At 48.5% G+C, this 109302-nt stretch carries 97 protein-coding genes and 10 pseudogenes; 44 read left to right on the forward strand and 63 right to left on the reverse strand.

Going from position 1 to position 109302, the window contains the following annotated elements:
• Both ACQE3Z_RS18995 and ACQE3Z_RS19000 read left to right on the forward strand, forming a co-directional pair.
• A pseudogene (locus ACQE3Z_RS18995) lies at nt 1-358 on the forward strand (IS3 family transposase); the annotation flags it as partial.
• Between the two features lie 234 nt (nt 359-592).
• Nucleotides 593-871 (forward strand): annotated as a pseudogene (locus ACQE3Z_RS19000) (DDE-type integrase/transposase/recombinase); the annotation flags it as partial.
• Nucleotides 872-1003: 132 nt separating this feature from the next.
• Here the strand turns inward: ACQE3Z_RS19000 and ACQE3Z_RS19005 are convergent.
• The 9 genes and pseudogenes from ACQE3Z_RS19005 to ACQE3Z_RS19045 all read right to left on the reverse strand — a co-directional run.
• Nucleotides 1004-2266 (reverse strand): ATP-grasp domain-containing protein, encoded by a 1263-nt coding sequence (locus ACQE3Z_RS19005; RefSeq protein ID WP_426974971.1) that lies wholly within the window; start codon nt 2264-2266, stop codon nt 1004-1006.
• 15 nt (nt 2267-2281) lie between these two features.
• Nucleotides 2282-3496, reverse strand: a complete 1215-nt coding sequence (locus ACQE3Z_RS19010; RefSeq protein WP_426974972.1) for an MFS transporter — start codon at nt 3494-3496, stop codon at nt 2282-2284.
• A 12-nt stretch (nt 3497-3508) separates the two neighbouring features.
• Nucleotides 3509-4792, reverse strand: coding sequence for an ATP phosphoribosyltransferase regulatory subunit (locus ACQE3Z_RS19015; RefSeq protein ID WP_426974973.1), 1284 nt, complete (start codon nt 4790-4792; stop codon nt 3509-3511).
• Entirely contained in the window at nt 4789-6096 is a 1308-nt protein-coding gene (locus ACQE3Z_RS19020; protein ID WP_426974974.1) for an ATP-grasp domain-containing protein, read from the reverse strand. Before ACQE3Z_RS19020 ends, ACQE3Z_RS19015 begins: the two co-directional genes overlap by 4 nt.
• The gene (locus ACQE3Z_RS19025) at nt 6083-11278 is read right to left on the reverse strand and encodes an amino acid adenylation domain-containing protein (protein WP_426974975.1); all 5196 of its coding nucleotides are present in this window, start codon (nt 11276-11278) and stop codon (nt 6083-6085) included. Before ACQE3Z_RS19025 ends, ACQE3Z_RS19020 begins: the two co-directional genes overlap by 14 nt.
• Nucleotides 11263-13407, reverse strand: a complete 2145-nt coding sequence (locus ACQE3Z_RS19030) for an AMP-binding protein (protein WP_426974976.1) — start codon at nt 13405-13407, stop codon at nt 11263-11265. The genes ACQE3Z_RS19025 and ACQE3Z_RS19030 overlap by 16 nt, the downstream gene beginning before the upstream one ends.
• 21 nt (nt 13408-13428) lie before the next feature.
• Nucleotides 13429-14112, reverse strand: a complete 684-nt coding sequence (locus ACQE3Z_RS19035; protein WP_426974977.1) for a cupin domain-containing protein — start codon at nt 14110-14112, stop codon at nt 13429-13431.
• 498 nt (nt 14113-14610) lie between these two features.
• Nucleotides 14611-14856: a DUF2543 family protein gene (locus tag ACQE3Z_RS19040; RefSeq protein ID WP_426975065.1), complete on the reverse strand. Its 246-nt coding sequence runs from the start codon at nt 14854-14856 to the stop codon at nt 14611-14613.
• A 108-nt stretch (nt 14857-14964) separates the two neighbouring features.
• Nucleotides 14965-15105, reverse strand: a pseudogene (locus ACQE3Z_RS19045) (IS6 family transposase); the annotation flags it as partial.
• Between the two features lie 469 nt (nt 15106-15574).
• Between ACQE3Z_RS19045 and ACQE3Z_RS19050 the strand changes: the two are divergent.
• A complete protein-coding gene (locus tag ACQE3Z_RS19050) occupies nt 15575-15949 on the forward strand; it encodes a hypothetical protein (protein ID WP_333897750.1) in 375 nt (124 codons plus the stop codon).
• Between the two features lie 845 nt (nt 15950-16794).
• Here ACQE3Z_RS19050 and repA read toward each other — a convergent pair.
• The 3 genes and pseudogenes from repA to ACQE3Z_RS19065 all read right to left on the reverse strand — a co-directional run.
• Nucleotides 16795-17727, reverse strand: coding sequence for a plasmid replication initiator RepA (gene repA / locus ACQE3Z_RS19055; protein WP_426974978.1), 933 nt, complete (start codon nt 17725-17727; stop codon nt 16795-16797).
• A gap of 284 nt (nt 17728-18011) precedes the next feature.
• Entirely contained in the window at nt 18012-18266 is a 255-nt protein-coding gene (locus ACQE3Z_RS19060; RefSeq protein WP_426974979.1) for a RepB family protein, read from the reverse strand.
• A gap of 136 nt (nt 18267-18402) precedes the next feature.
• A pseudogene (locus tag ACQE3Z_RS19065) lies at nt 18403-18582 on the reverse strand (hypothetical protein); the annotation flags it as partial.
• Between the two features lie 71 nt (nt 18583-18653).
• Between ACQE3Z_RS19065 and ACQE3Z_RS19070 the strand changes: the two are divergent.
• The gene (locus tag ACQE3Z_RS19070; RefSeq protein WP_426974980.1) at nt 18654-19472 is read left to right on the forward strand and encodes a DUF4225 domain-containing protein; all 819 of its coding nucleotides are present in this window, start codon (nt 18654-18656) and stop codon (nt 19470-19472) included.
• On the opposite strand, the gene ACQE3Z_RS19075 is transcribed toward ACQE3Z_RS19070, so the two are convergent.
• The 3 genes from ACQE3Z_RS19075 to ACQE3Z_RS19085 form a co-directional block, all read right to left on the reverse strand.
• The gene (locus ACQE3Z_RS19075; protein ID WP_426974981.1) at nt 19450-19779 is read right to left on the reverse strand and encodes a hypothetical protein; all 330 of its coding nucleotides are present in this window, start codon (nt 19777-19779) and stop codon (nt 19450-19452) included. The genes ACQE3Z_RS19070 and ACQE3Z_RS19075 overlap by 23 nt on opposite strands.
• A 1077-nt stretch (nt 19780-20856) precedes the next feature.
• Nucleotides 20857-22173, reverse strand: a complete 1317-nt coding sequence (locus ACQE3Z_RS19080; protein WP_426974982.1) for a conjugal transfer protein TraG N-terminal domain-containing protein — start codon at nt 22171-22173, stop codon at nt 20857-20859.
• Entirely contained in the window at nt 22173-22901 is a 729-nt protein-coding gene (locus ACQE3Z_RS19085) for a conjugal transfer protein TraH (RefSeq protein WP_426975066.1), read from the reverse strand. The genes ACQE3Z_RS19080 and ACQE3Z_RS19085 overlap by 1 nt, the downstream gene beginning before the upstream one ends.
• Between ACQE3Z_RS19085 and ACQE3Z_RS19090 the strand changes: the two genes are divergently transcribed.
• On the forward strand, nt 22798-23535 hold the full coding sequence (locus tag ACQE3Z_RS19090) for a hypothetical protein (RefSeq protein ID WP_426975067.1): 738 nt from the start codon (nt 22798-22800) through the stop codon (nt 23533-23535). The genes ACQE3Z_RS19085 and ACQE3Z_RS19090 overlap by 104 nt on opposite strands.
• A 52-nt stretch (nt 23536-23587) precedes the next feature.
• Nucleotides 23588-24070, forward strand: a complete 483-nt coding sequence (locus tag ACQE3Z_RS19095; protein ID WP_426974983.1) for a hypothetical protein — start codon at nt 23588-23590, stop codon at nt 24068-24070.
• 45 nt (nt 24071-24115) lie between these two features.
• Here the strand turns inward: ACQE3Z_RS19095 and ACQE3Z_RS19100 are convergent, their stop codons facing one another.
• Nucleotides 24116-24427 (reverse strand): hypothetical protein, encoded by a 312-nt coding sequence (locus tag ACQE3Z_RS19100; protein WP_426974984.1) that lies wholly within the window; start codon nt 24425-24427, stop codon nt 24116-24118.
• Nucleotides 24428-24932: 505 nt separating this feature from the next.
• On the opposite strand from ACQE3Z_RS19100, the gene ACQE3Z_RS19105 reads away from it, so the two are divergent.
• Nucleotides 24933-25433: a lytic transglycosylase domain-containing protein gene (locus ACQE3Z_RS19105; protein ID WP_426974985.1), complete on the forward strand. Its 501-nt coding sequence runs from the start codon at nt 24933-24935 to the stop codon at nt 25431-25433.
• Between the two features lie 260 nt (nt 25434-25693).
• Here the strand turns inward: ACQE3Z_RS19105 and ACQE3Z_RS19110 are convergent, their stop codons facing one another.
• From ACQE3Z_RS19110 to ACQE3Z_RS19130, 5 genes are all read right to left on the reverse strand, one after another.
• On the reverse strand, nt 25694-26518 hold the full coding sequence (locus ACQE3Z_RS19110; RefSeq protein ID WP_426974986.1) for an LPD29 domain-containing protein: 825 nt from the start codon (nt 26516-26518) through the stop codon (nt 25694-25696).
• A 96-nt stretch (nt 26519-26614) separates the two neighbouring features.
• Nucleotides 26615-27205: a hypothetical protein gene (locus tag ACQE3Z_RS19115; RefSeq protein ID WP_426974987.1), complete on the reverse strand. Its 591-nt coding sequence runs from the start codon at nt 27203-27205 to the stop codon at nt 26615-26617.
• A gap of 788 nt (nt 27206-27993) precedes the next feature.
• Nucleotides 27994-28557, reverse strand: a complete 564-nt coding sequence (locus ACQE3Z_RS19120; RefSeq protein ID WP_426974988.1) for a JAB domain-containing protein — start codon at nt 28555-28557, stop codon at nt 27994-27996.
• 50 nt (nt 28558-28607) lie between these two features.
• Complete coding sequence (locus tag ACQE3Z_RS19125) at nt 28608-28817, reverse strand: hypothetical protein (RefSeq protein ID WP_426974989.1); 210 nt, start codon at nt 28815-28817, stop codon at nt 28608-28610.
• A 46-nt stretch (nt 28818-28863) separates the two neighbouring features.
• The gene (locus ACQE3Z_RS19130; protein WP_426974990.1) at nt 28864-29442 is read right to left on the reverse strand and encodes a hypothetical protein; all 579 of its coding nucleotides are present in this window, start codon (nt 29440-29442) and stop codon (nt 28864-28866) included.
• Between the two features lie 947 nt (nt 29443-30389).
• On the opposite strand from ACQE3Z_RS19130, the gene ACQE3Z_RS19135 reads away from it, so the two are divergent.
• Complete coding sequence (locus tag ACQE3Z_RS19135) at nt 30390-31634, forward strand: AAA family ATPase (RefSeq protein ID WP_426974991.1); 1245 nt, start codon at nt 30390-30392, stop codon at nt 31632-31634.
• The gene (locus tag ACQE3Z_RS19140) at nt 31635-32492 is read left to right on the forward strand and encodes a DUF4435 domain-containing protein (RefSeq protein ID WP_426974992.1); all 858 of its coding nucleotides are present in this window, start codon (nt 31635-31637) and stop codon (nt 32490-32492) included.
• A 778-nt stretch (nt 32493-33270) separates the two neighbouring features.
• Here ACQE3Z_RS19140 and ACQE3Z_RS19145 read toward each other — a convergent pair.
• The 6 genes from ACQE3Z_RS19145 to ACQE3Z_RS19170 all read right to left on the reverse strand — a co-directional run bounded on the left by ACQE3Z_RS19145 (nt 33271) and on the right by ACQE3Z_RS19170 (nt 38581).
• The gene (locus ACQE3Z_RS19145; protein ID WP_426974993.1) at nt 33271-34002 is read right to left on the reverse strand and encodes a plasmid SOS inhibition protein A; all 732 of its coding nucleotides are present in this window, start codon (nt 34000-34002) and stop codon (nt 33271-33273) included.
• 51 nt (nt 34003-34053) lie between these two features.
• Nucleotides 34054-36051, reverse strand: coding sequence for a ParB/RepB/Spo0J family partition protein (locus tag ACQE3Z_RS19150; RefSeq protein WP_426974994.1), 1998 nt, complete (start codon nt 36049-36051; stop codon nt 34054-34056).
• A gap of 717 nt (nt 36052-36768) precedes the next feature.
• Nucleotides 36769-37143 (reverse strand): hypothetical protein, encoded by a 375-nt coding sequence (locus ACQE3Z_RS19155; RefSeq protein ID WP_426974995.1) that lies wholly within the window; start codon nt 37141-37143, stop codon nt 36769-36771.
• Nucleotides 37144-37320: 177 nt separating this feature from the next.
• Complete coding sequence (locus ACQE3Z_RS19160) at nt 37321-37686, reverse strand: type II toxin-antitoxin system PemK/MazF family toxin (protein ID WP_426974996.1); 366 nt, start codon at nt 37684-37686, stop codon at nt 37321-37323.
• The gene (locus ACQE3Z_RS19165) at nt 37686-37958 is read right to left on the reverse strand and encodes an AbrB/MazE/SpoVT family DNA-binding domain-containing protein (RefSeq protein WP_426974997.1); all 273 of its coding nucleotides are present in this window, start codon (nt 37956-37958) and stop codon (nt 37686-37688) included. Before ACQE3Z_RS19165 ends, ACQE3Z_RS19160 begins: the two co-directional genes overlap by 1 nt.
• 143 nt (nt 37959-38101) lie before the next feature.
• Complete coding sequence (locus ACQE3Z_RS19170) at nt 38102-38581, reverse strand: antirestriction protein (RefSeq protein ID WP_426974998.1); 480 nt, start codon at nt 38579-38581, stop codon at nt 38102-38104.
• A 583-nt stretch (nt 38582-39164) separates the two neighbouring features.
• Between ACQE3Z_RS19170 and ACQE3Z_RS19175 the strand changes: the two genes are divergently transcribed.
• Nucleotides 39165-40091, forward strand: coding sequence for a hypothetical protein (locus tag ACQE3Z_RS19175; protein WP_426974999.1), 927 nt, complete (start codon nt 39165-39167; stop codon nt 40089-40091).
• 198 nt (nt 40092-40289) lie between these two features.
• Here the strand turns inward: ACQE3Z_RS19175 and ACQE3Z_RS19180 are convergent, their stop codons facing one another.
• From ACQE3Z_RS19180 to ACQE3Z_RS19225, 10 genes are all read right to left on the reverse strand, one after another.
• Nucleotides 40290-40460 (reverse strand): hypothetical protein, encoded by a 171-nt coding sequence (locus ACQE3Z_RS19180; RefSeq protein WP_426975000.1) that lies wholly within the window; start codon nt 40458-40460, stop codon nt 40290-40292.
• Nucleotides 40461-40671: 211 nt separating this feature from the next.
• On the reverse strand, nt 40672-41199 hold the full coding sequence (locus tag ACQE3Z_RS19185) for a hypothetical protein (protein WP_426975001.1): 528 nt from the start codon (nt 41197-41199) through the stop codon (nt 40672-40674).
• Between the two features lie 74 nt (nt 41200-41273).
• On the reverse strand, nt 41274-41450 hold the full coding sequence (locus ACQE3Z_RS19190) for a hypothetical protein (RefSeq protein WP_426975002.1): 177 nt from the start codon (nt 41448-41450) through the stop codon (nt 41274-41276).
• A gap of 93 nt (nt 41451-41543) precedes the next feature.
• Nucleotides 41544-42917, reverse strand: coding sequence for a DUF3560 domain-containing protein (locus tag ACQE3Z_RS19195; protein ID WP_426975003.1), 1374 nt, complete (start codon nt 42915-42917; stop codon nt 41544-41546).
• An 804-nt stretch (nt 42918-43721) separates the two neighbouring features.
• Complete coding sequence (locus ACQE3Z_RS19200; RefSeq protein WP_426975004.1) at nt 43722-44294, reverse strand: hypothetical protein; 573 nt, start codon at nt 44292-44294, stop codon at nt 43722-43724.
• Nucleotides 44284-44550 carry a hypothetical protein gene (locus tag ACQE3Z_RS19205; protein WP_426975005.1) on the reverse strand — a complete coding sequence of 89 codons (267 nt, stop codon included), beginning with the start codon at nt 44548-44550 and terminating at the stop codon, nt 44284-44286. The genes ACQE3Z_RS19200 and ACQE3Z_RS19205 overlap by 11 nt, the downstream gene beginning before the upstream one ends.
• A 34-nt stretch (nt 44551-44584) precedes the next feature.
• A complete protein-coding gene (locus ACQE3Z_RS19210) occupies nt 44585-44986 on the reverse strand; it encodes a hypothetical protein (protein WP_426975006.1) in 402 nt (133 codons plus the stop codon).
• The gene (locus ACQE3Z_RS19215; protein WP_426975007.1) at nt 44983-45525 is read right to left on the reverse strand and encodes a conjugation system SOS inhibitor PsiB family protein; all 543 of its coding nucleotides are present in this window, start codon (nt 45523-45525) and stop codon (nt 44983-44985) included. The genes ACQE3Z_RS19210 and ACQE3Z_RS19215 overlap by 4 nt, the downstream gene beginning before the upstream one ends.
• Nucleotides 45526-45590: 65 nt before the next feature.
• Nucleotides 45591-45821, reverse strand: coding sequence for a DUF905 domain-containing protein (locus ACQE3Z_RS19220; protein WP_085072420.1), 231 nt, complete (start codon nt 45819-45821; stop codon nt 45591-45593).
• A 56-nt stretch (nt 45822-45877) separates the two neighbouring features.
• The gene (locus tag ACQE3Z_RS19225) at nt 45878-46423 is read right to left on the reverse strand and encodes a single-stranded DNA-binding protein (RefSeq protein ID WP_426975008.1); all 546 of its coding nucleotides are present in this window, start codon (nt 46421-46423) and stop codon (nt 45878-45880) included.
• A gap of 1064 nt (nt 46424-47487) precedes the next feature.
• On the opposite strand from ACQE3Z_RS19225, the gene umuD reads away from it, so the two are divergent.
• Together umuD and umuC (ACQE3Z_RS19235) are read left to right on the forward strand one after the other, a co-directional pair.
• The gene (umuD, locus tag ACQE3Z_RS19230) at nt 47488-47928 is read left to right on the forward strand and encodes a translesion error-prone DNA polymerase V autoproteolytic subunit (protein ID WP_426975009.1); all 441 of its coding nucleotides are present in this window, start codon (nt 47488-47490) and stop codon (nt 47926-47928) included.
• Nucleotide 47929: 1 nt separating this feature from the next.
• Nucleotides 47930-49201, forward strand: coding sequence for a translesion error-prone DNA polymerase V subunit UmuC (umuC, locus tag ACQE3Z_RS19235; RefSeq protein WP_426975010.1), 1272 nt, complete (start codon nt 47930-47932; stop codon nt 49199-49201).
• A gap of 153 nt (nt 49202-49354) precedes the next feature.
• Here umuC (ACQE3Z_RS19235) and ACQE3Z_RS19240 read toward each other — a convergent pair whose 3' ends face one another.
• From ACQE3Z_RS19240 to ACQE3Z_RS19290, 11 genes and pseudogenes are all read right to left on the reverse strand, one after another.
• The gene (locus ACQE3Z_RS19240) at nt 49355-49774 is read right to left on the reverse strand and encodes a plasmid partitioning/stability family protein (RefSeq protein WP_426975011.1); all 420 of its coding nucleotides are present in this window, start codon (nt 49772-49774) and stop codon (nt 49355-49357) included.
• Nucleotides 49767-50744 (reverse strand): annotated as a pseudogene (gene parM, locus ACQE3Z_RS19245) (plasmid segregation protein ParM domain-containing protein). Before parM ends, ACQE3Z_RS19240 begins: the two are co-directional and overlap by 8 nt.
• A gap of 457 nt (nt 50745-51201) precedes the next feature.
• On the reverse strand, nt 51202-51549 hold the full coding sequence (locus tag ACQE3Z_RS19250) for a hypothetical protein (protein WP_426975012.1): 348 nt from the start codon (nt 51547-51549) through the stop codon (nt 51202-51204).
• A gap of 131 nt (nt 51550-51680) precedes the next feature.
• The gene (locus ACQE3Z_RS19255) at nt 51681-51929 is read right to left on the reverse strand and encodes a hypothetical protein (protein WP_426975013.1); all 249 of its coding nucleotides are present in this window, start codon (nt 51927-51929) and stop codon (nt 51681-51683) included.
• A 61-nt stretch (nt 51930-51990) separates the two neighbouring features.
• Nucleotides 51991-53073, reverse strand: coding sequence for a putative phage abortive infection protein (locus ACQE3Z_RS19260; protein ID WP_426975014.1), 1083 nt, complete (start codon nt 53071-53073; stop codon nt 51991-51993).
• Nucleotides 53074-53232: 159 nt separating this feature from the next.
• Nucleotides 53233-54012 (reverse strand): site-specific integrase, encoded by a 780-nt coding sequence (locus ACQE3Z_RS19265; RefSeq protein ID WP_426975015.1) that lies wholly within the window; start codon nt 54010-54012, stop codon nt 53233-53235.
• A 343-nt stretch (nt 54013-54355) separates the two neighbouring features.
• On the reverse strand, nt 54356-54688 hold the full coding sequence (locus ACQE3Z_RS19270) for a hypothetical protein (protein ID WP_426975016.1): 333 nt from the start codon (nt 54686-54688) through the stop codon (nt 54356-54358).
• A 93-nt stretch (nt 54689-54781) separates the two neighbouring features.
• Nucleotides 54782-55552, reverse strand: a complete 771-nt coding sequence (locus ACQE3Z_RS19275; protein ID WP_426975017.1) for a hypothetical protein — start codon at nt 55550-55552, stop codon at nt 54782-54784.
• A 73-nt stretch (nt 55553-55625) separates the two neighbouring features.
• Nucleotides 55626-55775: a hypothetical protein gene (locus ACQE3Z_RS19280; protein ID WP_426975018.1), complete on the reverse strand. Its 150-nt coding sequence runs from the start codon at nt 55773-55775 to the stop codon at nt 55626-55628.
• A 16-nt stretch (nt 55776-55791) separates the two neighbouring features.
• On the reverse strand, nt 55792-56472 hold the full coding sequence (locus tag ACQE3Z_RS19285) for a hypothetical protein (RefSeq protein WP_426975019.1): 681 nt from the start codon (nt 56470-56472) through the stop codon (nt 55792-55794).
• Nucleotides 56473-56558: 86 nt separating this feature from the next.
• Nucleotides 56559-56741, reverse strand: coding sequence for a hypothetical protein (locus ACQE3Z_RS19290; protein WP_426975020.1), 183 nt, complete (start codon nt 56739-56741; stop codon nt 56559-56561).
• A gap of 1453 nt (nt 56742-58194) precedes the next feature.
• Here ACQE3Z_RS19290 and ACQE3Z_RS19295 point away from each other — a divergent pair.
• The 8 genes from ACQE3Z_RS19295 to ACQE3Z_RS19330 all read left to right on the forward strand — a co-directional run bounded on the left by ACQE3Z_RS19295 (nt 58195) and on the right by ACQE3Z_RS19330 (nt 67294).
• Nucleotides 58195-58989, forward strand: coding sequence for an arylamine N-acetyltransferase family protein (locus tag ACQE3Z_RS19295; protein WP_426975021.1), 795 nt, complete (start codon nt 58195-58197; stop codon nt 58987-58989).
• Nucleotides 58986-59546 (forward strand): RBBP9/YdeN family alpha/beta hydrolase, encoded by a 561-nt coding sequence (locus tag ACQE3Z_RS19300; protein WP_426975022.1) that lies wholly within the window; start codon nt 58986-58988, stop codon nt 59544-59546. Before ACQE3Z_RS19295 ends, ACQE3Z_RS19300 begins: the two co-directional genes overlap by 4 nt.
• A 2-nt stretch (nt 59547-59548) precedes the next feature.
• Nucleotides 59549-60733: an MFS transporter gene (locus tag ACQE3Z_RS19305; protein WP_426975023.1), complete on the forward strand. Its 1185-nt coding sequence runs from the start codon at nt 59549-59551 to the stop codon at nt 60731-60733.
• 30 nt (nt 60734-60763) lie between these two features.
• The gene (locus ACQE3Z_RS19310) at nt 60764-61669 is read left to right on the forward strand and encodes a diiron oxygenase (protein ID WP_426975024.1); all 906 of its coding nucleotides are present in this window, start codon (nt 60764-60766) and stop codon (nt 61667-61669) included.
• A 14-nt stretch (nt 61670-61683) separates the two neighbouring features.
• Complete coding sequence (locus tag ACQE3Z_RS19315) at nt 61684-62715, forward strand: 2Fe-2S iron-sulfur cluster-binding protein (protein WP_426975025.1); 1032 nt, start codon at nt 61684-61686, stop codon at nt 62713-62715.
• A 22-nt stretch (nt 62716-62737) separates the two neighbouring features.
• A complete protein-coding gene (locus ACQE3Z_RS19320; RefSeq protein WP_426975026.1) occupies nt 62738-63991 on the forward strand; it encodes an ATP-grasp domain-containing protein in 1254 nt (417 codons plus the stop codon).
• Nucleotides 63992-64554: 563 nt separating this feature from the next.
• A complete protein-coding gene (locus ACQE3Z_RS19325) occupies nt 64555-65547 on the forward strand; it encodes a type II toxin-antitoxin system RelB/DinJ family antitoxin (protein ID WP_426975027.1) in 993 nt (330 codons plus the stop codon).
• Nucleotides 65548-66310: 763 nt separating this feature from the next.
• Complete coding sequence (locus ACQE3Z_RS19330) at nt 66311-67294, forward strand: hypothetical protein (protein WP_426975028.1); 984 nt, start codon at nt 66311-66313, stop codon at nt 67292-67294.
• Between the two features lie 245 nt (nt 67295-67539).
• Here ACQE3Z_RS19330 and ACQE3Z_RS19335 read toward each other — a convergent pair whose 3' ends face one another.
• The 4 genes and pseudogenes from ACQE3Z_RS19335 to ACQE3Z_RS19350 form a co-directional block, all read right to left on the reverse strand.
• Nucleotides 67540-67797: a DNA polymerase III subunit theta gene (locus ACQE3Z_RS19335; RefSeq protein ID WP_426975029.1), complete on the reverse strand. Its 258-nt coding sequence runs from the start codon at nt 67795-67797 to the stop codon at nt 67540-67542.
• A gap of 40 nt (nt 67798-67837) precedes the next feature.
• A pseudogene (umuC, locus tag ACQE3Z_RS19340) lies at nt 67838-68865 on the reverse strand (translesion error-prone DNA polymerase V subunit UmuC); the annotation flags it as partial.
• A 152-nt stretch (nt 68866-69017) separates the two neighbouring features.
• A complete protein-coding gene (locus ACQE3Z_RS19345) occupies nt 69018-72134 on the reverse strand; it encodes a multidrug efflux RND transporter permease subunit (protein ID WP_426975030.1) in 3117 nt (1038 codons plus the stop codon).
• 47 nt (nt 72135-72181) lie between these two features.
• Nucleotides 72182-73072 carry an ABC transporter six-transmembrane domain-containing protein gene (locus tag ACQE3Z_RS19350; RefSeq protein WP_426975031.1) on the reverse strand — a complete coding sequence of 297 codons (891 nt, stop codon included), beginning with the start codon at nt 73070-73072 and terminating at the stop codon, nt 72182-72184.
• Nucleotides 73073-73158: 86 nt separating this feature from the next.
• On the opposite strand from ACQE3Z_RS19350, the gene ACQE3Z_RS19355 reads away from it, so the two are divergent.
• Nucleotides 73159-73740: a TetR/AcrR family transcriptional regulator gene (locus ACQE3Z_RS19355; RefSeq protein ID WP_426975032.1), complete on the forward strand. Its 582-nt coding sequence runs from the start codon at nt 73159-73161 to the stop codon at nt 73738-73740.
• A 307-nt stretch (nt 73741-74047) separates the two neighbouring features.
• Here ACQE3Z_RS19355 and ACQE3Z_RS19360 read toward each other — a convergent pair whose 3' ends face one another.
• Together ACQE3Z_RS19360 and ACQE3Z_RS19365 are read right to left on the reverse strand one after the other, a co-directional pair.
• Complete coding sequence (locus ACQE3Z_RS19360; protein ID WP_426975033.1) at nt 74048-76171, reverse strand: tyrosine-type recombinase/integrase; 2124 nt, start codon at nt 76169-76171, stop codon at nt 74048-74050.
• Nucleotides 76171-77157: a tyrosine-type recombinase/integrase gene (locus tag ACQE3Z_RS19365; protein WP_426975034.1), complete on the reverse strand. Its 987-nt coding sequence runs from the start codon at nt 77155-77157 to the stop codon at nt 76171-76173. The genes ACQE3Z_RS19360 and ACQE3Z_RS19365 overlap by 1 nt, the downstream gene beginning before the upstream one ends.
• Nucleotides 77158-77516: 359 nt before the next feature.
• Between ACQE3Z_RS19365 and ACQE3Z_RS19370 the strand changes: the two are divergent.
• Nucleotides 77517-78250: pseudogene (locus ACQE3Z_RS19370) on the forward strand (ArsB/NhaD family transporter); the annotation flags it as partial.
• A gap of 104 nt (nt 78251-78354) precedes the next feature.
• Here the strand turns inward: ACQE3Z_RS19370 and ACQE3Z_RS19375 are convergent.
• Both ACQE3Z_RS19375 and ACQE3Z_RS19380 read right to left on the reverse strand, forming a co-directional pair.
• Nucleotides 78355-79236, reverse strand: a complete 882-nt coding sequence (locus ACQE3Z_RS19375; RefSeq protein ID WP_426975035.1) for a DMT family transporter — start codon at nt 79234-79236, stop codon at nt 78355-78357.
• Nucleotides 79237-79450: 214 nt separating this feature from the next.
• Nucleotides 79451-79862: pseudogene (locus ACQE3Z_RS19380) on the reverse strand (DUF1348 family protein).
• Between the two features lie 433 nt (nt 79863-80295).
• Between ACQE3Z_RS19380 and ACQE3Z_RS19385 the strand changes: the two are divergent.
• A complete protein-coding gene (locus tag ACQE3Z_RS19385; RefSeq protein WP_426975036.1) occupies nt 80296-80475 on the forward strand; it encodes a hypothetical protein in 180 nt (59 codons plus the stop codon).
• 347 nt (nt 80476-80822) lie between these two features.
• Here ACQE3Z_RS19385 and ACQE3Z_RS19390 read toward each other — a convergent pair whose 3' ends face one another.
• Nucleotides 80823-81176, reverse strand: a complete 354-nt coding sequence (locus tag ACQE3Z_RS19390; protein WP_426975037.1) for a hypothetical protein — start codon at nt 81174-81176, stop codon at nt 80823-80825.
• A 664-nt stretch (nt 81177-81840) separates the two neighbouring features.
• Between ACQE3Z_RS19390 and ACQE3Z_RS19395 the strand changes: the two are divergent.
• Nucleotides 81841-82972: pseudogene (locus ACQE3Z_RS19395) on the forward strand (MFS transporter).
• Nucleotides 82973-83155: 183 nt separating this feature from the next.
• On the opposite strand, the gene ACQE3Z_RS19400 reads toward ACQE3Z_RS19395, so the two are convergent.
• Together ACQE3Z_RS19400 and ACQE3Z_RS19405 are read right to left on the reverse strand one after the other, a co-directional pair.
• Nucleotides 83156-84121 (reverse strand): ParB family protein, encoded by a 966-nt coding sequence (locus ACQE3Z_RS19400; protein ID WP_426975038.1) that lies wholly within the window; start codon nt 84119-84121, stop codon nt 83156-83158.
• Between the two features lie 7 nt (nt 84122-84128).
• Nucleotides 84129-85322, reverse strand: a complete 1194-nt coding sequence (locus tag ACQE3Z_RS19405; protein WP_426975039.1) for an AAA family ATPase — start codon at nt 85320-85322, stop codon at nt 84129-84131.
• Between the two features lie 815 nt (nt 85323-86137).
• Between ACQE3Z_RS19405 and ACQE3Z_RS19410 the strand changes: the two genes are divergently transcribed.
• Nucleotides 86138-87160, forward strand: coding sequence for a RepB family plasmid replication initiator protein (locus ACQE3Z_RS19410; RefSeq protein WP_426975040.1), 1023 nt, complete (start codon nt 86138-86140; stop codon nt 87158-87160).
• Nucleotides 87161-87801: 641 nt separating this feature from the next.
• Nucleotides 87802-88719, forward strand: coding sequence for an Rpn family recombination-promoting nuclease/putative transposase (locus ACQE3Z_RS19415; protein ID WP_426975042.1), 918 nt, complete (start codon nt 87802-87804; stop codon nt 88717-88719).
• Nucleotides 88720-89202: 483 nt separating this feature from the next.
• Here ACQE3Z_RS19415 and ACQE3Z_RS19420 read toward each other — a convergent pair whose 3' ends face one another.
• The 3 genes and pseudogenes from ACQE3Z_RS19420 to ACQE3Z_RS19430 form a co-directional block, all read right to left on the reverse strand.
• Entirely contained in the window at nt 89203-89352 is a 150-nt protein-coding gene (locus ACQE3Z_RS19420; protein WP_426975043.1) for a hypothetical protein, read from the reverse strand.
• 495 nt (nt 89353-89847) lie between these two features.
• Nucleotides 89848-90015, reverse strand: a pseudogene (locus tag ACQE3Z_RS19425) (D-amino-acid oxidase); the annotation flags it as partial.
• 304 nt (nt 90016-90319) lie between these two features.
• Nucleotides 90320-90709 (reverse strand): VOC family protein, encoded by a 390-nt coding sequence (locus tag ACQE3Z_RS19430; RefSeq protein ID WP_426975044.1) that lies wholly within the window; start codon nt 90707-90709, stop codon nt 90320-90322.
• A 511-nt stretch (nt 90710-91220) separates the two neighbouring features.
• On the opposite strand from ACQE3Z_RS19430, the gene ACQE3Z_RS19435 reads away from it, so the two are divergent.
• The 16 genes from ACQE3Z_RS19435 to ACQE3Z_RS19510 all read left to right on the forward strand — a co-directional run bounded on the left by ACQE3Z_RS19435 (nt 91221) and on the right by ACQE3Z_RS19510 (nt 106835).
• Nucleotides 91221-91697, forward strand: a complete 477-nt coding sequence (locus tag ACQE3Z_RS19435) for a PhzA/PhzB family protein (RefSeq protein WP_426975045.1) — start codon at nt 91221-91223, stop codon at nt 91695-91697.
• 144 nt (nt 91698-91841) lie between these two features.
• On the forward strand, nt 91842-92471 hold the full coding sequence (locus ACQE3Z_RS19440) for an isochorismatase family protein (RefSeq protein ID WP_426975046.1): 630 nt from the start codon (nt 91842-91844) through the stop codon (nt 92469-92471).
• Nucleotides 92464-94374: an anthranilate synthase family protein gene (locus ACQE3Z_RS19445; RefSeq protein WP_426975047.1), complete on the forward strand. Its 1911-nt coding sequence runs from the start codon at nt 92464-92466 to the stop codon at nt 94372-94374. Before ACQE3Z_RS19440 ends, ACQE3Z_RS19445 begins: the two co-directional genes overlap by 8 nt.
• Nucleotides 94374-95255: a PhzF family phenazine biosynthesis protein gene (locus ACQE3Z_RS19450; RefSeq protein ID WP_426975048.1), complete on the forward strand. Its 882-nt coding sequence runs from the start codon at nt 94374-94376 to the stop codon at nt 95253-95255. Before ACQE3Z_RS19445 ends, ACQE3Z_RS19450 begins: the two co-directional genes overlap by 1 nt.
• 21 nt (nt 95256-95276) lie before the next feature.
• On the forward strand, nt 95277-95906 hold the full coding sequence (locus tag ACQE3Z_RS19455; protein ID WP_426975050.1) for a pyridoxal 5'-phosphate synthase: 630 nt from the start codon (nt 95277-95279) through the stop codon (nt 95904-95906).
• Entirely contained in the window at nt 95887-96987 is a 1101-nt protein-coding gene (locus ACQE3Z_RS19460; RefSeq protein ID WP_426975051.1) for a phenazine antibiotic biosynthesis protein, read from the forward strand. Before ACQE3Z_RS19455 ends, ACQE3Z_RS19460 begins: the two co-directional genes overlap by 20 nt.
• Entirely contained in the window at nt 96987-98384 is a 1398-nt protein-coding gene (locus tag ACQE3Z_RS19465) for an aldehyde dehydrogenase family protein (protein WP_426975052.1), read from the forward strand. The genes ACQE3Z_RS19460 and ACQE3Z_RS19465 overlap by 1 nt, the downstream gene beginning before the upstream one ends.
• 79 nt (nt 98385-98463) lie before the next feature.
• Entirely contained in the window at nt 98464-99150 is a 687-nt protein-coding gene (locus tag ACQE3Z_RS19470) for a class I SAM-dependent methyltransferase (protein ID WP_426975053.1), read from the forward strand.
• A gap of 23 nt (nt 99151-99173) precedes the next feature.
• Nucleotides 99174-100595 carry an MFS transporter gene (locus ACQE3Z_RS19475; protein WP_426975054.1) on the forward strand — a complete coding sequence of 474 codons (1422 nt, stop codon included), beginning with the start codon at nt 99174-99176 and terminating at the stop codon, nt 100593-100595.
• 2 nt (nt 100596-100597) lie between these two features.
• Nucleotides 100598-101401 (forward strand): SDR family oxidoreductase, encoded by an 804-nt coding sequence (locus ACQE3Z_RS19480; RefSeq protein WP_426975055.1) that lies wholly within the window; start codon nt 100598-100600, stop codon nt 101399-101401.
• A complete protein-coding gene (locus ACQE3Z_RS19485) occupies nt 101382-102536 on the forward strand; it encodes a hypothetical protein (protein WP_426975056.1) in 1155 nt (384 codons plus the stop codon). The genes ACQE3Z_RS19480 and ACQE3Z_RS19485 overlap by 20 nt, the downstream gene beginning before the upstream one ends.
• A gap of 75 nt (nt 102537-102611) precedes the next feature.
• A complete protein-coding gene (locus ACQE3Z_RS19490; protein ID WP_426975057.1) occupies nt 102612-104096 on the forward strand; it encodes an AMP-binding protein in 1485 nt (494 codons plus the stop codon).
• Nucleotides 104086-104313, forward strand: a complete 228-nt coding sequence (locus ACQE3Z_RS19495) for a phosphopantetheine-binding protein (RefSeq protein WP_426975058.1) — start codon at nt 104086-104088, stop codon at nt 104311-104313. The genes ACQE3Z_RS19490 and ACQE3Z_RS19495 overlap by 11 nt, the downstream gene beginning before the upstream one ends.
• Nucleotides 104314-104316: 3 nt before the next feature.
• Nucleotides 104317-105348: a 3-oxoacyl-[acyl-carrier-protein] synthase III C-terminal domain-containing protein gene (locus ACQE3Z_RS19500; protein WP_426975059.1), complete on the forward strand. Its 1032-nt coding sequence runs from the start codon at nt 104317-104319 to the stop codon at nt 105346-105348.
• 38 nt (nt 105349-105386) lie between these two features.
• Entirely contained in the window at nt 105387-105878 is a 492-nt protein-coding gene (locus ACQE3Z_RS19505; protein WP_426975060.1) for a DUF2165 family protein, read from the forward strand.
• A gap of 201 nt (nt 105879-106079) precedes the next feature.
• Complete coding sequence (locus ACQE3Z_RS19510; RefSeq protein WP_426975061.1) at nt 106080-106835, forward strand: 4'-phosphopantetheinyl transferase family protein; 756 nt, start codon at nt 106080-106082, stop codon at nt 106833-106835.
• On the opposite strand, the gene ACQE3Z_RS19515 is transcribed toward ACQE3Z_RS19510, so the two are convergent.
• Nucleotides 106832-107821: a tyrosine-type recombinase/integrase gene (locus ACQE3Z_RS19515; protein ID WP_426975062.1), complete on the reverse strand. Its 990-nt coding sequence runs from the start codon at nt 107819-107821 to the stop codon at nt 106832-106834. The two genes, ACQE3Z_RS19510 and ACQE3Z_RS19515, sit on opposite strands and share 4 nt — an antisense overlap.
• 799 nt (nt 107822-108620) lie before the next feature.
• Between ACQE3Z_RS19515 and ACQE3Z_RS19520 the strand changes: the two genes are divergently transcribed.
• Together ACQE3Z_RS19520 and ACQE3Z_RS19525 are read left to right on the forward strand one after the other, a co-directional pair.
• The gene (locus ACQE3Z_RS19520; RefSeq protein WP_426975063.1) at nt 108621-109016 is read left to right on the forward strand and encodes a hypothetical protein; all 396 of its coding nucleotides are present in this window, start codon (nt 108621-108623) and stop codon (nt 109014-109016) included.
• A gap of 45 nt (nt 109017-109061) precedes the next feature.
• The coding region (locus ACQE3Z_RS19525; protein ID WP_426975064.1) for a transposase at nt 109062-109302 on the forward strand (241 nt) is incomplete at its 3' end.

A 109302-nucleotide genomic window follows, 5' to 3' on the forward strand; every position in this document is an offset into this window, starting at 1 on the left:
CGCACTGCTGATGGCTGTATGGCGGCGTAATCCCCAAAAACAGGTGCTGGTTCATTCTGATCAAGGGAGTCAGTACACAAGCCATGAGTAGCAGTCGTTCCTGAAATCACACGGACTGGAGGGGAGTATGAGCCGTCGTGGTAACTGTCACGATAATGCGGTTGCAGAAAGCTTTTTCCAGTTACTGAAACGCGAGCGGATAAAGAAAAAGATCTACGGAACGCGGGAAGAAGCCCGCAGCGATATTTTTGATTACATCGAAATGTTTTATAACAGTAAGCGTCGACATGGGTCGAGTGATCAGATGCCACCGACGGAATATGAAAATCAGTATTATCAACGGTTCAGAAGTGTCTAGATTATCCGTGGCGATTCACATAGCAGAACAAATCGAAATTATTAGGAATATTCTTGCCTTCAGCATTATGATTTGAAAGCTAAGCAACGCTTACCATTTGGCACGCCGCCAATCATACCGTTTGCCCGCAGTATGGGCACAAAGGAGAGTGCATGTCCCCTACGCTGCAGAAGGAACATCCCGCGGACAGCGATTTGTTCAGAGGAGAAAGCCATAAAAAAGTGGCCCGGAAGGTACGGTTGTGCACTGACACTGCTGAAACAGGAAGATAAATGCCCGCCAGCGGCTGTGCACCGGCAGATTAAATACCGGAATAACGTCATCGCTTGTGACCAAGTCAAGCTGAAACGGATAATCAATGCCACTCTGGGGTTTTAATCAATAAAGACGGCGTATGCCACCATTAAGAGAATTGAAGTCATGCGGGCACAGCATAAAGGGCAGGCGAAAAACTTTTACTTCGGCCATCCCTTGGTCGAGATGCGCCTGGTAAGCAGAGTATTTGAAAGGTAGGCTATTTATCCGGACATGATGACTTGACTGTCCTCATATTTGCAACAGTGCATTTTTTCTACCCAATGAAAAGTATACCCCTACTCCTTGAATATCCAAATTTCGGGGTTCACTTCGGACGGCCGGGATTTATTATCCCGCCCCTACGGCTTCATCGAGCAAAGTAAAAGGCTGATAGCCGCTTTGTAAGTAGGCATAATTGTTGGCTAACTTCTGAACATCTTCACACCATAGAACTACTCCTAATACCCTGTCGGACGAGCTGGCCGGGGCACTCAGTTCCGTTCCGGTAGTGTGACGCCAAAACAACTCATGCTCAACGGTCAAATCAGGCACGGAGCAATGCTCAATTACACCGGGACGAGGAGGGAAAAACAGCCATGCTGCATACTGCTTAAACTGACTGCTCAACCGAGGAGGAATCTCACCCAGCTGTGCCATAAAGTGCATTTCTTCAATATTAATCCCGCAGGCCTTTTCCAACATTTTTGGGATAAATGCACCGGCAGACCGGGCCGCTATTTCAAGAAAGATCAGCTGACCATTGGGGCGTTTAAATATTTCATGATGAAATGCGCCATCCGGTAACGGCGTCAGAGAATTCAGAACATTGCGATTAAACTCTTCGAGTGCGGCATAATCAGCCATATCCTCAGACATTAGCGTGCTGCCCATTGATAATCCCAACAGGGCTTCCGCATTGGGTCGGTTATAGCGTGAGACGAACGTTAATAGCACTTCTCCTTGGCTTACAAGGGTGTCCACATGGAAAAGCTCCCCCTCGATAAACTCATCAATTTCATAGTTGTCACATTCAGCATGCTCGCTGCACCACTGCATTAGTTCACTGCGGGAATGAATTTTTCGTGCATCTTCGCTCCCCGCAGAATCAATCTGTTTGGTAAACAGCGGGTAGGCGAGTTTGTCTTCAACAAAATTTAGCCAATTTTCTGCGCAACGTTTATAGGCGCTAGGATCAAACGCCAGATGGCCGGGGACTGAAATGCCAGCCAAAGAAACCCTGTCTTTCATGACAAGCTTGTTTATAAAGGGTAAGATATCAGCGGGTTTTGTACCCTTGGTACCGTTTATCTCACGCAGCCGTGCTGCAACATCAAGGCTGTCTTCATCCTTAGCGATAAAAATCACATCAGAGCAAGTAATCTTCTGCTTGCTGGCTATGCACTCAACTGCCTGCTGACAACCCGAAGGCGTAAAATCAGCAACCCCACTCACTGAAGAAAAGACTGGCAGATAATCTTTGGGTATTGCCGCGATATTCTCATTTGGTACCAGCAGATGAAAAGCATATTTTTCACCGAGCGACGCCGAAAGCCTTAGCCAGTTTGCGTGAAAACCCGGAGCTGCCTGCACTACAATAACATTCACTTTCATCTTCACATCCTGTCTTTATGAGAGTTGACGAACGGGAGAACACCAAATGGCCAGCGCCACCCCAACCTGCACTAGCGCGCAGATTAGAAAAATTGTCGCGGTACCCGTCAGGTTGACAATATATCCCGATAAAACAAGACTAACTGGCATCCCAATCTTAGAAATCATGCCGGTAATGCCTGTGATCCTCCCCATCACATTTTTTTCGAACGCTTCTTGGCGGTAAGTCCACACGCAGATACTAGTCATAATACCAATCATGCTGGTCCAGAATAGCGACAAAGCCAGGGAAAGCGTTGTGGGGAATATAGCTACCCCAATAAAACCCATCGCCTCGAGAGCAATGGTGTAAGTAAATAACCGTCCTAAGCCAATTTTGAGCCTGAGCTTATCTGAGAGCACGGATCCAACTACTCCACCCAAGCCGGTAAGTGCAAATAAATAACCAACGTAAGCATCTGAAAGCGCCAGCGTATCTTTGGCGAAGAATATAATCTGTAAGGTAAAAACCGAGCCAGTGGCGTTAAGAAACATAATCACGAGCGAAATCAGCCACATTGGCCGATTTTCACGCAAAATCTTCCAGCCTGACGCCAGTGACGTCAGAATCGGTGGATGGTTAGCATCAATCACCTCGTGATAATCTAGCCGCAGTAAAACTAAACCGGAAAACATAATTAGGGCAATAACAACCAGAAAAGAGTTCTGTATCGAGGAGACCATGAATATTCCCCCGGCCATAACTGGCCCTACTGCATCGAAAAAGCTGTATAACCCCCCCATTCTGGCAGTCGCTATACTGAGCTGATGTGACGGAATAACCTGTTTAATCATGCTCATGCGAGCGTTATTGTAAGCGTTATCTAACGCCATCATTAGAAAAGCGCAAGGAATTAACAGCCACAGAGGATTGCGCAGATAGCTCACAGAGATCCAGGTTATAGCCAGAATCAACACTTGGCCCAGTAACATAACCAACGACCAGCTTTTCTTATTAAAACGATCGACGACCACCCCTATGATTGCCGCCAGAAAGATATGCGGGATAAATTCTACAGCCCTCACCCAACCCATAACTTCCGTAGAGCGCGTCAATTCATACACCAGCAGCGGTAATGCAAGTGCATAAATCTTCACGCCCATGTTGACAAAAAATGCCGTACCATAAAGGTTAATAAACGAGCGATTAGACCAGATATTTTTGTTTTCAAAACCGATGTCATTCTGCATAAAGCCACCATGCTATTGAGACAAAGTATTAATTCTGAAAAAGTCCAGTAAGTTAGCCAAATCAACCGTCTGTAGATTATCTTCACGGCGACTGAATACTTTCGCAGTCCCTCGCTCCAAGTCATGACGACCGATAAATATCAGCCAAGGAATGGAAAGTCTCTCTCTTTCTTGGTAATGGAACCTAGCTTTGGAGAAAGGCACATCGTAGACTCTGATGTTATTATCACGTAGCATTTTCAGAAATGCATCCACTTCCCCGTGACTTATCAGCTCACCGTCCAGGCACAGCATTACATCCGCAGCGGATATGTCCTGCTCATCAGCAGTCACTTTTTTCAGCCGGTGGGGAACGATAACGGATGAATAAAGCGATGTTTTTTCCTGCATAAAATCGCTGGCATATTGGTGATAAACTCCTCCATCGCCGAAGCGAACTGTTCTGCTGGCATCCAAAATTTCATACATCAATCCATCGTGAAATTCGAACGCATGAAAGTTGAACAAATCGGCGTAAACAGAAAACTCCGCTGCTGTCTGAAAATAATCCGTTAAGATAAAGACTTCATCCAGAAGATGAACCTGATCAGGAAATAATTCACTGATTTTACAGCGCACAGGTTGATAATCAACAGAGGATAGAAGATTGCCGGATAGCAGAGTCAACAACCACAACGATTGTTCATCAGTCAGCTGCCCAGCAAGATAATCTAACGCTTCTTTGCCTGACAACCGGGCAAGATTTTTGAAGATCTCCGCGCTTTCACTTTTTTTATCCGGCGCTGCATTGATGAACGCCTTCCAGAAGCGGATATTATTAACACCTGTACAGGCTTTGGCCTTACCGACAAGCAGCTCACGAGAAATAGAAAGCATCCTTTTGCAGGCATGGACATCAGCCTGATGGAAGCGGGCTGATTTTTGATGAACCTCGGTCACCCCGAGAAAGTGAAAGTGTCTTAATGGCTGACGGGAATAGCGGAAAATATCACAAAAGAAGCTATATCTGCTGTGCGCTTTTTTATCTGTAGTATACATACGCAGCATCGACGGTGTGGAGTCCGCATTCAGTGCCAGAGAACGGTGTTTTAGATCGTTAAACTGGTAAATTCTCTGGCTGGAAGCATTATTCTCCCATGTGAATGTCTCCTCAAAGCCTACTGGTGAAGGTGCAACAGGCAGAAAACCATAGCGGTTACTGATAGCATGCCACTCCTGCTGAAGCTTCAGGAAAAAACTCCATTCATCTTTACCCCGGTCGCACATCCCTCTGGGCAAATTAAACCGATTGCTCATACCACAGCCTTCATTGATATTATTTCAATGGACTCTTCAATTTGATTTGAAAAAACATCCAGATCATTCTCATCTTCTGAAACCGTAATAAAATAACCCAGCCGACTTTTTGAGTCTCTCACCTCCGGGTTCATTTCCATTCCGCGAGGTTTGTCGATTACCACTTCAATCAACGAATTCTTCTCACTGCAAAAAAAGGGAACTGCCAGTGCAGAACGCCACTGATTATCCCGCAGGAATAGCACCTGCTGTTCAGAATTTTTAAGTTTGACATCGCTAAGGATACCGGATTCAGGGCTGATAAACACCTGCCTGGCATAGCGATGATAAGTAATGTCTGACGCAAAACTTTCATTCAACGCGATAGAAACAGCCATGTCTTCAAACGAATTCCCTGTCGCCAGCTGAAAAAGATATAAAATCATATCCCCTGGCCCTCTAGCGGCAATCTCCATCAGCCATATACGATTATGCTGATCAATTTTAAATTCAGCATGGGTAATTCCTGACAAAAAAGAAAGGCGCTCAATAATCCACTGATTAGTTTCCCGCAGTGAAAATTGCATTTGCTCAGACAGTGTCCTCGCGGGGACGGTATGACTCATTTCAACAAAATTATCGCTATTCTGACAGTTAGTTGTTTTTTCGGTAATGTTTGTCACTATCACTTTCCCATCAACGATGGCAGATTCAACCGAGTATTCCGGCCCATCAATAAGCGATTCTAGTAGTAAGCACTCGTCGTCATGATATTGGTCGAGAACCGCACTCAAATCATTATTACTGCGTATAAGATGAACACCTGAACTGCCACTGCGCCCTGTGGGTTTTATGACAAAAGGATACGAAATAGGCACCTGTTTTTGCAGCTTCGGCTTACTACTGGATGTGAATGACGGGCTAACTTCAGGGAGAAAATGTCGTTGTAATAGCTTATCGCGGCAAATCAGTGCCGCTTTTATACCAGAACCGGGTAAAGAATGGCGTTCACAAATGTAAGCAACCGGGGTAACAAAATCCTCAATTATTGAGATAGCTGCGCTGATGGCGTATTTCTCACTCCACTGCTGCACTATATGCAAAATCGAAGAGAGATCATTCGGACTGGCTGCATAAAACTCTGCAATATCCGAGTAAAAAGAGTTGGTTATGCAACCATAACTATTCATCAGCCGAGTGGTGTTTTGATTATCATCATCCAGACTGAGTATTTTGAAACCGCGATTTTTTAGCGACGATATCCATTGAGGGTATTTAAATGAAAAAACGCCACCTGCCAGAATGACAGCTTTATCCTTTGACATTTCTTTTCTCCTGTAACGATTGTATTGCAAGAAAGGCGTCTATTTCCTCTGCCAGCAAGCCGATATACATATCGCTCATCAGGCTGTAATGGTCGCAATCAATACTGAGTTCTTTACAAATGTTTGATAAAAATGCATCCCAGCCCCAGAATTTGCGAAAATATTCGCTAATCGGAAAATAATGCGGCTGGTCTTTCTTTGTCGCTGTAACATAGAAAACCGGAAAGCTGGCAGGTTGTGCATAGTGCAGTGAGAGTATTCTTTGGTTAAATTTAAAAATCTGAAAACGGTTAAGTAACAGCGGCGTCCATTCCAGCTGCGCTTCACTGATGCTATCAAGCCTGAGATCGCGGATAAACCACGCCTTAAACTCATTTTCGGTCAGTGATTGCAGATAGCCCGGCAGCGGCGAGTCAAGCATAGTGAGGGAAACACTCAACCCCTGACTGTGTAAATAGCGTGCCATGTGTTGGCCAATCACGCCGCCCATCGACCAACCGACCACATTGATATGTTGAAAGCTATGCTCATTTAGCAGTGTTGCCGCTAAATCTTCTGCAATATCCGCCAGACTGTGACCACTGGTACTGTAGTCCCGGTCATAATCGGCCTCAGTTAAAATGATGGTGTCGTCGGTATGCAGTCGGCTGATCAGCTCACTATAACAAAGCCCTGACCCGCCGATAGGGTATATAAAGATACATGCTGAATCGGGGCGACCTTCTTTGACAACCATTACATTATTCTGCGGCAGCTGGTTTACATCGATAAAACGGCTCAACTGGCTAATGCTGGCCAGCTGATAAAAGGTTCCCAGCTCTATTTTTATACCAATACGTTGCCTGATTTCACTGAGCACTCTCAAGGCATTAAAAGAATTGCCGCCAACCTCGAAAAAATGTAAATCCGTAGCAGGATCCTCAATTTTCAATACCTCCTGCCAAATCTCTACCAGCATCCGGACAGTGGGACCAGAGACATCTGTCACGACAGGCTCGCTGCTTCGCCACGGATGAGCCGTGGTGAGTGACTTTCTGTCAACTTTACCATTGACCGTTAAAGCCACTTGCTCCATCAGATACCAAGCAGATGGCTGCATATATTCAGGTAACTTCTCAGCTAATTGCTGGCGAACATCAGCCAGGTCAGCCGTGGGTTCAACTTTGACCCATGCGGCGATAGTTTTATCGGCGAAATCTCTGCCGATGATACTAACAACCGCCTGGATGATACCCCGGCAGGACTCCAGCGCCGACTCAATATCACCCAGTTCAATGCGATAACCCCGTATTTTTACCTGATTATCTTCTCGGCCAAGAAATTCAATCAGCCCATCCCGACAGTAGCGTCCTTTATCGCCCGTTTTATACAGCCTTTCTCCGCTGAAAGGGTGGCGAATAAAAGCAAGCTGGGTTTTTTCGTCATTATTAAAGTACCCTTTAGCCAGTCCTTCCCCTCCAATAAAGATATCGCCCTGTATGAAGGGCAGACAGTCATGGAGTTTATCATCCAAGACATATAATTGCTGATTGGCCAGCGCTTTGCCGTAAGGAACGCTTTGCCAGTACTTCTGCCGCGTATTAATAGGGTAATATACCGACCAGATAGCCGCTTCTGTGGCGCCGCCTAAACTGACCAGTTGCAGGGGATGTTGGCTATCTAAAACGTGCTGAACCAGACTCAGCGGAATCCAGTCACCGCTTAGCATCACTAGCCGCAGATCAGTTGGAATGGTTAAGTTTTCCCGCCGGATATACTCCAGCAGCATTTGGAATAATGCCGGAGAAGAGTTCCAGATGGTCACCTGATTATTCAGCACATCCTGATACCATACCGCAGGATCATTGCCTGAGCTCCCGTCAGAGAGGCATAGCGTAGCGCCTGCGAAAAAAGTGCCAAAAATATCATAGACCGACAGGTCAAAGCTCAACGCAGAGACACCATAAACCACGTCCCTGCTGGTGAGATTAAATTTCCGGTTAATATCAAGACAGGTATTAACTGCTGCCCGGTGGGAAACCTCAACGCCTTTAGGGATTCCTGTCGATCCTGAGGTAAAGATAATATAGGCTGACAACTCACTGTCTTCCGGCGCGGGTAGCAATACAGGGGGTTCGCTGGCGCGCAAAGACTGCGTTAATTCATCAATCACTACCATTTTCAATCCGGGGAAATTGTCCCACATGGTGGAATAGGTATCACGACTAACTAATATCACTTCACACTGTGCCGTGTCGATAATCGTCCGAATACGCGTAACCGGCTGACCCGCTGCCAGCGGTAAATAAGGCTGATGATTCAGTTGAACAGCCAGAACAGCCACAATCTGCTGCCAGCTTTTTTCCATATACACAGCGACAGGTTTTGCTGAACTGCAACCAATTGCAGTCAGAGTCTCTTTTATCCGCAATGCATAGCTCAGCATTTGTTGATAGGTAGTTTTATCAGCTCCGCAGCGCAGGGCAATGTTGTCAGGAGTTGCCTGTGCATGATTTACCAAGCCTTGTGTCAACAATTCATCAGCTGTTTCACAGGCTGTGTCACGCATCGTCGACAGCGCCGTGAGAAACGCGTTTGAAGGAGGAGGCGTCAGAATGCTGTGCCAGTTTGTTGCACCGGCCATTAGTGCAATCAGTGAATTGCTGTAGGCGTTAAACATCTCATCCATTAAACCCGGATAGAACTTATCGCGGCGATAGTCCCAATGCACAATGAGATTATTTTCATGATCTTCGAATACCTGATTATCCAGCCAGACTTGCGGAGTTTCTAAATAAGAGTAGCGGGTAGTCTTGCCATACCAATGAAAAGGCCGACCGGAGGGTTCCAGCTCGTTAACCTGAGTATCCAACCCGCTGGCAAATACAAAGGGGATAGCGGGTTGATTGCCAGTGCCAGGGATCATGGCAAGCTGCAACGCCTCTACGCCGCTAAGCGCGGCATATTCCATTTTCTCCCAGAGATCGTCCTGAAGTCGCCGACTGAAATTATCGAACTGCATAGCCTTAGTGCAGTCGATGTCAATTAGCACAGTGGTACTAAAATTCCCCACCGTTTCGCTAAAACGCTTATCTTCCAGCGGACGTTCAGAGAGCATAAAACAGAGGGAAAATCGGTCTATTTTGGACCACAGCGACAGGGTGTAGCTATAAACAGCAGCTAGCGCCACCGCAGGACTGACACCTATCGCCCTCGCTGATTGCTTAAATTTTTCGTAGTCTTTCGCTGCTATCGTCAGCTTTTTTCTCACAAAGGCCGTGTTTTGCCACGATCCTCCTTGGATCAGAGGAAGTGAAGGCGGCGGTGGTAATTCCCGTCCTTGCCACCATGATTTGCTAAAATGCCAGCTTGGTTCTGTTTTTTTCTGATTAAAGTAGTCCAGATAATCCTGCCAAGCGTTATCTGCTCTGCTCAATTCGTGCGGATTGGCATAGTAAAATGACAGGTCACGAAAGATGATATTTAGACTGATAGCATCAACGGCGATCAGATCGATATATACAGACACTTTGTAGCGACGAGCCGTAACTTTAGTGATCAGAACCCGGAGCCGCACTGGCTCTTCCCGCGACAGGCGCAGGGATTTAAACTTTTCCCGGTCATTGCGTAACCGCTGACGAATGTTTTTCGCCCCTTCAAGGTTAGTAAATTTCACCACCTTATTGATAGCAAAATCCTGACATACACAAGGCACTGAATCCCGGTAGCAGGTACGTAACGCAGCATGCTTACCGATCACCTTAGACCAGGCTTGATAGTAATTATCAACATTAAGTTCAGAAAAATTCTGTTCGGCAAAAATATGAGCTACCGTATTACCATCCGGGAAAATGTCACTCTCGCCAAGAATATAGGCCTGCTGAATGTCAGTCAGTTTTTTATATTCAGTCGCTGGCAGTCTGTTATCACACTCCGAGCTCGGTTCTGCGAGGATAGTTTCAATAAGTAACGAGAGGATATCCTCCAAGCTACCGGTGAAAATATCTTTCATGGCAACTCTGATTTTAAAGTGGCTTTCAATTTTCTTTTTCACCGACAAAATCGTCAGTGAATCGATGCCATTTTCCTGAAGTGTATTTTGGGTAAGTACGACCTCTGGCAATCGCAATGCACTCCCGACAATAATATCGGTTAACACTTGCTGGACTTGCGACGTTTTGCTGTCGGGCTTGTCACTAAGCCAACGAATTTTTTTGCCCCCCGGATTTTCTTCTACGCTAAAGATCGCATGGAGATCGGCGCTGAAACGTTGATTACGGATCAGGGTTGGGATCAAACGTAAGTCTGATCTTCCGCTGACGGCTTCGACATACTTTAACAGCGTCGGATGCGGGCTAACCTCAATATAGTCGGTATAATCATCTGCAATCGTCTCAGCTAACGCAGCCGAAAAGCGAACCGGAAACATTTCGCTCTCAGCCCAATATTCTGGCGTAAGGTGATTGCAATCGATGGCATAACCATAGAGGGTCGAATAGAAGGTTCTGTTGCCTTTGCCTGGTACAATGCTTCTGAGATCGTCGATCAGCGCATCTTTGATTTCGGCAACATATGGAGAGTGTGAAGCATGATTGACCGCGAGGATCTTATGAAAAACATTTTTGCTTTCGAGCTCCTGCGCCAGTGCATCGAGGCTCTGTTTTTTACCCGAAACGACGTGAGACTGCTGGCTGTTATATACTGAAATATATAATTTTTCATAAGGAGCTATCAAATCTGCGACCTGTTCCAGCGGCAAGTTGATCGCCATCATGCCGCCATCACTTTGTGAGGCAATCGTCTTTATCTTCTCTACCCGGGCATACACAATTCTTAATGCATCGCTCAGACTAAGATAACCGCCAAAGCAGGCGGCTGTAATTTCTCCCAAGCTGTGCCCAATCACGGCATCAGCCTGTACTCCCAGGCTCTGCCACATACGGGCAAGCGAGTATTGTATGCAAAACAAAACCGGCTGAACTCGGGTTATATCGTCAAATACCTCGGTGGATTCTCTGGCGCTTGCGAGTAATTCAAGCACCGATAACCCTCCAATATGCTGGTATATTTCATCGCACTCGGCCATCTGTTTTCTGAATGTGTCATTATTTTCTAATAAATCGTCACACATACCCGGCCATTGATTCCCCTGACCGGGGAAAATAAAACAGATTCGTTTTTCTTGCATTATTTCACGGCCCATAACACACCACCTAAATCATGTTCACCAGAACGGAGTTGCGAATAACCCCACTCCCGGAACCCGGCGGTAATTAACATTTGCAACCACTCTTCACGCTGTAAAAAACCGGATACATTCCACCAACCATCAAAAAGGCCAAATAATACATTCAATGCCCAGGGCGTTCCGGCGCTGTTTGTTGTATTATTACCTTCCCCCAGTACTAATGTGCCGCCAGGCTTCAGCATTTGATAAAAATTACAGAGCGTGGCCTGTTTATCCGATGCGCAATGAATAGCATTGACGGAAAAAATCGTATCAAGATCGCGCCAACTGCCTGGCTGATTAAAATCATAGAATTCACAATGACCGCGGACGGAAATCTTGCGCAGAATCTGGGTGTTATAATCGGTCCTTATATACTCGGAATTTATCTCATCCGCGATCAACCTAGTGGTGTTTCCCACCCCAGCGCCTGCTTCCAAAACCTTTCCTTCCAGCAACCGATTAGCGATCAAGAAATCAGCGGTCATTCGGGCATAAGCATCCATCGGCCACTCGCACATCAGGCGGGTCCATAAGCCCTTTTCCTTACGGACAATATCTTCTCCTGCTACCTCACCCTGCACCAGCGAAGTAATATTATCCACCAACATTCCCTGCAGCCGCATTGCCGGTGTCGCCTCTACCAGAGTGTTGTTAGTATTTCTGCCGTCAATGGCGGCGCTGTGAGCAACCAGGAGCTGAGCTTCCCGCAGTATATAGCCAGCCGGACTCTCTGCTGTGACATGCTGGCTACCAATTTGGTTGATGATGTCATCCGCATATTTGGCAGCGAGTGACAGCAGGGAAGCATACTTGATGTCACTCTCGGTAATACTAAACAGCTTCGCCCCCATCTCCCGTCTTCTCGGTTTACCTGTTGAAGTGACTTTTAACGGAGCACAGGCGACAGCTGAAGGCATATAAGGTTTAAGCTTACGTAGCTGAGAGAGATCGCTTAAACCTCCATGTTCAATGCACAAACCAATATCTTCCCCCAACTTTTCATTCGCAATTTGCACGGCGGCAAAGGGTTTTTTCAGGCCGACGTTTTCCCAGTGCTTCTCAATATCCACCGGGTAGAGGGTTTCCCCGCCACGGTTAATAATTTCTTTAACCCGCCCTTTCAGTACTAGTAATCCATCCCGCATCTCACCAATATCACCGGTTTTCAGCCAGCCATCAGCGGTCAGCGTTTCGCGGGTTTTTTCCTCATTTTTCAGGTAACCATTCATGATGGTTTCACCACCAATCACTACCTCTCCGCTATCAAGGATTTGGTATTCCTGGCCAGGAAGAACCTGACCGACTGGGGGGTAGTTATCGATATATTGCCTGACAAAATCTTTATCACTGAGTTTAGGCATTAAAAAGCTAAAATTAACCGCTTCAGATAACCCATAGCCTTGTCTGATGCGTGGTCCATACTTCTGGTAAAAGCGTTTGGCCAGGCTCTGACTCAAAGGTGCGGCTGCGGTGATCAGATACTCTAAGCTATCCGGCCATTCAGGGCTGCACTCAACCAGTTCTTCCAGCAGTGCGGGAACAATGGTTGCGGTACGGATTTGGTGCTTCCTGATGTTTGCGAAATAGTCATAGGCATCAAAACGATGCTGTATTAACAACCTTGTGCCGGCAATATGGCTACCAATCAGAGACATCATTAGCGCATTGCAGTGGAAAAGCGGCAGGCAGGTGGCATGTCCATCTTTAAAGTTATGGATTACAGAAAGTACCCGGGCATTTTGTTCGATTGCTGGTTTTTGCAGAACAATGCCTTTCGGATCTCCCGTTGAACCTGAGGTGTACATAATAAATGCCGCGTTACTATCTAGCGGATTGCTATAGGCATTGTTTAATCTTTTCAATCCCTGCTTATTATATAAGAAACTGGCTTCGCTATGATCACTATAAAAGCCAATCTGCTTTACAGTTGCGCTAGGACTCACAGGGACAGATACAATTCCCGAGGTATAAGCATGGAGCAATACTCTGGCCAGCATTATTCCGTTTGGTAGTGAAACCAATAGTCTCTCACCAGATGGTATTTGCTTAATAACCGAGAGTTCAATATTCTCAATGTTTTTTTCAGAAGTGATTAAATCCATGCTTATTCCCTTAAGAAATTATTATGCGCCCTGATTCATCATATAGGTTCCGTTAAACATCGGGTGCGATGTTTCCTGAGCACCAGTAGAGGAATAGACATGCAGGGGAATGACCACTAAAGGTTCGCCATATGGCGTTTCAAAATGATGTGGACACATGGGTTCCAGGATGCACACCATTCCGGGAAGCAAATCTTGCTCTACGCTTTTACCTTCCATCCCGACAATGCTTTTTCCTTTACCACTCAGGACATAAACCACGCGCACTGTAGAATGGATATGATGGGCTTGTTCTGCACTATTGGCGGGAATTTTAAGCAGTTGCAATGTCGGGTCACCGACTCGTGGAGGAAAGAAAATTTGCTTGGTTGAGCAGCCATTAACATAAGGAAGCAGCGTTGTACCTTCCAGTGAGGCAGTCACTTCACTTGGCATATACCCACGAATAATTGTTGCACAATGTTTAGAGTTGACCTGACAGGGGCCACGTTTCACGGAGGCGCTTTTCTTGCAGTCACTGATAAAATAGACGCAATCCCCGCGCTCTACATTAATTTCATATTCACCTACATAACTTTCAAAATAGTAGGCCTGGCAAGCAGGGGCTTCGTATTTATATCTGTCACCAGCTTGGTAATAGCGTACTCCATAAAGCTCCTGAATTTCCTTTATTTCCGAAGACTCTTTATATTCATTCAACTGCATATTTTACTCCTTATTATGACATCACAAAGATTCAGTCTTAATTATTCAACTGCAATCCTTTAAAAGACGAAATAACCCCTTCCTTATGGTGAAGGAATGTATTATAAAACAAGAATCATTAGTTAAATTAAACTAACACACGTAATTAATTCTTTCAATAGATTAGATTAATTTACAGACAACTAACTTTTCCAAAGTGGTTGCGCGGTGTATTAAACTAAATAAAAAAATATTCATGGTATAAACCTCCATTTAACTACTCAAGAGCAGCAAAAAAAACCTTTAGAAAAACTGCGTAATGTATATGGTTAATCTAATTGTCATATCATCATCAAGATTTCGTGTGCTTTTCGTTATGAGTTGACGCGCAGTAATATTTAGTATTTTTTACCTGTGTGATGGCTTGTGACCTTCGTTCCTACGGGTTTTAAGAGCAGGAAAAAAAAGCCTGAACATGGTTTAGACTTCTCATCCCACATTACAAATGTGAGCAGCTGGCTACTCATTGCCCTGCTGTTTGAGAAACATTGCTATTTCATCAATCAGTTGCGAGTCGATAGCAGCTCCGGCGGCCATCTCCAGCTGAACATCGTTACTAATCTCTTGATTATTCATCAGGCGGGTGACCAGTAGCTGAACATAGTTCGCCAGCGGAGCGCGTTCCGCCTCGACAGGCGTGTTAGCCGCTTCCAACGTATACTTGTCGGCGATGTTATAAAATTTAAGTGGGATTCCCTGATTTATGTTTTTTCCAGAAGTGTCTTGCTGTTTGTTGATGGACATCCCATCCCAGTTCATAGGGCACTGTTGCAAATACGAGAACAGTCAAGCCATCTTGTCCGGATAAATAGCCTACATTTTAAAAACTCTGCTTACCAGGCGCATCTCGACCAAGGGATGGCCGAAGTGGGAGTTTTCCGCCTGCTCTTTACGCAGTGCCCGCATGACTTCAATCCACTTAGTGGTAAAACTTCGGTAAGAGAGGGTTTCCCCGAATCACAATTGTAGCTAGCGGAATTTATTTCCTTTATTTTATGATTAAAAATGAACAGTAAATAAAGATTTTATGACATTGATGTATACCCAAATGTCATAGGGTAACTCCCCCATGAAATCCCCTAGTGTCATTATCTATATGTCATAGGGATAATTGTCATAACCTAAATGCCATGGGGCAGTTCGTCCTTAGGGCATTCTTGTGAGGTATTGATGCCGAGGACGTGTTGCATGGCTGCGTAACGTTTTGCAGGCTCGATCAGTCGATTGAAAAAGAACAAGTAACGCGCTTAATGCTGGGTAATTTCCGTTTTCCAAACGGCCCCCTATTGAGATACAGTTTTTATGAAAGTAACCGCTTTCACGTACATGGCCAATACATCATTCTATGGCTTTTAACCTCGGCTACAGCTCAACAGGCCTATGAAAATGTATTAGGATGGGCTGCTAATGGGATACTTATATCATGGTTAGAACAGTTCATATTTATTCGACAGGTAGTTGTAACCAGCAAAAACGCGAAGGCTTTGCACGAGTACTGATAGAGCGGGAAAACAAGAAAACGCCGATGACATTTCACTATCAGGACACGACCTCAAAACGCAGCTTAATGCAGGGATTGATAGATGGTGTCCTGCAGCTTGATGAACCTTGTCATGTAGTGTTGGTTACATCATCACCGCTTGCCCTTGAAAAGGCCGCCGCAGGTGAAGGTCCAAATCGGGACCTTATTTACGAGCTGTATCGTGTTCTGGCAGCGAAAGGCTGCACGTATGAGTTCAATTTTCGCGAAGGGCAGGGAGTCGAATTAAATAAATACATTCAGGCCGACTCGAGTTAACGTCATGCAGTTGACAGGCCGACTCGAGTTAACGTCATGCAGTTGACAGGCTGGCGAGCAGTGCGCAGTCAGCCTCTGTATGCCGCATAGCGGCATAAAGGTGCCATCCGGTGCGAAATGTCACCCTGCAGCTGAACGGCGCCGGTAGCGCGGCGCAGCCGCCCCCAAGCGTACATATCGCACAAACCCAACCACGCCCTGCCAGACGCCGTTAAAGCAGCGGCCTGTCAGCGATTCAGAAGTCTGATGGTCGGAGACAAAAGAACCTTTCAGCGACACTACTAACAGCAACACCGATATATTAGTTACAACACCCATTTACCAGCCACTGCAGTACCGGCCCTTTGGGCCGGCGCGGCGGGGGCTGTTCAGTGGGGGCAACCGGGCTTCAGGTACGGCGCAGGTCTGGTCCGGGTGGAGTTTGCTGTTTCATGTTTTGCTCGATCCGGGGGTTAAATGAAGTATTTTTGAATGTTGTAACTAATTGTTTTTGCCCGCCGGTAAACGGCTGGAGCTACTTTAAAATCTGAGCGGCACGGACGCTTGCGGCCGCTGCAAGCGAAGGGATTAAACTTATCCACGTAAAATACCTGCATGAACACCTACTTATTATTTTGATTATTTCTTTCTGACGTAAGTCAGGACTGTCTTGCGCGTAGCCGTGATTGTGTATGCCGGTAAACTCAGGATATTGATTGCGGGTAACTGTGGTTAAAACAAACGGGGCCACATTTTTGACCTCGTTTGCGGTTTTGCGAGAGCAAATACCGATGCAGATACGGGCATTCCGGGCGCGGCACAAACGACTTTACCGCCAGTTAAGGCGGTAAAAATAGCTGGGGGTGTCAGTGAACGATATCAGGTATTTCGGAGAGCGCGGGCTCATAGTCGAGGCCCAGCTCCAGCTGTCGCAGACACTTCCAGACCAGGCGGTCAAAGTCTTCAGGCGGAAGATTTCGCCATACGTGGGCCGGACGCGTGCGCAACAGCTTGGCCATCGCGTTACGCCTGTCATCAAGCGGCAACTTGCTCAGGCGCTTGCGGCGCTTCTGCTTTGACGCCTTTTCACGGCGGCTTATCAGCGTGGCCATGCGCATGTTTTCATACCAGCGCCGACGTGCGGCGCGAACGGAAGCGTTCGTGCCCGGCTCAATGATGCCGTCGGCTTCAGCAGCGAGCCGCTCATTGCGCTCCGCCAGAAATTTGTCCATGTCGATACCGCACAGCAGCCAGAACTGGTCAGTCAGCACGATATGGCGCGGCATGCAGTAACCCGTCACCGGGTCCATTTCCAGGTCCGGTCTTTCAATCAGGCCGTAGCGCTCCCATTCTTCAAACAGGCGGGAAAGCCGGCTGGGTTCAACGCGCGTTTCCGGAATAACGTTGCCCTGCTCATCTTTCGGGCTCAGCTCGTCAGCCAGTCTGCTGCCGTTGAAGGTAACCACAGACGTGGCCAGATCTGCGCGCTGAATGCACAGCGGCCACATGGCGTCATACAGCGCCTGTTTTTCCGGACGGAAGTCACGTTTACGTCCTGCGACGTCGCGCAGCTGGACAAAATAGGGATGGCGGGACATGCGCTGGCGCAGCGTCATTTTACCCGTGCGCTTGTCTTTCACTACAAGCCGGCTCATGGCATGCCCCATCTGTCCGGGTAGTCGCCGGTAGCCCTCTGGCGCAAACCACTCCGGATTAGCGCATTTGCAGGCTGTGGAATGATCGCCACGGTGGCGATTGTCAGGCCGGCTAGCCTGTTGAGACGAAGTGAGCTTAACCACCCCGCCCTGCGCTTAAATTGCACAGCAGGAGTACGCACAGAACGAATTGTCTTTTTCCGGGCATATATATATACTCCCCGCATAGGGCAATCGTTCTATGCGGTTCTCTAGGGCCCCGGTAATCTTACTCGCGTCGCCAAACTCGAAAGATTATCGGGGTTTTTTCTTTTCTGATTTGGTCATGCCGCCTCAGATCCCTGCCACCTTCTGGCGTGGCCAGCCATCGATTCTTAACTGTCCTTAATCTATCACTCAGAAACGCTCAGGGCAATAAAGTAACCTGGTTACAGCAAGCCTTTGTTACGGGCTTGCGCCTCAATCAGAGTTTCCAGCACTTCGGCCTGTGTTGTTCCCTCTAACTCACAAAGCCTTACCAGCGCCTCTTTCAAGTCACTGCGAATAAAGAGGCTTAGTGCTTTGTGGGTTTCGCGTTTTCTTGCCTTATAGGCACGAACGCGTTCCTTATCAGGAGTTGGCTGCTCTCTGTTACGGGTGCGTTTCTTCTCGGGAGCTGATGTTACTGAATCACGGGGGCTCATGCTCATACCCTGCTGCTAAATAAGACTTTCCGCAGCATAGCATAAGCCAAATCAGTAATAAGCTTAAATTGTGATGCCTCACAGCCGCTGGCGAACGCGCTGCTCGGGCCCGAGGGTCAATGATGTAAAAACGACACTAAGGGCTTAATTCATTATTTGTGTTGAAATTTAATGTTCTTAACCCTCCATTCAGAATATCTTCCGGTAATGAAAACGTATAATGCCCCAGCATATTGATATGAACGTGCTTCAGTAGCGGTAATCGGGCAACATGCTCATTATCTGGCGTTTCGCCTGTCGAGCGAAGATGTGAAAGCTCTGGAACGACGGTTTACAGCTGAAAATAAACGGGTATCATCGGCAATATAATATACAGGGAGAACAAAAATGGATGCGGCATTGCTTAATATGATGAGCTCTGGCGGAAGAAATAAAGCCTGGGCCGAGACAATGGTTAATCTGGAAGCCAGGAAACTAATCAACACGGCCAATACTTTATCCTCTTATCATCTCAGAGATGGTCTGACCCGTATAAATTTCGTTCAGGAAATAAAACAGGTCGTTGAACAGCAATTTGCTGCCGCCAGGCAAGCGAAAACAGATGAAGAGTGTATGGTCTGCGTCCAAAAACTGAGGGCAGAAACCGTAAACCTTCAGGAACAGGACAGAATGCTGCGCACGAAGGCTGCAAAAATTTACGCCAGGGTAGAATTCGTCCGTGAAAATAACAAAATTGTTGGGTATGTAATTTCCGCTGTGAATGTAGTACTTTCAGGGGCTGAGATAGCTTTGGGAACGACTCTCCTTGCCAGTGCTAACCCATTGGGTATGCTGGCTGGGGCGGTACTTGTCACAGATGGCTTTAATGGATTGAGCAAAGAGTTTAGCCATCAAGTGCTACATGATGCGACATCTGAAGGGTTTGCTGCTGATGCAGCCATGTCTACTGCCGAATTCATGGGATTTAGCCCCAATAGCGGGTTAGGAGCGTATAAGTCAGTCTCACTTATTGCGAATGCCTACAGCATTTTTGGGTTAATAAAAAAGCCCGAAGCATGGCGATTATTTCGCTATATCCCAATAGATTATTACCGGAAGGTAAGTACACTAAGCCGTCCAAAGCTAACCATGAAAATAGTTGGGTATGGCGTAAAAGCCAAAGTTATTTTCGACCTAATGACAATTACCGATCGCTCTCAATCCTAGAAGCATAATTCTTATACCGCCAGGCTTTAAATGCTAGTCTGGCGGGCGTTAAATACCACACTAAAGGCAATCCTACAATTAGCGCAAAAGCCAGAGAGAGGGTGTTATTTTTTGTTGATAAAATCGATGTGAACAGCAGGATGGCGAAAGCAACAATAGTAATCCACTTAGCTATAGTAAATCGTTTTGCTAAGTCATGGACAATCTCCTCAAGCGTTCCCCCAAAGTTTTCCATATTGTTTTTAACTTTCTGGAGATCAGAATAGCTGAAGCCAGACCTCAACAAAGCTTCTTCACTCACTTTCATAACGTTCCCACCTTTCATCCTTAAATTTTTACAAAGCCACATAGCGAGTATACACGAAATAAACTGACAATACCGCCTGTCACTATTAGTGAATAGTGATGTATGATTTTTCTTGAAAATCAATTAAATAAATCACTACCGTGGTTCTTAATGATTGCCTCCCTTACCGGCGTTACGGACGGGTAAGACGTTATGTCAACTTGCATCCACTGCCCATATCCCGGCATGAATACCTGTGCTGCAGACTGTACTCAGTAAGCTCGGGCATATCCCCGACAGGGCAGGTATTCGCATTGGTTTCTCCAAGGGTCATGAGCGTGCGGGATTTTCAATCCAGAACGCGAGGGACCGGCCAACCGCAGGGCGGCAGGCCGTTTGTTCAGTCGGCTTTATCATATCTCCCGGATCCAGCCCTGAAAAAAATCAAAGATAAACTAATCGGAGCAGCAACTTCACTGGGTTCAAGACAGTCAATGCAACTGGCCATTACAGGTTATCTTGGTTCAATAGTCGTTGGCGGAATGATGGCCAGCACAATAACGAAGTTGTCACTGAGATTATGGACAGGCTCCCTTGTGGGCGGCATCGTTTTACAGGGGGTGCTTTCACATGCTTCTGCAGCTTCCCGGCGTTTAAGTCATAAAAGTCCCGAATTATGGTAAAGGCTTTATGCCCTTGATTTTGCTATGCTTTACTTCCTCTTTGAAGAACCTTTAGCTAATTACATCGAGCTTGGTGAGACTCTTCGCAAAAACCCTTCGAAAACGGAGCAATTTCTGGGTGCAATCGACAATCTTTAGACTAATCAGAAAAGTCGTTTCTGAGTTATCCGGGGCGGTTGTTATCAGCGCCGTAGTTATAGGAATTTTTATCGCAATATTTGCGAATGAAGGGATTATGCGCGTTATCGCCCCCGCTCTCGTCTTTATCGCTGGCCTGGGGATTTACTGGTTAACCTGGATGATTTCATCAAAAGAAGATCGAAAATAGGCAACTTAAAGAACCACATTACAGTGGTAACGTGTCATAGCAGGGAAACGGACACGGTGCCCGCAATCAGCAGTAATGTCATAAGGTCTACTCCAGCGTTTTTTGGGGTTTATGGCCAAACTCCGGCTCGGGTTCGCTGCGCTCATGGCGCATGACGTTTACTTCGTCGTTCATCATCGTGGCACGGTCTTCCCGCTCCGGCGACAGGTCATGGTCGCGGTAATCGAAAGCCTCCTCTTCACGCAGCTCCTCCAGTGCCGCTGCAAGCGCAACCTCGCGTTCGCTGTCCCTGTCATCCGGTGCGCTCCGAGCCTCATCGGGCGTGACGGGTTCCGGCTCTTTCTCCTCCTGCTGCTGTGCCGCTTTAACGGCTTTCTCCAGCACCTCGGCCTCGCGACGGTCCAGCTCCTCACCGCCCGCCTCTGCAGCTGCCGGCGCACTCCTGTCATCGTGACGCTCACTGTGTTCAGCCGCGAGCACCACCGGGCTGTCCACCATTGATGCGGTGTCGTTCATACCCTTCACGTAGCTGTTCAGCCCGCGACGCAGGCCCGCGACGGCGATGTTCTGCATCATAATGCTCTGTGCCGACTTGCTGCTGCCGAGAAAGTATTCATAAGAGCCCGCCAGCTGCTCGGCATAGACCGTCTGTGGCGCCCGGTTTCCCGGTAGCATGCGGACCGCGTGGGCCATGAATGTGCTGCCTGTGTTATTGCTCTCTGCCGTCAGCAAGTTTTTCAGGCGCGGTGCCGCGTCCCGGCAGAACATAAATGTGGTACCGGTGGCGTCACGCCAGTAGACGCCGCGCAGCGGGCTGGGGTTACTGAAAATCTGTGCCTGCACGTCCTCTGATTCCATCACGTCCTGCATGCTGTACTTGTGGTTCAACATGATGTCCGGTACCACGCAGTTTTTGGTGTACTCGCCCATGTTGTAGGCCAGCACCGGGTTGCGGCTGTCGATGGTGAAGCTGTCCTGTAGCAGCTTGCTGGCAAACAGCATCCCGGTTTTGGTGTAGGCCCGCTCGTCCGGGAAGTGAAAGATATCTTCATACGAGGTCGTTAACGTGTACCCGACCCCGGTAATAATACTCAGCGGCATTGCCAGTCCCGCCGGCACGTTATCCACCCGCCCGATGTTTTCGGGCGCGGTCAGATCATTCACAACCACTGTCACCTTCGGCGTCAGCAGCAACGCAGTCACCATCACAAATGTCATTCCCCACCCGAACATGGCGGTCATGTTGTGCGTGCGCAGATAGGTCATTACGCAAAAAGCGATGCCCAGCATCTCCGCCACCCAGATTGTGCTGTGCCAGCCCTCATTTTCCATCATGGTCGCCACGGCGTTAAGGCCCATCGTGATCATGCCACCGGAACTCACCACCCAGATATCAAGTGCCATTAGTTACTCCCGAATTGATAGTTCGACAGCACGCTGTCAGAGACGGATGAAGAAAGCTGCTGGCGCGTCTCGGACAGGCTGCGGTCGTACTCAGCCAGTCCGTTCTGCTGCACCTGAATACGCGCGACGCGCTGGCTCAGCTCGTTGCGCACCTGACGCAGGTTCTCCCGGAAGTGTTTGTTCTCTTCTTCGGTATCGAGCGTGCCGGCAGCGCCGCTCGCGGCCACGTCAATCAGGCCGTTTATGTAGGACATCACCATGTCGGCGGCGATGTACTCTGCCAGGCTGCTGACCACGCTCTGATCCATGCCCACTGACGCCGAGTCGATGGTGTAACGCAGGATACGCACGCGGGTGCTGCTGATGAGCGCCTTCTCGCTTTCGGTCAGCGCCGTATCGCTGCGGGCCTTATCAAAAATGTCGTTAAGCATGTCACGCACCCGGCCGGTCATGCCCTCGTCTTCGCTCAGGGGCAGATTCGCAATGGTTGGCGACAGACAGGTGGTGTTGTCGTTACAGCGGTAGATTTTCTCGGTACCACCGTTCAGCAGCGTGTTGAACATTGACTCGCTGCCGCCTCGCGGCTGCAGGAATGTTGGGTTACCGTTCGCGTCATAAATTACCGTGCCAACCATCGACATAATGAATTCCTTGAATGCGCGATCGTTGCTGAAGAACTGGTTCAGTTTTGTGAACGTTTCCCATGTCAGGTTGCGGTTGCGCGGGATGCGCTTCTTCTCTTCCTCAGTCGCCTTGCTGAACACGCTGCTGCTCGTCTTTATTAAAAAACGCGTCCCCGCCAGGCAACTGCAGGCAGCAGCAGAGCGAACACTTGCACAAATGAGTGTTTATTCAGACAGCGCAGACCCGGATGCCTGGATAATGATAAATGCGAATTTTCTCTCACCCCTTCCCCGTTCCTGCGTAAACCTCTGGCAGGCACGTAAATTAAAAAACTGGCTGGAAAAGGCGATATTTACTGAACCGGGTGAATACGAGAGACCGGAAAAAAAACCTGCGCCGGTCGGGGTAAAAAAAGCCGCTGAGGCTGTTAATGAAAATGCGTCTGCAGTGCAGAATAAAAGAAAAAAAGGACTCGACGCAGAGAAAATTATGGAGCGCGTTATGCTTGGCTGGCGCGTCAGCGAAATATGCAAAGAGCAGAACTGTTCTGAATCGTATGTTTATAAACTGATAAAAAAACGCAAGGGCAACTCCGCAATGGATTACCGCTGGAAGCAGTGGGAGCTGATAGCAGGTATGTATCATGCAGAGCCAAAGATGACAGTAGAAGAAATAGAGAAAGCCTGCGGAGTATCCCGTGCGGTAATCTATCATGCCGTAAAAAATAGCCGATCGTGACGGAAAAGAAATTACACCCCGGGAGCGGGAGAAAAAACTGACACAGGAAGATGTGGAAGCGATAAAAACCAAATTAAGAACGGGTGTGCTCAGAAAACATATTCTGGATGAATACAACATCACGACAGATACACTTGTTAAGTACATCGGCAGACGTGAAGACCACAGGGTTACACCGGAGGAATTAAAAGAATATGCGGTCAGGCTGCGTGTACAGGGAAAAACACTGCAACAAACCGCCGCTATACTGGGTGTGACGGTGGCGACGGTTAAAAGAGCATGGAGTAAAAAGAAAGACTCACCTGAAATAAAGGAAAAGCGCGTCAAATATGATAACCGCAACGTGCTTTCAAAACGCGACCGCGATCAGGCTGTGAATGCTGTTTTATGTGACGGACACACACGCAAGCAGATTTACACGCAGTACGGGATTAATGCGCTTACGTTGCGTCTTTATATTCTTGAAGCACAGAGAAAAGAAACGGAGTTATTAAGAGAGAAGGACAAGGATTCGGGACAGAATGATGACAACTGAAAGAATAAGCCTGATACGTTCCGACGCATATCAGGCTTATGGTAGCTACTTAAAGTATTCAAGTAATTTACCGGCAACCCTTTCCTTCATTTCTTTAGGCCAGTCTGGATCAAGTAACGTTTCATTTTTTACTACTTTTGACTGATCAATCGTTTCTTTCATAATTCCAAAAATAGCATCTATGATAAAGCCATTCATTAGTGCATTTTTAGCGATGAGTTCCAGTTTCTGATCCAGTGTTTTCTCTGAAGCGTCCTTATTAATTTTATTCTCATGCACCCTTAGACCGAGCTTGAACATTTTCATGACAAAGGATGACCGGTTAGCAGTATCCCGGGACTCACCATCTTCCAGCATTTTTTCTACATGCGCATCAACTTTCTCCAAAAGTTAAAAAGGTACAGTGAGATAAACGCGGTTTCTTTTTGATGAATTTTCGTCATTCATGATTATACCAGCCTCTTTAATTCAGTTACCTTCTGGAATCACTCATCGGATGAGCAATGATAACTCCCAAACAAGATGATGAGAGTATGTTTTTTGGATGCCACCAGGCCACCATACAGCCACCAAATGGAAAATACAAGGCAACCAAAGGGCATTAAACAGTGGCTATAGTTATTTAAATCTCTGTTTATAATACATTTGCTATTAAGCACCCAATAAGTTGCCAGCAAGCAAACTACTGGCAACCTTCAGGCAACCACAAACAAGGCGATTTTCTACACGAATCTCAACTAAGTTACTGATATTAAAGAATTAATAATGAAAAAATAAATTTGCGAGTGGTGTGTAAAATCCTACTTCTTATGATATTATTGAGTTAATAAGCACTCCCGAACTTTTCAAATCAGGAGCCGCTATGCGTTTATTTATACACGCTGTAGCCCTGCTGGCGACAGGCATTTTCTCAGCCAGCGTGAATGCGGATTGTTTTATTAAAGCAGGTGAATGGTATTCCATTGATCCGGATTACCTGCGTGCTATCGCCTGGCAGGAATCCCGCTACAATCCTGCCGCCATAAATACGAACAAAACCAAAGACGGAAAGCCCGGCAGCAGTGACTACGGTATCATGCAGATTAATTCGGTGACCATGCGCGGATTACAGAAAGAATATCCCGGCCTCAGTAAAGAAAAGCTCCTCAGCGATCCGTGCCTGAATATTTTCATCGGTGCCATGCTGCTGCGCAGGAACTTCAATCAGTACGGCACAACGTGGCTGGCAGTGGGAATGTATAACGCGGGAATGAAAAACATTCCGGTGACGATCAAGAACCGGTATAACTACGCGATGATTATCGACGCACATTATAAGGCCATCAAGGCGGGTAAAATCCCACGTACGGCAATCAACGGATAAATGATTAAAATCCTTATTACGGACTGCATTAATTTTTTTCTTCTGTGCCTGTGCTGATTTAAATCCGTCAATGCAGCCTGCGCATAGAATTAATCGTTCCCGGTTCAATGCCGGGTACGGTTAACATGAGTAACGCCCCTGATGTTTTACCGCACTGCGCAGAAAGAGTTTGCACCGTTTTTTATTTATTCGTCACCGGTTCAATACCGGCGACGGATAACAGGCCTCAAAAAAAAGGGAGCCATCCGGCCCCCTGCTGTTTATGCTTTTATTTCAGAAAGTATTCTGTTTATTTCACCGTGAACGCCCTGACTGTGCCAGAAAAAATCCCGGCCGACCCGGTACAGTTCGCCCGATTTAAATCGTGCCAGTGTGATTTCCTCGCCCTCCAGGCTGCTGCCATATTTTTTAGCGATGGTATCCACCGCTTTTTGTTTCATGGCATCGGAATAATTTCTGTCAGTAAAGACATGACCCACTCCGCCGAAAATACGATTAAAGGGAGACGCACTGGAAACAGACATATCCTGCATGGGATCGAAATAGCTGTCTTTATACTTATCAGTGACAGATTTAACTTCCTCCTCCGTAGGTCCGTCTGTCCAGATAACGCTTACGCTGTCATAACTGCGCTTGCGAACGGAAAATTTAATGCCCGGAAACTTCGCCTTAAGTTCCCTGCGTATATTTGACGTGACCTGTACCGCGCCGTTTTTATCCTGCGAAAGCGAAGCATATTCTGGTGCCGTTTTCAGACGCTGACATTCCGCTTCATATTTGCGGGATTCTTCCTCCCGCGCCTGCTTTTTACGACGTTCTTCTGCCTCTGCCTGTTTTACGATGCGCGTCGTTTCTTTACCGCTTTTTATTTCCGGGAATATGCTCCACTGTTTCCCGTAAAGGATACTTTCAGGCAGCGCGCGCGATATTCCGCCGCTCTCGAATGCAATGTCAAATGTCGCATTCCCGCCGTACGAAACGCATCCCGAAAGCGACCCCACTGACGCCGGTTTCTGCTCGCCGTGGATCGCGAAAATCACACCCCGGCCGCGATTGTAAAGAACTGTGCTGACAACCTGCCCCACGACCAGAGGCTGCGCATTCTGTATTTTCATATCAGTTTCCCTTAATGCTGATGAAAGAGAGGCGCGACCCGTTTTCTTCCGGGCCGCAGGACATTTTCAGAACGGGATATCGTTTAAGGTGGTATCAGCGGCACCGGCAGTTACCTGAAAGTCTTGCGCAGGATTCAGGGCGCTTTCCAGTGAGATGATGCCGCGTGCGACGTCGCTGGCCTGGTAATAATCAAGCCCTGCATCACACGCTGCATGAAACCTGTCGAAAATCTTTTTCGCCTCTTCCGCCATTACTGCTGAGAAGCGCCGTATATACTCCCGGCAGGCTTCCTGCCATGAGGCAGTGCGGTAATAAATTTGATCCCGGCTGGCAATGATGTAACGTTCCGCAGAGATGTCGCCCACGTCGTACAGCGCCGTCATCCCCCTGGCTGAACTCGCCATGCGCGGCAGCGCGCGATGTCCTGCCGCCAGTAATGCCGCCACTTCAGTTTCATTGAGCAACAGCACATCTGCTCCATAGCTGCCGTTTCGCGCTGGATAGTGCTTCCCCGCTGCCGGAGTGACTTTCCCGCCGTCTTCGCCTGTGGCATACCAGCGCGTACGCAGATCGTTCGCGCTGACGCAGACTTTCTGGCTGTTAACCCATGTATTGGAAGCTTCTGAAGCGGCGGTGTTGACGTTCTGTGTGTTCATGCTGGTTCTCCTCTCAGGTGGTTAATCATGTTTCGGTGAGTTCCTCGCGGCAGAGGGCAAGTAAGCGGCGTCAGGCGGGCAGTGCAGGGGCGCCGCAGGCGTGCATTTCACCCTTGCGCTGAACGAATGACGTTGCTACGACCAGCCCTCCGCGGGGAACCATCCGTAACATGACGGCACCGTTTGTGAGGACAGCATGAACACACCCCGGACGTCTCCGACGGCCGGTCCTTACAGGTTGTCGCGCAGCGGCGGCCTGCAGAAACGCCAGCGTCAGCTGGCTGCAGGGGTTGACCTGGCCCTTGCCATCAGACCCTAGCCGGCAGGCCCGGAACGCTTGCGGTCCGGCGGAGCTTACCGGCTCTGCCGGTTAGCGCAGTGGGGCTTGACGACCCGGCAACGCCGGGGAGCCGGAGGTGGCCATCACGACGTTGCTGTTTTTCTCCTTCAGGGAAAGAGAGATGACAACGCAGCTGCAGCACAGCAGAAGACTTAACAGCAGCAGGAAGCAGAGAGAGAAGACCATGAGACAGCGCCCCGGAGAGAGAAAGCGCAGGCGAAGGGAGAGAGACGGTGCGTCAGCACCGTCTTTACCCAGCCCGCAGGGCCGCCCGCCGTTCAGCCGCCGGTGAATGCAGCTGCAGGGCCATAAGCGGCCCCGCCCTTGTTGCGTTACATTTCCTCCAGATCTGCCTGATAGTGCATTTCTGCCATGCTGACCAGCGATGCAAATGTTACCTCCCCGCCCGTTATGCCTTCCTGCCCACACAGGTGCATCAGGTTGGCTATCAGACAAGCCCCTTCCTGGCCATTGATACGGCCTCATTACCTGCCACGATGATGTGATCGATGACCCGCACAGCGACCAGCTCAAGCGCTTTTTTCAGGCGTACGGTGATTTGCACGTCTGCGCGGGAGGGTTCGGTACTGAATGAGGGATGGTTATGACTCAGGATCACCGCTTCAGCATTCAGCCGCAGGGCTGCGCGAACCACCTCACGGGGATGGACTTCGGTTGATGCGATGCTGCCCATAAATAACTCTTCATAAGCAATCAGCTGATGCTGGTTATTCAGAAACGCAACAGCAAAGGTTTCTCTTTCACGTCCGGCAAGTTTTGCCCGGAAAAATTCTTCTGACACTTCTGATGATTCAAACACGGTGCCTGCAGGGTAACGGAAATCAATAGCCCGCGTGGCTTCTGTAAGGATCTGACTGACAGAGGCCATAACATAATTACCCTGTGTGTCCCGGACGTGAAGGTGACTGAAAAAGCTGATACTGGCTCCCACTGCTTCCAGCGCGGTTTCTTCTGATTCTGAAAAACTGGTGCTGATGCTCTGCTGTGACATATTGCGTCTCCCGTGTGACTGGCTGTGATATTTCCTGGCTTTACTGGCTGTCAGCTTTCGCTTATCAGAACGAAAAACCGGTGCCGCTGATCGAGTAAAAACTCCCGCGCCTGCCCGCTTATTCCCGGTCGTGCGGCTTCGGCGGTATAGCGGTTGTAGGTGATGCATTCCGCGTCGGTCATAACGTGGCCGGTGTACGTCACGTCCCCTGCCTGCAGAGGGTTTTTCAGCGCGGCTGCCAGACGTTCCTGTGTGTTCATCGCTTTCTCCTGTTTCCCCTGCAGCGTGCTGCAGGGGAATGAATCATTAACCTTTCAGGCGGGAAAACTGCCAGTGACAAAACGGGCTGTATTCATCTGCTTTCGGCAGGCTGGCCTGCGCATATTTTTTCAGCCCCTCATGTTCTGACCAGAACAACTCCAGCGCCGCCACGTTAAGCCGCCCCGCTGACTTGTAAACGTTGGTGGTCTGATATTCGCTGAGCTCCACATACTCTTCGTCGCCGATGGGGTTTGCTGAATGCACGACACGGGTTTCATAGGTTTCCGGTGCCGCGCCAGCTTTGGGTGCAAATACGGCAACGGTAATCAGGAGTTTTTCATGTGGGTTAATCAGCATAAGCTCTGTTGTAGAGCGGTAATTCCCCGTATCAAATGAAGCCTCGTCCCGTGTAAACGTCGCCGCCGCCAGGTATTCCAGATGCATATTAAAATCGCTGCGCAGCGCCACGGTATTCACGTTGAACTGCGGGTAATCGACGTAAAAAAGATTGCGACGAAAGGCGCGGCGTATAGCCTCATAGCTGACATCTTCTGCGGGTTTTGTCATTGAAAATGATGATTCTTTAGATTCTGAAGGCGTGGTGTTGACGTTCTGCTGTGACATGTTGTTTCTCCTGTTCAGGTTTAAGTGATGTTTCTCTGAGTTCCTCGCCGTGAGGGCAGAACAGGCGACCGGGCATCAGGCTGAACGCAGGGGGAAACGGCAAGGCCGCAGCCCGCAGGGACCGGGTGCAGCCGTTTAGCTGTGCGACCCTTGCGTGAAGACGCCCGGGTGCCAGGTTTCTGCACGGCGAAGGGGCTCAGGGGGACAAAACAGGACAGCAGGTGATGAACAGGGCACAGCCCCGGACGGCGGCTTTTCGTCGGTCCGGTCCTTACAGGTTGCCGCAGCGCGGCGGCCTGCAGAAGCTCCGGCGCCAGCCGGCTGCAGGGGTTGAGCCTTGCCGTTCGCCATCAGACCCCAGCCGTGAGGCCCGAAACGCCGTTTCTGGCGGTTTGGCGGAGCTTACCGGCTCTGCCGGTTAGCGCAGTAGGGCTGACGACCCGGCAACGCCGGGGAGCCGGAGGTGGCCATCAGGGTGTTGATGCCAGTGTCTGCTATGTGCCAAAAGCGGACATTTCTGCGTTAATCAATCGAAGGTGTTTGTGGAGAGAGTAATAGAGGATTGTTCGTTTTGCAGGGATACTTACACCAGTAGTAGTGACAGGCCAGCTAACCTGCTGGGTGTATGTGAATGGGGCTCAGAAACAAAGTGCGGCAAAATCGCCGTGCGCGGGATTTGTCTAATGGCGTTAGCGGTAAAAGCTTTAAACGCGTGATAGACAAATAGGCATGGCTAATCACTCAGGTAGTGCATAGCCTTAATAGAGACGGCTTGACGATGGGTTCAGAGCTTCAAGTTACGGTTTCCGATGCCAAGTATGAGAGCCTGGAGATAAAAGATGAATACTTCAAATCTATTTGTTTTGTATTAATTTAATAAGTAGAATGCACTTTATGAAGCAATGTGATAAATAATTGTAATTAATCGTCTATATAAGGGATTTGACTTGAAATTAACACATTTGAAAATAAACAAACTATTTGGTCTCCTTGATTATGAAATTCCCTTGGATAACCATGAGATTACTATGCTTACAGGTCCAAATGGATATGGTAAGACGATGATTCTTAAAATAATCAATGGTATTCTTGCAAATGAATTAAATATTCTCTGTAAAATTAAGTTCAGTTTAATTAAGATTGAATTTCAAGGTGGCTCAGTTTCAATTACTCATGACACTAAAAAAGATGGCTTAATATTGAATCATCTAGACAATAATTCGGGAAGCACTGCGACTGAAAAACTTAAGTTACAAAAAGATGAAGCCAGTACGGAAGATATATTTTATATAAGCTGGCATGGGCGGGAAGCTAAACCAAAAAAAAAACCACAACTGGATAAGCCATTATTCTCGAAGGTTTTAAGTCACATTACATCGAAAAAAGACGTATCTTTTATATGTGCAGATCGATTACAAGTCAGAGCTGATGATGAAACGGTCATTGATTTATGTGCGAGGAAATTAAAAGATTTGATGGAAAACGCACAAGATGAGTCCGCTGCACTATCACAAAAATTAGACGCTACATTTCCTATCCGATTATTTGAACGTTTAGAACAACAAAAACGATTTTCATCAGGAAATATTCAGGCACGCTTAAATGGCATTCAAGATAAACGTCGTCACTACATGCGGTATGGTCTTATTCAGGCTGAAGATGATCTAATGCCTGAAAAAAGTACAAGTCTTTATAGTAGTAATGAATATCTAGGTGTCTTGGATCTATACATTGAAGATGCCCTTGGGAAACTGTCACCGTTTCAGACATTGCATCAAAAGATTGATCTATTTGAATCAATTTTGCAAGAAAAGATTTTAGCTTTTAAAAAAGTGATGATTGATAGAAAAAACGGATTTTATTTCGAAAGTTTAAATGGTGATTTGATTGATCGCAATATGCTTTCATCGGGTGAACAAAACCAAGTAGTTCTTCTTTTTAATTTGATTTTCGATCTGGTTTCACAAAAAGTAATTCTTATTGACGAGCCTGAGATATCATTGCATGTCGCTTGGCAACAAACTTTCTTAGATTCTCTCAAAAAAATTCAAAAAATCAACGAGTATGAAAAGGTCATTATTGCTACTCACTCACCACAAGTAATCAGTAAGAATTGGGAATTAACATACGATCTTTATGAAATGATTAAAAATAGTAATGAAAGCCAACAGCCTTCAGAAGGAAAAGAGTAAATGATGTCATTACGCGATGCTGTTAGCGAAGATGATTGGCTGAGTAGTATGATGCTTTTATTCAGAAGCGAAATGAATCGACGTCGTATATTGATTGTAGTTGAGGGCATTACAGATATCCGATTTTTTAATGCCTACCGGCTTGATAATAGGATCATTTATGAATCGCCAGAAAATGGAAAGCGTGAGGTAATATCGGCTGTTAGTCAATTACGTCATGCAGGGAATGATGCTGTATATGGTGTATGTGACGCTGATTTTGATGAGTTAAGTGGAATAAATTACGACGGGGTTTTTTATACTGATGCTCATGATCTTGAAATGATGTTAGTGAAAGGTGGAGTAGTTGATAAATTTATTATGTCACACACAGATAGAAAACTAATTCAAGGGGAATTGGCTGAGACATTTTGTCGTGATGTAAAGATGAATATCCTTAGTGCATGTTATAAAATCGGGCTTCTTAAATGGTACAATTACCTTACACATAGTAACCTTAATTTCAAAGGATTAGCACACAGGGAGTTTGTAAGTATTAATAGAACTAATGTTTTAGTTGATGAGAATAAGTATATAAACCATGTGGTTAATAGAAGTCGTGCGGGTAGGCATTTTAATGCAGCAGACTTATTTAATGAAATGCGTAAACTAGAATTAATGTCTCCAGACCACTTTTCTATATGTAATGGTCATGATTTTACATGCATATTAAAAATGATGTATGGAACGGATGTATCTGTAAATAAGAACATGCGTCTGGATGAGATAGATAGTTATATGCGTATGAGTTACGATCATCACACATTTAGAACTACGAAATTACATAATTGCCTGAATCAATTGTTAACTTTACATTAAGGCTTAAGCTAAAAAATATTGCGGTTTATGAGAGTACAAGCCTTACTGAGCGGAGTGCTATCTCCGCATTAGCGCTGCAGGGGCGGTGGTGTATAACAGCTCCTGCCTGCCGGGCTAGAGTACCACAGTGGAAAGACTGGTTGATGCGGATCCAGCCCATTACAGCGGGCCACCCAGTATGCAAATTCCAGGCAATGAACATCTTTGTGGCCCTTGAACTAATGAAAATATAATTGCTCAGAAGCAGTATTTCTCAGGGATCTTAGGCATTGGAGTGTATCCGATTTACTTCTCAGGACGTTAAGATTCAGAAAAGTTGAAAATTGAGACGATTTATTATGTGTCTCAACGTCCGTTCATCGCTCATAGCGGACTTTAAGCCACTGGCAGAAGTTGACCTTTCCGTTTGCCATCAGACCCTAGCCGGCAGGCCCGGAACGCCACGCGGTTCGGCGGAGCTTACCGGCTCTGCCGGTTAGCGCAGTAGGGCTGACGACCCGGCAACGCCGGGGAGCCGGAGGTGGCCATCAGGGTTTTGATGCCTTTGCTCTTCAGTGAGCGAAGCCCGGTGACGCAGCTGCAACACAGCAGAAGCCATAACAGCAGCAGGAAGCGAAGAGAGAAGACCGTGAGACAGCGCCCCGGAGAGAGAAAGCGCAGGCGAAGGGAGAGAGACGGTGCGCCAGCACCGTCTTTTCCCGGCCCGCAGGGCCGCCCGCTTTTCAGGCGGTGCCAGAGTCTGCAGCAAGCCGGACATGCTGCACCCGGCTTAACAGAATCAGGGTCTGAACGTCAGCAGTACAGGCAGCGCAAACCGGTCGGTCATTTTGCTGAATGCGCTCAGCTCACCGGCCATAATGCTGATATCGAGCATCACGCGCCACAGAGGCTCACCGTACCACTCCAGCGGATCGATATGGCGGCATGACACAAATCGCTTCAGCCAGGTCAGTATCAGCGACAGAAGATCGCTGTCAAAGATGTCTTGTCCCTGCCAGTGTGCATGCCAGCCCCCCACCGTCTGCGGCGTGTGAAACGCCAGCTCCAGCGCAGCCTGCGCCAGCCGGTTCTGATAGCGCCTGCGCTTCTGCTCGCGCTCCCGGCCCTCCCGGTTCTGCGCCCTGCTCTGACGCAGCGTTAAGCGCTTTTCCCGACGCTCCGTGAAACGGGCGGCGGTCAGCGGAAACAGCCTTGAGCCGGTATCCTGCGACAGCGGCGCAGGGCAGCGCTCGCCGCGTGAGGCAATAAGCGTATCGAGCGCAGCCAGGTATTCCCGCGCAGGCGGCGCAGAGCGATCACCGGGTGTGTATTCAGGCATGACCCGGCGCAGCTGGTCAGCCTTAATGGTGCGTGTCCCGCAGTAATGGCGCATAAAGGCACTGGCGTAGGGGTGTGCGCCGCGCGCCGCCCTGCCCTGCAGGCGCTTTTCAACCTCGGCAACGGCCAGGCTGATGGCAAAGGTATACGGGCAGGCGGGAACGATTGAAAGGTGCCGGGGAATGGTATTCATCAGGTTTTCTCCTTGTCTGTAGTGACCGCCCGGACGGGCGGTCTGCCGCTGTCAGCCTTCGTTGCCCGTTTCGTCTTCGCTGCCGTTTTCCGCCGCTGCAGGCTGCAGGGGTTTCATCCACGCAGGCACCCAGCGGGCATCTTTCATCACCTCTTCAGCAAATTCAGCGGCGTCGCCCTTCTTCATCTTCTCCGCATCGCTGGCATTACCCGTTTTACCGGCCTCCTTCAGCGCACCGGCAATCTGCTCTTTGCTCATGCGCTTAAAGAAGCCCTCAGCGCTCGGCTGCCACCAGTCGGCCAGGTTAAAGCCCAGCGCCATTTCAAGCGTATCGAGGTTACTGGTCTGGCTGCGACCATAAATGCGCTCCTGGAAGCTGCATACCGCCGTGGCGCTGCAGAATCCCAGCAGCCCCAGCACGTCACCCGTGCTCCAGCCCATCAGCCAGCGGAAGTCCTGCGACCAGTTTTCCGGGAGTTTCGCCTCCCACTGCGCCTTCTGCTCCTGAATGAACTGCCAGGCCTTTGTATCTTCCTTCGCGGTCGTCCCGGCAATCAGCGCAGTGCTGTTGTCCGTGAGGCTGATTTTCATCGGGGTTCCGTCATAGTTGCGGTGGCTGAAGGTGCTGCGGCACAGCGTCCAGGTCAGCATGGCAAGCGCGATGTCCGGCTTCGTACACAGCGCCGCCTGTACAGCCAGTGAGCGCTCGCACGACATCGAGCGAACCAGCGTGGCGGAGTAGTCTTCGGAAAGCGTCTGCAGGCCTTCCTTATTCTCAGGATTCACCTTTTTCGGCAGGTCGGCCTGACGCTGCACCCCGCGCTGAATGAAGCAGCTGCCGCGCTCAAAGCAGACCAGCGCCCCGGTTTTGCCCTTGTCCGCGCCTGCCCAGCTGCGCTTCAGCCCCGTTTCTTCCAGCGCGGCAACCTGCTTTCTCAGTTGCGCAACCAGCGCGTCGTCGTCGGAAAGCTGCAGCCGGGCACGAAGCTCGCTCAGCTCTTTATCTTCCTCCGGCGTCAGCTCCGGGCAGCGCTCCGGCAGCAGGTGATACGTTTTTTTCACCTCGCTGCTCCAGCTGTGCAGACGGCTGTCCATTCTGACCTCAGCCCAGGCAAACCCTTCTTCTTTCTCGACGGCGGCGGCAATCTGCTGCAGCTTTTCAAGCGTCAGCTGCTCAACCAGCGCGGTATCGATATAGCCCTCGTCTTCATCGCTGAACAGGTCGGTGCGAATGGTTCCGCCCGCCGCGAGATAGGCATCTTTACCGATAAAAGCGAACTTTAGTGAGTGGCTAATCGCCGTCTCAGTGGAGGTGATCAGCTTACGGATGATTTCAGCGGAGGCGTTGTAGTACCCGGAGGCCTGTTCCCACACTTCCAGCTGACGTTCATGCGTGTCGGCCAGCGCCAGCGCCTGACACTGATCGATCGTGATGTTATCGGCGGCCAGCGCGTCAAGAATGGCAGGGTCCAGGCCAGTCAGCTTCAGGCAGCGCTGAACGTGGCGCGAGCTGTAACCCATGAGATCGCCAATCTGCGCAGGTGTTTTGCCCTCGTCTGCCAGCGCCTGAAAACCGGCGATCTGCTCGGCAGGGTGCATATCCTCACGCTCGCCGTTTTCGACCATTGAAGCCGCCCGCGCCAGCTCCTCAGTGACGCGCTTGACCGGGATGGGCTGATCGGGCTGATACACGCCCTGCGAAACCAGCAGCTGCATCGCGGTAAGACGGCGTCCACCGCAGGCCACGCCCAGCATCCCGTCAGCCATATCGTGCGCGATCAGGTTATGCAGCAGCCCGACGTTTTTAATGGTGGCGGCAAGCGACTCGATACGTGACCGGACGTAGATCTTACTGCGCACGTTGAGAGGTGAAATCATCAGTCGCGAGAGCGGGATCATCTCGATGTCGATTTTCTCCAGTGCCTGCTCTACCGCCGCTGCTGCGGCTTTGTCCGCTTTCGCTTTCGCGGGACGACGCGTTTTTTTTGTTTTTAAAGATGATGATTCTTCAGATTCTGAAGCCGTGGTGTTGACGTTCTGCTGTGACATGTTGTTTCTCCTGTTCAGTTTCATGTGATGTTTCTCCGAGTTCCTCGCCGTGAGGGCAGAACGGGCGACCGGGCATCAGGCTGAACGCAGGGGGAAACGGCAAAGCCGCAGCCCGCAGGGACCGGGTGCCGCCGTTTAGCGTGCGACCCTTGCGTGAAGACGCCCGGGTGCCAGGTTTCTGCACGGCGAAGGGATTCGGGAAACGAAACAGAACGCGGGAGATGAACAGGGCACAGCCCCGGACGGCGGCTTTTCGCCGGTCCGGTCCTTACAGGTTGCCGCAGCGCGGCGGCCTGCTGAAGCGCCGGCGCCAGCCGGCTGCAGGGGTTGATGTGGCCGTTGCCATCAGACCCCAGCCGTGAGGCCCGGAACGCTTGCGGTCCGGCGGAGCTTACCGGCCACTGCCGGTTAGCGCAGTGGGGCTGACGACCCGGCTATGCCGGGGAGCCGGAGGGGGCCATCAGGATGCTGGCGCTGTTGACCTTCAGAGAAAGAGAGCTGACGACACAGCTGCAGCGCAGCAGAAGCCTTAACAGCAGCAGGAAGCAAAGAGAGAAGAGCGTGAGACAGCGCCCCGGAGAGAGAAAGCGCAGGCGAAGGGAGAGAGGCGGTGCGTCAGCACCGTCTTTACCCGGCCCGCAGGGCCGCCCGCTTTTCTGGCTGAACCGGAATACAGGCCGTAAAGGTTGCTCCTCATACGGCCAGTAAAATCAGGATTCACTTCTTCAGCATCCTGACCATGCTCAGGATCAGGATGATGCCGCCCGTACAGATAAAGAACAGAGTGAAAATTTCCTCCGGAGACGCTCCACTGGCCTGGACAATATCGCTTTCTGAGGCGGTAATCGCCTCGGTCGCTGGATAAAACCAGATGCCGGCAATAATCATCGCCAGCCCAGTAAACGGGAACAGCAGCCGAAAAATCATCTCATCTCCAGCAGGTTTTTTCTTTCCGGAGGCAAAGATTTTTGCCGCAATGACGCACAGCGCCAGGCCAAAAAAGTAACTTGCGCCGTGCAGTTCAGGGAAGAAACATTTCGAGATTATGCAGTAGCCCATGACCAGGACAGCATTTAACACTCCGAAGCTCATTATTTTTTCTCCAGCGCGTACGTGCGCGTCATTTCAATTATATGAAGCGTTTTCCCGTGGGGAATAAGTGCAGGTGATATAATGAAAACAAATCATCAGTGCAAAATCAGGCAGGCGTTTAATGCCGCGCCTGATCCTTCTTTCCTCGTGAAAACTAAAAAGCAGGTTTATCTTTCTTCATCGAGGATCGATTAAATCAACAACGAGCGACAGTATCTCATCCATGACATGTGGTTCAACCGTGGCGGCATAGCTTGCCCTGCGCGCGGTCAGATCAAGCGAGCGCAGCTGATAGCACAACGCCACGCCTGTTACGTTGCCGGTATCTGTGCTGTTGCCGTCCAGGTAGACGGTCACGCCCTGCGAACGGGACGCGCCGCCGCCGCTTGTCACCGGCACGCAAACCGCCGTTCCCAGCGCCGCAACCAGCTCGCGCTGAGAGATAACCAGGTAGTAATGCGGCCCTTTAAATTCGCGGCCTTCCACCGGATCGCCGTTAACGTGCCAGATTTCGCCCTTCTGCGGCACCCTCCTTGAAACCATCAGATAAGCTCCCTGCCCTGCGGTGCATCACCCAGGCCATCAGCGGTTTCTTCGTTGTAGCTCTGAATTTCCTGCTGGTCGATACCGGCCAGCAGCTGCGCCACAGTACGACGACCGCGCGGTACGCGCGCAACCGGCACAATGCTCACGGCCTCGCCCTCTGCGGTCACGTCCAGCTCGATGCCAACCGTCCAGCCCGCTCTTGCAGCGATGTCGCTCGGGATGGTCAGCACGACCGCCCCGCCCTGCTGACGAAGTCTTGTTGATGCCATATGTCCTCCGGTGTGTGACTTAGTAACACATACGTTACCACAAAGTGCCACTAAGTCACACCTGGAAGCTGTTTTTTTAGTCATAATGTCGTTCTCATATGGGACCGTTATCGCGGGCGACTTGCTGCCCGCGTTGCAGTTACTCAGGCCACTGCCAGACAAATAACGCGCTTTTCATCAAGCGTCAGGGCGTATTCCCACAGGGCGCTTTCATGATGGTTAAGCTTACCGATCAACGGGTCATTGCCGTTTTCACTCCACGCCTGCCAGGCCAGGCATTTCAGTACAGTCAGCGTGGCACTGACACCTGCGGCCTCGGCCGACATGCCTGCACTGAAGCCTCTGGACAGGATCTGAAAATGTTTTTTGCCTTCAAATCCCGGCACCATAAAGCAGGCGCTGTTACTGGTGTGAAAATACTCCCAGTACCCACCTGCGTAGTCCTGACAGTGAGACTGCATCCAGTGAGCCAGTAAAAGCGGAGCTTTTGGAGCCAGACGACCAAAAAAGCCCTCCAGGAACGTCAGGCGCAGGCTCGCAGGCACCTGTTGGGCGCAGAAAAGATTTTTCCCTGATGATTCTTCAGATTCTGAAGCCGTGGTGTTGACGTTCTGCTGTGACATGTTGTTTCTCCCGTTCAGTTTCATGTGATGTTTCTCCGAGTTCCTCGCCGTGAGGGCAGAACGGGCGACCGGGCATCAGGCTGAACGCAGGGGGAAACGGCAAGGCCGCAGCCCGCAGGGACCGGGTGCCGCCGTTTAGCGTGCGACCCTTGCGTGAAGACGCCCGGGTGCCAGGTTTCTGCACGGCGAAGGGATTCGGGAAACGAAACAGAACGCGGGTGATGAACAGGGCAAAGCCCCGGAACGGCACACCACGGTGCCGGGCCGGTCCTTACAGGTTGCCGCGCAGCGGCGGCCTGCAGAAGCGCCGGCGTCAGCTGGCTGCAGGGGTTGACCTGGCCGTTTGCCATCAGACCCCAGCCGGCAGGCCCGGAACGCCACGCGGTCCGGCGGAGCTAACCGGCTCTGCCGGTTAGCGCAGTAGGGCTGACGACCCGGCTATGCCGGGGAGCCGGAGGTGGCCATCAGGGTGTTGATGCCAGTGTCCGCTGTGTGCCAAAAGCGGATGTTCCTAACATCATGTTGTGCTAATTTACATGGAGTATGTTGCAGACATGCATAAAACCAAAAAAGGAGCTAATTAATGTATGACGGCGGTTTCTGTGTAATATCTACAAATGCGACACTTCCAAAGGAAGCACTTCCTTTTTATATCTGTGATGATTACGTAATTGCAGCATCTACAGATTTGGAAATGAATATATTTGAAGATAACCTTAAGGATGCTGGGTATTTTTCACGGACGTTTGTCCCATTTGGTTCTGAAAAAAAAATAATTGTTCATGATGGTGATAAGCACACTCACTGGGAACATGCAGAAAAGAGTAATATCTATTTATTGAAGTTTCGTAATTTTAACAAGCATATACATGAGATAAATTATGCAGGCTCACTAATGAGTCCCAAACTTCGATTTACCATGCAGACAATTTATTCCGACGAAACAGAAACTTCAATTTGTGCCCGTAGCCTTTCATCTTACAGTGACTTAACATTGATGACGATGGGGAGCCATGAAGATAGAGCTGAGTACACCCAAGAACAACTAATTGAATTCAAAGATATATTCTTAAAATTAATAAACCTAAATTCTAAAAGTCGTTATAAAGGTATACTTCAACTATTTTATGGAATAGATAGCATACCACGACAGAGCAACCTGCTAACACTATCTTATTTTTCTACGCTTGAGGCATTACTTACGAATGGAAGAACAGCTGGCGAGTCCATTACAAACCAGTTAATTTATAAAACTCAGCTACTGTTAAATATGAGTGGAACAGTTGATCACCAACATCTTTTTAATGGTCTAAATTATGGTACATTGTGGAAAAAACTCTATCAACTAAGAAGTGACATTGCGCATGGTAATGAGATCGACTTCAAAAAAACCCTCTCACCTTTAAAAGATATTGATACTGTAAATATTTACTTAGACATGGTTATTCAAAAACTGCTGAGGTTTAGTTTAAATCACCCAGAAATGGTTGATGATTTAAAAAAGTGTTAATAAGAATTAATCCTTAATATATAAAAAATCATGTTTTTCTGATTTTAAAGTAGAGGATTTGATAACATTCTTGTAATAATTTTACGTCCGATTTCCGCTCATAGCGGACTTTTAGCCACTGACAAAAGTTGACCTGTCCGTTGCCATCAGACCCCAGCCGTGAGGCCCGAAACGCCGCTACTGGCGGTTCGGCGGAGCTTACCGGCTTTGTCGGTTAGCGCCGTAGGGCTGACGACCCGGCGGTGCCGGGGAGCCGGAGGTGGCCATCAGGGTGTTGATGCCTTTGACCTTCAGTGAGCAAAGCCCGGTGACGCAGCAACTGCACAGCAGAAGCCTTAACAGCAGCAGGAAGCGAAGAGAGAAGACCATGAGACAGCGCCCCGGAGAGAGAAAGCGCAGGCGAAGGGAGAGAGACGGTGCGTCAGCACCGTCTTTACCCGGCCCGCAGGTCCGCCCGCTTTTCAGGCGTGGCCAGAGTCTGCATCAAGCCGGACAGGCTGCGCCCGGCATAACACGTTAAGGGTCGGTACATCAGCAGTACGGGCGATGCAAGCGGAGCACGTCCGGAGGACAGGTATAATCAGGTACGTTTTAGTTCTGAGAAAGCACCCTGATAGCTAAAGTGGCTCAGGGCATGGAAATCCCGCATTTTAACTAAGCTACTATTTTTCAGGGCGTGCTCGTAGAAACCATCACCTTGCTCTTTCCAGGCAGATTCTAAATCACTAACCACATCTGACCAGCTGACCGAATAGAATGAAAGCGGCTCACCCTCTTCCTGATCGCATTGCGCGCTCAACTCAAACTTTTCTTTTGCACTCCACCGATAAACGCCGCCTGATTCTTTGAAATCATATAAAAGCCCCAGCTTGGCGTTAAGCCGTGTTAATGCCGCTTCTGGCGTATCTCCCTGCGCCGCCGGGAACAGAGGGTTTTCAACGAGAAAGGATTGCATGTCATATGCACTATCACGCGAACTCAACATATCAAAAACAAACTCAGCACTTTTCATATCCAGAATGACTGCTGTAAAACCGTAGCCAAAACGCCTGTTTTCGACACCTAAATGATGAGGTACCGCTTCCAGATACTTAAAAATATTATCCATAATGATTTTCTCAATAGTGTAATTTCAGGGAAACAACGAAATATAACTAAAAAATCAGCTTTTAATTATATCTTTCAGACAGTTAAGAACACCTCGCCACCCGGACGAATATCGGCCAGTGAGACAAGATTCTGACACACCGGATCTGACGAAACAAACAGCTGTGTGTCAGCAAGTACCCGGGCGACGGGCTGCATATTGCTGAGTTTCTGTTGCATCTGCGCAATTCGCGTGCTGAGTTCGGTTTGCATTTCTTTTTCTCCCATGCCGGCGCTTGCCGGCATGCTTTATATAGTCATTTGTATATGCACAACTTCCCCGGCCGTGCCGGGGAGCCTGGTTTGTCAGCGCGGCACCTCTACTGTCTTCATATCGGTGATATACACCGGCGACAGGGTGTAGCCCGTGGACATGACGCGGCGTATCCGGTAAGCCTTGTGATCGTCACCGGCCGCAATGCCCTTCACCTGTTTAAAATCGGCGTGCTTTTTGCTCCACTCCTCCTTTGTCATGCTTACGAAGCCCTCGCCCGGGTAGTTAACGATCGGCGGACGCTTCGCGGCCGCTTTAGCCGCTTTTGCCTCCTCTGCACTGGGCGCCTTATATTCGGTGATGCGATCGGGCGTGATAGTGGTCGTGGCGCCTTCCCGCCCCATAAATGAATATTCCGGGGTGACCAGCGAGCTGATTTTTCCGCCGCTGCGGTTTACGCGGATGATGGTCAGCCACTCTCCGCGACTTTTCACCTGGCCGCCCGGCACCATTTCAGTATCTGAGGCCAGCACGCCGCCGTGCTCGTCCAGCATGGCGCGCTCATAGGCAATGCGGTTGCGGTAGTGCGCTGTCCAGCGGCTTAACCGTGTAATGGTGCGTTCATGACAGGGAATGCAGATGTCCCGCGCCTGCTCAGCGGTAATAATGTCGTCTTCAAGGGCAGACCAGATGCTTCGGCTGCCTTCATACTGGCTTTTCTCTGGCGGGCGCGGATACTTTTCCAGGCTAAAACAGCAGTGAAGATGATCAATGTTCGCTATGACAAGAGCCATTGCCCGGTTAAGGTTTTCAGATGACCAGAGTTTGATAAACTTCTGACATTCCTGCAGGCGGCGGTCTGCCTTGCGCAAATCGGCCTCAATCTTCTTGATCCGACGCCAGCGCACATCCGGGCGCTCTTTGTAGGCCGCGTGACGCAGCGACGCCTCTGCCCGGCGCTCCCAGTATTCGGACGTTTCAAACAGGTTTACCGCGCGGCGCATGCCGTTCTCAATTTTCTGCGCGTGTTTACGGGCACGGCGCTCGCTGTGGTGCCCAACCAGAATTGGCTGACCGAAAGGAATAGCCGAAGCCAGGCTGTCCACGGCGGCCAGTACCTGCCCTGACTCGGCTGCGCGCTTTTCGCTGTACTCTTCAAAGCGTTCCGCGCGTTCCTCCTGGCGGTCAAACAGCGACTGATCTTCGTCTTCAATTTCGCCGGCCAGTTCGATCAGCAGGTCTTCACGGCCCGGCGTCCACATCGGGGCCACAAAAAGCCCCTGACGCGGCGCATATTTAAAACCGGCCTGCTTCACACGCTGATACGTTTCTTCATCGAGACGGTGCAGCGAATACAGGCGCAGCTTGTTATCATCCGGTGAATACGTCGCGCGGTAGTTTTCGCGTTTAAAAAAAGATGATTCTTTAGATTCTGAAGCCGTGGTGTTGACGTTCTGCTGTGACATGTTGTTTCTCCTGTTCAGGGTTAAGTGATGTTTCTCTGAGTTCCTCGCCGTGAGGGCAGAACAGGCGACCGGGCATCAGGCTGAACGCAGGGGGAAACGGCAAAGCCGCAGCCCGCAGGGACCGGGTGCCGCCGTTTAGCTGGGCGACCCTTGCGTGAAGACGCCCGGGTGCCAGGTTTCTGCACGGCGAAGGGGCTCAGGGGGACAAAACAGGACAGCAGGTGATGAACAGGGCACAGCCCCGGACGGCGGCTTTTCGCCGGTCCGGTCCTTACAGGTTGCCGCAGCGCGGCGGCCTGCAGAAGCGCCGGCGCCAGCCGGCTGCAGGGGTTGATGTGGCCGTTGCCATCAGACCCCAGCCGGCAGGCCCGGAACGCCACGCAGTCCGGCGCAGCTTACCGGCTCTGCCGGTAAGCGCAGTGGGGCTGACGACCCGGCAACGCCGGGGAGCCGGAGGTGGCCATCAGAACGTTAATTTTTTTGGCTTTCAGTCAGTGAATAGCGATGACGCAGCTGCTGCACAACATCCATAGCAGCAACCGGAAAATTATTGCTGGCAGCAACATTACGCACAACAAGCAAAGCGTGGACTCTTGATGGCTCAGGGATTAACAGATATTAAATCGCCGACAGGTAGTTTTACGCCACTTCCCATCGATTTGGTGAAAGGGATAGTTTTTCAGCCTTTAAAAATAAAGTAAAACGGGCACCGCTTATTGAGGTTGTAGCCGGACAAAAGACGGGGCTGATAACACTGTTACGCCCGTATCAGCTTTTACAGGCTACAGGCCCCATAAATTACTATTACAGTTCTGTTCCCTTATCTTTTGCTTCCTTCACCATATTAGCCCATGCTATGACGTAATAAACATCAACGGGCCGCATCGCTATTACTAAATCAGAAACGAAATATCCTGTTTTCCGTGTAATAATCAGCAAAGGAGTATTTGTACCTGTCTCATTCTCAACCCGAAAATCCAGTTCAGCATATCGTTTGCTTTCTGAAAGGGATCGTTTCGTTTTTTCTCTTTTTTCATATGGTTGCGCCGCCCAGTTGAGAAAATCCCTGAAGGGCACAGTATCCTTTTCAATGTTGTCGGTATTAATGGTAGGCAGCCCAACATAGATCCCCCCCATATCAATCCTGAAGCGAACATAGCATTTATTATCAGCCACTTGCACAGGGAAGTGAGCGGGATTCCATTTATCCGTGACCCTGACGCCGTCCTTGAATTGCCAGTAAAGCACCTCTGTTTTGTACGTATCGAAGAACGTGAGGGTCGCATATTTAAAAAACATGTCGGTAGAATGCTTTGAACATCCACTCAGCAGCAGGCCTGACAGTAATACCAGGGTAAGCAATGCCTTATTTTTCATAATTTCCCTCAGAATCAAAACACTGTTCATCGACCATCTGCAGGAAATCTTTAAATATGGGTAACCAACTACCTGATTGATCCTCATGCGGGTGTTCATCCGCAGGTTTACCGCTCTTCAGGGGAGTACTGGATGTTTTCACTGCCTTATGAGCAATCTGCTGAGCGGTTAGCTCAGCAGAAGTCATGAACGTCGCAGCAAAGCTAAAATGATGTGACGTCGTGCCGGCTGACCGTAAAATCATTCCTGAAGTCACATCACCGTAGTTCCTGTTTAAAAAAACAGCATCATCATGCGCGCTGGCGCCAGACCCACGTCATATCAAGCAGATCGTTAACCCGTACGCCACGGCGGCGCCAGCATGAAAACCATCTCCGGTATGTGCTGACTGTCTGCCTGGCCAGCGCCGTTTCTGCCTCGCAGATTAGCCTCTCCTGCGCCTCTGCCTGACGCAGCATGGCCTGCGCAGAACGCCCGGGCGTCGCTTCTCCGGGCCGCAGGACTGTGTCAGACAGACCTGGCGCCGGGAGCGTCGGCGCGGGGCTGACATCACCGTTATCAGCTTTACCTGAATTCACAACCAGCGTGAACGTATGTACAGGACATCGCGCCACGTCGTACAGATGACAACGTTTTTGCGGCTGCGGGTAAACAGGTGGAACCATTAATGGCGTCATCATTACTGTATTCATACGCATCCCCCTTTTCTGCCCAGCACCGCCACGATTTCCGCCGGCGTGATACCCGCTGACACCATTTCCTCTATGCGCGTCAGCAGCCGGCCGATGGTTTCCGGCTCAAACTGTTCGGTGTTCAGAACGTACAACCCGGTGTGATCGGGATTTATCCAGATAAGTCCGTGCCAGAACGGTGATTCGTTGCCCGGGCTCAGGATATCGAGCGTGACGTGACGGTTTTTCCGGTGCGTCAGGCGCAGGTGAACCGGGAACACCCCGCCCCACTCCTCCCGGTACTCGCAGTCAGTAAGCCAGCTGTCACTGAGCGGTAAGGCATGGAGCACGGCGCCGCACAGCCGGCGGCGGAACTCCTCGCCGCGTGCGCTGTAGGCCTCAAAATCGCCCGGCGAAAAGGCGTACAGCCGTTGCAGCGTCACGCTCTCATCGCGCGTCATTTCACTGCCGCTGCAGCTGCGGAAACCGACCGACCTGCGGCCGTAGTACGCGTGGGTCTTGCCGTTACGGATTTTTTCTTTAGACTGGATAGCTGACATATCTGATTCCTCACTGATGACGATTGTCCGGCCCTGCGGAGGTAGGACTCCGGCAGGGCACCTTCTTAATGCGTTCTTGTGCCGTTCAGCTCGATATACAGTCCGAGCCAGAACCCGGCCTCCGGCTCAAAATTAAATGCCTGCCAGAGCATGTTCCCCCCTCTGCTGCGTACGACCAGACGAAAGTGCGTGCCCTGATCGTCTTCAATCGTGACGTTGCTGTATGTGCGGGCAACGGCCTCTGCCTGCTCCCGGGTAAAGGGTCCGTTCGGAAGTAATGGTGTGTGACTGGTCATGGAATTCTCCGGTAGTGCGCCAGCCCTGCAGCCGCAGGTCAGCGGCGCAGTGTCATTCAGAACGGGATGTCATCGTCAAAATCTGCCGGCGGCTGGTTGCCCTGCGGCGGTGCATGGGGGTCAGGCTGCGGCTGTGCCGCACCGCGTCCGCCCCGGCTACCTTTGCCACCTTTGCCACCATTATCTGACGCTGCCGGCGGCTGCTGAGGCTGACCGCTGAACTGCTGTCCGGTCTGTGCGCCAGTGCCGCCGCCGCGCCCGCCCAGCATCTGCATGGTGCCGCCGACGTTCACCACCACTTCCGTGGTGTGGCGCTCCTGCCCACTCTGGTCCTGCCATTTCCGTGTCTGCAGCGCGCCCTCGATGTACACCTGAGCGCCTTTACGCAGAAACTCCCCGGCCACTTCAGCCAGCTTTCCGAACAGCACCACGCGATGCCATTCCGTTTTTTCTCTGGTTTCCCCGGTCTGCTTGTCGCGCCAGGATTCAGAGGTGGCCAGCGTGATGTTCGCGACCGCGCCGCCGTTCGGCATGTAGCGCACCTCGGGGTCCTGCCCCAGATTGCCGACCAGAATGACCTTGTTGACGCCCCGTGAAGCCATAACGTTTCTCCTCATGCAGTTGGTTTTTTAACCACGTCACCCGTTGAGTTTCGGGAGCCGCGGTGTTGACGTTTTGTGGAAATCGGCTGGTTTTTTCCTCCGGTATTCACTTCACCCGTTTGAGATCCTTCGCCGCGAGGGCGTAAACCAGCGCGGGTGACGGCAGGCGTCCGGGGCGACGGGGAAATTTATTTCTGGTCTAATGGAGTGGCCGGAAAAAAATTTTCACGGCGTTCATTTCACCCTGGACGACCACGGCGCCTGTGCTTGTCTCAGCCCCGGCGAAAGGACTTAAACCGGTGAACGGCGTAGGAAAAGCACAGCACGATGCAGCAGCAACGGCGGCTGAGCGGCAGCGAAACGGCGTTGCGCCTCAGAGCGGCGGCGGATTCTGGCCGTCGCGGTTCGCGCCAGCCCTGGGGCTGGCTGCAGCCCCTGCTTTGCCCTGCCGTGTCTGTGTTTTGGTCTTTGTTTTGGTCTGTGTTTTTTCTGCAGTTTTGGCCGGCTGTTGCTCAGCCGTCACCGTGCCGGCGCACGCGCCGCGGATGCAGGCAGACGGAAATGAGAAAAGCGGGGTGACAGAGTTTCAGAACAAATTCCTTATGCGACAGCTCCCTGAAAACGAACGGTGATCTTACACAACAGGCCTCGCTTAAAAACCCCGCGCCGGCGTTTTCAGAGGAGCGCCAGCACGGTTTCTGCTTTCGGCCCTCAGACCCCAGCCGACAGGCCCGGAACGCGTCCCCGGCGGTCCGGCGAAGCTTACCGGCTCTGGCGGTTAGCTGAGTGGGGCTGACGACCCGACAGGGGAGCCGGAGGGGCCCTTATCCACATCTACGCTGCACATCCGGCGCATAAAGCTGTGGATAAACAGCTGCAGCCCCTGCCCGCTGACGGCTGAAAAGCGCTGGTCAATAAATAACCTTCCGTTTCGCTGTAAAACTTTATAAATCAATGATCTTCTTTTTTCGCCATGCAGGTGTGATTCACTGTGTCTTGCACAGCCCTGAAAGCCAGTTAATACTACTGTAAATACATACAGCGCTTTAACAGGGACTTTTGCTATGTTTAACGCCTTTGAGTTGATGCACCCGGCGGACAATCCGCCGCCCAGCTTCAGGCCTCTTTTTCTGGAACGTGTATCCTGCGGGTTTCCCTCTCCCTGCCAGGACTATGCGGAACAGGAGCTCGATCTGAATGAATATCTTATAGCCCACCGGGCAAGCACCTTCTTCCTGCGCGCGCAGGGCAACAGCATGCAGGACATCGGCCTTTATGACGGCGACCTGCTTATTGTCGATCGTTCCCTCAGACCGGAACACGGCGACATTGTCATCGCGGAGCTTTACGGCGAATTCACGGTAAAGCGGCTGCTGCTTTCCCCGAAGGGTCCCGTACTCCAGCCCATGAACCCTGCCTACCCCGTTATCATTCCTGATCCGGATACGCTGGAAATTTTCGGCGTCGTTGTGCATTTCGTTCATACCGCACGCAGGAGAAACTGACATGTTCGGTTTAATTGACGTGAACAGCTTTTACGCCAGTGCAGAGAAGGTCTTCCGGCCTGACCTGAAAAATGCACCGGTGGCCATCCTGTCGAATAATGACGGCTGCGTGATTGCCCGCAGCAGGGAAGCGAAGAAGTACGTTAAAATGGGCGAGCCGTGGTTTAAAATAAAAAATCAGCAATTCCCCGAAAAAATACATTTCTTTTCAAGCAATTACGCGCTTTACCACTCGATGAGCAACCGGGTCATGTCCTGTATCGAGGAGGTTGTGCCACGCCTGGAAGTCTACTCGGTGGACGAAGGTTTTTGCGACTGCCGTGGTATGGAGATGGCCATGCCCTATGAAGATTTTGGTCGCATGATCCGAAACCATGTCAAAACCTGCACCGGGCTGACGGTCGGCGTCGGGCTGGGCCCGACGAAGACGCTGGCGAAATCAGCGCAGTGGGCCGGGAAGGAATGGCCGCAGTTTGGCGGGGTGCTGGCGCTCACGCCGGGGAATCCGAGGCGGACCGAAAAGCTACTGTCTCGTCAGCCCGTGGGCGAACTCTGGGGCGTGGGTTCCCGGCTTGAGAAGCGCCTGCAGTTGCTCGGCGTGACTACGGCGCTCGATCTGGCGCGCAGCTCCCCTTCCCTTATCCGTAAAAACTTTGGCGTGGTTCTTGAGCGCACGGTACGTGAGCTCAATGGCGAATCCTGCATCCCGATGGAGGATGCGCCCCCGCCAAAGCAGCAGATAGTAGTCAGCCGCAGCTTTGGCGAGCGCATCACGGAATACGATGCGATGCGTCAGTCGGTTTGCGCCTATGCCGAGCGTGTGGCGGAAAAGCTGCGCGAGGACCGCCAGTTCTGTCATCACGTCTCGGTTTTTATCCGTACGTCGCCCTTCGACACCACCCAGGCCGGATACAGCAACACGGCATTCGTAAAGCTGCACGTAGGCACGCAGGACACGCGAAACATTACTGAGGCGGCGGTGAAGTCCCTGGACGCTATCTGGCGCCCGGGCTATCGCTATGCGAAAGCCGGTATCATGCTCAGCGAGCTGCGGCCGAACGGCGTGGCGCAGCTGAACCTGTTTGATGATGAGGCACCGCGTGCCGGCAGCGAGGCCCTGATGAACCTGCTTGATACCATGAACCGGTCGGGTCGTTACAGCATTGGCTTTGCGGGCAAAGGCATTGACCCGGAATGGAAGATGAAGCGGGAAATGCTGAGTCAGGCCTGGACGACGAACTGGAAAGATATACCGGTAGCAAAAGTGTGTTAAGGATGTTTACTGGATATCTGAAGGGATGCCACTCAGTTCATGAAGAGGTAAAAGTTTTCACATTAAGCGTCAGGCTGCCGGACTGCAGTGAAGGGGATTTTATTTGAGTGCAGCCCGGCGCCTGTTTTAATCATCTGGAAAAAAACAGGCCCATCATTCGTCGTCCGGAAACATCCTGGAGCTGTTTGCGCGGGTATCGGCGACGTTTTTATCTTCCTGATGCACCGGTTTTTCTGCCTGAGCAGAATCTGTCGCACTGGCAGCCGGACCTAGCCTGGTCAGTAATGCCCGTATCACCGAATCGTCCGGCGTGAATGCATCCGGGATCACGCTACTGATAATACGCTGGATGTCCTGCAGCGTAACGTTTTCGGTTGCCAGCTCAGCTATCAGATTGGGGAGCCGGCGATCAATGGACGCCAGTGCGGCACCGGTGAGGAGAAAGGCGCGCATGGCGCGCCCCCGCTCTTTGAGGCGCGTTTCATCCAGCAAATCGACCACTAACCTGTCCCCGGCCTGCTCATCCGGATACAGGTTAAACGCGATTTTGCGTGGTGAGGATTTGTCAGTCATTCGCGCTGCCTTCCTTCATTTCCAGCATGCCCAGCACCAGATCAAACTGTGGGTCATTGCTCGTGAAAAAGCGATCTGAGGGCACGTTGGTTGCTTTTTTTACAGCATCGGCAATCAGCTTTGCACCGCCGCCTACGCACATTACATGCGTATAGCCTGTAAAACGATCGAGCGTATCCACCACGCGGTTAGTCAGAATGCGCTCTTTCTCTTCCATCGTGTTCAACACGGCCTGACGTAATCTGGCATCCGGAAGGCGATGTTCAATCCAGGCCTTTTCTTCACGGTGAACGATGATGTTATCTGCCTGAAGAGAACTGATGCGCGTATGCCCGGCGAGTGCGTTTTTAATACCGTTAGTGATAATGGATACGCCAATTTTAGGATCGCACCAGGTATTCGTAATGCCGGACATTTTGCTCCGAACATGTGAAACGTCCAGGGTGGTACCACCCAGATCCACGATAAGCAGTGAATCATCGTCCTGCAGCCCGGTCAGGACGTTGAAGCCCGCCGGAATGCTTTCAGGCAGAACAGTGACTTTGTCGATAGTGAAACCCTGCCTGTTTCCCTGCAGAGTAACGTCACGCTTAACGCTTTTTTTCTTGCGGGTAATATTTTCAGTTTTAGGCTGGAAATCAGCATTCAGATATTCAGACAGCGGTAGCGTCACCACAACATCTACTACCTGTGGTTCGATGCCCGACTGCAGCAGTGCGTGATGGATTGCCACCGTATTTACCTGGCTGTACTGATAGCGTGTTTCTGTTGTCACGACTGCATCGGCACTGCCTGGATCAAAGCTGAACTTTTCACCTTCAATTTCATAGTTTGCAGACTGACCATCATCAAACAGATTCAACGACCATTCTGGTTTAAAGCTGTTAGGGCTGATGAAGGTTTTAACCTCCCCATTTTCTTTTCACGCCAGCTTGATGTTAGTAGAGCCGTCGTCAACAAAAATGCGCATCGCAAACCTCACAGAAGTGGTTAAAGTTAAAGTTCAGCAGAGATTTCAACGTATCATGAAATTGAAATATATATAACACAAACTCGATAGTTCCGGGTGTGACTCCACCTGTAAAGCAAGGATGATGACTCTTACAGTTATATTTTATAACATATATAAATCACATAAATATAATCATATCAGTTTCAGCCTGTCATTTATCATTTGACACCCATTAACATGACACATACGTAGCATATAAAAAGCATGATCTTTTTTGTGCGAAGCATAACAGGTAACCGCATCAGGCTGTTTTGTTCGTTTCCTGATGAAGCGCCGGCAGCATCTGTCGTCAAGAAAGCAGCGTTTTTTTACACCGTTCTGCCGCCGTTCGGTAAAAATGCCTGTATAACTGAAATAAAAATGCCGCTTCAGTGAGCGGCATGATAAACGCCTGAAAGCCTTACACACATCAATTTCAGGCGTCACGATAGCGGTGAATTAGGTAGCTGGTCACAAGGATTAACACCACGGCCAGAAACTGATAACCGCCTATCCCATACCACGGTCGTTCGTCGAAAAGCCCCATTTCCCTGGTACGTCCAACGACGCTGCCGAACTGTTCTTTATCTGCAACATAGTTAAGCAGCGGAAATGTACCTGCAATGAACCATGCTGCCAAAACGCCGTTAACCAGCCATACAGGAAACAGGTCAATAAAGTCTGTCAGACCACCGCTGTGCCATGATGACCGCCGCGCATCACTGAAAAAGTTGTACCAGGCCGCTATGCAGAACGTCGCCCATATAAGCACTGCAAAAACCATCGCACTGCAAAAACCATCGCCGTGAAAAAACTTACCCCGTCATTAATCGTCTCAAGCATATTACCGCCTCCTTTTTCACCTGATTGTTTAGCAGAGCTTAATTTAACCATCTTTTGCCTGATAATTCGCGTTTAACAGTGAGCGACCGTTGCCAGACGTTTTTTATGCCATTCCCCTGCCATTCGGTGGGCATTACGGATATCAACAGCATTAATCAAATATCTTATCGGCCAGTCCGGTGGTGAACTCAGCATGGCATCAAAATATTCTTTTATCCGGTTGGGAAAAAACGTCAATCCTGCGACATGTTTCTGAGCTTCCTGTCGATATTTACTCCTTCCGGGTTCTTTATGCGCAAACTTGCGCAGCTCATTTAGCACTTTGGTAAATTTCCCTAATAAAGTATTAATCTGGCAGCATACAAAACGATACCGTTCAGAGTCATATATGCTTAAAAGAATCGAATTCTTTTTTCATTTGTGTCAGATCATCGCTCAGTTCAGATAAAATCTTTCTTTTCAATAACCCTGCGTTCAGCCCCCTCGATTTCTGCAAAGCAAAGTCTGTTTCTTTTGCGTTATTTTTCCACAGACAATTAAATATGCTAAAGATGTCTTTTGGTGTTTTATTGATTAATTCATTTAATTTTCCCGAGAAAGGGTTTTTATATACATAAATAAGAACTAGCTTTACCGGCGTTTTTTTGAAATAAATGCTCGACGCACCAATTTTATTATTAGCGACCTGGGATATTCGAAGTTTTATAAGTGATTTTGCGTGCTCATATATAAGTGATTCATATTTTTTAGAAAGCTCATTGCAACCGTCATCCAGAGTAGTCTCACCCGCCCATGAAATGAAATTCACATGTTCAAAAAAATCATATTTATGAAGGAGTTGCTGGTAGTATTCAAAGCCATAATTTTCGCCTGGGTTCTTTTCTTTCATGATTAAAGCGTTTAACCCAACGAGACTTAAAATATCGTTTCTAATCAGTGATCTAATCAGTGATGTGTACTTTTTATGTTCACTTACATCTCCATTCTCGTTGTAGTAACTGGTACTTACGAAATCGAGCGTATGATACAAAACCCTCATGTAAGGGCTTATTACAGGATGCGTGTACAGTTGACGACATGCGAGATAAACATTATTTTTTGACTGTATGTTATTTAATAAATCCCTTCCGACTTTTGAGTCTAAATATTCGCAAAGCTTTTCGTGGTAAATATTGTGTTGTTCAAGAAGAAGGGAATAATGCGATTCAAATGTTTGAACTGCACTAATTTTACCAGAAAGTTTCAGTGACTCCTCCGATATATTAGACGCTTTAATGGCCGCAGTGCTGCTACGCCTCCCTTCGTGGGCACTCCAGATTGTCGCAACAAATGCAAAAGCTGTAAAAAATGTCCCTAACACCGAAGCATTCGACTTGGCCCAAACCCAGGCCAAATCCAAGCCCCAGTACATATCAATTGATATAATCAATATTAAAATAAATATCAGGATAACGAACACTCGCATAATAAATTCCGTTAAAAAGAAAGACAAAATATTACCTCATATATTTCACAATATCCTGAAGTACCTTATCAAGAGGCTAAGCCAGCTTGTATATCCTCAAGAATTAGCTCTGCCCCTGTTCTCAAGTGGTCGGTCGGGGCGTTGCAAGTTTTTGAATGATTACTCGCGTAGTTTCAGCATTGCTACCGCTTCTGTACCAGGCATATGAAACTGCACCCTGTATCGTGCAGCCACATCGAGTGCAAACACCTTCGTATACACTTCGGTAGACTTCATGCTTTTATGTCCCATCAGGCTCTGCAGCGCCTTCAGCGGAATCCCTGCATAGAGCATATGCATGGCGTAGCTGTGGCGAAACGTGTGCGGCGTGACCGGCACGGAGAATGTCACGCCGTCAGCTGCTGCGGCTTCAACCGCTTCGTTCAGCCAGGTGCGTACGGTCCGGTCAGTAATGGTCCAGAGCCGCACCTTTTCAGTTCGCCCGCTCTCAGGGTTACGCCGTTCCAGCGGTATTTTCAGTGTGGCAATCATCATCTCCAGCTGGGCGATAAACTGCGGATCGGATAACGGAACGAGGCGGTGTGGCACCATCCCGGCCGGCATCCGGCCGGCGCCGCGATTCGCCTTCTGGCCACGCTGTTTCAGGGTGGCCAGCTGCACATACGGGTAGGGCGGTGCCAGGCTGAAATCCGCGCGGGCCAGCGCTAGCGCCTCGTTGATACGCGCGCCGGTGTTCCACAGTGTGGTAAACAGCATCTTGCGGTGCAGGTCCGGCACATAATGCAGCAGGGCGCTGACTTCCGGCGCCAGCAGGTATTGTGGATATTCATCGTGCTGCGCGGCCATCTGGCGGAGTGCCAGCGCCGCCGGATAGTCGATGGCGACCGGCAGCTGGGTGACAGGCTGCTGTGAATAAAGTGATGGCAGTGTCATGATCATTCCTAATAATTATGCCGTTTTTCATGAGCCAACCGGGTAATTTCAAGAGCACGCGTCACTCGGGTACGTCTGGCAGCGAAGAGAATTGCCCTCTGCTCCCGGTACTGGGACCAGAGGTGGCGTGGTGCAGGCCAGCTGTTCCCGGCCCCTTTCATAGCTGGCATTTTACAAAGTTTTCGCAGCCTGGCTGCGAGAATAAATGCACGTATACCCAGCCTTACGGCCTGTTGCCGGTGCGCGAAGAAACCTTCGATGAAGTCGGGCGGATCGGCATCATCAAATGCTGTGCTGACAACGTTACTCGACTCTGCAATCATCGTTTCCAGCTCACGAATCTGATACATCAGATCAGACGGAAGTGAGCGCCAGTCGCCTTTGACGCCGGAAAATTCGATCCCGGGTATACTCGTCTCGAGCACTGCCAGGCCAGATCCATCCTCAACATCACCGTAGTCCGTGGCGGGCGGTACGCATTCTTCACCAAACCGCTCAAGCTGAAAAACCAGTTCGGTGGCAATAAAATACTGCTCCCTCTGAAGTTTTTCGCTTGCTGCTTTTCTTTCACGTTCAGCCGTGAAGTGGTGTGAAAGCCACTGACTTCCCAGCGCGCCTGGATACCGGCCAGCGCTGCAATTGCCGGTATCCAGGCGGAAATCCCCTCAGCTGCGATGGTCATGAGCAAACTTTCCTAATGTCGTGTTCCCAAGCAGTAATGCTGGTAACAGTCGGATTAATAGTAAATTCTTCCATATAGGCAAGAAACTCGTTGTCAGAAACAATCACCGTCATCCCGGAAACGATCGTCCTCCTGAAGAAGTGTTTCTGCTGCTGCTTCAATAAAGCCGGAGACACGTAGGATGGCGTCTGCGACCCGCTCTGGCCAGATATGTACAGGCTCATCGGCCAGAGTAAATCCATTGCGGTGAACCAGATCGTTACGAGTGTCGATCACGACTCCTAGTTCTTCATAATCCCAGGCATGAGGCGTACTGAGCATGAGTTCAAAATAGCGTTTGATAGCACTGGGGTTCTGGAAGGTTTTTTTTGACACAATGGCCTGGGCACGCCATGTAAAGGCCTGTTCAGGTGTTTCCAGTCCGGGCTCTTGCTCGAACCACTTTTTATTAAGCAGGGCCTTTCTTTCTTTTTCACTGCGCACCAGTTTGGTTGCATTTTTCATGAACCTCTGCAGGTGAGGAGAATGGCTGAGTAAAGCCCGTGCGCTGTACATCAGAAAGCTGTCCAGAACGGTCACCACATGGACAAATGCCATCCGCAATACAATGTCTGGCTGAATGGTCGCCAGCAATCTCTCCAGCTCCTGCAATTCAACTTTGGCATCATGTAAGCGGCCAGGTATGCTGGCCAGTTTAGCTTCAAAATGCGCCTGTTCTGCAGCCTCTTCTAACCAGTCCTGAAACCACTGATATTCCTGAATGGCGTGATCCCATGCTTTAGAGCCTTCCTCCGCTTCCGGGTAGTTAATAGCAATCCATTCATCCCGGTGTTCTTTCTGCATATCAAAAATCAGCTCTTTCATACTACCCATCATCGATTCCTTTTAGGCTTATGAAACTGCGTATATCACGGCATACAGACTACAGGGCAGGGACTTAAACGGAGGCAGGCTGAATCGGATTACTGTTTCCATCACCGAATGCCGTGTCACGGATTATGTGGGATTCTTCTCCCAGCTTTAGATAATCAATGGCGACCGGCAGCGGCGTGACGGGCGCCTGCGGATAGTGAGATGGCAGTGTCATAGTTACTCCATAAAACTTAAACAGCATCCTCACGCGCCATACGCGCCCTGAATTTCCGTTCTTTTCGCCACTGTTTCCACAGCACGTGTTGTGCCGACCAGTCGCTGTTGGCATCAAGGCGTGAAGAGGGCATATGATTCAGTTTGCGTAGTCGCTTGGCCAATAAAATGGCACGCATGCCCAGACGTGAATACTGATACCGTCGTTCACGAAACGTCAGAGGCCACTCGGGCGGATAATCCCAGTCTCTGACAACACTTATATGCTGGTTGGCTTCAGGGATCAGTACCGTCAGCTCGCGGATACGGTACTGAATCCGGTCTGGAAGTACCCGCCAGTCGCCGGCAATATCATTGACAGAAAATGCTTCCACGCTCGCGGTCGTCCGGAGGCTTCCCTTGCCATCATCCTCTCCTTCGTCGTTCACTACGTCAGCACATTCCTGTGCAAATCGCTCAAGCCGGAATACAAGCTCAGTGGAAATGAAATATCGCTCCCGGGCCAGCTTGTCCTCAGCGGCAGCTCTTTCACGACGAAGGGTGAACCGGTGCGTCAGCATGACGGCCGCAATCGCCGCCCCGGCGGTGATTGCGGCCGTGACCACGTTTCCCAAGATCCCCGGCCCCTGATTAATCACCTGCACAGTCACCGGATGTGCGGCCGCAGTCACCAGCCCGTCAATCACGTTGTCCTGCATAACGCCGACCTCCCTTATTATGTTCACCTGCGCTGCTTTATTTAGAAATCCCGCCATTACTTATTGTTGGTCTGCAAGCCGCAATATCAGTCATCCTGCAACGTCAGATAGAAAAGTTGCTCACTATCTTCCGTGAGTTCTGTTAACCCCTGACCACTAGGTGGATCGCCGTCAGGGTAGCCATCCACCCAGTTAGCTTCTTTTCGAAAGCACCAGGTGCGCAGGCTGCGATCGTAGCCCGCAATGATCCGGTCTTCAAAGGTAAGCATCACTCGAACGCCTTCGCCGAATTCTCGCAACCAGACACGCCTGTGACCGAGTTCCTACAGCGCTCTGTACATGCTGATCATATCAACAGCTTGCTTTCCTTCCATTAATCCGGCCATAAACCAAATCCTTTCCCAATAAATAGTCACTGAGAGTAATTATGATATGCAGCAGATCTGTCTGAGCACAACCCGGGCATCTGTCATCCGGATGATTTTCCCCTGCTGTCATCATTTTTAAAGTGATAATAAGTAGACTTATAATCACTCAGTTAAATTACCGGATGGCCGTATCCGGCTGATCCGACTTTCCCGTTATTTCACAGTTTCCGGAACTTTACCACGGCGGGAAAATAAGCAAAGCGGCCTTTTCCGGCGCGCAGGACCGGTTATGGATCTTGCCTGAAAACCCAACATGTCGCGGCATGACCAGCTGACGATGCCACTATATATAGTGTTTGGGGCCGGGCGGCGGAGGGCGACGATCGGCAGATCCGGTTCCCTTTTTCCGGATCCTCAGGATTTAACAAACAAGAATATGCTTGATGCAGTGGATGATGCATAAAAAAAGTCTGTAGGAAGGTAAATCATGCAGTAGCATTAAATAAGCGCAGATGCAGGAAAACCGTATTTAAGTTACAAAAACTGCATACACGTATGATTTGTCATGTCAGCAGCAAATCTTTCTCGTACTTCGTAGACCTTATAAAAAATCGCTGGACGCAGGAGTTTTCGTAAAGCAAGAGATGCAGGTACGAAAGGGGAGCGCCTGTCGATGAGCCCTTTATATACAGCGTATAGTCAAAATCACAGAATGAAGCCGGTGTCTTCTTTAAGCAGCTCCGGGTGTAGTGGAGCTGGCCGCCAGGCTTTCGAACTAGGTGGATGATTATCTCTGCACGCTTCCAGATATGACCAGAATTAAGGAGTTTAACTTTTGGTAACTGCTAAAGGATCCACTAATTTTTTGTAGAGCTTTAAGCAGTTGAACAAGCCGAAGGCGCGTTAGCGTTAGCTTCTGTGAATGACCTCCACATTTTCGACCTCCTTTCAGTTTTACCTTCCGCCCATCTGTTGATTTGAAACGGAAATCATCACTACCCTGACTGTGTTAGACAAGCGTGCTAAGTTTTTTAAATACAAAAACAAAGTATGCATAACAAATGCGCAACACACCTAAGAAGGTGACTCATTATGAAACAATGCAATGCGGATTCTGTTTATAACCTTTAGAAATATATATATTCATTTCTATTAAATCCATATTTTACATCTACTTAGTCATTAAAGGTTACTGGTTTAACACCTCTTTTCGGAATCATAGCGTTATAATTAAGAAATTCTGATATTTTACGATAATAATTATGTTGTCTTGTCACATTTTGCTCTTACTATCTACTCCCGAAATGTAGGGGTGGCGCAGACCCACTCTGTTAGTGGCTTCGAGGAGAGCAGCATGAAGGACATATTCGGTTATCTAAAACGACTGAATTTACTGGAAAAGCCAAGGCGGGATAGTTCTTTCCTTTCGGCTTTACACAGAGCCCACTTCTTTTCAGTACCGTTTGAAAACTTCAGTATGCGAGATAACGCGTCTGGAGACTTAGCACGCGACGTGATTGTCGATAAAATAATATTTAACAATAGGGGAGGGATCTGCTTCGAATTTTCCGTATTGCTAAAAGAAATGTTTGATCATATCGGTTTTATGTATCAGACACGTCTGGCAAGGGTTCTGATACCCTTCATGACGCCTGCAACGCACCAGTTATTTATTGTGACTGTAGACCAAGAACCGTGGATTTTTGATGTTGGTTTTGGTGCGAAAGGCCCACGAGCTCCTCTGTTACTTACTGACGGTTACATACATGAGCATCCTTTTTTGTCCTCCAGAGTTAGCAGTCATCCTGAGCTTGGCTGGGTAGTCTCGGTTAAAGAAAACAGCAAAAATGATGCGGTCTGGGAAAACATTTATTCGTTTCATGATGTTGCTACTTACCCCGCCGATATCAACATGGCTTATTTCTACACTCTCTTTTCATCGGAAAGTCTGCTTAACACAAACAGGGTTGCAAGCCTTCCAACAGAGAACGGCAGGATAAGCATACGAAACAATACTTTTACCGAGGTAAATGGATTAAGCACCTCATCAAAGGAAATAACTGACAGAGAGGAAATGGCACAGCTGCTTTCCACAAGATTCGGGATCAGAATTGCCCCCGAAAAACTTACTGACGCGAGAAGCCAATGACGACCACATATCTAATTGTTCCGGGATATACAAATTCAGGCCCGGATCACTGGCAGTCTTTTATGGAAAGGAAGTACAGCAACGTCATGCGTGTTCAGCAGGATGACTGGAATACACCTTCTTCTCTGTGGGTTGACAGACTTAATCAGGTAGTTGTCGGCACTCAGGGGGACATAGTACTCCTTGGTCACAGCTGCGGTGCAGTAGCCGTAGCCCAGTGGGCTGCTACGCATTCATGCAGCAGGGTTAAATCTCTGATCCTTGTAGCACCGGCAGATGTAGACGCTGAGACAGCGATAGTTCCTATCAGACAACAGCGCCCGTTACCCTCAGGAACGCTGGGATATAACGCTCTGCTCATTCACAGCGACAATGACGAGCATCTTAGCGAAGCGCGCGCACACGCACTGGCTACGCAGTGGGGATGTAAAACCCACCTGTTCAGCGGAGCGGGCCATCTTCATACGGCCGCAGGGTATGGTGAATGGCCGGAGGGTGAGCGTCTGATTGAGAACTTCACGGGTCTCGCATTACTGAGTGTTAAAGGAAAAGGCTAAAGATGTTTAGGGAAATAAAGAAATTTGGTTCAGCAGCCCACAGTTTTTTGCTCGCTACTTTCCTGATGGGACTCAGCAATGGCATGTTTGATGCTGTTTATAACTTCTACCTGGAGGCACGTGGCGTCGATAAAACGGCAACGGGACACATCTATGCTGTAGCTATGACAATGATGGCAGCAGCGGTAATTCCGCTGATTTTTGCCAGCAGACGGATGTCTCAGAAGAAGCTGCTGTTGATTTTTGCATTTATCTACGCGTTGCCATTTATTCTTCTGCCGGTGCTTGCAACGGTATGGGGAAGTGCCGTTACGCTGGGGTTGATTCTTTCCGGAATGATCGCACAGCTGTCGCTGGGCAACTCTCTTATGGGATCAAATATCGATGCCAGGAACAGGACGACGTTGTTCAGCTGTTTCTTTGTCTCCTATCTGGGAGCGGCAATGGCAGGCTCAATCGCAGTCAGCGTCATTACACACTTTTCACATGCTGTACCATTAAGAAATTATCAGGCTATTCTCGTTGCCTCATTTTTCTCCGCCCTGCTAATGATTTATTTTCGCGTCAAATCCATCCGGGGAATTACTGAGCCGGGGAGCGATGATCGCCGACTTAGCGGTGCAAAGAACATGGAATGGGGTAATTTTATTATTCTGTTTATTGCCGCGTCTCTTCTTGGTGCATCAATAACGCTTATTTTTCGCTTCATTAATATTGTATTTAACCTTGCCTATACCATGAATGTCAGTGAGATCTCACTGATTATGGGGGGGGATAAAGTTGTCAGCATTGTCGGAGCATTATTCGCTCCACTGCTTGTAAAGCGATTCTCCCTGAAACCTACTGTGATCATAGCCGGCCTGCTAACTGCAGCATGTTTATTTTTCCAGTCATTACATATTCCTGCAGCAATTTTTATCGCTCTTTATTTCATGAGACTTCTTCTCAACTACTGCCTGATGCCACTTCTGGATACACTGGCTATTACCGGCTTTTCCAAAGAACGGTCTCTCTTATCAACCAGTATCAGACAGCTCTCATTTTATCTCGGGAGTGCACTTTCGGCCGTTATTTATGGGGACTTACTTGATGGTGGGCATTGGGAAAAAACCTTGATCATCTCTGCAGGGCTTGCTCTTGCGGGGGCCGTTTTCATGAGCTTTATCCGTGTTAAAAACGAACAATAATGTGGCAGTCAAAAGTTAAAGGAGTAATTTATGTCCGCTGAATATGTAATACCCGACAGTGAAAATGTCGCGCTCATGCTGAAAAAACTTTCTGCGCTCTGGAAGAACCGGGCGGCAGTAAATAAAACGCACCCTCAATATTCTGAGCTTGAATTCGATGTCAATAAGAAAGATTTCAGTGAGTCGTTGCTGCCGTTCAGGCAGCATGATGCCTGGAAAGAAGCACCTGAGGATGTGAAGGGTCGTTGCCTGTCCTATGCCTGGGGAATATACAATCTAAAAACAATTTACATTGAATGCGACATCGTCACACCGGCCTGCGAAGACATAATCAAGTGTCCGCCGGTTAACTCGCCCAACCGAGCTGAACTTCAGGACGTTATGTCAGAAGCTCTCCTGGACGAGGCACTGCATACGCGAATGTCAGTAATGGCATGTAACTATATTTATGATCGGCGCAGGCTTGAACCGCTTAACTATACTAACTTTAATCTTATCGACTGGCGTCGACAGATGCTGGCGGGCTGCAGCGCTGAATGGCAGCGGCGGCTTACAAGATTTGCAATCGCCTGTGCCAGTGAAACCCTGATAACGGATTATCTGAAAGTAATGGCTGAGGACAGTAGTATTCAGAAGATATGTCATGAAGTAACCCGGATTCATGCTGAGGATGAGTGGAGCCATTCAAGTGTTTTCAGTTACGTCGCTTACGACATAGTGCGCGATCTGAGTTTAAGTGAGCGCAAATATCTCAGGGATACCATGCTTAAAACAGCGGACCTTTTTGCTGATAACGAGATGGGTGCCTGGGAAAACGCTTTTAAAATCGCAGGCATGCCCTATGCAAGAGAAATAATTTCAGAAACGGAAAGCTGCAACGAAATAAGTATTTATCTCGACTCAGCCGAGGCAGTTATTTCAAGAATTGGCCTTTAAGGGGACCGTACAAGATGAAACTTGTCTGCGAAGATTTATCTTTGTTAACAGCAAGGATGAAATTGTTCCGCCTGCGACCTGCTTGCAATACTGATTCAGTTAATGAACATGTCTCGCCGGGGGAGTATTTTAGCTTTAATTTCAAAGATGAAAATGACACGTCATTTCAGAGATGCTATACGTTAGTATCTGCTGAGCCGGGAAAATCCTATGAATTCATTATTGAAAACAAAGGCGAGGGGAGTGCATCGGCTATAATTTCAAAACTGCTAGCAGAAAAAAAAGAAATTGAAATTAATGGGCGTGGAGGGGAAATAACTTTTAAAGCTATTCGTGACAAAAGTAATGTACTTCTCGTGGCAGGGGGCATTGGAATAACGCTCCCTCTTGCTCTGATACGCGAATGTTTCAAATATTACGGATACAGCGCTCCCGATAAAAGTGTGCTGCTGATGCTGAGCTGCCCAGATCTCGGTTCGGTCCCATGCCTGAATGAATTGCTTGATCTTCACATGCGATGTGACTGGTTCTCACTGCGCATTAACGTGACGCGCGCGAATCTTGAGAAAGACAGCAAGATTATCAGGCAGGGCAGAGCAGATCTGGCTACAGCAGATATAAATGGCACTCCTGAAGCCGCTATTGTTTGTGGAAGCGTAGGGTTCGCAGAGGCTGTGGTTTCGGCTGTTCGGGTGCGATTTCCTCAGGCTACCGTTGCCGTGGAGGCGTTCAGTTCCGGGCAGGTAGCAGCGATGAACAGTGCGGCAGCGACGAAGATACATGAAAGTCGCATAACGATAAGGAAACTGAACCGAGAGATTACCGCAGACAACGGAAGAACTATTCTCGACAACCTGCTACATCACAATGTTTCAGTCAGGAATATGTGCCGATCAGGTATTTGCGGAAGTTGTAAATTCAGGCTGGACAGCGGCAGTGTTCGAAGTGAGCCTGATTTTTGTCTGTCAGCAAAAGACAAGGCAGAAAATATTCATCTGGCATGCTGCTCGTTTCCTGACAAAGACGCTGTCATCGACATAATCTGATTTAGAAATCCGGAGTAAAATAATGGAAAAAAATAAATGCGTTCTGATCGTCGATCCCTTTTCTAGCGGCGCTGTCTTTGCAAACCGGGTAAAGTCACTTTATGGTTATGATGTCATAGCACTAATAACCAACGTAAACCTCCCTCCTGCCGTCATGGCAACTTTTCAACAAAAAGATTATTCGATGGTTTTCGAGTATCAGTCTCATCATGAAACAGTCCATCAGATTGAGTCAGCTCTCGGTCAGGCGCCTGACTTCATCGTCTGTGGTTCCGAGCCTGGTGTGCTGATCTTTGACCAACTCTGTGACCAGTGGCAACTTCTGCCAAACCTAATTGAACTCAGCCAGGCTCGGCGCGATAAACATCTAATGCAGCGTCAGCTGATGCTGGATGGGATAAACTATATCCCGCATTACAAATCGGGGAATTTGGGGGAAATATTAAGATGGTGTGCAGATAATCCCTTTAAGGAGTATGTAATAAAACCAGTCAGTTCTTTTGGCACTGAAGGCGTATTTTTCTGCAAAAATGTATCAGAGGTGGGACGTGCTTTTAGCACATTGATTGACACGCTTGATTATTCCGGATGCAGAAATACGGAGATTTTGATCGAACAGAAGATTGAAGGAACAGAATATGTTGTTGATGCTGTCAGCAGCAACGGTGAGCATTTTGTAGTGAATATTTTCAAGTACGTGAAGCAGGAAGTCAATGGTGTGCCCATTTACCGCCAGATGATCACTGAATCGCTTGAAGAACATCCGACTCTTATCAGCTATATCAAGTCGGTTCTGACCTCACTGGGTATCCGTAATGGAGCTTCCCATAATGAGATTATTATGTCCGCAACTGGCCCCGTCCTGGTCGAATCTGGAGCCCGTATGCATGGAGGCTTAGGTCCCCGCCTGGTTGAGGAGTGTAATTCTCACTCGCTTATTGACCTGAGCCTGATGGCCCGCATATCTCCGCAAGAGTTTGCTGATAAAACCGATGCGTGCCCAGTGCTGAAACGTTATGCAATAGAGTATTTTCTCAGTTCGGCTGATTCGGGGACCCTTAAAGCGGTGAACATTGAGTTGCAGTGCTCATCCCTGAAAAGTTATGGTTTTACTGTCTGCAAATACAGAACCGGTGATTATCTGCAAAAAACGGTCGATCTGGTTACCTCCTATGGAAGGGTAGTTTTATTCAATTCTGACAAAAAGCAATTGATTGCTGATGCACAAAGAATCGGTGATTTAGAAAAGACTGGCTTGCTCATAAACTTGCAGTAAAAAAGTAATATTTGAAATGAAACGTCTAGTTATCATATGCGTCTGAATTAGACGGTATTAACAGATAGTGCCCGTCCTGAAAGCATATTTCCAATATTGCACCTGAACCGCCGTAAGGCGGTTTTTTTGATTGGAACCCTCTGCTGATGTAACGACAAAACTGACATATCCCTGCTTCTAGAGAGATAAAAGATAATTAGAAGCATGATGGATTGTATATTTCTCCATTGAAGCCTGTTGCATAGGCGGCAGGTTACACCGGTATCATCACACCAAATAACGTTAGTGCTCTTGTACATTGTAGTTATGTAACTTCCCTTCTGGCATTAAGCGGCCCCTAGCCTGTAATCACGTACAGGCTGGCGAGCAGTGAGCAGCCAGCCCTTGAATGCCTTTTTCCGGATCTGCCGGTTTTCGGATCCTGATGAAAGATGGAGAACAAAACGAGAAATTTAACCTGATTCGCTTTATGTAAATCAAATCAAAACCTATAATCATTGGTATACACGTATATCACAATGCTATACAATGCAAATATGACTACATGATAACGGATAAGCAACATGGCACAGTTGAATACACGCGTCAAAGATGAATCTAAAGAAAAGGCTGAGCCTATTTTGCTGGCGGCCGGCTATACCTTCAGCAGTTATTTTTCTGCCCTCACCGACTATATCGCTGAAACCGGCAGTTTGCCGTTCCAGATCCGCTATAAACCGGCGGCGGTCAATCCGCAGGAAGTCTTTTCCGAAGCCCTGCAGAAGTTTAAAACTGTCTGGGGACGGCTGAAGCATTTCACCCAGTCGGTGCAGCCGGGCCAGTCCCTGCCTGATAACGCTGTCGCTATGGCCATGAAAGATATCGAGGAAGCTTACAGCTTTTACCGCAACCACGAAGATCTTATCCTCTCCGCGCCGGGACAACGTACAGCTTCACCTGCCGGAGGCTACAATCATTTCCCGGTGAGCCTCGATGGTATTAACCGGTTATCCGAGGTCCTGCGCCTGGCGATCGGTAATCTGGCCAGCCTGGCGGTCCTGACCCCCGAGCATCTGCAGATCACCCGAAATTTTATTGAAGAGGCCGCAGGCTATATTAACGAGCTGCAAAAATTAAGTGGTAGAGCCGTGTCCGACCACACCCTGAACCAGATGATTATCCGGGATAGCTCTGAAGCGATAGCGTGCGCAAAAGAGGCGCTGGCGCTGAATGACAAAGGGGAAGGTATTCCGCTTTATACTTTCACCATGTGGTTTGAACGTTTCAGAAAACACTTCGAAAGCGTTCGGGCCATGCAACTCCGGGTCGGTGCATCGGACTCCACCGCCGCCCTGACTGACCTGTGTGAAAAGCTGACAGCGCTCGACGTGTATCTGGAGCGGGATGAGGCGCTGCATCACAGTAAAATCAGCGGGTATATACCGAACGATGAGCTCATTGTGCTGGCCGGAGAGTTACTGGAAACCTTCAGGGCGCGGGCTGGGGATCAGCTGGAGCTTATCGCGGGGAGCAGCGAATCCATCCGTGACTCTTACTCTCCGGGGCCAGCTGATTAAGTGCCATTTCTGATGGTTATGGCGGGCGAACATCTGGCATCAACAGGCCTGGAGTTCGCCCGGAGTTCAATCTTAAGGCTTCCATACTAATGACCGAATCAGCGCCGACAGGCACGCCGAATCCTCAGGACAAGCAAGAAAAGCTATCGTTTTTAGCCCGGAGAGGTACGCCACATTAAACCGGTGATTCCCCCCGCAATGTAGATTTTCTGGACGCCCTCATCATTTACTATGCGTAACGCAGGCGGAGTCAGGGCTTTGCTCTCTTTCCAGCAATTGATTACGGCTTCAATCTTATCATCAACGGCCCCCTCCCTGAGTTCCTCGACAGAGTGGATTTTGCTGACATAGATAAGATGCGCATGTATTTCACTAGTTAATGCATACCCCAGACGTAGCTTCTCAGGTGGATGTGCCTAGTCAGGAATATCCCCGTCAAAAGCCAAATTTCTTTCATTTGGATCTTCACTCCACGTAACCTAGAGCGCAGGCCATTCACTGACCGGTTCATCAAGATACATCCCTAATGTTCCTTTTAACTGTTTTTTATTGCAAGCGAGCATAGTCGTAAACTCACTCAATCTTCAATGACTTCCGAACTTCCCTTTTTCGGATCTGACGAGGAAAACTACCAATAAAAAAATACCTTCTGTAATTATACCGCCCCATTGCTAATTGTAATACGATTTAGATATTGTATTACCAACGACAAATTGAATGACCATGTCGGATAAAATAAATATATTCCACTGAGGTAATCAAGATGGCTTTAACCACGCACAATGATTCAACCGACATACCTGAAACGGTTTCGCTTTCTGTCAAGGGGATCCCGGCCCCGGTCAGCCAGGCGCTGAAAGACGTTTCACAGGCCCGCAAGGTAAACCAGTCAGTGCTACTGCGCGAGATGGTCAACGGGCCAATGAGCAGCCTCATTCACGTTTTCTGCCTGAAGAGCCCTCTGGTTAATTCACTCGACTTGGACGTGGTGCAGTATTTAAACGGCGCTTTGACTCCGGTATGGTCAGCCGTACCGCTGGCCCCGCAATTTGAAGCCGTATACCGAGATCTGCTGAGTATCAGTAATGAGGACGATCTGACCCGCATCCTGCTGCGAAATGCACAGTTCATCCGCATGCGCGCCGGCCAGTGCCTGCCTAGAGGCACACAGATTACGGGCGGCGTATCAATGCACCTTGCCCTATTCAGCGAAATTGCGAGCCGCGATGAGCAGACGATAGAAGCATTCTGGGCCGGATTTGCGCGCTTCTGGGGACAGTGGTATCAGCGCCAAGATTATTACCAGCACATCAACCAGCTGCGAAGCGCGCAGGGTCTGCAACCCGCCAATGCGCTCAGCGAGGCCGGGGCGGAAGGGGTGTACTCTCGCGTGCAGATTCTGCAGGCAGAAGGATCGTATCCGGGATTCAGCCACGTTCTGATGACGCTGCGCACTGAAAACACCCGTTCTCTTCCAACAAACGTTTTCGGGCAGTTTGCGCTGCCTTATTGTAACGGTAACCTGCTGTCTCCCGATCCTGGCTACGGCGTTCCCTTCATTTACCCGAACAACGCGCTGGGCATGGGCTTCTGCTTTATTGAAGAAATCTGCTCACTACACTGCTATACCGTGACCGATCCGCGTCTCGGTCCTACGGCAACACTCAGCGAAGTCGCGACTGCGCTGGTGTCAGCCGTTGACGATACACTGCGCCCCTACGCCGTAAAGTTTCCGGTAAGCAAATAAAATAATGGCCGCATTAGCGGCCTATTTTGTCAGAGGCAGGCGCCACAATCAGGAATTACCGAGGCCCTGCACGCGGTGCTGCAGGCGTCTGGCCTCATCTATATCATGTAACTCACGCGCTTTTTCCAGCATTTCCGCCGAAGGCTCCGGTATGTTTTCAAAAGCTTTCTGGAACTGTTTAGACACCGAAGCAAGCGATAAGCTGTCGGTACTGGCCGTTCTGATCCGGAAAAGGGATGATGCAGCTATTTATCAGTCTCAGGTTTTGCATAAACCGCATCGTTTCCTGAAGGGTACTGTCTGGACAGTTCCCTGTAGAAAGTAAGATGCTCCCGAAAATACTCCCGATTATGCTTCGGCTGCTGGCGCTCAACTTCAGCAGCGAGCACCGGCATATTCATGCGTTCTTTGTACGCAACGCCGGAAGCCGCGAGATCGATATTTACCCGTTCACGTTCTTCAGCTGAGCGTGCAGCTATGTTGTGTTCACTACGTTCTGTCATGAGGCATCCTCTCTGTCGCATAAAATAACAGCTTTACGCGTTATTTCACTGTCAGTATTTCTGTAAGCCGGGTCGTGTAACGGGGTGACAGCATCTCGCGTTTCATCTGCCAGGCATTATCCGTTCCCTGTCCGGCAAACCAGACCTTACCCAGTCCGGACCGGTTGATCCGGTCCACAGCGGACATCAGTGCATCAGCGTTTGCGCGCGGCAGCTGCTGACTGAACATATCGAGCTGCGCCACACCTGACTGATAAAAATCCCCCAGAGTAACGCCCGCTTTTGCATACCGGTATCCGTCTCGCCATATGCTTTCGAGAGCCTGCAGGGCAAAGCCGATAATATCCCGGGTGTCACTGGTAGGGTATTCACAGGTCATTGCTGCCGCGTTCGCATACTGAGGCTCGTTTCCGTATCGGCCGGTTGCGACTGACACACTAATGTGCCGGCATTTAGAACCCTGCTCACGCAGTTTTTCTGCTGCACGGGTGGCATACGTGACCACCGCCTGCTGCAACTCATCAATGCCTGTCACACGCTGTCCAAAACTGCGGCTCACTACAATTTGCTGCTTTGGCGGCGGCGCATCTTCCAGTACGAGACAGGATTCGCCGTTAAGTTCGCGAACGGTACGCTCCACTATCACGTCAAAACTTTTGCGGATCATGCTGATATTACTGTCAGCCAGCTGCAGCGCCGTACTGATACCCATTGCATGCAGACGTTTACTGAGCCTGCCACCAATCCCCAGACATCATCCACGCTTACCAGCGCCAGTAGCTTGCGCTGCCGTTCAGGGCTGGAGAGATCGACTATGCCATTTGTAAGGGTCCATTTTTTGGCGGCAAAATTAGCCAGTTTGGCCAGCGTCTTGGAAGGGCCGAATCCTACGCCAATAGTCAGCCCGATCTTTTTCTTAACCCGGTCACGAATCTGGTGCCCAAAGGCTTCAAGAGGCATATAAGCTGCAATGCCACTGACATCGAGAAAGCTTTCATCGATCGAATAAATTTCCTGCCCGGGTGCCATTTCTCCCAGGATAGCCATCATCCGCGCAGACATATCGCCATTTATGTGGAATGGAAAATCTACAGGATTATTTCGCATTTGAATGGCTGCTCTGAGCGAAGAGCTGACCTTCGTGCCTAAAACAGGGTTTATGCAATATTTGCGATGAATAGTCCTGCAATCAGCCTCAGGATTGCCCTGAGGCTGATCGATCAGGCTTTATTTACCCTTTTTAGCAGGCCGCTAAGCTTTTGCACAGCCGATGTGATAATTACAAAGAACACCGGCACGAAAAAAATTGCCAGCAGCGTGCCGCTGAGCATCCCGCCGAACACGCCCGTGCCAATCGCATTCTGGGTGCTCTTACTGGCACCGTTCGCCAGCATCAGTGGAACCACGCCAAGAGTAAAAGCCAGTGACGTCATGATAATTGGCCGCAGGCGTAGTCGGGCCGCTTGCTTCGTTGCCTCAAGCAGCGGTTCACCCTGCGCATAAAGCTGTCGCGCAAACTCTACAATCAGGATGGCGTTTTTGGCTGAAAGCCCGATTAGTGTGATCATACCGACTTTGAAAAAAACGTCGTTGGACATACCTGCGATAAATACCGCCAGCAGAGCGCCAGCCATACCCAGCGGAACGACAAGTATCACTGACAGCGGTACTGACCAGCTTTCATACAGCGCGGCAAGCACCAGGAAAACAACAAGAACGGATAAGGCGATCAGCAGCGGCATCTGAGCCGCTGAGCTACGTTCCTGCAGCGAGGCGCCAGTCCACTCAGCGAAATAGCCTGCTGGAAGAGAAGCCGCAAGTTTGTCCATTTCAGCCATCGCTGCTCCGCTGGAGTAACCGGCGGCGGTGCTGCCGGTGATTTTAATGGCCGGATAACCCTGATAACGACTGAGCTGCTGCGGCGACTGGGTCCAGTACGTCGTGACAAAGGCCGACAGCGGCACCATCTCGCCGGAGGCATTCCTGACATAGAGCTTGAGTAAATCTTCCAGCTGCATACGATAAGGGGAGTCCGCCTGCACAATAACCTGTTGTACACGCCCGTTATCTACGTAGTCATTGACGTAGTTTGAGCCAATCGCGACGGACAGCATCTGATTAATGTCGTCAAAGCTGATGCCCATCGCCTCCGCTTTTTCTCTGTCCACCTCAAGATTGGCATTTACGCCCGCAGGTAAACCCTCAATGTAAACATCACTGACCATTCCACTGTTATTGGCCTTCTCCGTCAGCTCTGAGGCCGTCTGCAGCAATGCAGCATAACCGCGACCGGCACGATCTTCGAGGTAGAGGTCAAAGCCCGATGAAGTACCCATATCGGAGATCGCGGGCGGCATCAGGCTCATTACCGTGGCGGCGGAATCGTTATTCATTTTCGTCTGGACAAATTTTGCTTCACCATCAGCGGTCGCGCCTTGCCGTTCGCCCCAGTCTTTCAGCGTGGTAAAGGCCATCGCGGTGTTCGGACCGGAGCCGGAAAAACCAAAGCCAAAAATGGAGATATTACTGGCAATGCCGGGCCTTTCCATGATCGTTTTTTCAAGCCGATCGACCACATGACGGGTTCTTTCCTGTGTGGCATCTGAAGGCAGCTGGATCGACGTCATAAAGTAGCCCTGATCATCGTCAGGGATAAAGGATGAAGGAAGCGCCGAGTAGGCTGCAAAAATCACTGCACACAGCGCGGCATAAATCAGCATGACGCGGCCGCTGCGGCGCAGCGTGGCGTGCAATCCCCGCTCATATCGGGCCGTCAGGGCACTAAAGCGGCGGTTAAACCCGCCTGCAAAGCCTTTCTTTTCCCCGCCGTGCTGCGCAATCGGCTTCAGCAGCGAAGCACACAGTGCGGGGGTCATAGTCAGCGCAAGGAAAGCCGAGACCAGAATGGAAACGGCCATCGAAAGCGTGAACTGCCGGAAGATGACGCCAACCGAGCCGGTGGCGAATCCCATTGGGATAAACACGGCGGTAAGCACCAGCGTAATGCCGATAATCGCCGGCGTAATCTCGCGCATCGCCTCACGTGTTGCCTCTTTTGGCGAGAGGCCTTTTTCTGCCATCAGGCGCTCAACGCTCTCTACCACCACAATCGCATCGTCAACAATGATGCCGATAGCCAGCACCATGCCGAACATGGTCAGCACATTAATGGAAAACCCGCTCATCAACATCACGGTAAAGGTGCCGAGCAACGCCACCGGCGCGACAATCGCCGGGATAAAGGTGTAGCGCAGATTTTGCAGAAACAGCAACATAACCAGGAATACCAACACCATGGCTTCAATAAAAGTGTGTATTACTTTCTCAATCGACAGCTTCACAAACGGCGCGGTATCAAACGGCACTGAGAACGCCATGCCCTGCGGCAGCACCGTTGAGAGTTCATTCAGCCGTGAACGCACGCCCTCTGCAGTGCTGACGGCATTGGCACCAGGCATCAGCTGGATCGCTGCAGCAGTAGCCGCATGCCCGTTTTCACGAATAGCGAACGCGTAGCTTTGCAGTCCCTGTTCCACGCGCGCCACGTCAGCCAGCCGGACGCGTGAGCCGTTACTCAGCGCTTTAAGCGTAATGTTGCGGAACTCTTCCACAGAACTGAGTTGCCCGCGCACGTTAAGCGGGTAGGTTACAGACTGTTCGGGCTGCGCCGGTTCATCGCCGATCCTGCCGGGCGAGACCTGGGCGTTCTGCTGGTTCAGCGCGGTGGTGACGTCGCTGACCGAGAGCTTATAGTTAAACAGTTTGACCGGATCCAGCCATATGCGCATCGCCTTCTCCGCGCCGAATAGCTGAACTTTGCCGACGCCCGGCACGCGGCGCAGCTCCTCAGAAACGTTACGCGCAAAATAGTCGCTCAGGTCCTGTTCGCTGTACTGACTCGTGGGCGAGCGTAACCCGACGATCATCAGAAAGCCAGAGTTGGCCGCCTCCACGTTCAGACCGTTCTGGCGTACGGTTTGCGGCAGCCGGGATTCAACCACCTTGATTTTGTTCTGCACATCAACCTGAGCGAGCTTGATGTCCGTTCCGGGTTTAAAGGTAACAGTAATGCTGGCAGTGCCTGACGTATCGCTTGAAGACTCGAAGTAGAGTATGTCGTCGACGCCAGAGATTTCTCTCTCGATCAGCGAGATGACCGACTCATTCATGGTTTCTGGCGTGGCGCCGGGATATGTCACCGTAATGCTGACGCTCGGGGGAGCCACCGAGGGGTACTGCGCCACAGGCAACTGTGGAATGGCAATTACGCCTGCCAGTACGATAAACAGGGCGATAACCCAGGCAAAAACAGGCCTTTCAATAAAGAATTGCGGCATCGGAATGTCCGGTAGTTAAACAGGAAGATTTGATGTGTACGTTATGATCAGATTTGTTCTGTATGGACGCGGCGGCCGATATCATTGAGCTGGGAGTATTTCTCCAGCAGTTGTGGGCCATGATCCAGACTGGTAGCAAACATCCACATATAGGTCATGACTGAATAGATATGCCCGGCATTGATCCCCGTCGACTGCGTCATCCAGATAATGGTCAGGCTAAATAACATGGCGACAAGCACACCGATTGACAGATACCCCATTGCTTCACGATCGGAGAGGCGGATACGTAATCTGGCGAGAGTGGAATAGTGTCGCTGCAAAGATAAGGTTGTCGCCCTGCTGACAAAATCAACCTCTTTTTCCAGACGATTATTGAGTTTGTTATAGAGCAATTCATTTTTTCGGGCAAAACCGGGCAGGAAACAGGCCAGTAAAGCCAGGATGACCAGACAGGCAATACCCGCCCGGAATTCGATAATCAGCAACATCACCGCTGCACCAATCATCGAGAACAGCGAAGTGATGAGCATAGGAAAGTGCAGTTCAAAGAAATCAACAAACTCTCTCGACAAAACTACCCGTGCGGCGACGGTTGAATGATTAAAGTTACTTTTACGTTGCGTCTTGACCACGGATACTGCCAGAGCCGCATAAATCCTGGCAAAAGTGCGGGTATCAACGCTTCTGCGCGCTGCACCCAGACACCAGATAAATAAGATCATTACTCCATAAAGCATCGCGTTTAATGTCTGTCCGGACATGATGGCGTTAATAGAGACGCCAGCAAGGATCGGGTACAACAGATAAGTGACGTTTTCGGCAACAACCAGTAAAAAGGTAAAGAACAGCTTTTTGCGGTAGCGGTTAGCCAGTGATTTCAGCGTGCCGGAGGCGCTTCTGGTCGGAGAAATGGCCTTTATATTTTCAGTGTTCATCAGTGGTACTTCTGTTAAAATAGAGCAAATGCTCAATAAAGATGCATGGTATTTGAGCCAGCGCTCAAAGTCAACAGAGGTGAGAGATGAACGCTAAATCTGAGCTAATGAAAGAAAAAATTCTTAAGGCTGTTATTGAGTTATTTACAGAGAAGGGTATTGAAAAGGTTAAAACGCGAGATGTGACAGAGTATCTGGGTCTGTCCCGCAGCCACATTTACCATTACTTCAAAGACTGGCAGTCTCTGAGTCTTGCGGCAATAACAAACTTTATGAATGCCGAACTCAAAGAATTTCGTTCCATCATTAAGCCTTTATCCGCCAGACAAAAATTGCAGGAATTTATTGACGGTATTATTTCCGACACCCCCGACCCGACCCGTAAATTATATGGTTCCTTATGGTTACTCTCCACCCATGACGAAACCTACGCGAGTCTGATGCAAACTTTTCTGGATGAGTGGCACGAGGTGCTGGCAAACATTATCCAGACAGGCATGGACGAGCACACGTTTCGCATTGTTGATGCGCACCGCGTAGCGCGGCAGCTGGATGCCATGCTGTTTGGTTATAGTGAACATCTCTTAACCCTGCCCTCTGAAAGCTTAGTAAAGCAGGCGAAAGAGGATATTGACGATTTTATCCAACGAAACATACTGGCATGCTGATAAAAAATTAACTCAGCGTGACGTACCTGAGCTATAAAAGTGAATCGTTCAGGGCTAAGGGATGGCAGAAGCGTTTTGCTTCAGCTCTGGCTCCTGTAAGTCCCCGAATGAATATTTTCAATTATGGAGTCGGCTGTAAGACGGGAAATATCTGCACCAGAACTTTTCTTTGAGCAGATGGAAATTCACAGACTTTAAAATTCGGACGTTGACTCATACGTAATGCAAGAGACTTCAAAAGTCACTGGGGCGGATTTATTAGATGCCTGTACCAGCAACGTCCGCTTCTGGCACGAAGCGGTCCGTTTTACCCTTCGGGTTTAAGGGGCAACCTTTTAAGAGCCTGTTCAATTTTCTCTGCGTCCTGTTCAACGATGGCTCTTTCATCGGGTGTGAGCGGAACTTCTTCAAGGTAACGTCTGACAGAGGCTTTGCTTTCCAGTACCAGTCCGCGCGCGCTCTGTTTGAGCAGGTTAAAATCGCAACCAATGCAGGCCATCCGGTGCTGACAGCTGCTCCAGAAAGGGTTCGTGCAGTATGAGTCACCCAGATCATAGTACGTCGCGGGTCCGGTCAGACTGGCGGCTTCCGGATCGTGGTCAATCAGCACGCTTATCATGTGAGCCACTCTGTCTGCTTTTACGAACGAGGCAGCCAGCTGAGTCGGACGTATACGAATATAATGCATGGTTGACTGTGGGGACGAGTGGCCGGCCCACTGCATCAGCTCATATAAAGACATGCCCTGAGGAACACCGGCCAGTGCTGTAACGGCAGAAGCACGGCCGCGGTGACTTGTAATGGGACCGCGTGAATCTTCCACAGGCATACCCGCTCTGGCGCAGAGAAGCGGAATGACAGTGAGATTTATTATGTTCCTTCCCACCGGTTTACCCCGATTCTGAAACAGATAACGAACTTTTTCACCGGTGCGTTCATCCGTAAGTGCTGCCTGCTCCTGAGGACGCTCACTGAGCCAGATATCGACATATTTTTTCACAACAGATGAGACCGGCTTAACAAAAGCTTTAGACGTTTTGCCGGCAGGCACGCTGAGATAGCACAGAGTACCCGCCGGGATAGCGCTGCCGTTTTCCTGCAGAATGTCATCCGCCTGTGGAGTAACGCAGTTCATTGTCAGGCGCATAAGTTCGTTCTGTCGCAGCCCGGCATGTGTCCAGATCACCGCCATAGCCTGAAGCATAGACAGGGGGTAATGAATTTCGCTCAGCAGGTCTTCCTTACGCAGATTCAGGCTTGCCCAGACCAGTTTCAGCCAGACCGGATCATCAATGACACGGGGGTTCACGCCCTGACGAAACAGCGGTGTGTCAGGCGTGGAAAGATGACGGGCCGGACTGAATTTTAATTTCCCCCACCCCCAGCTTTCATAATCAAGCATAAAACGACGTACTGCATAAACAAACCGGCTGCGGGAATGGGGCATCAGAGGCTCTCCAGAGCGGCTTGATCGCCTGCCTCCTTTATGGGTGTCCAGTGACAGCCCGTCCACTTTCAGTCTGCCAACCATTGAAATAAAGCTGGCGCAGGTTTCCATTGTCCAGTCAGACGGCTCGCATATTTCTGGCTTTTCCCGGGCAAGCCACAGGCCACAGCGGAGAATGAAACTGTACTGATTTTCTCTGGAGCGGGGGCGGAGTACCGACGTTTCCCGCCACTTCCGGCACCACCGGGCCCAGTCAGGCGCGATACCTTCTGTTGGCTTTTCATGCCATTCTTTATAATTACGCATTCTCAGGGGGCTTTTTATAATCCCCATAGCAGCAAGTGCATAGGATATTCTCCCTGTAACTCTTGCGATTCCCCGGTCGTGGCAGTTCTGCCCCCGCCACAGCAGGTCTGTCGTAAAAGTTTCAAGTTGCGGATCATTGTTCATCAGCATCAGAACACCCAGCATACCCGACAGGTTGTGTTTCTGATTCTGCCCGACATATCCCAGTGAGATCAGAACGTCGTTCAGCCGGTTAAGTTCATGGCTGACAAAGCTCCGGCCATAGATGGCACTCGCATAAAGTGACGGTGCGCCATGCACTGGCTGGCTGAGCGCAGAGGGAAACGGGCCGAGATGAAAGGCAAAGGCGACAAGCAAAGGCCTGCCGGAACTGTGTTGCTGACAGAGCGTTAACCATCTTTCCTGCGTCCATAACCAGCAGGGTTGCCCTGCCCGGTGCGTTTCTGCCAGAACGGCAAGTATGATAATTCTGACCAGTCTGGCACTAATATTGCTGCGCGAAGCAATATCCTGCAGGGGCAACAGTAAAGACGGCAGGGAATCCGGCTGGTCTAAAGCAGCTGACCGTCGATAGCCTGTACTTATTGCTTCCCTTTCCTCAGGACTTAATGCATCACTGAGCTGATAATCTGTGCGTTTAAAAGGTACATAGGAGACGCTGGCTGTCTTTTCCTTCATCAGTATGTCCCCGTCTGAAAAATAAGCCCGGCTACTTTTTTGTCGTTTTCGACCACGGCTGCGGTTATCCGGCCAGCCAGATCGGAACCTGACAGATGGATATAAATCTGTGTGGTGCGCGGATCCCTGTGTCCTGCATAAGTCGCCAGCTCATGCAGCTTCCAGCCGGCCCGTGCCAGATGAGTCAGACGAAGATGACGGAAGGTATGTGTTGTAATGTGTTGAAGCCCGGTATCCAGAGCCCATCTGCGTACGGTTTTACTCCAGTTCCACACAGAAAGGGGGGTGCCATAATTACGATCAGAAAATGAACGGAACAACGCACCCTGTATCCAGTCAGCCTGCTTTAGCTGCCGAAAATGGTTTGCCAGTACCGGCGCCACGTCCGGACCATAACACACAACCCTTTCCCGCCTGCTTTTCGTTGTTTCCGGGCGGATACGGATCAGGCGATGAGCGGGGTCAATATCTTCAAGCGCCAGGGCTGTCACCTCTGCACGGCGGAGTGCACCAAAATAAGCAAGCGCGAGCATCAGCCGGTCACGCAGGGAGGCAGCTGAAACATGTTTAAGAAATCTCAGCCATTGATCATTGTCAGGTATTACGGGTAAGCGGGTGATACGCGGGACCAGCCCCCGCCCGGTATAAATGGTACCAGGTAAACCCGCACGGGGTAGCGGATTGAGACTGCATATATCCTGATAAACCAGAAAGTCATACCAGAGACGGATCGCAGACAGGCGAAGCTGAAGCGTGGCGCTTGCCACGGGGAAAGGCATCCCGGGTAGCTGAGGGCTGATGTAAGCAGCCAGGTCTTCAAACTGGGCCTTTTCAGGTTCAATATTATGCAGGCTGCAAAACGCAAAATAATGGCGGAGGGCACTGCGGTAGGCGGTAAGTGTGGTCTGCGCCCGCCCCAGATCTGATAACAGTTTCAGCCAGCGCTCGGCCAGTAACAGAACACGTTCATCCGGTGGAATCAGCATAGCGTTCACCTCTGACAGCAATATCGCTGCTTAAAGTTTACCCATTCAATGTTGCATTCCACTTAACTTACTATATGCCCGCCTGAGCGGCAGTGGTTATTGAACAGGCTTACCTGTGCCAGCAGTATGATATTCAGCATTATCGCCATCAGCCTGAACGCGATAATGCAACCACAAATGGAAAAGCAGTCTGCCTCTGAAAAATTTATCTGTACTTATACGTTTAACCACATCTGAAAATTAGCGGTTTATCCAGCCGCAGCATCAAACGCGGCGGAGTAGCAAAAGGAGATATTATGTTTCTGGCGGGCGCGATTTTCGTCCTGACGCTGGTACTGGTTATTTGGTAGCCGAAAGGGCTGAGCATTGGCTGGAGCGCTGTTTTGGGCGCCGCTCTGGCGTTGCTGACCGGCGTAGTAGAGATCGGCAATATCCCTGCGGTCTGGCAGATTGTCTGGAACGCCACCGCCACCTTTATTGCATTTATTATCATCAGCCTGCTGCTTGATGAGTCCGGCTTCTTTGAATGGGTCGAGTTGCACGTTTCCCGCTCAAGAGGCGGAAAAGGCAGGCTACGGTTTACCTGGATCGTTCTGCTGGGCGCGCTGGTGGCGACGCTGTTTGCCAATGACGGCGCAGCCCTCATCCTGGCGCCGACCGTTATGGCCATGCTGCTGGCACCGGGTTTCAGCCCCGGGGCCACGCTGGCGTTCGTTATGGCAGTAGGTTTTATTGCGGATACCGCCAGCCTGCCGCTCATCGTGTCGAACCTAGTGAACATCGTGGCGGCAGATTTCTTTCAACTGCGCTTCAGTGAATATGCTTCGGTCATGGCACCGGTCAATATCGCCTCCGTTGCCGCCACGCTGGTCATGCTGCATCTTTTTTCCGCAAAGATATTCCCGCCGACTACGATCTGACGAAGCTGAAAGCGCCACGGGAGGCGATTCGCGACCTGCGCACTTTTAAAACCGGCTGAGCGGTGCTGCTTCTGCTGCTGATCGGTTTTTTTGCCCTTGAACCACTGGGGGTGCCGGTCAGTCTGGTAGCGGCTATGGCCGCGTTTATTCTTTGGCGGGTTGCCCGTAAAGGGGCCTTTACCAAAGAGGATGGTGAAGCCGTCATTGATGATCGGGGAGAACGCGTTCGTCATTCATAACCCTCTCAGGTAGCGCTGGCTTACAGGGTGCTGAAACATCACGGAGCGCCCCTGACACGTGATGCATGAATGAACTCCAGGGCGAGATAAGTAATCACAGCGGTAAATGTGATGGCGCCGCCCACAAGCGTGGACAAGGGCGGCGTTTCATCAAAAATCATCCAGACCCATAAAGGTGCCAAAAGCAGATCAAGCTGACCAATAAGACCGGCAAGCGTCGCCGGAATAAACCGGCTTCCGCCAAGATAAAGTAAATAACTCAGGCTCTGAGTCGCGATGCTGAAGGCGAATAACCAGAGCATCTCTGTCAAATCCGGAACGGGCGCATCGGCCGGACTTTTCATAAAACAGACAACCATACAGATCAGGCAGGCTATCGCCGTCACGCCTGGCAGATTGATATCGGGCCATTTTTTCGCCAGCACAATACTGCCGGCAAAACCGATCGCCATCAGAAAGGCAATAAAATAACCAGCAAGATCGCCCTGATTGCTGGAGAAGCCGGCCATAATACAGACACCGATAAGGCTCGCCAGTGAGCAGACCGCTGCCCGGAAGGTTAACCGCTCCCGCAAACACAGCCATCCCAGCCCAAGCGTAATGAAAGGGGTTGTGGCATAAATGGTCATCACCCCCGCCACGGTCGTGGCTTTAAGCGCGGCGATATAGCAGAACATTGCCAGAGACATCACGACGGCAGAAAAAATTTCACGCCAGCCCAGCCGCACCTTCTGAGGAAACCAACGGTTGTTACGACAAAAAAGCAGCACAAAGACCAGCGTGATAAACGCGAATAGGGAACGCCAGGCCACCATAGACCAAACATCCATTTGCAGATGCCGGACAAAAATACCAACTGAACTCCACATGAGGACTGACAAAGTGACCAGCGTCACGCCTGGTAGGGTCTGGCTGCGCAACGTGCGACTCTCTTTATGTATTAAATCTGTCATCTTTCCATTTCATATTCGCAAAATGCACAGTATAGAAGCTACCGCGCGTTTTTTCAGGATGAGACAGAATTTAACGAGGCGACGGGCAGGCTCGCGCGGTACACGATGGCCTGCCTGATCAACTCTTTCAGAAACCCAGCTCGCTGAGCCCCGGATGCTCATCCGGACGTCTGCCCAGCGGCTAGTGGAAACAGCGCTCCAACTCTTTTATCGGCTTACCGTTGATGCGGGCGTAACGTCTTAGCATCAAGTTCTGCTCATTGAATTCCCAGTACTCATTACCGAAGCTGCGATACCAGTTGCCGGAATCGTCATGCTATTCATAAGCGAAACGTAGCGCAACTTTGCTGGCGTCAAAGGTCCACAGCTCTTTGATTAGTCGGTAATCCAGCTCCTGGCTCCACTTACGTTGCAGAAACTGCACTACCTCTTCACGCCCGTTCACAAACTCAGCGCGGTTGCGCCAGCACATGTCGGTGGTATAAACCAATGAAACTTTTTCCGGATCGCGGCTGTTCCAGGCATCTCGCTATACGCACTTTCAGCGTAGCGGTTTCAAGGGTAAACGGCGGTAAAGGTTGACGTATTTCCATCGTGGATCCTCTTTTAGTCGACAATGACTGGTTGTTGCAGACCGGCTCTATGCTTTCGACAAAACCTGCCCCGATGCGCACAGCCACCTGAGCGCGTGTGAAAAAGGGTATTTCTTCGCTACACCATGGAGATTTCACCCTGAAATTATCCGTTAAAATGGAAGAATATCAAAAAGTTAAGTGATAATTTTATCTGGTGAAGCCAGTCGAAATATTGCCAGCGCTAATGGCGTTTTCTGGCAGCGAAAACGCGTTGATTAAAAATAAGAAGTTAACCCAGACCACGTCTCTTCTTTACAGGTGCCTCAGCCTAAACCTATCGTAATCTCCTTTTCCATCACAAACATATAACATCATTGCAGGGGTTTGTTGACAGGCATTCATTGATAGAATTAAATGTATATACAACACCTGACAACTGGAAGAACAGACTGTGCAACCGCTCCCTACCGATATGATCTGGCGGAATGTCAGACTGGCAACGCTTGATTCCGAACGTCCTGAGCCTTACGGCATGCTCGACCATCACGATCTTATCCTGCGCAACGCCCGGATTCTGGCGCTGACGGCGTGTGGAGTAGTATCCGGCGGCACGTGGGTGGCCGCCAGGTGACGCCACGGCTTATTGACTGTCATACCCATCTGGTTTTGGCGGTAGCACAAGTAGCTGGATCAATTCAGCACTGCGGGAGAGTTCAAACATATGATCTCTTATCGTAATGGGCGTCGCCGTCATGGCAAGCACCATGATACGAACCCCGAAGCAGCAGAAAAAAGGGCGACCAGATAAGTGAGCTCATGATGACCTCTTTCCACGGGCGCGCAGCAACCCGAACGGAGGTGCTGCTGATCTGCTGCGCTGGCATTTGTAGCTGTGAAAGCACCGCGCCCCCCAGCGATGCCATTATTCCCATAAAAAGGAACGAGCCAACATACGGCACGGCAAACAACGCGCTTTCGCTACGGGCGAGTAATAGCCCCAGCAGCGCTGGCGACCACCCCGCCGGCAAGCACCAGTGAGATAGCTTTTGCCCGGGACGCCGGGAGTGCCGCTTCACCCACAGCAAACCGGTAAAACTGGGCGAGCGCTTGGTATATGCCTAGGAAAAACAGCTTAAGACATAACAGCAGAATGGAATGAAACATCGTTGCCGCCATTGAAACGGCAGCGGCAACCATGCCGTTCAGGACACGGGTGATGAAGCCTTTTTTTTGCCAATCCTGCTCATGCACAGAGACGCTGGAAACATGACAACCGCCGTGGCTCACCATTGACAGAGGCAAGGTTATCAGTGAGGAAGAGGGAGCTAGCATCTCACCGGCAAGTCCCCCAATCGTCATCGTCAGAATTGAAATTGTCTGAAAGACAGCCCGAGAAATGGCAAGTATCAGTACCTATCGGTACATGTTTTTCATTTTAATATGCTTCTGAATAGACCGTGATAAGCCTGTCAGCGACCATCCTCGACATCAGATGACAGTATACACGGTAACCGGATATTTCACTTTGAAGCGGATGAGATGCCTGAAGCGAACAGCGTGTCCGGTGCAGATCCGGATCAGAGATTTACTGAAGCAGAAGTATATTGAGCGGGGTAGAATGATGTGAGTAGCTCGTCAGCCATCTAACGATAAAAAAAAGGACAATACTTCTACAATGGTAAAACTTTGTCGAAAAAACCTTGTTGCACTATTTAACGGTCTTTTCCTGTTTCTCCACCTATTTTTTGCCATCAAATAACCTGGAAGCCTGTTCCCTACGGCAGGGTTACGAAATGGACAGTCAGGCGCCTGTACGCTGCGCCAGCAACCGTTCCACATTATGACTTACGTTTCTTTCTGGTGAGCTTATAATCACGGTCTTACCTGACACAACCAACAGAGAGTCGTCATCTTTTGACGATAAAATCGCATGTCATATAATCCAGAAACGACAGAGGAAACATCGGGCAAGTAGCATAACGACGCCCACAGGTTTATTTTTTCCGTCGAGGGAGACGTTGCGCTCTCCCATAGCTGCAACGATATAATCCCGGCCACGTTGCCGACTCTTTATCCTTTACTCAAATCCAGCTATGCCCTCAGCTATACGCAGATAGGCATGATCGCGCTGGTCTATCAGATCACTGCATCTTTGTTGCAGCCCTGGGTAGTTTTTTTTACCGATAAGCGCCCCATGCCGCTGCTGTTGCCTGCGGGAATGGCCGTCACGCTGGTGGGCATTGGTCTGATGTCCATTGCCAGCTCTTATTCGCTGTTGATTTTATCGTCTGCGCTGATTGGCGTGGGTTCATCGACGTTTCATCCAAAGTCTTCTCGCGTTGCGCGTATGGCATCCGGTGGTCGTTTCGGCACTGCGCAGTCCTGCTTTCAGGTAGGCAGCAACGCCGGCGCCGCTGCTGATCCTGCCACATGTTCAGTTATCGGTGGCCTGGCTGATGTTGATAGCGTTGCTGGCGATTGTCGTCCTTTCAAAAGTCAGCGTGTGGTCGGTTACACATGGCCACGCCCATATGAAAAAACATGCTTCGGCCATAACGCCGTCTCTTCCGCAAGGACGCGTAATGCTGACAATAAGTGGAGTGGGCGTGCTGCTGTTCGCCAAGTTCACCTATATCGCTTCCATCAGCAATTACTACACCTTTTATCTGCTGCAGCGTTTTCAGCTGCCGATTGAACAGGCGCAATTCTGTCTGTTCGCCTTTCTGGCCGCGGTGGCGCTGGACATATTTGTCGGCGGACCGGTCGGTGACCGTGTTGGTCGCAAAGCGGTTGTGTGGATATCGCCTTGGCGTGATTCCCTTTGCGTTGATACTGCCTCATGCTGATCTGTTCTGGACGATCGCACTGACCGTAATAATTGGGCTGATCATTTCCTCCGCCTTTGCCGCTCTGGTGGTCTATGCGCAGGAGGTATTGCCAGGCAGAACGGGCATGGTGTCAGGAATTATGTTTGGTACGATGTTTGGCGTGGGCGGCATTGCAGCTGCAAGCCCTGGTCAATTCGCCGCTCTGTATGGCATCTCAGCGTTTTATTAGTTCTGTGTTTTTTTCCTTTGCCCAGATTGACTATGTTGTTAATGCCTGATTCCCGAACAATCGGGTACTAATTAGCTTTATCTGGCTGAAGGGATATGACATCGTTATTTCAAAGGGGAGTTGAAGGCTGGCGGTCATAACCAAATAAAAAATAACTCAGGGTGAAATGGCTGGAGATTTCACCCTGAAATTTTTATCTTTTTAAGTATAAAATCAGTGAGTTATATAGCAAGAAAGAGCGGAGGGTCTCTGTACTATTTTGTCAGGTGTTTCTCCAGCACCTGCTGAACTGCGTTATCGATTTCTACCTGTACTTCTGTTGGCAGACGATTGAATTCATAGCTGAACATACGGCCTTTGCTTTTCTTTCGCGCAAAGCGGTTCTTGTCTTCAAAGCGCCATAATGACGTAACAACTGTTTCTTCGCCTTTTGGCTGTGTCAGCGAAGCAGACTTTTGACGGAACAGTGCCACCAGCTTATCTTTGATCTCATCTTCAGCAGCCTGAGCCTGATGACGGATAGCGTCGATATCTTCCTTCAGCTGCGTAATGATTTCACTAACCGTTTCTCCCTGAGCATGAATAAGGGCTTCGGCGCTATACAGCGCTTTATAATCCTGATAACTGAGTTCAGACTGTACCGGGAAAACCGACAGCATCTCGCCTGAAACAGCGGCAGCTTGCAATGCGCGGGTCACTTTCGCCTGCGAGAGGTGTTCACTCTCTGCGATCTCTTTCTGTGAAAGGCCGCTGTTTTTTAGCGCCAGAAGGCGCAGACCCACTTCGCGAATATTGTGTTCCCTTGCCGTCTGGATATCTTTAGCCAGATTTCTTGCGTCATCAACCGATAGCGCCTCCTCCGTTACCAGCACTGTCAGTTTGGTATGACAGAGAATCGCGGCGGCGCGGCGGCGTGACCCATCAAGGATCTCGATTTTATTATTCCGCCGCACGCCGATAGCAGGGAAGAACTGCTGCATTGGCAGTGTTCGGGTAATATCTTTTAGCGATTCCGGCGTCAGAGCGGCCTGATCGCGACCATTAACTTCCTGTACCACAAAAGTGCCGATTTCGACTTCCTCTGCTGGCACAGTAACCAGAGTGAACTCGACTTTACTGCCGGAGGAGAGCGTAAAGATCTGACTGTTTTCATTGTTGGCGATATGGCTAAAGGTTGAAGGCGTGAAGGTCCTTCCGATGGTTTTACGATTTCTGGACATGGGCGCCTCAGTTCATCCGGATAAATTCAATACGATCAAAAACTGCTTTGGCAAAGTCTTCAGCTGCGTTGCGGGCATTCTTGAGTGCTTCGCTGCTACCGATATAGGTTGCCGGGTTAGCCGAAATGACGGTATCGAAAGATTCGCCACAGCGTTCAAAACCATCCAGTCGGGGAAGGGCAACATCCAGCATTTCGCCACCGAAGATTTCTTTGGCCAGGCTGTGGCACAGTTTATGATCGGCTTTATTCGACAGTTTTGACATAAAGCCGATGTTGCCTTTCAGGCGGCATTTATAGCCTGAATCATCGATGAGTTTGATCAGCTCAGGCAGACGGGTCAGATATTTCAGCGTGGAATGAAAATCAACCTGTGCTGGCGGAACAGGCGTCATCATCAGATCGGCTGCAGCAATGGAGTTTTTCAGAAAAGAATCGAGATGCGGCCCGCTGTCGATAAAGATGAAGTCGTAATCTTTTAACAGCTTATTAATTACGTTCTCGCGCAGTACCGCGTGGATATTCTGACCTGGCAGATGTTCGGCACAGAGTGTATTCCAGTCAGAAGCGATAAAGGCATCATCAATCGAGGCTGGCAGTACATCCACACCTGGCACGATGGAGGAAACGATAAACTCTTCCAGCATTTCTTCACGTGAGACATTTTGCAGCATTGCCTGAGCAGAGGTTGTTTCCACTATCCCAATAGCGCGCGTATGATTCAAAAACATGGTTGCAGATGACTGGGGATCGAGATCGATAACCAGTATGCGCAGATCCTCCAGTAGCAGAGAAGGATGGCTTCGCAATGCATGGGCCAGTGAAACGGTTGAAACCGTTTTTGACACGCCGCCCTTAAGGTTGCCGATAAAAATCGTCAAAGCTTCATGATAACGGTCGCGGTATTTGGGAACGCCGCGATGCTGATAAATATCGATGATGTTCTGCAGCGTCATCGCATACTTCATGGAAGAGCCAGCTGGACGTTTTTCAAATTCATAGCCATTGGCTTCCATTTCACTGACGGCATAATCCACATTTGCTCTCGTCAATTTAGGTAGCTTTGCCAGCGCAGCCTTTGCATAAACCTGAAAATATTCGTTTTCGTGGAATTCTTCTTTTTGAGCCTGAATCTGTTCTGTTAACGAATGCAGCATACGTTCAGCACGCTGGGCCAGCTTTGTCGCCGACTGGTTCATCATGATTCTTTTCCTTTATGCAGCTTTTAAGCTTAAAGGTAATAATCCTGCATAAATTTTAGAAAGTAAACTTTTATTTGAAATTATGCAGGTTGTTGTGATTACTGAACAGGTATACGGGAAACAGCATCTTCTTGTTACCTGTCTGGTTTTTAGTTAATGGTGCTCGCCGCAGTACTGACTAGCGAAGTCTGTCTGTACGAGGAAGCGCAAAGGCACAGTTGTTGAAGATTGCACTGACATAACGGGCGAAAGGTTATGCACTTATCAACAGTTCAGATCCAATAAGATGATCCAATAATGATCCCTAATAGATCCCAAAGATCCCATTTCCTATTTCCTTTTTATAATCAAAAGGATATAAGAGTTTTTAACCACTGTAGAGAGCAAATTAACCACTATGGGAGGTAGGATAACTACTGTAGTGAGCAGAACATCCACGGAAGAGAGCAGATGCTATCCACTATAGGCAGCTAGCTGCGATTCTAGGTGTGTATAACTGTCCAGAATAGTTGTGAACCGATCCTGAGGTTTCTTTAAAAGCTTTTAAAGACCCAAAATTACGGTATTTATTTAGCTTAAGTGAATGATTTTAAGGGATATCATAAAAACAGATTGTTTGGTTGCAGGAGAACCATTAACAAAATGAGTATCCACTATAGTAAGTAGCTGCTCTCTATAGTGGATATTGAACATAAATATCCACTATAGAGAGTAATTAGTACGCTATCCATATAGGACATCCACTATAGTGAGTGGTAATATCCGTTGTATTCAGTCTGAGGCCGTGTTGAGGCACCCGAGTCGGAAACAGCGAAATGGAACATGATAAGGATTTGATCGCAGAATCTTTCAGTGAGCAGGATAAGGCGACCGGTAGTGTAGTGGCGCTGGTGCCGAATTCTAACAATACCGTACAGCCAGTCGCGTTAATGCGACTTGGTCTTTTCGTGCCGACGCTGAAATCAACCGCGCGCGGCAGGACCGGGCAGATGGCGTCCATGGATGTGACTGATGAGCTGAAACAACTTTCGCTGGTGCGCTCTGAGGGATATGAGAACATACGTATCACTGGCGCCCGCCTCGATATGGATAACGATTTTAAAACCTGGGTCGGCATTATTCATGCTTTCGCCCGTTATAAGGTGTTGGGCGATACTGTCACGCTGCCTTTTGTGGAGTTTGTTAAACTCTGTGGTATTCCTTCCGCCCGTTCTTCTGCCCGGCTGCGTAAGCGTCTGGACGCATCCCTGACGCGTATCGCGACTAATACCATCTCGTTTACTAACAAAGCCGGCGACTACTATGTGACCCACCTTGTGCAGTCAGCTAAGTACAGTCCCAGAACGGATGAAGTGACTCTACAAGCCGATCCTAAAATATTTGAGCTTTACCAGTTCGACCGCAAAGTGCTGCTGCAACTGCGTGCGATTAACGCTCTGTCACGCAAGGAGTCTGCGCAGGCTCTTTACACTTTTATTGAGAGTCTGCCTTCCAACCCGGCGCCGGTATCGCTGGCCCGACTGCGCGCTCGTCTGAACCTGACGTCCCGCACTATCACGCAAAACGCCACGGTACGCAAAGCAATGGAGCAGTTGAGAGATATTGGCTATCTCGATTACACCGAGCTGAAGCGAGGGCGGACTGTTTATTTCCATATCCACTATCGGCGGCCAAAGCTGCGGCCCGATCATATTCCACTGAGTTTGCCGCCTGAACTTGAAGCCGAGCTCTCTGAAGACGAAACGGACACGCTACCTGAACCGGAGGGAGAAATGGTGCGCCTTTCCCCAGAGGAAAGGTTACTGCTGGAAAAAATCCGTCGTGGCGAGTTCGGGTAACCACTGAAAAGAGCAGTACAGCACTAACAACCACTGTAGTGAGCAGGATTACTCTGTTTCACCACTGTTTTGCACAAATGTTGGCTTGAATGCTCGTTGAAATAGACATCTGTAAGCGACTTCTCTTCATAATGGTTGAGAGGATTCGCGGGCTACTCACTACAGTGGATAATACGAAGTTACTCACTATAGTGGTTGTTCAGAATTTACTGTCTACAGTGGATATTCAGCTTTTACTGTCTACAGTGGTTACGAGTGCTCCGGCGTAAATACGCTCCTGTTGCGGTTACATTGAAATGCAGCAAAGTTTGCTTGCAAGCCCTTAACTGTCAAACAGCCGCAGCGGCGTCGCTTTTTTATACTGAATCATGCACAGGGTATCCCCAGTTCCTGTGGATAAAAATCGGCAGGGTCTGAGTAAGCGGGAAGACGGAAGTGTTAGCTGGCTGGCGGGGGATTTTGAAATCAAGGTGGTTGCGCGTATTCCTGCAGCCGCTTGAGTATGATCACTGAAAGAAAACCGGGAGTTTACACAATAGACTGATTTGTAAAGAATTTCTGTTTATGTAGAAGGTGGCCTGATTTATGACCTGCCGTTTTATGATAAAGTCCGTATGTTAATAACGCAGCGGCATACAAAGATGAAAAAGAAAAACAGCACGCCAACGCCTCATGACGCTACCTTCCGCCAGTTTCTGACGCAGCCGGCGATCGCGCGCGATTTTATGGAAATCCATCTTCCGGCGGAGCTGCGCGCTATTTGCGATCTTGGCACGCTGAAACTGGAATCCGGATCATTTGTTGAAGACGATCTGCGGCAATACTTCAGCGATGTACTTTACAGCCTGAAAACCACCACAGGCGACGGCTATATCCATGTATTGATTGAGCATCAATCTACGCCGGACCGGCATATGGCATTCCGGCTGCTGCGCTATGCCGTGGCGGCGATGCAGCGGCACCTTGAAGCGGGTCATAAAAAATTGCCGTTGGTGATCCCGGTATTGTTTTATACCGGCAGACGCAGCCCCTATCCCTATGCCATGAACTGGCTTCAGGAGTTTGACGATCCAGGGCTGGCGACAAAGCTCTATGCCAGCGATTTCCCGCTGGTGGATGTGACGGTTATTCCTGATGATGAGATTATGAATCATCGAAGCATGGCTGCGCTCACCCTGCTGCAAAAGCATATCCATCAACGTGATCTGGCTGAATTAACCGAACGGCTGGCGACATTGCTGATGGAAAACTGGCTCGCTTCGCCGCAGGTAATTTCCCTGATACACTATATTTTGCAGGCGGGCGAATCTTCCGGCGCTGAAGCTTTTGTCCGTGACCTGGCACAGCGCGTGCCGCAACATGGAGACGAACTGATGACCATTGCACAACAGCTGGAACAGAAAGGAATCAAAAAAGGTATTGAACAAGGTCGTTCTGAAGGTGAACGCGAAGCGGCTTTTAAAATTGCCCGTAATATGCTGAAACGCGGCCTTGATGAGATTGCCGTTATGGAAATGACTGGTCTTTCTAAAGACGACCTGCAAAGTTTACTACACTGACTACAAGAGGGCGCATGATGCAGGCCGTTTAACGGAGCCGGGGCGGCAAAGCCCAGATAAGGCGTACCGACAGTCTAATAAAACAGCTGGAAAGTTAGTTGTTCTCTTCATATCCCAACAGCTTGTCAGGGTAAATTTACTTATAATATAAATTAAAAGCATATATTAATTCACGTGCCTCGCTGTAGCTGCGGGAGCGGAGCGTGCTCTTAATGTCCTTCCTCCACCGGTAAGGTTAACCTGGTGTTGCGTTTGTTTGAATAATCTGACGTTGGCGAGCTGGTTTTCTGTTTGCTCCTGCAACGCCTGCACTGCTGCGGTAGTATCGCCCATCAGCATGACAACCTTATTCCCCTGCTTTGCTCATAAACGTGCCTTTCTTAAATGCCAGTCGCATACTCTCTGAAAAATCGGTCACGTCGGCGTCCAGTGCTACCATCGGACTTTTGCCCTGATATTCCTGGTATCCTGCCACTGCTGTCATTAGCTTATCAGCCGCTGCGCCATGGTGCAGTTGGGTTGGTCCATCATCTTGTCGGCATTGGTCAGATAGCCAGTAAAATAGCTTTCCAGCATGGCTGTGCCGGTCAGAATTTCGTTGAGTCCTGCAGCTGAGAAACCCTTACTGACCATGATACGCTAGCTTGTGGTAAGGATGTGTTCCCGAATGTCATCTGTGTGTTTATGCGGCACTGTGTTTATGGGATTAGGGCATACCTAATTAGGCCTGTCATCTGGATATTTTTGAAGGCAGACTTTTATGCAGATGCACGCTAAATACAGATTGTCGAAAATGAAACTTCAGGAGCCGTCAGACTAGGGCTCACGGGTGTGTCCTAATACCTTTTACGTCCCGCACAAAATGCATCTGCTTCGAGGGGGCTTCGCCTGCCCATTGACATTTTGTGGGCCGGGTGAATGTGCAAACATGCGCATGTGACAGGCAAAAGAGATCTGTTCAGGTGAAAGGTATGAAAAAGGCAAGCCAGTGGCATCTCACGACGTGAGGAAGGATACTCAGGTCCACGATAAAAATTAAGGCACTCCGGATTAGGTTACTATACGCCTGTGGTTTTGCCCTCTGGCGTCATTAGCGGTTTGCTGTTATAGGCGGCTCAGGAGCTGCCATTACCCCAGGCGCGCAAATCTGTAAGCTGCAGGATCGATTATAGGAGTATGGTTAGTCACCAAATTTGCAACTAACTGCCCAGCGGCAGGAGAAGTATCAAAGCCGTGGCCAGAAAAGCCCGTTGCCAAAGTCAATCCCAGCATAGCATCCACCGCACCAATCACTGGTCTACGCCGGACCGGCATATGGCGTTCCGGCTGCTGCGCTATGCCGTGGCGGCGATATTCCTGATGATGAGATTATGAACCATTGTGCATGGCGGCGCTGACGTTGGATATTATCCAGCGGTATTGTGATGAACTGCGGTTTAGATTCAAATGGAGGAGCCAACTATTGTAGGGATTAACGAGGGAAATATAAAAACTTGGACATATTAGTAAATATGCTCATTGACTGAATGTCTATCCATGAGGCTTACGACGTCTCACTTCCAAAAGAAATGAAACGTCACTAAAGCTTTTTTATATGATACTAGTCTAGAGGACAAACGCGGATGACATGACCGTCTGGATCTTTGATAAGAAAAGTTCGACCGAATACATCAGTATAGGGCTCTTTAAACACAGCAATATTGCTATTCACTTTCCACTCATTAAACAAATTATCGACGTCTTGACCGGTAGGCAACATAATACCGATTTCTGAGTATCGAGGAACTTCAGAATCTGGCGTATCACCGCCAGACCAGATAGCAAACAGCGTATCATCTGAAGACGCAAAAGCAACGTAGCGCGGCGTGACAAATACAGGATCTTTCTTAAAAATAAATTTATAGAATTCAGTCGATCGCTCAACATTTGAAACGTAAACCAATTGCAGATTGGGGGTAATCTTTGTATCTAAATTTGTATCATTACTCATGAATCCTCCTTATTACGGTAGTTATAATTTACGTTACTCCAGATGCAATTATGCTTAATAATTCTAATTATTTAAAAGCAAAGATGCAATGTATATTTTACTGTAATTATTCCAAAAATAATAAACCCATCAGCCGTGTCTATCATGAGATGATTAGTGCTAAATAGCATAAATTAACGATTTTCTGATCCAGCTCCCATAATAATTTTCTTTGACAAACATAAATGAGAATAGCACTCTCAAAAATAGATTTCAGTCTCAAAATAACGCTTTCCTTTCGCAGGAAAGGAAATTAAGACTTTCCGCATAAAAAAGAAACTCACTACTCATAAATAGATGAAAGTCTCAATTAAGCATAATTTAATTCGATGTAAAAAATAAGTACATTAATGTTGACATTTTGCCTCTTAAAAATTAGAAATTTGTTGCGTTGTAATTATTTTGAAATTATCTTGAGTCATCTTTTACGCTTCAAGCACTCAATGACTCGAAAAAAGAGAGGTTGTTTATTATGTTTGAAATGGGCTCAGATTTGCAGGAGTTGCGTGAAAAAAATCGCAAGACCGTCGAGCAATATTTATTAGCAACTCGAGGGGTTTCGCGTCTGGAAAGGCATAAGCTCTTTGTCAATGAAGGTGAAGGCGGATTATGGACTACAGAGACTGGGGAGCCGATAGTTATTAAGGGAATTGAGAATTTGGAAAAACATGCACGGTGGTCTCTGGAGTGCTTCCCTGATTGGGAGTGGTATAATATTCAAATATTCACAACAGACAACCCTAATCATATATGGGTTGAATGCGACGGTCACGGCAAAATTTGCTTCCCCGGATATCCTGAGAGTTATTACGAAAACCACTTTATTCATTCATTTGAATTATATGATGGTCAGATTGTGCGTAATAGAGAATTCATGAATCCGGTTACTCAGTTGAGATCGTTAGGCATCAACGTCCCAAAAATAAGACGCGATGGAATCCCATCCTGACTTTATTGATTAGCAATATCACAGCTGATTTCTTCCTAATTTTCCCATGGTTCTGCTATGAAGCCAATATCTTTGATCCAAAGTACATTAAAACTAACGATGCTGATTTAGTGATTTTATAGCTTATGATAACAGGATGAGTCGATGAGCAGAACATTACAGTGTGAGTCTTATTGTTTAGACGGTTTAGCAATGCCTTTTAACCAGCCTTTGACCTGGGATTTAAAAGTAAATCGCAGTGCTTTACTGATTCATGACATGCAGCGCTATTTTGTTCAGGCTCTGCCAGATGAAATCTCATCTTCAGTCATTAATTCAATAGAAAAAATATTAAGGTGGGCACGAAACAATAGTATTCCTGTATTTTACAGCGCTCAGCCCGGTGATATGACACCGGAGCAAAGGGGGCTTCTGAACGATTTATGGGGGCCTGGAATGCGTACTATGGAAGAAGACCGGCAAATAATTGCTCAACTGACACCAAAAACTAATGAAACGCTTTTAACTAAATGGCGTTACAGTGCTTTCTACCACTCTCCGCTTGCCGATATGCTGAAAGAACTTAAGCGTGATTCAATCATTATCACTGGCATTTACGCTTCGGTAGGGATTTCGGCAACAGCCGTTGAAGCCTTTACGCGGGACATTAAGCCTTTTGTTATTGCTGACGCGATAGCCGACTTTACTCAGGCTGGGCATCAACAGACTTTAAATCATCTAGCAGATAACTGTGCTCGGGTAGTTTCTATAAATGAGGTGCTTTCAAGTGACTGATTTAATAAAGCAAATTATAGACAATCCTGATAATCCTTTTGGTTTGCTTTACCGTCCTGCATTTTCATCAGATAAGCTTGAAGTATTGCAGTTATCACAGGGAGAGGCGCAAACTATTGAAGCAGCGCTTACTGCTCACGCTTCAGGTAGTAAAGAAAAAATAGTACTGATGCCATTTTGCCAAGTGGCTAAGCGCGGTTATAAAGCGGTAGAAGATGATACGCCTATTTTAAGTATGCCAGTACTGGCACGCCAGTGGGTATCTTTGCCACAAGCTTTGAATCTGTTACCTGATGTTCCGATTGTAGTTAAAGATACGCACTTTAACCTTGACGATGCCCAATTTGGTAAACGTGTTAGTCAATTAATTGATCAAGAAATTGGTGAGGGAGCTGGCTCTAATTTTGTGCTCCATCGCAAACTCCGTACTACTCTTGTCGACTACCAGCCAAATAAGCTTCTAAGCCTTTATCGTCGCCTTCTGCAGGCTGAATCATCTGCATACTGGTGTTTTTTGATCAACACTGGTGAACAGGCCTTTATTGGCGTATCGCCAGAACTACATGCTTCACTACATGATGGTAAGGTTTGTATGAACCCTATTAGTGGAACTTTTCGTTATCCAGAACAGGGGGAGACAATTGATGCATTACGCCATTTTCTAAGTAATCAGAAAGAAACCAATGAGCTTTATATGGTAGTGGATGAAGAGCTCAAGGTAATGTCACGATTATGTGAAAACGGTGCGCAAGTTAGTGAGTTGCGTTTAAAACAGCTTAGCCATGTAATCCATACCGAGTATTGGCTTACAGGAACAACACGCGCGAGTATTGCGGACATCTTGCGTGAAACTCTTCCAGCTCCAACTGTTATAGGTAGTCCAGTGCAAAATGCCTGTGAGGTGATTGCACGCTATGAGCCAGAAGGACGTCGTTATTACAGCGGCGTAGTGGCATTAGTAGATAGCTCGCCGAATAATCCAAGTCTAGATTCGGCAATTTGTATTCGTACAGCTGAAATTTCGACTGACGGTAAGGTTGAAATAGGTGTAGGCGCTACCATTGTTCGCGATTCTATCCCGCTGGATGAAGCAGAAGAAACCCGTAGCAAAGCTCATTCACTCTACGCTGCGCTAACTCAAGACTGCGCCTTGCCTGGGCAACGTAAAATGCGTTCCATACCAACAGATATACAACTGAGCGATCATCCGCTCATTCATCCATTACTGGCCAGCCGTAACGCTGAAATTTCACAGTTCTGGCTAACTACGCCAGAGCATCGTCACCGTCGACTGCCTCACTTCTTAAACAAGAAAATTTTAATTCTTGACGGTAATGACACCTTCACCGCCATGTTTCAGACGCTTTTTTCATCGCTGGGGGCTAGTGCCCAAGTAGAAAAAGTACACAGTGGAATGGAATTTCATGGTTGGGACTTGATTGTTGCAGGTCCTGGCCCTGGAAACCCATTAAATAATGATGATATGCGCGTAAGTGCGATGCATGAAGCGATCATGAAATTGAGAATAACCGGTCAGCCTTTTTTTGCTGTTTGTCTGAGCCATCAGCTTCTTTGTCTCCAGCTTGGCTTATCAGTGATACGTCTTTCACCACCAAATCAGGGCATACAGAAATGTATCAACCTTGATGGACAGCAGGAAACTGTAGGTTTTTACAACACATTTTGCGCTATGGCCGATAGGAAAAAACAATTTGAAATGTATCAAAAAGGCATATCCGTATATAGCGATCAAGAAAACGGACTTGTGCATGCGGTGCGCGCTGCTGCGTTCTCATCAGTGCAATTTCATCTTGAATCAATATTGACTATTAACGGACCAGCTATTCTAGAGAGATTTGTAAGTCCTCTTCTTCAAAATGAATGTTCAGGAATGGCGTCATAATGGATAACCAACTGCACGATTACACAATTTTAAATGCATTTACCAACTCTCCGCTCGAAGGTAATCCTGTTAGTGTCTTTCATAATTCAGGAGACATTTCTGCGCCAGTAATGCAAGCGATAGCCCGCCAGTTACAGCTATCTGAAAGTACTTTTATCAGTGAAGTAACTACAGATGGGCAAGCTCGTGTACGAATTTTTACTCCGGTTAATGAACTGCCTTTTGCCGGGCATCCGTTAATGGGCGCTGCAAGTGCATTTTCACGTCGCCACGGCCTAGAACAATTCATTTTTCATACCGATATTGGTGCAGTTAAAGTAACAGTTGAACATCATAGTTCAACTCTCAGTACCGTAAAAATTAATGTTCCGCCCGCTTTAAATATTCCTTTCAATGAAGAAAAACGTTTGCTAAAGGCACTTGGACTAAAGCAGAGCGTTCAGCCAATTGAAATGTATGACGCGGGAGCTAGGCATGTGCTGGTTCCAGTTGACAGTATCCAAACATTACATTCCTTACGCCCCGATCATCAAGCACTAGCAGAATTTGAAAATCTGGCGGTGAACTGCTTCACATGGTGTGGCTTTAAGGCTGAAAACCGCATGTTTTCACCTGCTTATGGAGTGAAAGAAGATGCAGGGACAGGCTCTGTAGTCGGCCCAATTGCTCTGCATCTAATGAAATATGGACAATTAAAAGCTAATGAACGCCTAACGATTGAACAAGGTATCTTGCTAAATCGTCGCTGTGTCATGCATGGAGAAATTAAACAAGAAAATGAGTTAGTTACTCATATTGAGCTTTCTGGACAGGTTACTCTTTTTTCTGACTGCCGAGCTTGGTTAAGAACAGTATTAACTAACACATACAACGACCAATAATAAATTATTTGGGAGTAAAAAATGAAAAGGCTTGAATCGTTAAGCGGAATGATGGACCTCCCTTTTCCCCAATATGATATGCCGCCAGCGACTCCTTATGAGATCTTACTCAGTTGGCTGGAGCAAGCGCATCAGGAGAACGTGCGTGAACCTGATGCTTGGACTCTCGCTACTCGCGATGATTCAGGCAGCATTTCGATGCGCACTATCTTCCCAGTGCACCTTGATGGTGAGAAATTATGGTTTGCTACCCATATTGGTAGCCGCAAAAGTAAGGATATCTGTGCAAATAGAGAAGCCTCATGTCACATCTACTGGCGCGAACTAGGGCGACAAATAAGTTTATCGGGAAATGCAGAACTACTGCCTGATTATCTTGCTGATAAAATTTGGCACAAGCGAAATTCAGCCTACGATCCTGTTTCTATTGCTTCTCATCAAAGTGAGCCATTAACCAATATCAATGCACTGCTGGCGGCGGTTGCTCAGTTAGAAAATGACGGAAAACTGCCACGCCCCGAACGGTTCGTTGTCTGGCAGCTCACTTTTAACAGTTATGAATTTTGGTCTGCTTCAGCTTCTCGTATTCATAAAAGATTAATTTATACACGCAACGAGCAAGGATGGGAAAATGCAAGATTACAGCCATAAAATTGACGTAATTATGAATGCGGCAAAAAATAATTGTGCCGATGATTTTGTTCAAGCATTAATGCAGTGGCATTTTTCACCGGAAACTGGCAGTGACTTCTGGTTGGGGATGCTTGAACACTTAAATTTTGATCCTTGCACTTCAATCAAAAATTTTAAGGATTTGCAGCAGTTTAACGACATCTCTACCCTGCTGCGTAAGATACCAGTGACACAGTTAATCCCACGTGGCCTGCCTAAAAATCTTTCTTCACACGTTTATGAAAGCGGTGGCACAACAGGTACGCCGAAATATGTAATTGCTTACGATGAGTGGATTCAGACGCTGATTTCATGGCGAATGTCTAACTATCAAAACCGGCCTGGTCGCCCAGCAGGCAATACGCTTGCCGCTATTCCTACCGGGCCACATATTGTAGGTGCAATTAATAAAGAGCGTGCGCAAAGACTGGGTGGATTCTTTTTTTCAATTGATATCGATCCGCGTTGGGTGAAACTTTTGATTAACGAAGGCGATACTGCCACTGTGCGCCGTTATACCCAACATTTAGTTGAGCAGGTTCACAATACGCTAGTCAATCAAGATATTCGTTTTCTAGTAACTACGCCTCCAGTGCTTCGAGAGTTGCTAAAGAGACCTGAGGTAGTAACTCAAATGAGACGGTCGCTCGCACAAATTACATTAGGTGGTACTGAGCTAAATCTGGATGAGATTAAATTTATCGCTAGTGAAATCCTTCCTGACTGCGAGTTTAGTGCCAGTTATGGCAGTACTTCAGCACTTGGTGTTTCCCGTTCTTTGCTTATTACAGCAGACAGCGAACAAATCATCTATGACAGCTTTTCTCCGTTTATTACTTACGATGTCGTCGACGATAGCACGCTGCGGACCGTGGATTATGGTGAACGTGGCACGGTGATTGTCACTCATCTTTCTCCATATGCTTTTTATCCACGAGTAATAGAACGCGACACCGCTATCAGGCTACCGGGTGTACTGGGCATGGCAGGTGATCGTCTGGCCAATATAGCACCACAGCAAATTAGCGAAGGTCGCCAAGTCATTGAAGGAGTTTACTGATGCCTAAAATGGCGCAAGAGCATACTCATAACTACGGTAATGAATTGCCTTTGATTAATACAATTACACCGCTGTCCTACAAGCATTTTTCTTCTCAGCGAGAAATTTACGATATCTATGAGCAGCCGATTGCCAGGTTAGAGCAGTCTCCAGCTGTGTTTATGCATTATCTTATAGCGCATTTGCGTCAGGCTCCACGTCTCGATCAAGATTCCCGGCATCAAGCACTGCAGCGCGCTGCGGAAATTTTTGCCAGCGCTTCACTATGCGGAATGACGCCTACACAATATTGCGCGAAAGTGTGTTTAATAACAGGTTTGCCACAACCCGTGGTGGACAATGCTACTTCAAAAATTGCCATGGCTACTGCTTCTGCTCTGAAATTTGCACAGCTCGGTATTCCCTATGGAGTACCTTTACAGGAAGACGGCGCAAAACTAAGCGGTGGTAGTGCTCAAAGCATCAGACGGGGCGATGTTTTAGCTGTCATCACACCGGGTAATGGCACCGGTGTACATGCTCTCTGGCCGCAGGCCATAGCACTAGGTTACCGAGTTGTGATACGTCCTTCTGAACGTGAGCCATGGACTGCACAGCGTCTTGTAGCTGCGATGGTAGCGGCTGGTTTACAAGACTATGTGGCTTTATTACCCTGCGATTATGAAGTGATAGACGCTTTAACTGAAGCCGCAGACTTAAGCCTACTTTATGGCGGAGATGCCTTAATGGCACGTTTTTCCGATCGAAAAGATGTGTTAGTACAGGGGCCTGGGCGTTCCAAAATCGTTATTGGTGCAGATTACCCTTTGGAAAAAGCACTACAATTAGTATTCGAATCTGTTTGCGGACTTGGCGGTGCGGCCTGCGTCTGTGCAAGTAGCGTTATAGTGGAAGGTGATGCGCAAGCTTTTGCTCAGGAGTTTTGTAACTATCTTTCCCGGGAACTACAAGATGAACAGAAGTGTGGAGAATGGCTGGCACGGTTATCTCCGCAACGTTTTAAATGGTGGAAAGAGCAAATAAAACACTATACACAAGCGCTGATAAAGGAACCCCAGGTATTAAATTCTTCTGATAACACTTACTTAGTGATGCCGTTAGTGATGATAGCATCTTCATTAACGGATCCCTTGATGCAATTAGAATTACCAGTTGCCTCGGTTACTTTTGCCTCTTTTAAGGAAGGGGACGATCTTAATTCGTTAGCCCCTGCGTTGGTTATAACAGTTGCTTCCAGTAATCCACAGCTGATTGAATCTATTAGTAATATTCTTGGGGTGCGCAACCTTTATGTTGGCCATATACCTACAATCTGGATGCACCCACGGATTCCTCATGATGGTTATCTTTCAGAATTTTTGATGACAACTCGAGGATATTGTGTCAGGACTTTGTAATCAGATTAAACATAATTGCAAATGAATTATCATTAATCTTTTACTTTAACCTTTTATATAATGGATTCCGGTAAACATAATGAGCAACATTAATAATAGTGAATATGATAAAGCAGACTTTCAAGGCGTTTATCAGGGCAAAACATTGATAGATAGTGCCGAAATAAAAGTCGTCCCTTGGGATATAGGCAAGGCCCAACCTGCTATCAGCAAAGTTTTTGATGATGAAAAGCCAGGTAAGTTGCTTGATGTAGGTTGTGGGCTGGGACAAAATGCACAAGCAGCAGCGCAAAAAGGTTTCCGTGTAACAGCTATCGATAGCTCCTCAGCAGCGATAGAACGCTGCAAAAAAAGTATTACAGAGGATATCAATTTTTTAGTTGCTAATGCTTTGGCCACTCAATTAGAAGAAAAATTTGATATTATTCTTGATTCTGCTCTCTACCATGCGATTCCCACTAATGAACGTGTAACATATTTAAAAGAAATGTTCCGCATTGCACATGCTGAAACTAAATTTCATATTATTACTTTTGCCCCTGAAAAATATGGTATGCCATTGCCCCTGGCTATTCAACTATCAGAAATATGTAGTAATGCAGAAATTTCTGGATGGAGTGTAACTTCTGTTTCTCGAGTTGAGTATAAAGGGAATGCTGCAGCTATAGCCGATTTTTGCAAAAAGAAAAATTTGGAAATATTTCTCGATGATGAAGGATTCACACGGCTACCCTGCTGGCACGTCACATTGAAAGTCCGTGGATAGAAAGAAAATATTAAGGAGGGTTTATGGTCCGGCAAAAAGTAGCTTTTTTCGGTCTTTGCCTTGGTTTTTTTATGGTTATGATGGATACAACAACAGTACCTTTGATTTATACCGTACTGATTGATGAATATCAGGTGACGCCTGCAGGAGTAGCTTGGGTAAATAATAGTTACTTAATTACCTATGCTGGCTTTCTCTTGTTTGGTGGTCGGCTTGGCGATGCATTTAATCGAAAAGTTATACTCAGCTTAGCTTTATTTATGCTAGCGATTGGCGCATTACTCAGTGGTTCAGGGGAGACTCTACTGCAAGTAGTTATTGGCAGGGCAATAATGGGGATAGGTGCCGGGCTACTGGCCCCACAAAGTATGGCTTTTATCTCCGTAATATTCGCAAAAGGGGGACGTGGTGCGGCGCTGGGAGTCTGGGGGGCGGTTGCCGGTATAGCGACAGCTACAGGACCAGTGATTACACAATTTTTTTTACAGACGGCCGACTGGCGCTGGGTTATGTGGATCAACATACCCATAGCGTTACTTGCGCTCGGCATCACTTTTATTTGTCTCCCGAACACAGAGGGCAACGGTGTTAAAAAGGCAGAATTATTAAGCTGTGGCCTATTCGGTACCGCGCTAATCGCTATCATGCTGGGGATAGACTTTTTGCATGGTGACAGTAAACGAATAGTAATAGGCGGGGTTTCTTTGCTGTCAGGCATCGCAGGGATAGTTCTGCTCATCCGTGGAGAACTAAAGAACAATACACAGCATTTATTACCTACTGAACTATGGCAAGATCGCCCTTTTCTACGCACCTGCCTTGTGTCCGGATTGCTCGGGTTTGGCCTAACGGCTTTCTACCTTCCATTAGCATTTTTAATGGAGTTACGCATGAACCTAGGGCCAGTCTCTATCAGCATCATTATGGTTACCATTGCTTTATCAAATGCTCTTGTAGGCCCTTTAGCCGGATACTTTTCGGATAAAAGTGCCCCAGAAACTATTATTCGTGCGGGAATGCTCTGCTTTGCTATTGCTAACCTTATTATTGCTAGTTCTGGACTGTTATTTTCAGCCAGTAATATAGGTTTTATTATTGTTGTCACAGGTATGGCATTAGCTGGGATAGGTACCGGACTGTCGTTCGCTCCGTTGGCAAATCTGGCTTTTAGTCGGGCATCCTTTACTAACTTTGGTCGTGCGGCCGCTTTTTTTAATGTAGTTCGCCAATTAATGAGTGCTCTCGGCAGTGTAGCAATCGCCGTGCTGTTCGATTACATAATCAACTTAGATGTAATTTCGGAAAGTTCATCTCTTAAGTCAGCATCTGCTACCGTCGCATTAGCTGCATTCATTTGCTTTCTAGTTATAGCCTGCTTCCTTGGCGCAGGGGCATGGCTTTCACGAACTAACCATATAATTCAACCTGCAATTAAGGAAACATGATAATGAATATCTGGCTTATCAGCGGTTGTTCGAATGGACTAGGACGTTGCTGGACGGATTCTGTTATACGTGAACATCGTGACCGTGTAATTGGTATTACCCGTTCCGCCCAAGCAGCTCACGAAATGTCTGAGATATACCAAGAGCATTTTATTCCCTGTGTTGCAGATGTATGCGATGAACAACATTTGGCGCAATTGTTGCCTAAACTAGCAAAAGAAGTTGGGATACCAAATCGGATTGTAACCTCTGCAGGTTATGCACAGTTCGGCACTCTGGAAGACCTGTCAACTGACCAGTTGCGACAGCAGTTTGCCACCAATGTTGAAGGCACACTTAACGTTATAAAGCCTCTGCTACCGTTAATGCGCCAATTAGAAGAGGCTCGTATTCTACTGGTATCCAGTATGAGTGGGGTAGCATGCTGGCCCCTGCTTGGTGCTTATCAAATGAGTAAACACGCAATTGAAGCAATGGGTCAAACGCTCCGTCTTGAGCTTGACGATACCTCTATTCAGGTTGGAGTTATTCAACCCGGTCCTTACCGTACAGGATGGGCAACAACCTCTGCTCAACGCCAAGTAATTGGCGCAGCTTATGATAGCGAAGCGTTAAAAAGACGTGCTGCCTGTGGTTTTAACGTTAAAGATCCACGCGCCAGTCTGCCTTTTTTTTGGAAGATGTTTGATACCCCTGTAATGCCAGCAATGCTGGCTACATCAGATGAGTTCATTGAACTGGCCTGTATTCAGGCGAAAGAGAAAATCAAATTGTGGAGAGCTTCCCTTGACTCAACAGACAATTAATTTTAACCAGTGGCAGGAACCTGTCACCACACTGCTCTCCGCCTGGTCAAAGGATAAGCAGCAGGACACTTTAATGGCAGGAGCGTTAAAAGCACTAAAAACTTCGCCAGTGTTGAGAATACTTGATGAAAGTGCCCATAGCAAAACCGGCACGCTAAAAGACGTTATAGCAGTTTGCCGTGAACTAGGTAAAACCGATGCTTCTCTTGGCTGGCTAGTTGGAGTAGCGAATTCGGCTTGGTCAATGTGCTCCAATTTTTCACTACCCACTAAGGTCTACGCTGATATGCGTGAAAACGCGATGCTGGCAATGGTGTTAGGACGTCCAGGGTCGTTGCGGCAAGCTGCTACAGGGGAAGAATGGTTATTAAGTGGCATATGGAAATACGCCTCCGGTTATCCATGCTCATCTCATTTTTTTTGCTTGGCTACAGACCCGCAAGGAGAAGTACGAGTTGCGATGGTTCCATCTCAACAGCTAAAAATAGTTGCTGACTGGAAATCGACAGGCCTGCGGGGGACGCAAAGCGTTACCGTGGAGGCGAATGGCATAACTATCCCTAAGACTTTCACTATAGCTTACGCACCAATATTGGCAGGAGTGAATCATTCACCATCAGGTACAAACTCTTATGCCAGCTACTTTACTGGGGTGCTGATGAATTGTCTTCCAGCTACGCTTCTAGGGGCAACCGAAAGTGGTCTAAACTTTGCGTTAGCGAGTTTTGACAATCCTATAGCTGGCAGCACTTATACTGCCATGCGTCGTTCTGGGGCAGCCCGTTATGAAATTGGCCGGCTTTGTTCGGCCTTCGATTTGTTGTTGCTTGCTGCGGATCATAACGCCACGGTGATCGATAACGCAGCACAACAGCATCTGGCATTGACAAGTGCAGAGCGTGTAGCAATCCGCAGTCGAGCAACCCAAATTATGCGAGGTTGTGTTGATATCGTGCAGGATTTGCTTTGGTTACTCGGTTCTTCCGCGCTCGAAAAAGAGTGTCCGTTAGAGAAAATCTGGCGCGATGTTAATGTCGGTGCTCGACATGGCGGTTTTGCAAAGCTGATTCCAGAAGAACTGGCAGGTATCAGTGCTCTCAAGGAAGATCCCGCCTCACTGACACGTATGTTCTGACGGGAAATTTTTGCAGGCAGTGTCGTAGTTATAGCGATACTGTCAATCAATGATAAGAGTGAGTATAGAAAGATAATGCAACAAGTTAATGATTTGAAAGTCAATACAAAATTGAATTTCCTCAACGTGGCTTTAACTCATACGTTAACAGTAAGCCCGCATGCTACAGCTTTAATAGATGGAGAAAGCAGTCTTACTTATCAACAACTATATGACAATGCTCTGCGTATCGCCCGCGAATTTAATGATGCAGGTCTTGTTGCAGGGCAGCGTTTAGCACTAGACAGCGCTCGCTCTGGCGAGCTGTATTTAATGGTAGTAGCATGTTTACTGTCCGGCATATCATTTATTTCCGTGCCAAACAGTATGACATCTCTGCAGAAATACCAATTTGCTGCTCATACAAAATGCGCCGCAATTTGTTCCTTTTCTGCCGAGCTTAGTGAATTAAGTAGCATAAAAATCAGAGAATGGCATTTATGGTTAATCCCTATGGGTGAGGTACATGCTCAGAGGCATAATGATGAGGTTTATTGCGTTCGTACTTCGGGCACTACGGGTGATCCCAAACTGGTGCCAATCTGCGTAGCACAGCTAAGCGCGTTCTTGCTGAATATCCACCATGAGATTACTGTCACCGAAGGAATTAACTGGTCATGGATTCACGATTTATCCTTTGATTTTTCAATTTGGGAAATTTTTGGAGCACTAACACATAGCGGCTGCCTGGTGGTAATAAGCGAACAAGCTAAACGCGATCCGGCTTTGGCCTTAGAGATTCTGAAACAATCGCATGTGCATTTACTGTCGACAACTCCTTCAGAGTTCCGTTATTTATTTTCAGGCCAGACACCTAACCTGTTTGATCAATTGGTATTGAAAACGGTTGTCTTTTGTGGCGAGAAACTAACTGCGGAAACTTTGCGTCCTTTATTACCTAAATTGGTTGAACGGCAGGTACGGCTGATTAATACTTATGGGCCTTCAGAAGCTACTGTGTTTTGTTCTTCTTATACAATAAGCATAGATGATCTCAGTTATAATGTTATTCCTATTGGTAAACCATTTCATGATATGAATTTCTCTTTACAAGAAAAAGGTGAAGATGGCAGCGGCGATCTTTTACTGCAAGGAAGTCAGGTTTTTTCAGGCTATGAAGGACGCGAGCGTCTGTTAGATGGACATATAACAGGAGATATTTGTCGCTGTGACAGGAATGGTGTCTGGCACTATATAGGACGCAAAGAGGGTTATTACAAAATCAACGGTTTTCGTGTTGATCCTTTAGAAATTGAAGAGTTTTTGCAGTCTGTACCGGGTGTTTGTGAGGCTGTTGTCTGGTTAGAAGAAGCAGGCACCGCTCCGTCATTAATTAAGGCCTGCGTAAATATCATGCCAGGAGTAAATTTAACTACGCGAGATCTGCGTATCGCCTGTGCGGAAATGTCACCGTGGTTACGTCCTGCCCGTTATTTCATCACCAATCAAAATGAATGGCCTATGAATTCGCGGGGTAAAACTGATCGCGAAGAAATAAAAAGGAAAAACTATGGATTATAAAAAAGTTAATCTTACAAATCTTCTAAATGAAATAAAAAATATTTTGAAAGAAAAAGATGTAAGATTAGATGATAACTTTATCGAGTTGGGAGGAAACTCTGTTATGGCACTTTTGATATTGAGAAATATGGAATTAAATTATGGAGTTAGCGTAAATTTAGCACAGCTTTTAGGTGAAGAGATCGGTAAGGTAACAATAATACCATTGGAAAAGTGAGGCATGATGAAAATATTAAGTATTGGCCACCATTTAACCCAATCAGGCCATATCGAAGACATTATTCACCCTAATAAATTACAATTGGAAGCAATACGCTATGCAGGTTATGACCAATTCTGGACCACACCATATAGTGTGCGAGAAATGGCTTTCTATGCGGCGCGTAATGCATTGGAAGAAGCAAATATTTCTTCGGAAGATATTGGGTTTATAATTGCGGGTTTTTCCGGTATTCCTGACTTTATCGGTATCGACTTAGCCTGCCAGGTAGGTGCTGAACTTCAATGCCATCATATTCGAACAATAAATTTAATGGAGGGATGCGGTAGCGCCATAAGTGTATGGATGCAGGCTGCCATAATGACAGCAGAGTTACCTGCAGGAAAAAATGGTTTAGTGGTGTTAGCTCAACGCATTAGTGATCCGCACCAAGATAGGTTTGGCCTCATGAATGCGGTATTGAGCGATGGTGCGGTTGCTGCGGTAGTTGGGAAGGCTCATGAGAATAAAGATCAACCCGGTTTCCTTTATATAGCTGCCGAGGATATATCAGATTGCCGCTATGTTGATATGATGCGTATTGAATATGGTGGGGGATATTCACCGTGGCTACCGGAAGGCCGTGACAGTCGCCACGATAAACTGGGGCGCGAGCGAATTATGGATAATTACAACTTTTCCGCAGAGGACTTAATGACCTTCCTTCAATTGCGTGTGGATAATAGCGTTAATATTATCCAACGTGTGTTATTAAAAAGTGGTAATCCAGCTACTTCTCCTTTTTTACTACATACTCTCGAAGGTAGTCAAAGTATAAAAGTTTTATGCCAGCAAACTGGCTTAGCTGTTGAGAGGAGCAACCTTTCTCTGCTTCCAGAATTAGGGCATGTAGGCTGTGCCGATCCACTACTTTCTCTTCATTTATTATATCAGCGAGGAAAAATTTCTCTTGGCGATGAGATAGTAATGAGTACCATTTCCACTGGGCTTAAGTGGGGAGCATCACTTTTTAAGTATGGAAATGTCGCTTAAAAATCACTGACAGTAAAATATGAACGGAGCATAAACATATGCTAGAACTAAGCGGTATTAATCTAATAAAGTTTGTTGTAGTAGCTGGACTAGCGTTCTGGAGTTTTCTTGAGGGAGTCGGGTTAATACAAGATTTTACCGGAGCGCAAAAAATGGTTGGCAAGATTATGAATATGGAGCTGATTGAAACGTCACCTGTAGTACAAACGTCTCTAATAAATCGTCGGGTAAGTGGTTCTTTCTGGCATAAAGCTTGCGCTATTATTCTGATATTATTTAACTTTATTACAGCAACACTACTGTTTGTATCGCTTTACAGCGTTGCATATAGTGGATGGACAGTAACCGGCAACGAAGACTTTTTGATTTGGGCCAACTACGGAATGGCTTTGTTTCTCTTTATGAGTTTCGCTTTAAGTTTTGTTGGCCTTTGGTTCGCCTATTATATTAAACAGAATGACTTAATGATTACCCACTTTGTCTTGATTGTATTTGGTATTACGGCGGCGACATTGATCAATCTATCCTAATAAATCTATAAGTCATCATTTTTGGTGGCTTATGTTTTCCTGTCATCTTCTAATGACTTAAACTATTTACTTCTATTAGCCATCTGTTTCCGCTGCGTATTTACATTCAAAAAAATTTATGCTAGTAAATTTTCGATAATTGCTAAGACACTAATAAGTAATTTTTACGATTACCTCTAACAGGACTGAAATACTAGAATTATGTTTACTTTTGAGATGAATAACCCGGTTTGTGCTTTTATTCGTCGGCAGCAGACTGGCTTTGTCGCTGGAAATAAGGCCGTTAAAGTCTGCCTAGTTGAGTTTGATCATCAGGCTTACCTTGATACGCTGTTTGCGAAGCTGGCAGTACCTTTGCCGAATGCACTGACCTCAGCGGTAGCGAAACGGCGAGCTGACTATCTTGCCGGGCGATATGCTGCTCATCAATTACTAAGCCTGAGCGGCTGTAATGGCACCGTTAATATTGGTCCAGATCGTTTACCTGTCTGGCCATCTGGGTGGAATGGAAGCATCTCACATACGAGCCACTGGGCTATTGCGGTAATCTCACCGCTGCAGTATCGCATTTCTCTAGGGGTAGATATTGAAACCTCCTGTACAGAAATTATACGAGAAATAGCGACTAGCTTTACAAACCATCATGAACGGGCACTTCTGTCGCGAAGTTCTCTTCCCATTGAGATCGCTCTGCTTATTGTTTTTTCTGCTAAAGAAAGTTTGTTTAAGGCGCTTTTCCCACAAGCACAGCATATTTTTGGCTTTGAAGCTGCTATATTATGTGAGCTGAATCCGCAACATAATAGTTTTACGTTTCGACTAACACAAAGATTATCTCCTACGCTTCCCGCTGGATATGTTGTTACGGGAGTATATTCGCTTCAAGGAAATAAGGTTATAACGCTGGTTATGGTACGTATGCCTAGTACATTGAGACCTTCATTACTTAGGCCTTAAAACTTTAGTTTGTCTGCAGCCTTACGCAAACGTTCATTTCCGCGTCGGTCATACTTCTGTGTAGTTGTAACGCTGGCATGTCCCATTGCATCCCGAACAGTTATCAGGTCTTCCCCGTTATCAAGCATCATTGAGGCAAAGGTACGACGTAAATCATGCGGTGCGCACTCATCAATACCGCTGTCAGCCCGTCGCTGGCCGAGGATATGATAAACCGCCTGCGGTGTCATACGCTGAAAAGTGACATCGTCACCGCTGCGTATGCGGGTGAAGAGTGGCCCTTCCTGCTCGCCCCGGATCGTGTCCGTCCAAGTATAAATGCGTTGCCAAACATTTTCAGGCATAAATGTCAGGCGTTCTTTATTTCCCTTACCTCGCACGATTAAAGCCTGCTCTTTATGCAGGATGCTGGCGTAGTCCAGATCAACCACTTCAGAACGGCGCAGTCCGCAACCGAGCATGACCGCCAGCATGGCGGCATCGCGCGGTCCTTTGCAGCCCGTATCTTGTTCACAGCTGCGGAACAAGGCATGTATTTCTTCCGGCGCCAGTGCACGACCTCGGGTCAGGCGGCTTCCCCGCACCGCGCGTACCGTCAAAATCTGCTGATAACTCTCCGTATCCATCTGCTTCATCATCCACGCCTCACGGGCGGTCCCTTTCAGGGCAGATAAATAGGTGTTGATGGTAGCAGGTGCTCTGCCGCTGACCTGCAGCATTTCCAGTAGACCGCGTATATGGTGTCGGCGCAGGCTGCCCCATGCGCAATTTTGCAAAGAGGTAAAGCCGAGCATTGCCGCCACGATATTGAGAAAGGATTTCATCGTCTGCCGGCTGGCGGCAGAAGACAGGCCGATCAGGTAGGCCTGCGCCGGATTGAGCGACGAACTGCTGTTGATAGCCGCCAGGGCAAATGCATCCTGGGCTTCTGCTGGCACAAGGGGGAGGCTGGCTGAAGGAAAGCTGTCATCAACAGAGTCGGGCATTTTTACCTCTGAGCTGATCAGGCATATGGCCTGCGAAGCTGGTGAAATCTGACCATATTATCCCCTGCACGTGGGACTCGAGTAAAGCTACTTTCTCAAAGAGACATTTTAATAAGTAAGCTTAACAAAGTCCTCTCTCTGTCCCGATGATATATGCAGTTCTCATCGAATTTTTGGGTGCTGAGCCTGTAAATATGGCGTAGCTTTGTGATTTTCTCTTGTTAACTATAAGATATATATAGATTTTTAAAGGAGTTTAGCTAGTTCTGTCGTGATAAATTTTTGGATAAAAGCTGGTTTAGCAATGTACTGACGCCATTAAGATTTTCAGCAGAAAGGTGAAACTCGAATGCTTAAATTAAAAATCCGGCATCACTCAATGACTCTGAGATATGATATCAGCTTCTATTTACTATCATTAGAATGCACAATCAATTAATCACTCCATGCCGGTATAGTTTCAAAAGGGAATTACTAAAAATAAAATCACATATCCTTAATTAAAAATTCATAAAAATGATAATTATGTAAGCCAGGATTATCTTATTTAAGCATGTTAAATCCTGGAGAAAATAACATTGAATTATTGGTTAAATGGAAAGGAAACCATACTTAACTCATTACCTTACCCAGAGTTAAATGAGTTATCCGATATATCTCGCATACTATTAAAAAAGCAAATAAAGCACTGACATATCTTTTACTAACAGATATCAATTATGAGGAATTAAAGAGATTTTCAGACAAATTAATTACAGGTGACCGCATAAAAGATTTTGAACACAAGTTAAGCGGTCACGTGGATCATGATCTGGTAAACACAAAGAAAATCAATATCCAACCTGAGCGGCTTGCTATTTTATCAGGAAGAAGAGGCTTCAGGCAGGCTCTTGAAAATGATGATGACTTCAATTTATTGCTAACATCAATTGGCACAAACATTCTTTGCAAGGAAACCGCTTCCCGCACTACAAACATTAGCACCGTACCAGGTAGAGATGAAACATCTACAGTATTTCTTGACATTGAAACATTGCCAGCTGCACTAAGAAAATTAAGAAAGCATATAAATATAAATATAAATATAAATATAAATATAAATATACAAAGGAATGAATTATTTACAGCAATTGTGGCTAATGTCATGTTAACCCACTGTCATCCACTTCCTGATGGTGAATCGCCACAGGTTTAACAGACACCCCGGAGTCATTTAAGATGACTTAAAAGAGAGGTGCTCATGAGCGGTAAACGTTATCCCGAAGAGTTTAAAATTGAAGCGGTAAAACAGGTTGTTGATCGTGGTCATTCTGTTTCCAGTGTTGCAACACGTCTCGATATCACTACCCACAGTCTTTATGCCTGGATAAAGAAGTACGGACCGGACTCTTCCACCAACAAAGAACAGTCAGATGCTCAGGCTGAGATCCGCCGACTCCAGAAGGAGCTGAAGCGGGTTACTGACGAACGGGACATATTAA

The organism is Pantoea sp. FN0307 (assembly GCF_050113815.1).
Taxonomy (GTDB): domain Bacteria; phylum Pseudomonadota; class Gammaproteobacteria; order Enterobacterales; family Enterobacteriaceae; genus Mixta; species Mixta alhagi.

Coding starts and splice junctions, on each gene's coding strand:
- ACQE3Z_RS19005 (WP_426974971.1), bottom strand. CDS start 2,266: ATGAAAGTGAATGTTATTGTAGTGCAGGCAGCTCCGGGTTTTCACGCA.
- ACQE3Z_RS19010 (WP_426974972.1), bottom strand. CDS start 3,496: ATGCAGAATGACATCGGTTTTGAAAACAAAAATATCTGGTCTAATCGC.
- ACQE3Z_RS19015 (WP_426974973.1), bottom strand. CDS start 4,792: ATGAGCAATCGGTTTAATTTGCCCAGAGGGATGTGCGACCGGGGTAAA.
- ACQE3Z_RS19020 (WP_426974974.1), bottom strand. CDS start 6,096: ATGTCAAAGGATAAAGCTGTCATTCTGGCAGGTGGCGTTTTTTCATTT.
- ACQE3Z_RS19025 (WP_426974975.1), bottom strand. CDS start 11,278: ATGGGCCGTGAAATAATGCAAGAAAAACGAATCTGTTTTATTTTCCCC.
- ACQE3Z_RS19030 (WP_426974976.1), bottom strand. CDS start 13,407: ATGGATTTAATCACTTCTGAAAAAAACATTGAGAATATTGAACTCTCG.
- ACQE3Z_RS19035 (WP_426974977.1), bottom strand. CDS start 14,112: ATGCAGTTGAATGAATATAAAGAGTCTTCGGAAATAAAGGAAATTCAG.
- ACQE3Z_RS19050 (WP_333897750.1), top strand. CDS start 15,575: ATGGTTAGAACAGTTCATATTTATTCGACAGGTAGTTGTAACCAGCAA.
- ACQE3Z_RS19060 (WP_426974979.1), bottom strand. CDS start 18,266: ATGAGCCCCCGTGATTCAGTAACATCAGCTCCCGAGAAGAAACGCACC.
- ACQE3Z_RS19070 (WP_426974980.1), top strand. CDS start 18,654: ATGGATGCGGCATTGCTTAATATGATGAGCTCTGGCGGAAGAAATAAA.
- ACQE3Z_RS19075 (WP_426974981.1), bottom strand. CDS start 19,779: ATGAAAGTGAGTGAAGAAGCTTTGTTGAGGTCTGGCTTCAGCTATTCT.
- ACQE3Z_RS19080 (WP_426974982.1), bottom strand. CDS start 22,173: ATGGCACTTGATATCTGGGTGGTGAGTTCCGGTGGCATGATCACGATG.
- ACQE3Z_RS19100 (WP_426974984.1), bottom strand. CDS start 24,427: ATGCTGGAAGATGGTGAGTCCCGGGATACTGCTAACCGGTCATCCTTT.
- ACQE3Z_RS19105 (WP_426974985.1), top strand. CDS start 24,933: ATGCGTTTATTTATACACGCTGTAGCCCTGCTGGCGACAGGCATTTTC.
- ACQE3Z_RS19115 (WP_426974987.1), bottom strand. CDS start 27,205: ATGAACACACAGAACGTCAACACCGCCGCTTCAGAAGCTTCCAATACA.
- ACQE3Z_RS19120 (WP_426974988.1), bottom strand. CDS start 28,557: ATGTCACAGCAGAGCATCAGCACCAGTTTTTCAGAATCAGAAGAAACC.
- ACQE3Z_RS19125 (WP_426974989.1), bottom strand. CDS start 28,817: ATGAACACACAGGAACGTCTGGCAGCCGCGCTGAAAAACCCTCTGCAG.
- ACQE3Z_RS19130 (WP_426974990.1), bottom strand. CDS start 29,442: ATGTCACAGCAGAACGTCAACACCACGCCTTCAGAATCTAAAGAATCA.
- ACQE3Z_RS19140 (WP_426974992.1), top strand. CDS start 31,635: ATGATGTCATTACGCGATGCTGTTAGCGAAGATGATTGGCTGAGTAGT.
- ACQE3Z_RS19145 (WP_426974993.1), bottom strand. CDS start 34,002: ATGAATACCATTCCCCGGCACCTTTCAATCGTTCCCGCCTGCCCGTAT.
- ACQE3Z_RS19150 (WP_426974994.1), bottom strand. CDS start 36,051: ATGTCACAGCAGAACGTCAACACCACGGCTTCAGAATCTGAAGAATCA.
- ACQE3Z_RS19155 (WP_426974995.1), bottom strand. CDS start 37,143: ATGAGCTTCGGAGTGTTAAATGCTGTCCTGGTCATGGGCTACTGCATA.
- ACQE3Z_RS19160 (WP_426974996.1), bottom strand. CDS start 37,686: ATGGTTTCAAGGAGGGTGCCGCAGAAGGGCGAAATCTGGCACGTTAAC.
- ACQE3Z_RS19165 (WP_426974997.1), bottom strand. CDS start 37,958: ATGGCATCAACAAGACTTCGTCAGCAGGGCGGGGCGGTCGTGCTGACC.
- ACQE3Z_RS19170 (WP_426974998.1), bottom strand. CDS start 38,581: ATGTCACAGCAGAACGTCAACACCACGGCTTCAGAATCTGAAGAATCA.
- ACQE3Z_RS19175 (WP_426974999.1), top strand. CDS start 39,165: ATGTATGACGGCGGTTTCTGTGTAATATCTACAAATGCGACACTTCCA.
- ACQE3Z_RS19180 (WP_426975000.1), bottom strand. CDS start 40,460: ATGGTCTTCTCTCTTCGCTTCCTGCTGCTGTTAAGGCTTCTGCTGTGC.
- ACQE3Z_RS19185 (WP_426975001.1), bottom strand. CDS start 41,199: ATGGATAATATTTTTAAGTATCTGGAAGCGGTACCTCATCATTTAGGT.
- ACQE3Z_RS19190 (WP_426975002.1), bottom strand. CDS start 41,450: ATGCAAACCGAACTCAGCACGCGAATTGCGCAGATGCAACAGAAACTC.
- ACQE3Z_RS19195 (WP_426975003.1), bottom strand. CDS start 42,917: ATGTCACAGCAGAACGTCAACACCACGGCTTCAGAATCTAAAGAATCA.
- ACQE3Z_RS19200 (WP_426975004.1), bottom strand. CDS start 44,294: ATGAAAAATAAGGCATTGCTTACCCTGGTATTACTGTCAGGCCTGCTG.
- ACQE3Z_RS19210 (WP_426975006.1), bottom strand. CDS start 44,986: ATGAATACAGTAATGATGACGCCATTAATGGTTCCACCTGTTTACCCG.
- ACQE3Z_RS19215 (WP_426975007.1), bottom strand. CDS start 45,525: ATGTCAGCTATCCAGTCTAAAGAAAAAATCCGTAACGGCAAGACCCAC.
- ACQE3Z_RS19220 (WP_085072420.1), bottom strand. CDS start 45,821: ATGACCAGTCACACACCATTACTTCCGAACGGACCCTTTACCCGGGAG.
- ACQE3Z_RS19225 (WP_426975008.1), bottom strand. CDS start 46,423: ATGGCTTCACGGGGCGTCAACAAGGTCATTCTGGTCGGCAATCTGGGG.
- umuD (WP_426975009.1), top strand. CDS start 47,488: ATGTTTAACGCCTTTGAGTTGATGCACCCGGCGGACAATCCGCCGCCC.
- umuC (WP_426975010.1), top strand. CDS start 47,930: ATGTTCGGTTTAATTGACGTGAACAGCTTTTACGCCAGTGCAGAGAAG.
- ACQE3Z_RS19240 (WP_426975011.1), bottom strand. CDS start 49,774: ATGACTGACAAATCCTCACCACGCAAAATCGCGTTTAACCTGTATCCG.
- ACQE3Z_RS19250 (WP_426975012.1), bottom strand. CDS start 51,549: ATGGTTTTTGCAGTGCTTATATGGGCGACGTTCTGCATAGCGGCCTGG.
- ACQE3Z_RS19260 (WP_426975014.1), bottom strand. CDS start 53,073: ATGCGAGTGTTCGTTATCCTGATATTTATTTTAATATTGATTATATCA.
- ACQE3Z_RS19265 (WP_426975015.1), bottom strand. CDS start 54,012: ATGATCATGACACTGCCATCACTTTATTCACAGCAGCCTGTCACCCAG.
- ACQE3Z_RS19270 (WP_426975016.1), bottom strand. CDS start 54,688: ATGACCATCGCAGCTGAGGGGATTTCCGCCTGGATACCGGCAATTGCA.
- ACQE3Z_RS19275 (WP_426975017.1), bottom strand. CDS start 55,552: ATGAAAGAGCTGATTTTTGATATGCAGAAAGAACACCGGGATGAATGG.
- ACQE3Z_RS19280 (WP_426975018.1), bottom strand. CDS start 55,775: ATGACACTGCCATCTCACTATCCGCAGGCGCCCGTCACGCCGCTGCCG.
- ACQE3Z_RS19285 (WP_426975019.1), bottom strand. CDS start 56,472: ATGCAGGACAACGTGATTGACGGGCTGGTGACTGCGGCCGCACATCCG.
- ACQE3Z_RS19290 (WP_426975020.1), bottom strand. CDS start 56,741: ATGCTTACCTTTGAAGACCGGATCATTGCGGGCTACGATCGCAGCCTG.
- ACQE3Z_RS19295 (WP_426975021.1), top strand. CDS start 58,195: ATGAAGGACATATTCGGTTATCTAAAACGACTGAATTTACTGGAAAAG.
- ACQE3Z_RS19300 (WP_426975022.1), top strand. CDS start 58,986: ATGACGACCACATATCTAATTGTTCCGGGATATACAAATTCAGGCCCG.
- ACQE3Z_RS19305 (WP_426975023.1), top strand. CDS start 59,549: ATGTTTAGGGAAATAAAGAAATTTGGTTCAGCAGCCCACAGTTTTTTG.
- ACQE3Z_RS19310 (WP_426975024.1), top strand. CDS start 60,764: ATGTCCGCTGAATATGTAATACCCGACAGTGAAAATGTCGCGCTCATG.
- ACQE3Z_RS19315 (WP_426975025.1), top strand. CDS start 61,684: ATGAAACTTGTCTGCGAAGATTTATCTTTGTTAACAGCAAGGATGAAA.
- ACQE3Z_RS19320 (WP_426975026.1), top strand. CDS start 62,738: ATGGAAAAAAATAAATGCGTTCTGATCGTCGATCCCTTTTCTAGCGGC.
- ACQE3Z_RS19325 (WP_426975027.1), top strand. CDS start 64,555: ATGGCACAGTTGAATACACGCGTCAAAGATGAATCTAAAGAAAAGGCT.
- ACQE3Z_RS19330 (WP_426975028.1), top strand. CDS start 66,311: ATGGCTTTAACCACGCACAATGATTCAACCGACATACCTGAAACGGTT.
- ACQE3Z_RS19335 (WP_426975029.1), bottom strand. CDS start 67,797: ATGACAGAACGTAGTGAACACAACATAGCTGCACGCTCAGCTGAAGAA.
- ACQE3Z_RS19345 (WP_426975030.1), bottom strand. CDS start 72,134: ATGCCGCAATTCTTTATTGAAAGGCCTGTTTTTGCCTGGGTTATCGCC.
- ACQE3Z_RS19350 (WP_426975031.1), bottom strand. CDS start 73,072: ATGAACACTGAAAATATAAAGGCCATTTCTCCGACCAGAAGCGCCTCC.
- ACQE3Z_RS19355 (WP_426975032.1), top strand. CDS start 73,159: ATGAACGCTAAATCTGAGCTAATGAAAGAAAAAATTCTTAAGGCTGTT.
- ACQE3Z_RS19360 (WP_426975033.1), bottom strand. CDS start 76,171: ATGAAGGAAAAGACAGCCAGCGTCTCCTATGTACCTTTTAAACGCACA.
- ACQE3Z_RS19365 (WP_426975034.1), bottom strand. CDS start 77,157: ATGCTGATTCCACCGGATGAACGTGTTCTGTTACTGGCCGAGCGCTGG.
- ACQE3Z_RS19390 (WP_426975037.1), bottom strand. CDS start 81,176: ATGCTAGCTCCCTCTTCCTCACTGATAACCTTGCCTCTGTCAATGGTG.
- ACQE3Z_RS19400 (WP_426975038.1), bottom strand. CDS start 84,121: ATGTCCAGAAATCGTAAAACCATCGGAAGGACCTTCACGCCTTCAACC.
- ACQE3Z_RS19405 (WP_426975039.1), bottom strand. CDS start 85,322: ATGATGAACCAGTCGGCGACAAAGCTGGCCCAGCGTGCTGAACGTATG.
- ACQE3Z_RS19410 (WP_426975040.1), top strand. CDS start 86,138: ATGGAACATGATAAGGATTTGATCGCAGAATCTTTCAGTGAGCAGGAT.
- ACQE3Z_RS19415 (WP_426975042.1), top strand. CDS start 87,802: ATGAAAAAGAAAAACAGCACGCCAACGCCTCATGACGCTACCTTCCGC.
- ACQE3Z_RS19420 (WP_426975043.1), bottom strand. CDS start 89,352: ATGGTCAGTAAGGGTTTCTCAGCTGCAGGACTCAACGAAATTCTGACC.
- ACQE3Z_RS19430 (WP_426975044.1), bottom strand. CDS start 90,709: ATGAGTAATGATACAAATTTAGATACAAAGATTACCCCCAATCTGCAA.
- ACQE3Z_RS19435 (WP_426975045.1), top strand. CDS start 91,221: ATGTTTGAAATGGGCTCAGATTTGCAGGAGTTGCGTGAAAAAAATCGC.
- ACQE3Z_RS19440 (WP_426975046.1), top strand. CDS start 91,842: ATGAGCAGAACATTACAGTGTGAGTCTTATTGTTTAGACGGTTTAGCA.
- ACQE3Z_RS19450 (WP_426975048.1), top strand. CDS start 94,374: ATGGATAACCAACTGCACGATTACACAATTTTAAATGCATTTACCAAC.
- ACQE3Z_RS19455 (WP_426975050.1), top strand. CDS start 95,277: ATGAAAAGGCTTGAATCGTTAAGCGGAATGATGGACCTCCCTTTTCCC.
- ACQE3Z_RS19460 (WP_426975051.1), top strand. CDS start 95,887: ATGCAAGATTACAGCCATAAAATTGACGTAATTATGAATGCGGCAAAA.
- ACQE3Z_RS19465 (WP_426975052.1), top strand. CDS start 96,987: ATGCCTAAAATGGCGCAAGAGCATACTCATAACTACGGTAATGAATTG.
- ACQE3Z_RS19470 (WP_426975053.1), top strand. CDS start 98,464: ATGAGCAACATTAATAATAGTGAATATGATAAAGCAGACTTTCAAGGC.
- ACQE3Z_RS19475 (WP_426975054.1), top strand. CDS start 99,174: ATGGTCCGGCAAAAAGTAGCTTTTTTCGGTCTTTGCCTTGGTTTTTTT.
- ACQE3Z_RS19480 (WP_426975055.1), top strand. CDS start 100,598: ATGAATATCTGGCTTATCAGCGGTTGTTCGAATGGACTAGGACGTTGC.
- ACQE3Z_RS19490 (WP_426975057.1), top strand. CDS start 102,612: ATGCAACAAGTTAATGATTTGAAAGTCAATACAAAATTGAATTTCCTC.
- ACQE3Z_RS19495 (WP_426975058.1), top strand. CDS start 104,086: ATGGATTATAAAAAAGTTAATCTTACAAATCTTCTAAATGAAATAAAA.
- ACQE3Z_RS19500 (WP_426975059.1), top strand. CDS start 104,317: ATGATGAAAATATTAAGTATTGGCCACCATTTAACCCAATCAGGCCAT.
- ACQE3Z_RS19505 (WP_426975060.1), top strand. CDS start 105,387: ATGCTAGAACTAAGCGGTATTAATCTAATAAAGTTTGTTGTAGTAGCT.
- ACQE3Z_RS19510 (WP_426975061.1), top strand. CDS start 106,080: ATGTTTACTTTTGAGATGAATAACCCGGTTTGTGCTTTTATTCGTCGG.
- ACQE3Z_RS19515 (WP_426975062.1), bottom strand. CDS start 107,821: ATGCCCGACTCTGTTGATGACAGCTTTCCTTCAGCCAGCCTCCCCCTT.